Below are 115,019 nucleotides of genomic sequence, written 5' to 3'. Positions count from 1 at the left end.
GCCGAAATCTATGGCAGCGAGACAATCTCCGAGCGCCATCGCCACCGATATGAGGTGAATATCGGATACCGTGAGAAGCTCGAGGAATGCGGTCTGGTCTTTGCTGGTCTTTCGCCTGACGGCGTTTTGCCGGAGACGGTGGAGTATGCCGACCACCCCTGGTTCATCGGTGTGCAGTATCACCCCGAGCTTAAGAGCCGACCGCTTGAACCTCACCCGCTTTTTGCGTCCTTCATCGAGGCGGCGGTTGAGCAGTCGCGGCTTGTGTAAGGCGTGGAGACTTGCACAGGTTTGCAATGTGCCCCGTGATGGGGCACATCGCATTTCATGAACGACGGAGCCTCCACTAGCTGTTCTCTCGCCATTGACCACTGCGTGTTGCCGGTGGCTTCGCTTGCCATTGCTCGTGAGCGCTATGAAGCGCTAGGCTTCACGGTTGCGCCGGATGCGCGGCATCCGTTTGGAACCGGCAATGCATGTATCTTTCTCGCGGACGGCACATATCTGGAGCCGCTCGCTATCTGCGAGACGGCTTCCTACGAAACTGCGCTTGCCGAGAAGAACAGCTTCATCCTTCGCGACTACAATTTCAGACAGGCGCGAGGAGACGAGGGCTTTTCCGCCCTCGCATTAAAAACCGAAGATGCGGACGCCGATCATGAGCGATTTGCGCGTTCGGGAATTTCCGCAGGCTCGCGCGTTGAGTTCGCACGCCCGCTGAAGGGCGCGGACGGATCGGTTGGTGAGGCCCGTTTCCGGCTGGCATTTTCAGCGCCGGCAAGTGCCGGAGGGTTCTGCTTCACCTGTCAGCGCCTGCATAGCTCGGTGATGGGGGCGGGGGCTTTGAGCGAGCACTCAAACGCGGTTGAAGGCCTTCATTCCGTTACCGTGAAGGTTAAAGACATGCCGGAAGCGCTTGGCTATTTCCGCAAGCTCGAAGGTCGCCCTTCAGCCGGTCCGGAAAAGGACACGGCATTGCGCTTTCGAAACTGTCGCGTCCGCCTGGAGCAGGACGCTGCCTTGCCCGCCGATGAGCAGATGCGCTTCGATGCATTGACATTCACGTCAACTGATATCGACAAGCTCCGTCACATTCTGATGCGCTCGAATGTCGTCTGGCAGGACAAGGACGGTGCTCTGCACGTTCCGCCAGCGCCGGGCCAGGGCGCAACATGCATCTTCCAGGAGAATCACCATGAAGCCTAATCCAAGAGTGAAGGTTGGCGAGGCCGTTTTCGCCAATGACGCTCCATTCTCGCTCATTGCGGGGCCATGCCAGATGGAATCACGCCAGCACGCGTTCGACATGGCTGGAAAGCTGAAGGAACTGACCGGAGAGCTTGGCCTTGGTTTCGTGTTCAAGACCAGCTTCGACAAGGCGAATCGCACGTCACTGTCGGGAAAGCGGGGCATGGGGCTTGAGGCGGCACTTCCTGTTTTTGCCGATATCCGCAAGGAACTGGCACTGCCGGTGCTCACCGACATTCACAATGAAGAACAGTGCGATGCCGTGGGCGAGGTGGTCGATGTACTACAGATTCCAGCCTTTCTTTGCCGCCAGACCGACTTGCTTATTGCCGCCGCGAAAACCGGCAAGGTCGTCAATGTGAAGAAGGGGCAGTTTCTTGCGCCTTGGGACATGGGCAATGTGATCAGCAAGGTCACCGAATCCGGCAATGCCAATGTTCTTGTGACGGAGCGCGGTGCTTCCTTTGGCTACAACACGCTGGTCTCCGACATGCGTGCCTTGCCTCAGATGGCCGAGTTCGGGGCGCCGGTGATCTTTGATGCAACCCATTCGGTGCAGCAGCCAGGTGGTCGGGGCGGCTCCAGTGGCGGTGACCGCCGGTTTGTTGAGCCGCTTGCGAGCGCTGCCGTCGCGGTAGGCGTTGCAGGCGTCTTCATCGAAACGCATGAAGACCCGGACAATGCGCCCTCGGATGGGCCAAACATGGTGCCGTTCCGCGATATGAGGCGGCTTCTGGAACGCCTGATTGCCTTTGATCGGGTGTCAAAGGACACATGATCCACTGGGTGTCATTGTCTTTTCGACGCCATCGGGTAAGAGAAGCGCATATTCTCCTATCCATCCACACGAGTAATGGGGACATCCTTCCATGACAGCCATCATCGACATCGTCGGACGTGAAATTCTTGACAGCCGCGGCAATCCGACCGTCGAGGTCGATGTGTTTCTCGAAGATGGCTCCATGGGCCGTGCGGCCGTTCCCTCCGGTGCATCCACCGGCGCACATGAAGCGGTCGAGCTGCGCGATGGCGGCACGCGCTATCTCGGCAAGGGTGTCGAGCGCGCCGTCGAGGCCGTGAATGGCGAAATCTTCGAGGCCGTTGGCGGCCTTGAAGCCGAAGAGCAGATGCTGATCGACCAGACCATGATCGATCTCGATGGCACGCCGAACAAGAGCCGTCTTGGTGCAAACGCCATTCTCGGCGTTTCGCTTGCAGTGGCAAAGGCTGCTGCCAACGCCTCCGGCCTGCCGCTCTACCGCTATGTCGGCGGTGCTTCCGCTCACATTCTTCCCGTGCCGATGATGAACATCATCAATGGTGGCGCACATGCCGACAACCCGATCGATTTCCAGGAATTCATGGTCATCCCGGTTGGTGCACAATCGCTTTCGGAATCCGTGCGCTGGGGTGCGGAAATCTTCCATACGCTGAAGGCGGGTCTCAAGAAGGCTGGTCACAACACCAATGTGGGTGACGAGGGCGGTTTCGCACCGGGCCTCAACAGCGCGCAGGAAGCGCTCGATTTCATCATGGCCTCGGTCGAGAAGGCCGGATACAAGCCCGGCGAACAGGTTGCCATCGGCCTTGATTGTGCTGCGACCGAGTTCTTCAAGGACGGCAAATATTTCTATGAAGGCGAGGGGCAAACGCGCGATGCACAGGCGCAGGCCGAATATCTTGCCAAGCTTTCTGCCGACTACCCGATCATTTCGATCGAGGATGGCATGGCAGAAGACGACTTCGAAGGCTGGAAGATCCTGACGGAACTTGCCGGTGATCGTGTTCAGCTGGTTGGCGATGATCTTTTCGTGACCAACTCGGCCCGTCTGAATGATGGTATCGGCATGGGGATTGCCAATTCGATCCTCGTAAAGGTGAACCAGATCGGTACGCTGACCGAGACGCTGGACGCGGTCGAGACGGCACACAAGGCAGGCTACACCGCCGTGATGTCGCACCGTTCCGGTGAGACGGAAGATTCGACCATTGCCGATCTCGCCGTTGCCACCAATTGCGGGCAGATCAAGACGGGCTCGCTTGCGCGTTCCGACCGGTTGGCCAAGTACAACCAGCTCATCCGCATCGAGCAGCAGCTTGGCCGACAGGCACGCTACCACGGCAAGAAGATGCTGCGCGGATAAGTTCGGCCAGAATTGAAGATATGAGGCGGCGCGGCGAGAAATTGCTGCGCCGTTTTTATATTGCTATCGGAATATAACGGTCCATTAAGCAAAATCGGGCGATATGCGGGACAGAAGGAGACGCTCTCGGCATGTGGACCCGCCATCACAAAAGACGCAACACCGGACGGCTGATCGTTCCCGCGATCACATGCGTCGTGCTGGCCTATTTCAGCTATCATGCCTATCATGGACGCTATGGCATCAACTCCAAGGAGCGGCTGCAGGCCCGGCTGGAGCTGCTTGAGGCGCAGCATCAGAAGATCGTCGGCAACCGGGTGAAGCTGGAAGAAAAGCTGGCCTTGCTGCAGGATGGCACGGTGGAACGTGATATGCTCGATGAGCAGGCGCGCAGGGCGCTGAACCTGGCGCAGGATCACGAGCTGGTCATCTTTAGGGTGCAGCGCAGCAATTAACCCAGGTTCGGTTAATTGCTCTTTTTCTCTGTCGTTATAACGGTTTAGCTGCATAGCTGGCATGCATTTTCCGCATGGCGGAACGCGTCCGGCCATGCTAGCCTTTTCGGCAACTGCAGCTCGGCGCTCCGTTTCCTTTTCAGGGAAGCGGGGCGCTGCAGCGCGCGGTATCATGTATAGCCTGCAAGGCCGTCGGTTCGCGTGAATCCTTCCCGCATCAAATGGGCGGCCTGATGCAAGACTTTAGGGAGTGACCGATGGCGACATCCGCCAGGAAAGCCTCATCGAAGTCAGCAGCCGGCCGTTCAAAGGGTACGCCCCAGACGGCTGTTGCTGCTGCAAGTGCGGTGAAGACACCCGAGCCCGCCGATTTCAACAAGGAAGAAGAACTGAAGGCCTATGAGGAAATGCTCCTCATCCGCCGCTTCGAGGAAAAGGCTGGCCAGCTTTACGGCATGGGGCTGATCGGTGGTTTCTGCCACCTCTATATCGGCCAGGAGGCCGTGGTTGTCGGCATGCAGATGTCGATGAAGGAAGGTGATCAGGTCATCACCGGCTATCGCGATCACGGTCACATGCTTGCAACCGGCATGGAAGCGCGTGGCGTGATGGCCGAGCTGACCGGGCGCCGTGGAGGCTACTCCAAGGGCAAGGGCGGCTCCATGCACATGTTCTCCAAGGAAAAGCATTTCTATGGCGGACACGGCATCGTGGGTGCTCAGGTCTCTCTCGGGACCGGTCTGGCCTTTGCGAATCGCTATCGCGGCAATGACAGCGTGTCCTTCACCTATTTCGGTGATGGTGCTGCCAATCAGGGCCAGGTCTATGAAAGCTTCAACATGGCCTCGCTGTGGAAGCTTCCCGTCGTCTACATCATCGAAAACAACCGCTACGCCATGGGCACCTCGGTATCGCGTTCATCCGCTGAAACCGACTTCTCCATGCGCGGCATCTCCTTCAAGATCCCGGGCATCCAGGTTGATGGCATGGATGTGCGTGCGGTGAAGGCTGCCGGTGATCTTGCGGTCGAGTGGTGCCGCTCCGGCAAGGGGCCGATCATTCTCGAGATGCAGACCTACCGCTATCGCGGTCACTCCATGTCGGATCCGGCCAAATACCGCTCGAAGGAAGAAGTGCAGAAGATGCGCTCCGAGCAGGACCCGATCGAGCAGGTGAAGAACCGTCTTATCGAGAAGAAGTGGGCGAGCGAGGACGATCTGAAGGCCATCGACAAGAAGGTCCGCGAGATCGTCGCCGATTCGGCCGAATTCGCCCAGAACGACCCCGAGCCGGATGTATCCGAGCTCTATACCGACATTCTGCTCTAAGGGGGACGCATCCATGCCAACGGAAATTCTCATGCCCGCGCTTTCCCCGACCATGGAGGAAGGCAATCTGGCCAAGTGGCTCAAGAAGGAAGGTGACAGCGTTGCTCCTGGCGACGTGATTGCCGAGATCGAGACCGACAAGGCCACGATGGAAGTCGAAGCCGTCGATGAAGGCACGATCGGCAAGATCCTGATCGAAGAGGGAACGGAAGGCGTGAAGGTAAACACGCCGATTGCCGTGCTTCTCGAAGAAGGCGAAAGTGCCGACGATCTGGACAAGGCTGCATCGAGCGCGCCATCGAAGGAAGCCGAAGCACCTGCCGAAGAGACATCTTCCCAGCAGAACGAAGAGGCGCCCAAGGCTGCTGCGATGCCCAAGGTCGTCAAGCAGGAGCTTCCTTCCGATCCGGATATTCCGGAAGGCACCGAAATGGTTCCGACCACTGTCCGCGAAGCGCTTCGCGACGCGATGGCGGAAGAAATGCGCCGTGACGAAGATGTCTTCGTCATGGGTGAAGAAGTTGCCGAGTATCAGGGCGCCTACAAGATCACTCAGGGGCTGCTCGATGAATTCGGCGACCGCCGCGTCGTGGACACGCCGATCACCGAGCACGGATTTGCCGGTGTTGGTGTTGGCGCTGCCTTTGCCGGTCTGAAGCCGATTGTCGAGTTCATGACCTTCAACTTCGCCATGCAGGCGATGGACCAGATCATCAACTCGGCTGCCAAGACGCTCTACATGGCAGGTGGCCAGATGGGTGCGCCGATCGTGTTCCGCGGCCCGAATGGCGCTGCCGCACGCGTCGCAGCCCAGCACAGCCAGGACTATGCCGCATGGTATGGCCATATTCCGGGTCTGAAGGTCGTCATGCCTTACACCGCAGCGGATGCGAAGGGCTTGTTGAAAGCAGCCATCCGTGACCCCAATCCGGTGGTCTTCCTTGAGAACGAGATTCTCTACGGCCAGACCTTCGACGTGCCGAAGCTGGACGACTTCGTGTTGCCCATCGGCAAGGCGCGCATTCACAAGAAGGGTACCGACGCGACCATCGTCTCCTTCGGCATCGGCATGACCTATGCGGTCAAGGCCGCCGAGGAACTGGCTGGCGAAGGTCTTGATGTGGAGATCATCGATCTGCGCACGATCCGTCCGCTTGATCTCGATACGGTGATCGAGTCGGTGAAGAAGACGAACCGTCTTGTGACCGTCGAGGAAGGCTTCCCGCAGTCGTCTGTCGGCGATCACATAGCTGCTCAGGTGATGCAGCGTGCCTTCGATTATCTCGATGCACCGGTCGTCACCATCACCGGCAAGGATGTGCCGATGCCTTATGCGGCCAATCTTGAAAAGCTGGCTCTGCCGAGTGTCGCTGAAGTGGTCGAAGCGGTGAAAGCCGTTTCCTACCGGAACTGAGGGAGCTGACTTCATGCCCATCAAGATCACGATGCCTGCACTCTCTCCGACGATGGAAGAGGGCAACCTTGCCAAGTGGTTGGTGAAGGAGGGGGATACCGTTTCAGCCGGTGATGTTATCGCCGAGATCGAGACCGACAAGGCGACTATGGAAGTCGAAGCCGTTGATGAAGGCACGGTTGCCAAGTTGGTTGTTCCCGAAGGCAGTGAAGGCGTGAAGGTCAACGCGCTGATCGCGATACTGGCCGAAGAGGGTGAAGACGCGGCCGAAGCTGCCAAGGCGGCCGATGGTGGCGACAGCGCTCCGGCCAGGGAAGAGCCGAAGGCAGATGCCGGGGAGAAGAACGAAGAGCCTTCTCCAGCCATTGCTGAAGCTCCGGCGAAGGCTGATGTTGCACCTGCTGCAAATGACGATACCGCCAAGGGCGAGCGCATCTTCGCTTCGCCGCTGGCGCGCCGCATCGCCAAGGATGCCGGTATCGATCTGAAGGCCCTGAAAGGCAGCGGTCCGAAGGGGCGCATCGTCAAGGCCGATGTCGAGAAGGCGAAGGCCGAGGGTGTGCCATCGGCAAAGGCCGCTGATGCACCTGCGGCAGCGCCTGCAGCCAAGCCGATGTCCGACGATGCGGTTCTAAAGCTTTTCGAGGAAGGCTCCTACGAGCTCGTGCCGCATGATTCCATGCGCAAGACCATCGCGCGGCGCCTCGTCGAGGCGAAGAGCACCATACCGCATTTCTACCTGACGGTGGATTGCGAGCTCGACGCACTGCTGAAGCTTCGCAAGGAGCTGAATGCGGCGGCACCGGTCATCAAGACCGAGAACGGCGAGAAGCCAGCTTACAAGCTGTCGGTGAACGACATGGTCATCAAGGCCATGGCCATGGCTTTGAAGGCTGTGCCGGATGCGAATGTGTCCTGGACCGAGGCCAATATGGTTCGCCACAAGCATGCCGATGTGGGCGTTGCCGTATCCATCCCCGGTGGCCTGATCACTCCGATCATTCGTCAGGCGGAGCAGAAGACGCTTTCCGCCATTTCCAACGAGATGAAGGATCTGGCGGTCCGTGCGCGTAATCGCAAGCTGAAGCCTGAGGAATATCTGGGCGGCAGCACTGCGGTTTCGAATCTCGGCATGTTCGGCATCAAGGAGTTCTCCGCCGTCATCAATCCGCCGCATGCGACCATTCTGGCCGTAGGCGCGGGCGAGCAGCGTCCGGTCGTCAAGGATGGCGAACTGGCTGTTGCAACGGTGATGTCAGCAACACTCTCGACCGACCACCGTGCGGTAGATGGTGTGCTGGGTGCCGAGCTTCTGGCTGCCTTCAAGCGTCTCATCGAAAATCCGATGGGCATGCTGGTCTAGCAGGGGCGGCAGCGGATGAAGACCATCCTGTGTTTTGGCGATTCCCTGACCTGGGGTTACGACCCGCAAGGTCCGGGACGCCATGCGCTGGAAGATCGTTGGCCAAGCGTTCTTGGCTGCGCGCTTTTAGGCAAGGCACAGGTGATTGCCGAAGGGCTGAACGGGCGTACCACCGCATTCGATGATTTCACGGCGGGCGTTGATCGAAACGGGGCACGGCTTTTGCCGAGCATTCTCTCAACCCATGCGCCGCTTGATCTCGTCATCATCATGCTTGGCACCAACGACATGAAGCTCTTCCTCTGCGGCCACGCCATCGGGGCTGCCAAGGGCATGCGTCGGCTGGTGGAGATCGTGCAGACGCATGTCTACCCGTTGGAGCAAGAGGCGCCAAAGGTCCTGATCCTCTCGCCACCACATGCAGTTGCCACTCCAGATGGCGATTTCCAGCAGGTATTTGACGGGGCGGTGGAAGAAAGTGCGAAACTGGCCCGCCTTTACCGAGAGGTGGCAGAGGTTTCAGGCACAGGCTTCTTCGATGCGGCTTCCGTGGCAAAGGCCAGCCCGATTGACGGCGTTCATCTTGATGCGGCCAACACACGTTCCATCGGTGAGGCACTCGCCGGGCCGGTTAAGGAAATTCTCGCGCTGTAGGCTTAGCGCCCGAGCGCTTCCGGAAGGACAAATGTCCTTCTCACTCATTACGGGATGCATCGATGCATCCATGATTGAAGGAGACACAGTCAGTGGCTGATTCCTACGACGTTATCATTATCGGGTCCGGCCCCGGCGGCTATGTAACCGCGGCGCGCGCATCGCAGCTGGGTCTGAAAACGGCCATTGTCGAGCGCGAACATCTGGGCGGCATCTGCCTGAACTGGGGCTGCATTCCGACAAAGGCGTTGCTGCGTTCGGCGGAGATCATGGAATTTGCCGAGCATGCGGACCAGTATGGTCTCAAGCTTGAGGGCAAAGTGACGGCTGACACTGCGGCCGTGGTCGATCGCTCGCGCAAGGTTTCGCTGCGCCTGAATGGCGGCGTCGAGTTCCTCATGAAGAAGAACAAGGTCGACGTGATCTGGGGTGAGGCCAAGATCACGGGCAAGGGTGAAGTGACAGTCGCCGCACCGAAGAAGAAGGCAATCGAGCCGCAGCCGCCCAAGCCGAAAAAGACCTTGGGTGAGGGGACCTACAAGGCCAAGCACATCATTGTCGCGACCGGTGCACGCCCGCGCGTGCTGCCGGGCATCGAGCCTGATGGCAAGCTGATCTGGACCTATTTCGAAGCAATGGTGCCAAAGGAAATGCCCAAGTCGCTGATCGTCATGGGTTCCGGCGCCATCGGCATCGAGTTTGCCAGCTTCTATCGCAGCATGGGTGCGGATGTGACCGTGGTCGAACTTATGCCGCAGATCATGCCGGTCGAGGATGCGGAAGTTTCCAAATTTGCCAAGCGTCAGCTTGAAAAGCAGGGCATGAAGTTCAAGCTCGAAGCCAAGGTTACCAAGGTCGAGAAGAGTGGCAACAGCGTCACCGCACATGTCGAGACCAAGGATGGCAAGGTCGAGAAGATCACAGCCGACCGTCTCATTTCCGCCGTGGGCGTTCAGGGCAATACGGAAAATCTCGGTCTGGAAGAACTTGGTGTGAAGGTTGAACGCGGCACGGTCGTTGTCGACGGCTATGGCCGGACCAATGTCGAGGGCATCTATGCAATCGGTGATGTTGCCGGCGCACCGATGCTGGCGCACAAGGCCGAGCATGAAGGCGTGATCTGTGTGGAGAAGATTGCCGGTGTGCCCGGCGTTCATCCGCTCGACAAGGGCAAGATCCCCGGTTGCACCTATTGCCATCCGCAGGTGGCCTCTGTCGGTCTGACGGAAGCCAAGGCAAAGGAAGCAGGCCGCGATATTCGCGTCGGCAAGTTCCAGTTCGGCGCCAATGGCAAGGCGATTGCACTTGGCGAGGATCAGGGCTTTATCAAAACCATTCTAGACAAGAAGACGGGCGAGCTTCTGGGTGCCCATATGGTGGGCGCCGAAGTCACCGAACTCATTCAGGGCTTCGTGATCGCCATGAATCTTGAGACCACCGAAGAAGAGCTGATGCACACGGTCTTCCCGCATCCGACGCTGTCGGAGATGATGAAGGAAAGTGTGCTTGATGCTTACGGGCGGACGCTGAACGCTTAATCAAGGCGAAGGGCAGGGGGTTGACGCCTGCCCTGTAAACTGGTTGGCGTGAGCCCGAATGCCTATATGGGCGAAGGAGCGCAGAATGGAACCGGATCTAGCCATTATGTCCATGCCGGGTGTCGGCTTTATCGGAATGCTGCTGATCGGATTCCTGGCGGGCTACATCGCCGAAAAGACGATGAACCGCGATCACGGGTTTCTGACCAACATTCTGGTTGGCATTGCCGGCTCGTTCGTGGGCGGTACGGTTGCCGGTGTGGTTGGCATCGAGTTTTACGGCTTCCTTGGAAACCTCGTCGTAGCAACTGCTGGCGCGATCCTCATACTCTGGCTCTTCGGACGGTCGGAAAAGCCGCGCGCACGATAGGAAGAAGCAATGGTCACCATTCTCGACAACCGCGCTGCCAAGCCGCGCCCACGCCATCCCGAAAAGGCTCATCGGCCTGATCAGGAAGTGATGCGCAAGCCGAAATGGATCCGCGTGAAGGCGCCGACGTCCAAAGGATATCTTGAAACGCGCGAGATCGTGAAAACGAACAAGCTCGTCACGGTCTGCGAGGAAGCCGGTTGCCCGAATATCGGCGAGTGCTGGGACAAGAAGCACGCGACCTTCATGATCATGGGTGAGATCTGCACCCGCGCATGCGCGTTCTGCAATGTCGCCACCGGCATTCCTGCGCCGCTCGATCTGGATGAGCCGGCCAATGTGGCCAAGGCCGTTGTCGAGATGGGCCTGAAGCATGTCGTTATCACTTCCGTGGATCGCGACGATCTGAAGGATGGTGGTGCGCAACATTTTGCGGACGTCATCCTGGCCATCCGGGCAGCTTCGCCGGAGACGACCATCGAGATCCTGACACCGGACTTCCTCCGCAAGGATGGGGCATTGGAAGTGGTCGTTGCTGCCAGGCCGGACGTTTTCAATCACAATCTGGAGACGGTTGCCTCGAACTATCTCACGGTTCGTCCCGGCGCGCGCTATTTCCACTCGATCCGGCTGCTTCAGCGCGTGAAGGAGCTTGATCCGTCCATCTTCACCAAGTCGGGCATCATGGTCGGTCTTGGCGAGGAGCGGAACGAGGTTCTGCAGCTCATGGATGATCTGCGCTCGGCTGATGTCGACTTCATCACGATCGGCCAGTATCTGCAGCCAACGCGCAAGCACCACCCGATCAAGAAGTTCGTGACGCCGGAGGAATTCAAGTCTTACGAGACCGTCGCCTATTCCAAGGGCTTCCTGATGGTCTCCTCCAGCCCGCTCACGCGCTCTTCGCACCATGCGGGCGAGGATTTTGAGCGGCTGCGTGCAGCGCGCGAAGCCAAGCTGAATGCTGTTGCCAAGTCGGCGTGATCATCAGCAATGCCGAAGCATGAGACCGTAAAGCGGGTGAACCACAGCGCGAAGGAGATGTTCGCGCTGGTTGCCGATGTGGAAGCTTATCCGGAATTCGTGCCGATGTGCGAGGCACTGGTGGTGCGTTCCGAAAAGGAACGCGATGGTGTGCGCATTCTCGTGGCGGACATGACGGTTGGCTACAAGGCCATCCGCGAAACGTTTACCAGCCAGGTGGTGCTCAAGCCCGAAGAGAACCTGATTGAGGTTCGCTATATCGACGGTCCGTTCCGCTTTTTGCAGAACCGCTGGTTCTTTGAAGCGGTTTCCGAGGGTGTCTGCGACATTCACTTCTTCATCGAATACGAGTTCAAGAACCGCATGCTTGGCATGTTGATGGGCGCGATGTTCGACCGCGCCTTTCGCATGTTCACCGACGCTTTTGAAAAGCGCGCGGACCAGGTCTATGGTGTGGCTTCCGTCTGACGCGAGAGGCTTTCGGCGGCGTCCAGCACCAATTGCAGTGCGGTCATGACACTGTCGCGCCGGACAATGGCGCGGCCTTCCGGAGCAAAATTGCGCTTTTCCGTTTTCACCGTTTGGTCCCGAACGGCAATACCGAACCAGACCAGTCCCACCGGCTTGTCCGGGCTTCCGCCACCGGGACCTGCGATGCCAGTGATGGCAACGGCTATGTCGGCGCGCGAATTGCGCAGCGCGCCGGCAGCCATCTCGCGGGCGCATTGTTCGGAAACGGCGCCATATTGCTCAATGGTCTCTGGCTGTACGCCCAGCATGTCGATCTTGGCATCATTGGTGTAGGTGACGAAGCCGCGGTCGAGTATGTTCGACGCGCCGTTCAGGTCGGTAATCGCCCCGGCAACCAGTCCTCCGGTGCAGGATTCGGCAGTGGCCATCATCAAGCCGCGCTGCTGCAGGGTTTGAAGAACCTTACCTGCCAGGATTTCCGTATCGCTCATCAATCGACCTCATTATGGCAGTTGGCCCGGATAGACGACACTCGCCGTTGCGATTGCAGCTATGCCTTCTTCGCGGCCGACAAATCCCAGCTTCTCGTTGGTGGTGGCTTTCACCGATATGCGCTCCGGCGAAATGCCCAACATGGACGCAAGTTCCGTCGTCATGGCTTCCCGGTTAGGGCCGATCTTCGGTGCTTCGCAGATGAGGGTGATATCTGCATTGGCAATACGTCCGCCCCGCTCGCGCACCAGCCGGACAGCATGTTCGACGAACAGCCTGGAAGCTGCCCCCTTCCATTGGGGGTCAGATGGAGGGAAATGCGTGCCGATATCTCCTGCGCCACATGTGGCGAGCAATGCGTCGGTCAGTGCGTGTAGCCCGACATCGGCATCCGAATGACCGGACAGCTTCTTGTCGTGGGGGATGCGTATGCCACAAAGCGTGACGTGGTCGCCTTTTTCGAAGGAGTGAACATCGTATCCATTGCCCGTGCGCACATCAGGATACTGCATCGGATTCGCCCTCATCTTACGGTCTGCAGCCTCGATGTCCTCGGGCCAGGTTATTTTAACGTTGCTTGCCGAGCCGAACACGATCTTCACCTTAAGGCCTGCCCATTCCGCGATGGCGGCATCGTCAGTGAAGTCTGACAGCCCCTGCTGATTTGCAGACTGGTGAGCCTTATGGATCTTGCGAAAGGGAAAGCCCTGCGGTGTCTGCGCGGCGAACAGATTCTCCCGTGAAACTGTTTCCGCAACCAGGTTATTCGCAGCGGCGCGCTTCAGCGTGTCGGAAACAGCGACCGCCGGCAGTGCTCCACAATCATCCTCAATGGTCTGGATGACGCGGGAAATGAGTTCATGGTCGACAAATGGCCGCACCGCGTCGTGGATGAGCACTTTTCCGACATTAAAATCGGCCAGGGCATCGAGGGCGAGAAATGTGGAGGCTTGGCGCGTTGATCCGCCTATGACCGACTGCACCCGTTCACCCAAACCGCGTGTGGCATCCGCAAACAGGTCTACATCCTCTGCATGAATGGCCACGACGACGCGAGATATTTCCGGATGGTTCAGGAACTGCTCAAGCGTGTGACGTATCACGGGTTTTTCCGCGATATGCCTGTACTGTTTCGGCCCGTCCTTACGTCCTCCTGCGCGCTCACCACGGCCGGCGGCAACGAGGACGACTGCAGTTTCGGACTTTTCTTCTTTCGAGCTTGGATTCTGCATGGGGCGAGGATTAGAACGACCGCCTCCAAAATGCCAATCATGAATTCCAAACGGTGGCGCGGCATTCATGGTGCCCGCACTTTTCGGATTGCGCCGCCGTCACAACATGTCTACAAAATATGCAGAAGCAATAGGTGCCTTAATTTTGAGCAAGAACAGCGCTGCAGTCCTTACTACTCCGCTTCAAGTGGGAAATGTCACGCTGAGGAACAGGGTGTTTCTGGCCCCCATGTCGGGTGTGACCGATCTGCCATTTCGCATGCGTGCACATATGCATGGCGCCGGGCTTGTTGTTTCGGAGATGGTGGCGAGCGGGGAGCTTGCCAAGGGGCGAGATGAGAGTGCGCGCCGCATCGACCGTCCCGACATTGATGTTCACATGGTTCAGCTTGCCGGGCGCGATGCCTATTGGATGGCGGAAGCTGCAAGAATTGCGGAAGCCGAAGGCGCGGATATCATCGATATCAATATGGGCTGTCCGGCCAAGAAGGTCACTGGCGGCTATTCCGGTTCCGCTCTCATGCGCGAACCCGATCACGCTCTTTCTCTCATTGATGCGGTGGTGCAGGCCGTCAAGGTTCCTGTGACGTTGAAGATGCGGCTTGGTTGGGATGAGAATTCGCTCAATGCGCCGGATATTGCGGTCAGGGCGGAGGCAGCCGGTATCCGGATGATTACGGTTCATGGCCGCACGCGCTGTCAGTTTTACAAGGGTGAAGCCGATTGGTCGGCGATCGGGGCTGTCAGCGAGGCCGTGAGTGTGCCCGTTGTCGCGAATGGTGATGTCGGCACTGCTGAGGATCTCCCTGTCATTCTTGAACGCTCAGGGGCGGATGCGGTCATGGTGGGGCGTGCCCATTATGGTGCGCCATGGACCGCGGGCCTTCTGGCCAGGCAGGCAGCAGGAATGGTTCAAGCGGGAACCACAGAGATTCCGGCAGATGCGGCGAGCTATGTCGCCTCGCATTATGAGGACATGCTTTCGCTATATGGCACCCGCCGCGGCGTGCAGCATGCGCGCAAGCATTTGGGCTGGTATGCGCAGCGCTTTCTACCAGAACTTGATGACGTGGAACGCACGGCGCTGATGACCGAGACGGATGCGGCGAAGGTTCTTGATACGATCGCGCGCATTTTTCCTGACAGTTCACGAGATGCACGGAGATTGGTTGCTTGAAGGCGGATGAGAGTTCGGCGGGCCCTACGGGTCCTGATACCGCGCAGCTTGCGTTGAACGCTTTGGGTCACCCGGTGATCATGGTGGACCAGGACGGTTACATCACCTTCGCCAATGCTGAGGCGGAGGATTTCTTCAGGGTCAGCGCCGCGGTGCTCAACCGCAACAGGCTTTCCGATTTCGTCCCTTTTGGCAGTCCGCTTCTCACCCTTGTTGATCAGGTGCAGGAGCGAAAGGCAGCCTTCAATGAGTATCGGGTCGATATTTCCTCGCCGAGATTGGGTTCCGACCGGTTGGTGGACATCTATGTTGCGCCGGTGGCGGAATTGTCCGGGCATGCGGTGGTCATGTTCCTGGAGCGCGGGATGGCCGAGAAGATCGATCGTCAGATGACCCACCGGGGTGCGGCAAGGTCGGTCTCGGGTCTGGCGGCCATGCTTGCCCACGAGATCAAGAATCCGCTTTCCGGCATACGCGGCGCCGCCCAGCTTCTGGAAAGCGTCGTGACGGACGAGGATCGACCGCTGGCTCGCCTCATCACGGAGGAGACTGATCGGATTGTGGCGCTGGTCGACCGCATGGAGGTTTTCTCCGATGAGCGTCCGGTGGATCGCGAGCCGGTCAATATCCACGTGGTCCTTGATCATGTGAAGGCGATTGCCAGCAACGGCTTTGCCAAGAACATCACGATTACCGAGCGATATGATCCCTCTCTGCCGCCCATTCTGGCAAATCGTGACCAGCTGGTTCAGGTATTCATAAATCTGTTGAAGAATGCCGCGGAAGCTATTGGAAACAAATCGGACGGGGAGATCATAATCTCCACCGCATTTCGACCGGGGATCCGCTTTTCCGTGCCTGGAACGAAGGAGCGCATCTCCCTGCCGATGGAATTTTGCGTGCATGACAACGGCCCGGGCGTGTCACCCGATATCCAGTCGATCATCTTCGATCCCTTCATTACGACGAAGCAGAACGGATCAGGCCTGGGGTTGGCACTGGTCGCAAAGATCGTGGGCGCGCATGGTGGGGTCATCGAATGCGACTCCACGTCCCGCGGGACCACCTTCCGCGTGCTGATGCCTGCCTGGCGCGAGCGTGATCGGCGCGGCACGGACGAGCAGACTGTGGGGCAAAAGGCATGACGATACGCGGCAATATTCTCGTCGCCGATGATGATGCGGCAATCCGGACGGTACTCAACCAGGCGCTTTCTCGCGTTGGTCATCAGGTACGTGTGACCTCCAACGCTGCAGCACTCTGGAAATGGGTTGCCGCGGGCGAGGGCGACCTCGTGATCACGGATGTGGTTATGCCCGACGAAAACGCCTTTGATCTTCTTCCGCGGATCAAGAAGACGCGTCCGGACCTGCCGGTGATCGTGATGAGTGCGCAGAACACATTCATGACGGCTATCAAGGCTTCCGAGGCAGGGGCATATGAATATCTGCCCAAGCCGTTCGATCTCAGCGAGCTGTTGAGCATTGTCGGTCGGGCATTGGCCGAGCCGAAACCCGCCAAACCCGAGAATAAGCCGGAAGAATCCTCGGAGAAGATGCCGCTTATTGGCCGCTCGGCGGCCATGCAGGACATTTACCGCATGCTTGCGCGCATGATGCAGACCGATCTGACGGTCATGATCAATGGTGAGAGCGGCACGGGCAAGGAGCTGGTTGCGCGAGCGCTGCACGAGTTCGGCCGCCGCAGCAAGGGGCCTTTTGTTGCCATTAACATGGCGGCCATTCCGCGCGACCTGATCGAGTCGGAACTGTTCGGCCACGAAAAGGGCGCGTTTACCGGTGCCCAGAACCGCTCATCCGGACGATTTGAGCAGGCCGAAGGCGGAACGCTGTTTCTGGACGAAATCGGCGACATGCCCATGGAAGCACAGACGCGCTTACTTCGCGTATTGCAGCAGGGTGAATACACCACAGTTGGTGGCCGAACGCCCATCAAGACGGATGTGCGCATTGTTGCCGCGACCAACAAGGATCTGCGCGCGCTGATCAATCAGGGGCTTTTCCGCGAGGATCTTTTCTATCGGCTCAACGTGGTTCCTCTCCGCCTGCCGCCGCTGCGCGAAAGGGCGGAGGACATTCCCGATCTGGTGCGGCATTTCTTTGAGTTGGCCGAGCGCGAGGGGCTTCAGGCAAAGCGCGTCTCACGCGGCGGGCTGGATGCCATGATGCGCTATCCGTGGCCGGGCAATGTGCGCGAACTGGAAAATCTCGTTCGGCGCCTTTCTGCCCTTTATCCGCAGGACGAGATCTCCGAGGAAATCGTTCTTTCCGAGCTTGGCAGCAACAGCGTTTCCTCCCCAGTCTCAACGGGCGAGGCCGTGCTGCCGGAAGATGTGTCGCTTGGACAGGCGGTGGAGCAATATCTACAGCGGCATTTCAGGTCGTTCGGTTCGGACCTTCCTCCGCCGGGGCTGTATCAGCGAATACTGGCAGAGGTTGAATATCCGCTGGTTCTGGCTGCGCTGGCTGCCACACAGGGCAACCAGATCAAGGCATCCGAGCTCCTCGGCGTTAACCGAAATACGCTGCGCAAGAAAATTCGTGAGCTTGGGGTTGATGTGTTTCGCGCGTCCAAGCACCGTCAGGTCTCCTGATAATCTCCTGTTGCCCACAGCAGTTTTTGACGCTTGAGGGCGAGATGTTGCAATGTCGCCACAATGCGTTGCATATCTGCAACGTAACCTTGCAGCAGATTGACAGAAGTTCTTGCGACAGATGAGTAACCCAGCACCAGCCATGGCTGCGGCCGGCGCTTACCAGCCCGCCCAGGAAAACCGGCGCCTGTTGGCGCTGCCTGGTGTGGTCTCAGCACTCGGTGCGCTGCTATCCGCCGCGCTGTCTTTCGCGGTGCTTCTGGGCTTCACGCCGGTGACGCCGGACGCAACAACCACGCTCGCCCTTATCGGCATCAACGCGTTCTTCCTCATCCTGCTTTTGTCGCTGATCATTCGCGAAGCGCTGCGGATTTACGCGGCACGCAGGGGCGGGAAGGCGGCCTCGCGGCTTCATGTGCGCATCGTCACGATGTTTTCGCTGATTGCCGCCATTCCCGCGATCCTGGTGGCGATCATCGCGTCAATCACGCTGGATTACGGCCTGGACCGGTGGTTCAATTTGCGCACGCGTGTGATCGTCCAGTCGTCACTGTCCATTGCCGAAGCATATGAGCGCGACAATGCGCTCAACCTGCAGGGCACCACGCTTTCGATGGCGATCGACCTCGACCGAATGCGCAGTCTCTACAATCTCGACCGCACCGGTTTTCGCCAGCGGCTGACACAGCAGGCGATGATCCGCGGGCTGGCCTATGCGCTCCTGATCAAGGAGGATGGTTCGCTCATCATGGGCGCGGAAATACCGGATCAGGATTCGGTCCCTGCTCCACCTTCCGATGCGTTGGAGCTGGCCTCCGAGCGCAAGCCCAATCTTTTCGAGCTGCCGCCTGGGAATCTGATCGGTACGATCATCAAGCTCAAGGCCATTCCCGATGCGTATCTGTACACGGCCCGTGAGCTGGACGCGCAGGTAATCAAGGCGCAGAAACTGGTTGCCGATAATACCGATGAATATAGCGCGCTCGAGCAGAACCGCACGCAGACACAGCTTGCCTATGCCCTAGTATATCTCGTGGTCACATTAGCCATAGTGCTTGCGGCGATCTGGACCGGTATCGCGGTCGCCGACCGGATTGTGCGTCCGATCCGTCAGCTTATCGGTGCGGCTGATGCGGTGTCGCATGGCAATCTGGATGTCGCGGTGCCTGTGCGCGCATCAGATGGTGACGTGGCTTCGCTGGGTGACACCTTCAACAAGATGACCCTGCAGCTGAAAACCCAGCGCAATGAGTTGATCAGCGCCCGCGACGTGATCGACGAACGTCGTCGATTCAATGAAGCCGTGCTGGCCGGCGTGACGGCCGGCGTCATCGGCGTGGATGGCGAGGGCACCGTTTCAATCGTTAACCGATCGGCCGAACGCATGCTGGCGATCAACGAGAAGGAAGCTATTGGAAAAACGTTGACCGACGTGCTGCCTCAGGTGGGTGCTGTCTTCGAGAAGGGTAGGGAAGCCGGGCGCAAGGTCTATCGCGAGCAGGTGACGTTCTACCGCTCTGGTGCTGAACGCACGTTCAACATACAGCTGACCTCCGAGGAGAGTGGCGAGAACAGCGACGAGCGTTCCTATGTGGTGACGATCGATGACATTACAGACCTCGTTCAGGCTCAGCGGTCGTCCGCCTGGGCAGATGTCGCCCGGCGCATCGCACATGAGATCAAGAACCCGCTGACGCCGATCCAGCTCTCGGCGGAACGCATTCGCCGCCGCTACGGCAAGGTGATCACCGAGGACCGCGAGGTCTTCGACCAGTGTACTGACACGATTATTCGGCAAGTCAGTGATATCGGGCGTATGGTGGATGAGTTCTCCGCTTTCGCGCGCATGCCGAAACCGGACATCCAGCAGCTCGATCTGCGCGAACCCCTGCGGGAAGCCTCGTTCCTGGTCGAGGTAAGTCGGCCGGATATTTCCTTCGAGCGGGATCTGGGGCCGGAACCCCTGCCGGGCCGCTTCGATTCACGTTTGATGGGTCAGGCATTCGGGAACATCATAAAGAATGCTGCTGAGGCCATCGACGGGGATCGCGAGGATCGGAGACCGGGACGGATCAGGGTGGCGGCGCGACGCCTCGACAAGATGATCGAGGTCAAGGTCACCGATAATGGCAAAGGGCTTCCGCGCAAGAACAGGCAACGCCTGCTGGAGCCTTATATGACCACCCGCGAGAAGGGCACGGGGCTCGGTCTCGCGATCGTCAAGAAGATCATCGAGGATCATGGCGGCCAGCTCGAATTGCATGATGCACCGGCGGATTTTGATGGTGGCGGAGGTGCTGAAATCCGCCTCTACCTGCCGGCCCATGGCGCGGCTTCCGCGTCGCCTGAGAAACCAAGTGATGAAGTAAAGAAGGTCCAAAATGGCGTCTGACATACTGGTCATCGACGACGAGGAAGACATTCGCGAGCTCGTCGCGGGTATCTTGAGCGACGAAGGACACGAAACGCGCACTGCCGGTGACAGCGATGCCGCATTCGCGGCAATCGAAGCCCGCGTGCCGCGGCTTGTTCTGCTGGATATCTGGCTGCAGGGCAGTCAACTCGACGGCCTGGGTATCCTGGACAAGATCAAGCAGATGCATCCGGATCTGCCTGTCATCATGATCTCGGGCCACGGGACGATCGAAACTGCGGTCTCGGCCATCAAGCGCGGCGCATATGATTTTATCGAGAAGCCCTTCAAGGCCGACCGGCTTCTCCTGATCTGTGAGCGCGCTCTTGAAACGTCGAAGCTGCGGCGCGAGGTCTCCGACCTGAAAAAGCGTACTGGCGACAGTGTCGAGTTGATCGGTGAGTCGCAGGCGGTTCACCAGCTGCGCCAGACGATCGAGCGTGTCGCGCCATCAAACAGCCGCATCATGCTGATCGGGCCATCGGGAGCCGGCAAGGAGCTGGTCGCGCGTTCCATTCATGCGCAGAGCCTTCGTGCACAAGGGCCGTTTGTTTCCGTCAATGCCGCCAGCATTACGCCGGATCGCATGGAGATCGAGCTCTTCGGTACCGAATCCAATGGCAGCGAACGAAAGGTGGGTGCGCTCGAGGAAGCCCATGGCGGCACACTTTATCTGGACGAAGTGGCCGACATGCCCCGGGAGACGCAGGCCAAGATCCTGCGTGTGCTGGTGGATCAGCAGTTCGAACGCGTGGGCGGTACCAAGCGGGTAAAGGTCGATGTGCGGATCATTTCCTCCACGGCGCAGGATCTGGAGGGAATGATCGCGGAAGGCGCGTTCCGTCAGGACCTCTTTCACCGGCTCGCGGTCGTTCCGGTGAAGGTACCGGCATTGGCCGAGCGGCGTGAAGATATTCCACTGCTGGTAGATTACTTCATGGATCAGATCGTGAAGCAGCTCGGCATTCGTCCGCGCGCGCTGGCAGCCGATGCGCTTGCCGTGCTGCAGGCTCATAACTGGCCGGGCAATCTGCGCCAGCTTCGCAACAATATTGAGCGCTTGTTGATCCTGACGCGCGGGGAAGAGCCCGACACCCCAATTACCGCAGATCTGCTTCCCGCTGAAATCGGCGACGTGATGCCACGTGTGCCGAACCAGTCGGACCAGCACATCATGGCCTTGCCATTGCGTGAGGCGCGAGAGATGTTCGAGAAGGAATATCTATTGGCACAGATCAACCGATTTGGTGGCAATATCTCGCGCACGGCCGAATTTATCGGTATGGAACGCTCTGCCCTGCATCGAAAGCTGAAATCGCTGGGCGTCTGATTCTTTTCGTAAGGCCCAAGGAGCAGGCCCCATGAAGGTCATCATTTGCGGCGCTGGCCGGGTCGGTTACGGCATCGCGGAGCGACTTGCCGCCGAGCAGAATGATGTCTCGGTAATCGATACGTCGGCGGAACTGATCCGCACGATGCGTGATACGCTGGATGTACGCGGCTTTGTCGGCCACGGCGCGCATCCAGACATCATGGCAGCTGCCGGTGCCGAGCAAGCGGACATGATCATTGCCGTCACGCTCTATGACGAAGTGAACATGACCGCCTGCCAGGTGGCACATTCGCTTTTCAATGTGCCCACCAAGATCGCGCGCATTCGCTCGCAATCCTATTTGCATCCCCACTACATGGACCTCTTTTCGCGGGATCATCTGCCTATCGACGTCATCATCTCGCCCGAAATGGAAGTGGGCGAGATGGTTTTGCGGCGAATTGCGCTTCCCGGTGCAACAGATGTCGTTCGCTTCGCCGATGGCAATGTCGCAATGGTGGCGATCGAGTGTCTCGACGAGTGCCCGGTCATCAACACCCCGCTGTCGCAGTTGACCGAGCTGTTCCCGGATCTGCCTTCGACCGTGGTTGGTGTCTCGCGAGGTGGCAAGCTGTTCGTGCCGCATTCGGGTGACCAGTTGATGGCCGGCGACATGGCCTATGTAATCACCACGAAGGAACAGGTGCGGCGCACGCTGGGGCTGTTCGGTCATGACGAAACCGAAGCGACGCGCATTGTCATCGCCGGTGGTGGCAATATCGGCCTTTATGTTGCACGGGCACTGGAGCGCAAGCAGAGCCGCACCAAGGTCAAGATCATCGAAAGCAGTCGCGACCGTGCGGTGAAGATTGCCGACGAGTTGCGCCGCACCGTGGTGCTGCATGGCAGTGCGCTCGAGCAGAAATTGCTGCTTGAGGCCGATATCGACCATGCCGATCTTATGGTGGCTCTTACCAATGACGACCAGGTCAATATTCTTTCAAGCGTTATCGCCAAACAGCTCGGCTGCCGCTCCAATCTCGTCCTGATCAACAATCCGACCTATCACGACTTTGCCAAGACCCTGGGCATCGACGCGCATATGAACCCGCGTGCTGTCACCATTTCCAAGGTGCTCCAGCATGTGCGGCGTGGCCGCATTCGCGCCGTCCATAATGTGCAGCGCGGTGCGGCGGAGATTATCGAGGCCGAAGCACTAGAGACCTCTCCGCTTGTTGGCCCGCCGCTGGCCGAACAGGAACTGCCCGATGGCATGCGCATCGGTGCGGTCTATCGCAATGGCGAGATATTGAAGCCTTCCGGCTCGATGCGCATCAAACCGAAGGACCGGGTTGTCATCTTCGCTCTTGAGGGCGCTGTGCGGCAGGTCGAACAGCTCTTCCGCGTCAGTCTGGAATTTTTCTGATGAAGCCTTTTCAGGCTTCCTGTTTCCGAGGGGATTTCAAATGCCACGTATTGCCTATGTGAATGGCCGCTATGTCAGACATTCCGATGCGGCGGTTCACATTGAAGATCGCGGCTATCAGTTTGCCGACGGCGTTTATGAAGTGTGTGAGGTCGCGCGCGGTTTCATTATTGACATGACCCGACACCTGGACCGGCTCGATCGGTCGCTATCCGAACTTTCCATCGACTGGCCCATGAGCCGCAAGGCGCTCGAATTCGTTTTGCGCGAGGTTGTCCGGCGGAATCATGTCCGCAACGGGCTGGTCTATCTGCAGGTAACGCGCGGCGTTGCGCCACGCGATCATTTCTTCCCCACAACCCCGGTCCGCCCGGCGCTGGTTGTCACGGCCAAGAAGACCGATCCCGAAGTCGCCAACCGCAAAGCTGAACAGGGCGTGGGTGTGATCACCGTTCCCGAGAACCGGTGGGAGCGCGTTGATATCAAAACCGTCGGTCTGCTGCCCAATGTGCTGGTCAAGCAGCAGGCAAAGAAAGCATCGGCTGCTGAGGCGTGGTTTGTGGATGAAGACGGAAATGTAAAAGAGGGTGGCTCCACCAATGCGTGGATTGTCACCAAGGATGGCACGCTTGTCACCAGGCCAGCCGATTTCGGAATTTTGCGGGGTGTAACGCGGGCGACTTTGATGGATCTTGCCAAAAAGCTCGGTCTGAAGGTCGAAGAGCGCGCTTTCAGTGTGGAAGAAGCCTATGAAGCACGCGAAGCCTTTATCACCGCGGCGTCAACGGTCGTGATGCCGGTGGTGCGGGTCAATGACCGCTCCATCGCCAATGGTCATCCAGGTGAGACCGCGCGCAGGCTGCGAGAAGCCTTTTTTGAGATTGCGGAAAAAACGCCTGCCTGATACGACCCAAAAAGGGACACTACCGCAAGCAGCATTGTGTGGGGAATACTCCCAGTACGCTTGACAGGGCAGGGGCAATTTTGCGCTACTGCCTCCCGCCCGCAGGGTAAGATGAAAGAAAAAAACAATGGCGGAACGTTCGCAAAACTTGCAGGATCTTTTCCTGAACACTGTTCGCAAGAGCAAGAACCCGTTGACGATATTCCTGATCAACGGCGTAAAGCTCACCGGCGTGGTGACTTCCTTTGATAATTTCTGCGTCCTTCTGCGTCGCGACGGGCATTCGCAGCTTGTTTACAAGCATGCGATCTCGACGATCATGCCGAGCCAGCCGGTTCAGCTGTTCGAAGCAGAAGAGGGCGCTCGGGAAGGCTGATTGACCGACTGGCAAAGCCCTTCCGACAATCCTTTCCGCTCACTGCCGGCTGAGAATGCCAGCGGTGCCAAAGCCATTGTCGTCGTGCCGGTGCTGCCTCGCCACTTCCAGAAAGGCGGGGAAGACAGCAACGCGGACACAATACCTCTGACGCCAGAAGCGCGGCTTGAGGAAGCTGTCGGCCTGGCTGCGGCCATCGAGCTTGATGTGGTCCATTCGGAAACCGCGACTGTCAACGCGCCGCGTCCGGGCACGCTCCTTGGTACGGGCAAGGTTGAAGAGATCGCTGCGCGCGTCGAAGATCAGCATGCGGAGCTGGTGGTTGTCGATCATCAGCTCTCGCCGGTACAGCAGCGCAACCTTGAAAAGGCGTTCAAGGCCAAGGTTTTGGACCGGACCGGCCTCATCCTCGAAATATTCGGACGGCGGGCGCGTACCAAGGAAGGGCGCCTGCAGGTCGATCTCGCGCATCTGGAATACCAACGCGGTCGGCTCGTTCGAAGCTGGACCCACCTTGAACGTCAGCGTGGCGGTGGCGGCTTCATGGGTGGCCCGGGTGAAACGCAGATCGAAGCGGATCGACGGCTGTTGCAGGAGCGGATCGTACGTATCAAGCGCGAGCTGGAGACGGTTCGACGCACGCGTGACCTTCACCGGGCCAAGCGTCAAAAGGTGCCGTTTCCGGTTGTTGCAATTGTCGGCTATACCAATGCCGGAAAGTCGACGCTTTTCAACCGTCTGACAGGCGCCACTGTCATGGCGGAGGACATGCTTTTCGCCACGCTTGATCCGACACTGCGGCGCGTGCGTTTCCCCCATGGCACCATTGCCATTCTATCGGACACGGTCGGTTTCATCTCCGACCTGCCAACGCACCTTGTTGCCGCTTTCCGCGCCACACTGGAAGAAGTGGTGGAAGCAGATTTCATTCTACACGTTCGGGACATTTCAGATCCCAATGCTTCGGCGCACGCTGCCAATGTGCAGGATGTGCTGAAAAGCCTGGGGGTGGATGTTACGGACGACAAGCGCATTATCGAAGTGCTCAACAAGATCGACCTGCTCGACCAGGGTGCCAAGGCTGCTCTGGCTCATGCCCAGAATAGGAGCTCCATCGCCATCTCGGCGATCAGCGGCGAGGGGATTGATGATCTTCTCGAGGAGATTGAGAGCCGGGTCGCAGGCGTTCTGCAGGAGATGACGATCCAGGTCACGCCGGCAAGAATGGGCGCACTGGACTGGATCTACAGGAACAGTCAGGTGCTTTCGCGGCGTGACAATGATGACGGCTCGCTTACACTGAGACTGCGTGCCACTGAAGTGGCACGTGAAGAAGTAAAGTCTAGATTATCGTAGTCTAAACAATATATTAGGCGAATTTCTTCGTCTTTTTTGCCAGTTGCCAAAGTTCTTCCATTTCTTCCAGTGAAGCTTCGTCGAGTGTCCGCTGGCGATCAGCCAGTTCGCGTTCAACCGAATGGAAGCGATTTCGAAATTTCTCGTTCGTACGCCGAAGTGCGGCTTCCGGATCAACCTTGAGGTGGCGGGCGAGATTGACGACTGAAAAGAAAACGTCGCCGAGCTCGTCTTCGATCTCATCGGTCGCCGCACGCCTTATTGCATGGCGTAGCTCACCGATCTCTTCCTCGATCTTGTCGAGCGTCGGTTCAGCCTCACCCCAGTCGAAGCCGACGCGGGCGGCCTTCTGCTGCAGTTTCAGTGCAACAGTGGCTGCAGGCAGTGAAAATGGCACATCGTCCAGATAGCCCGCAGGTGTTTCATCATTTCCAGCGGCCTGGATACGTGCGCGGCGTGCTGCTTTTTCCTCTGCCTTGATTTTCTCCCACATACCTTTGGCCATGCCAGCCTGGCGGGCGTCTTCGTCGCCGAAAACATGCGGGTGGCGACGGATCATCTTCCTGGTAATCGCCTCAACGACGTCATCAAAGCTGAAGTGGCCGGCTTCCTCTGCCATTTGCGAGTGGAAGATGACTTGCAACAGAAGATCGCCCAGCTCTTCGGCAAGGTCGTGCATATCTGCGCGGCGGATGGCGTCATCCACCTCATAGGCTTCTTCAATCGTGTAGGGCGCTATGGAGGCAAAGTCTTGCTGCACGTCCCATGGACAGCCAGACTCAGGATCTCTGAGCGCGGCCATGATCTTGCGGAGGTCTTCAATGCGGCGTGAAGGTTTCATGGATGTAGACTAACCCACCATGAGGATGTGCAGAACCGGTTTGCGCGCGGGATCATCAATGTTCCCCAATTCCGTATATGCGGGCCATACTCCTTCGCTGCTTCTAATACTTTCGTCGTAGAAAAACCGTACGACTCTTCGCAATTGCAGCAATTTCACCGGGTTTCATGCTGCATCTGCGTAAGGTGGTGTATTTCTGCCGCTTGCATAAATGTTTGGGTCGTGCATCCTTGGTGAACGCATGAACCAGGCCGATGCGGCGACCTTGGAGGAGGGGCTGCATCAGATAAACAAGGTCGGCATGCGGTTGGGAGGAGGAACTGGCTGCATGAGTGACAGCACCATTCTTGCTGCGCGGAATCTGACGAAGGAATTTCGTGGCTTCTTTGCCGTAAGTGACGTTGATCTAAGCGTAATTCGCGGCAGTATCCACGCTTTGATCGGGCCCAACGGGGCGGGCAAGACGACTTGCTTCAATCTTCTGACGAAGTTTCTTTCGCCCACACGCGGCACCATCACCTATAACGGGAAAGATATCACGTCCTACAGCCCGGCGGACATTGCGCGGTTGGGGCTGGTCCGTTCCTTTCAGATTTCCGCCGTCTTTCCGAACATGACAGCACTGGAGAATGTTCGTATTGCACTGCAGCGAGCACGCGGAGACAGTTTCGACTTCTGGCGGTCCGACAAGGTGCTTCGACAATACAACGCCCGGGCCGAAGAGTTGCTTCACGAGGTTGGTCTTGAGCAATTCGCTCAGACCCCGGCGGAGGAGCTATCCTATGGCCGCAAGCGTGCCCTGGAGATTGCGACCACTCTCGCACTTGATCCCGAAATGCTGCTCCTGGATGAGCCGATGGCCGGCATGACGCAGGAAGACATCGAACGCATCAGCAGTCTCATCAAGCGCGTTGCGAAGGATCGCACGGTTCTGATGGTTGAACACAATCTGTCGGTGGTCTCGGATCTCTCAGATCGCATTACCGTTCTGGCGCGCGGGCAGGTGCTGGCCGAAGGCACCTATGACGAAGTCTCGAAGGATGAACGTGTTGTGGAAGCCTATATCGGGAGCGGTCATGACTGAGGCAGGAGTGATGGAGCGGCGGGAAGATGCAGACGTAGCAGATGCAGTCCTGAAGGTGCGTGACCTCCATGCCTGGTATGGCGAAAGCCATGTGCTCCACGGCATCGACTTCGATGTTCGCGAAGGTGAAGTGGTTACGCTGCTCGGGCGCAATGGTGCAGGCAAGTCCACGACCCTGAAGACCATAATGGGCATTCTTTCCAAGCGAAAGGGCTCGGTCATGTTCAGGGGGGAGGAGCTTATCGCGCAGCCGTCGCGTCAGGTGGCGCGTCGCGGGATTGCGTTCTGCCCCGAAGAGCGCGGCATCTTCGCCAGCCTAACGGTGGAGGAAAATCTCTATCTGCCCCCGCAGGTCAGCCAGGGTGGCTGGGATGTGGAGCGGATATTTGAACTGTTTCCCAATCTGCGCGAGCGGTTGTCCAGCCAGGGCACGAAACTCTCGGGCGGTGAACAGCAAATGCTGGCGATCGGGCGCATATTGCGCACCGGCGCGCGTCTGCTGCTGCTCGACGAGCCTACGGAGGGTCTGGCCCCAGTCATCGTCCAGCAGATTGGCTCCACGATTGCGAAATTGAAGCAGGAGGGCTTCACCATCGTGCTCGTGGAACAGAACTTCCATTTCGCCGCCAAGCTCGCTGATCGGCATTACATCGTCGATCAGGGTAGGGTGGTGGATGTCATTCCGGGTGAGGAAGTGGAAGCGAGGATGGAACAGCTGCACGCCTATCTTGGCGTCTAGCAACGAGCCGGTTCCGCGAAGTCGGAGCCATAAGTGGAGGAGGAGACAGGCATGAAATTCGCCAAAGCACTATTTGCATCCGCAGCATTTGCAGCACTGGCCACGCCCGCGCTGGCGGTGGACGTCACCATCGGCGTTCTCAACGATCGTTCGGGCCTTTATGCGGACCTTGCAGGTGAAGGTTCGGTGGTCGCTACACGAATGGCCATTGAAGACTTCGATGCCGAAGGCAAGGGCATTAATGTTGAGGTCCTCAGCGCAGACCATCAAAACAAGCCGGATGTAGGCTCCAACATCGCCCGTCAGTGGATCGACACGGAAAATGTCGATGTGATCGTGGACGTTCCGACCTCTTCGGTGGCATTGGCAGTCAATGAAGTGGTGCGCGAGAAAGACAAGATCTTCCTTGCTTCGGGACCGGCGACATCCGATCTGACAGGCAAGGCCTGCTCGCCAAACACAATTCACTGGACCTACGACACCTATTCGCTGGCCAACGGTACCGGCAAAGCAATGGTGCAGGAGGGCGGTGACAGCTGGTTCTTCGTGACCGCCGACTATGCCTTTGGGCATGCGCTTGAGCGTGACACACAGGCTGTCGTGGAAGAAGCCGGCGGTAAGGTGCTCGGCAATGTGCGTCATCCGTTGAGCTCCAGTGACTTCTCGTCATTCCTGCTGCAGGCGCAGGCATCAGGTGCAAAGGTGATCGGGCTTGCCAATGCAGGTGGCGACACGATCAATTCCATCAAGCAGGCAGCCGAGTTCGGCATCGTTCAGGCTGGTCAAAGCCTGGCCGGACTCCTGATCTTCTCGACAGATGTCGCCGCGCTTGGTCTTGAGACCGCGCAGGGGCTGGTCCTGACCAATGCCTTCTTCGCGGATCGCAACGAAGACACAAAGGCATTTTCCGAGCGCTTCAAGGAACGCCACGGAAAGAACCCCACCATGGTTCAGGCTGGCGTCTACTCAGCCGTCCTTCATTACCTGAAGGGCGTCGAGGCCACCGGAAGCGATGAAGCCGGCAAGGTCATGGAATGGATGAAGGCCAATCCTTCCAACGACCCGATCTTTGGCGAGGCTTCGGTGCGCAAGGACGGTCGGCACATGCATGACATGTATCTGTTGAAGGTGAAGTCGCCGGACGCTGCGCAGGGCGAGGAAGACTACTTCGAACTGCTCACCACGATTCCCGCTGAAGAAGCATTCCGTCCCATCGAGGATGGCGAGTGCGAGATGGCGAAGCAGTGATTTGCATCAGGGCAGGGGCGCCAGCGCCCCTGCCGTTTACATGCAGCATCCGGCAGCTGAAAAAGTGATTCAGTTATGGATGCCAAGCGGCTGAATTATCGGGGTTTTTCATGTTTGAGCTGATTGGAATACCGCCACAGGCCCTATTCGGGCAGCTTTTACTCGGCTTGATCAATGGTGCCTTTTACGCGGTGCTCAGTCTTGGGCTGGCGGTGATATTCGGCTTGCTGAACATCATCAACTTCACCCATGGCGCGCAATATATGCTGGGCGCTTTCGTGGCGTGGATGCTGCTCAATTATCTGGGGCTTGGCTATTGGTGGGCACTGCTTCTGGCGCCGGTCATCGTCGGGCTCACAGGGGTCATCCTGGAGCGAACGCTTATCAGGCGCCTCTATCACCTGGACCACCTTTACGGCTTGCTTCTGACCTTCGGTTTGGCACTCATCTTCACCGGCGTCTTCAAGCAGCTCTACGGCGTTTCGGGCCTTCCTTATCGCGCGCCCGAACTTCTTTCCGGCGGGCACAATCTAGGCTTCATGTATCTGCCCAACAGCCGCGCTTTTGTCATTCTTGCATCGGTAATCGTCTGCTTCGGCACCTGGTTCATGATCGAGAAGACAAAGCTCGGCGCATATTTGCGTGCAGCTACCGAGAATCCTACGCTGGTCAGCGCTTTCGGTATCAATGTGCCGCTGCTCATCACGCTGACCTACGGGTTCGGCGTCGGCTTGGCCGCATTTGCCGGTGTGCTGGCGGCGCCCATCTATTCGGTCAATCCGATCATGGGTGAAAACCTCATCATTGTCGTGTTCGCCGTGGTGGTTATCGGAGGAATGGGTTCCATCCTGGGCTCGATCCTTACCGGCTTCGGCCTCGGCCTTATCGAGGGGCTCACACGGGTCTTCTATCCTGAAGGATCTGCAGTGGTCGTATTTGTCATCATGGCGCTTGTGCTTCTCGTGAAGCCGGCCGGGCTGTTCGGGAGGGAGATCTGATGGCCAATCAGGCTGAAACAATCGCAACGGATCTTCCGCGCGAAAAAGGGGCAGGGATGCCCCGCCACCATCTGATCATATTCGTGGTGCTGGCTGCGGCACTGTTGGTCGCGCCCTTCCTGCTTTATCCGATCTTCCTGATGAAGGTCTTGTGTTTCGCGCTCTTCGCCTCTGCGTTCAATCTGCTGCTTGGTTATGGTGGGCTTCTCTCCTTCGGCCATGCTGCATATTTCGGTATGGCGAGCTATGTCAGCGCGCATGCCGCGAAGGTCTGGGGCTTGCCGCCTGAACTGGCGATCCTGAGCGGTACCGCCATTGCTGCACTGCTCGGCCTTGTCTTTGGCGCATTGGCTATCCGCCGGCAGGGCATCTATTTTGCCATGGTGACGCTCGCATTTGCGCAGATGGTGTACTTCTTTTCACTGCAGGCTCCGTTCACCGGCGGTGAAGATGGAATTCAGGCCGTACCGCGAGGTACGCTGTTCGGGATGTTCAATCTTGCAGACCCCGAAACGCTCTACTTTTTCGTCCTGGCGATTTTCCTTTTTGGCATCCTCATCATCTATCGCATCATTCATTCGCCGTTCGGACAGGTTTTGAAGGCCATCCGGCAGAATGAGCCTCGCGCGATTTCGCTCGGCTATCGGGTCAATCAGTACAAGCTGGCCGTGTTCGTTCTTTCTGCAGCACTTTCCGGACTTGCCGGTGCAACCAAGGCAATCGTCTTCCAGCTTGCATCACTGACCGATGTCTATTGGGCGATGTCCGGTGAAGTGGTTCTCATGACCTTGCTGGGCGGTATGGGAACGGTATTCGGCCCGATGGTTGGCGCAGCGATTATTGTTACGATGCAAAACTATCTGGCGACATTGGGTGATTGGGTGACAATCATTCAGGGGCTGATCTTCGTCGTTGCTGTCTTGCTCTTCCGCGAAGGTGTCATCGGCGTCTTGTCAAAGAGAGTCCGCAAACCGCTCTAAGCGTTTGGTCTGAAATCCATTATTTGGAGACGAGACGCAGTGTTTCTGCGCTCGTCTCCTTTGGTTTGGGTCCATTGCTGCTAGGCTAGTATGATGCGGGCACTAGATAGATTAGTTCCATAATCTATCTTATCTGATTTGGGCGCATGGCGTCCTGAATGTGCCCCCATCGCTGATCGGCGCTTTTCTGCGGCACTGCTTACTCTTCGCGACGAAGCAGCTCTTCCAGTTCTGACGGAAAACGTCCCGGTTCCACGCGACTGAGGAAATAGTCCACATTTCCAATGGGCTCAGGCAGCGCGACTGTCATGGTGAAGCTGTCGCCGGCGCATGTATAAGTAATGTCGGGCACATAGCTGCCGCCGCCCGGGATGGGCATGGTCTGTGACGTGGTGCCTGACGAGGTAGATGTGGTGGTGCCAAGCATAGCCCCGCCGCCTCCGCCATCGCAGAATTTCAACCGTCCATCAGCGGTCCATATCTGTCCTGTTCCAGTTCCCACCCGCAGGTCAAATTGAGTAATGGCAATCTCGCCGGTGTCCTCGTCAAAATCCTGCAGCTCGACATTCCGGTTGAACGGGATCGTTGCGAAGAAACCGTCGTCGTAGATACGAATGCCAAGTGTGTGTGACATGTCGGCAGTCATGTCCGTGACGGAGTCAAAGCCCATGCCAGAGAACGCGGTCTTCAGCTTCTCCATAGCCGTGTTACTACCAATCCAGGCGCCGGCCAGGCATGCGTCCATTGCCGTGTCCGGCGGTGGCGGACACGGGGTTTGTGCATGAAGTTCGGGAGCAGTCATCGTGACTGTTACGGCCAGTACGCCCAAAAAGGTGAAATGACCAAAGGTCGCTGAAGGAAAACGCCTTGCCTGCATGGCCTTGTTCCGCTTTTGGCGATCATGTGCGGTCATGTTATCACACGGTCACCAGCGCGACAAATCACGCGGGTATTTCTGTCAAATCAGCAACTTCTGCCTGTGCTGCGCGGAGCAGATCGGCGGGATTGGACGAAAAGACTGCATCGGGAGCACCTGCAGCCGCCCAAACCTGCTCATAGGCAAGCAGCGTGCGGTCAGCAATGCACCGAATTGGCGACTTGTGCCCGATTGGAGAAACGCCCCCAATTGCAAAGCCTGTTTTCTCGCGCACCTTTCTGGGGTCAGCTCTGACCAAGGCTTCTTCACAAAGCGCAGCTGCGCGGGTCAGGTCCAATTTCTTGCTGCCGGGGACCAGAAACAGGAAGAGTTCTCCTGTTTCCTTTCCCTCGAAAATCAAAGACTTGACGATCTGGTCGACGGCGCAACCGCACTGTGCGGCTGCCTCCTCGGCGGTACGAGTTGAAGCGCCCATCCGCTTTATCTCGGTATCGAGGCCGGCAGCGGCAGCGGCTTCTTCCACTCGTTTCACGCTTTTCGACATTGTGTCACCTGCGGCTCAGCATGCAACTTCCAGACTTAGACCATCATGCGCGGGAATAACATGTTCAGGCGTTTGTCGCGCAACGGTGTCGTAGTCGAGCGGAATATGCATGTGGGTTAGCACAGCCTTTTGCGGCTTCAGGCGTGCGATCCATTCCAGAGCCTCATCAAGCGAAAAATGGCTCGGATGCGGCTTGTATTGCAATGCGTCTATGACAAGAACGTCCAGACCCTCAAGGAGTTGGGCTGTTTCTGGCGGAAATGCACTCACATCCGAACAATAGGCCATCGAGCCGACCCGAAAGCCCAGGGAATGAATATCGCCGTGAACCTGAAGCAGAGGGGTAAGGGTAATCGGACCACCCTCGCCTGTGATTGCAAGTTCTCGCCCCGGTTCGATTATATGGGCCTTCAGAATTGGCGGGTAATTGCTTCCATGTGGTGTCTCGAAGCAGTAGCGAAATGCCTCCATCAGCCGATCCATGGTTGGTTGATCGGCATAGACATCCATCAGCTTCTTCTGCGCCAGGACATAGCCGCGCAAATCATCAATGCCATGAATGTGATCCGCGTGAGGATGGGTGTAGAGAACGGCGTCGAGCTTTTCGACGCTTGAAGCAATCATCTGGCTGCGAAAATCGGGCCCGGTGTCGATGACCACGCGCGTGATCCCACCATTCTCGCTGATGCGCTCAACGAGTGCTGCAGCACGTGTGCGCCGGTTTCTCGGATTTTCGGGATCGCAGGCGCCCCAATCGCCCATAATGCGCGGCACACCGGGTGAGGAGCCGCATCCCAGGATTGTGAGGCGCAGCCTGTCGCTCAAGAGACGCCCTGCCCCAGCGCCTCGCGCGGCACTTTCTTGAAGAGACGGAAAAAGTTGTCCGTCGTCAGTTTCGCTAGTTCTTCTGGCTGCATTGCGCGGACTTCAGCCAGCTTTTGGGCTGTGTGGGCCACATAGGCTGGCTCGTTTGTCTTTCCACGCTTGGGAACCGGCGCAAGATATGGGGCATCGGTTTCAACGAGCAGGCGGTCGGCCGGAATCTCGCTAGCAATGGCGCGCAGCTCTTCCGACTTCTTGAATGTCAGAATGCCGGAAAAGGAGACATAGCCGCCGAGTTCGACACCTTTGCGTGCGAGAGCCTTGCCGGAGGAAAAGCAGTGGAGAATGAAGGGAAAGGCCCCTGCCCTTGTCTCTTCTTCCAGGATTGAGGCCACATCCTCATCGGCATCGCGGGCGTGGATTACCAGTGGAAGACCCGTTTGCCTTGCAGCCGCAATATGACGGCGAAAGCCTTGTGCCTGAAGGTCGCGTGGTGCCTTGTCGTAGAAGTAATCGAGCCCGGCTTCGCCAATGCCAACCACCTTGGGGTGCGCGGCCAGATGGACCAGCTCCTCTGTCGTCACGTCGGTCTCCTCACCGGCATTGTGCGGATGGGTGCCAACGGTGCAGAAGACATTCGGGTGGGTTTCGGCAATCGTCCTGATCACATCGAAGCGCGCAACACGCGTCGATATGGTCACCATCAGCCCAACGCCTGCGGCGCGCGCTCGCTCTATGACTGCCTCGCGGTCATCCGCGAAGTCGGGAAAGTCCAGGTGGCAATGGCTGTCGACGAGCATGCTAGCTGGCGACCTTTCCTGCTTCTTCCTCGACATATCGTGGGAAGATTGGCTGCGGCTTGGGCAGTTCGGCGCCCGGTACAAGCGCGTGCGCATCGGTCAGATGCGAGAAGTCACGCTGATCCGTCGGTACGGCCAGGATATCGAGCAGCTTTTCCGCCGAGCCGGGAATGAAAGGCTGGCAGAGAATGCCTATGCGCCGCAACACCTCAGCGGTGGTATAGAGGACTGTCTCCATGCGAGCGGGATTAGTCTTCTTCAAAGCCCATGGCTCCTGCCCGGCGAAGTAGCGGTTGGCCTCGCCAACCACTTCGAAGACTGCGGCAAGTGCCTGATGGATTGCCTGGCGTGTCATCGCAGCGCGGGCTGTTTCCAGGGCCTTGTCGGCCATAGCGATGATGGCCTTGTCGGCGTCGGCCAGTTCGCCCTTGGTCGGCACGACACCGGAACAGTTCTTGGCGATCATGGAAAGCGAGCGCTGCGCGAGATTGCCCAGATCATTGGCAAGGTCGGCATTGGTGCGGTTCACGATGGCTTCGTGGCTATAGCTGCCGTCCTGTCCGAAGGGGACTTCGCGCAGCAGGAAGTAGCGGACCTGATCGAGGCCGTAGTGATCGACAAGTGCAATCGGATCAATGACATTTCCGACCGACTTCGACATCTTCTCTCCCTTGTTGAAGAGAAAGCCGTGGCCAAAGATGCGCTTGGGAAGCGGGATGCCGGCGGACATGAGGAATGCCGGCCAGTAGATAGAGTGGAAACGGGTGATGTCCTTGCCGATCACGTGGCAATCGGCCGGCCAGAAGCCAGCGCGGGGATGGTCCGGGTCGGGATAGCCGGTGGCAGTGAGATAGTTTGTCAGCGCGTCTACCCAGACATACATCACATGCTTTTCATCGCCTGGTACGGGCACGCCCCAGTCGAATGTCGTGCGCGAGATCGAGAGGTCTCTCAATCCCGACTTCACGAAGCTGACGATCTCGTTGCGGCGCTCGGCGGGTCCGATAAAGTCCGGCTGCTTTTCATAGAGCTCGAGCAACTTGTCCTGATAGGCGGAAAGCTTGAAGAAGTAGCTTTCTTCCTCAACCCATTCGACCGGCGTGCCCTGGGGGCCATAGCGTACGCCATCTTCGCGCAATTCGGTTTCATCTTCGCTGTAATAGGCTTCGTCGCGCACCGAATACCAGCCGGAATAGGAGCCGAGATAGATGTCCCCCTTCTCCGCCATGGCCTTCCAGATCGCCTGAGATGCCTTGTGATGGCGCTCTTCGGTGGTGCGAATGAAGTCATCATTGGATGCGTTCAGCACCTCCGCCATCTGCTGGAATTTCGGGGTGTTGCGGTCGGCCAGTTCGCGCGCAGTCATGTCCTGCTTGCGCGCTGTCTGCAGCATCTTGATGCCATGCTCGTCGGTCCCGGTCAGAAAGAAGACATCCTTACCGTCGGCACGCTGGAATCGTGCCAGCACGTCCGTCGCGATCAGTTCGTAGGCATGGCCGATATGGGGATCGCCATTCGGGTAGGAAATCGCGGTCGTGATGTAAAATTTCTCGCGGGTCATATCTTCTTTCCGGTCGAATGTTCTGGCGGTGGGATAACGATTAATGGCGGCCGTGCCAAGAACCCTTCGTTCCCTAGCCATGATGTGCGGCAAGCCTTGAGTGCAGTGTGGTTATCGTACCCACAACGTGCTGGCGTTTATCCAGATTGAAAGTATCGGTTTCGAACAATTGTGAACGCAGATCCTCGTGCAGGGCTGTCATGCTGGCCGCGACGCGCAGGTCACCTGCTTCTGCGGCCATGCGAGCATTGTCGCTGATGCGGTCGAGTGCCAGTCGATTGAAGAGTGAAAACTGGATCTGGCGATCCTTGCCGCTCGCTGCGTCGGCCAGACGAAAAACATCGCTCATATTCAGCCGCTTTCGGCTCAGGAGGTCATTGAGAGCCTGTTCGATCTCCAGACCTCCGAATTGCGTGAGCAAAATGGCATTGCGCGCGCTGCCTGATGCGCGCGCTGCCAGGAGCGAACGCTCCCCGGCATCCGAGGGTATCTCTGCACCAATATTTTGCAGCACCTTATAGAGCGATGCCTCGCCGAGGGGCTGCAGCTTGATCGTCTGACAACGCGACCGGATTGTCGGCAGCAGGCGGCCGAGAGAGTGGGTCGTGAGAATGAACAAGGTTCGTCGCGGCGGCTCTTCAAGGTTCTTCAGGAGCGCGTTTGCGGCATTGGTGTTCATGTCGTCTGCAGGATCGACGAGGATGACGCGATAGCCACCCTCCTGTGTTGTCATTCCGAGAAACCGGCTGACCCGCCTGATCTCATCCACCGTGATGACTGTCTTGAACTTCTTGTCGCGATCGTTGCGCGGGCGGGAAAGATGAAGCAGCCCGGGGTGTGCGCCTTGCGCAACCAGCCGAAATGACTGGGACGCGCTGTCAATCGGCACCATCTCCTCCGGCGCATTTACGGGGTCGGGATGAGTGAAGATGTGATGGGCCAGATGAAAGGCCAGTGTCGCCTTGCCAATGCCCTGCGGCCCTGCGAGCAAGATGGCGTGGTGCATCTTGCCGGATCGGTATGCCTGAGCAAGCATGTCCCGGGCATATTGGTGATCCACCAGACAAGGATTCTCCGCCGGTTCGGGTATGTCCGGCAAGGTATCGTGCTGTTCGGGTGCCACGCGCTCAAACATGCTTCTCACCTAGCGTCTTGTTCTCCAGAGCACGGTTGGTCAGCGCCAGTATTTCCTGGAACACCGTATCGCTGTCGCCAGTGGCATCCACAACGCGACAGCGCTGTGGTTCCCTCTCCGCAATGTCCAGAAATCCCATTCGGCGCAGTTTGTGCGTCTCGATCTTCTCTTTCTCGAAACGATCGGCAGTGGCGTCGCCCCTTCTCGCATTCGCGCGTCGCAGCCCCTCCTCAGGGGGAACATCAAGAATGATGGTCAGATCGGGGATCGTGCCATTCACCGTCACCCGCTCCAGCCTGGCCATGAAATCCTTGTCGAGGGCTCCGGTAATACCCTGATAGACGCGAGAGGAATCCATGAAACGGTCGCAGAGCACTATTGCACCGGTCTGCAAGGCAGGCTTGATGACGTTTTCGACATGATCGCTGCGAGCGGCTGCGAACAATATCGCTTCCATGGATGAACCGAATGGTTCTGCCGCGCCTGATAGCAATACGTGGCGGACAGCCTCGGCGCCAGGAGAACCACCGGGCTCTCGTGTAACCACGACCTGGTACCCGTCCTGACGAAGTTTTTCGGCAAGGCGTGCAATCTGCGTCGACTTGCCAGCGCCCTCGCCCCCCTCGAAAGTCACAAAAAGTCCTTCAGGCACCTGATCATTCACCTCAATCGCAGTGGAAGGACTTCATATCGTTCCGCCCACTCTGCGTCCATTATTGCAGGGGGCCGGCGTTCCGAATTCTTTGCTTGAGGCCAATGCCTAGCGCAGCCACCCGATCAGGAGTTCGCCCACAGCGTCGAGCGCGCGCTGATGAAGCTCGCCCTTCGCTACCGGTTCTGCAGCATAGACTGGCGTTTCCTGACTGATCGTGTCTCCAAGCCAGATGCGCAAAAGCCCAACCTCGTCGCCTTCCTGTATCGGAGCTTCTATTGGGCCCTGGTAGACGACTTCAGCACGCATGCGCTCGCGATCGGTGATGGGAACGAAGATCTCGACATCCTTGCGGGCGCGGAGCTTGACTGTGGATTTGGCACCTCCGTAGACATCGGCTTCGGCTACGGGTTCGCCTTCACCGAAGAGAGACATCTTTTCGAATGCGCGAATGCCCCAGTCCAGCATCTTGCGTGCTTCCTCTGCACGCTGCTGTTCGCTCTCCATACCGCCAAGGGTTGCGAACAGTCGGCGGCCGTCACGCTCTATCGACGCGGTGATGGCGTAGCCGGATTCTTCAGTGAAACCGGTCTTCAGGCCGTCTGCACCAATATTCATTGGCAAAAGCGGGTTTCGATTGCGCTGGCGAATGCCGTTCCATTCGAAATCAGGCAGCGAGAACATCTCGTAACGTTCGGGATAATTACGCCAGATGTGGAGCGCCAACAGCGTCAGCTCACGCGCGGTCACAACCTGGCCCGGTGCCGGGAGACCGGTGGAATTCACGAAGGTGGATGTTTCCAGTCCAAGCTTGCGCGCCCTCGTCGTCATGAGACGGGCGAAGCTTTCCTCCGATCCCGCCATGCCTTCGGCAATCGCGATCGCGCCGTCATTGGCGGAATGCACGATCACGCCCTTCAACAGAGCGTCGAGCGGCACGCTGGATTTCACCTCGGCAAACATCGTGGATGTGCCCGATACGGCTCCGCCCGTGCGCCAGGCATGTTCACTGATATAGAAATTTTCTTCGGGGCTGATCTGACCTGACTTGATCGCATCGAAGGCGACTTCAACCGTCATCAGCTTCGCAAGCGAGGCGGGAGGAAATGCAGCGTCAGCGTTTTTGGAGAAAAGGATCGTGCCGGTTTCGGCATCGATCAGATAGGCCTGCTTGGCGCGGGTTTCAAAAAGCTGAGCCTTTGCCGGCCATACAAGGGTGGTTGCTATCAGAGCTGCCGTGAACAGCTTGCGCCATGTCTCGCCCACGCCCATTTCTACCCCCAAGCAACAGGATCAGCCCGCACGGGCCGGTTACGGAGGTTATAGTCTGACTGTGCGAATGTTCAACAAATCGCGGCTATGATTCGTTCTCGCGAATGATGAAGGCGTCATTTGCCCCCGCATTCCATGCCGCCTGAAGCGCCCGATCGATCTGCTTTTCGTCACGCGGGATCAATGTGAGCGAACGCGTACCAGCAGCACCGGCATTTTCGACCTTGATCGTGCCGAAGCCAGAAAGCGTCTGGAACAGTGCGGTGATCTTCTCGTCATCCATAAATACGCCGAGGCTGATCGTCATGCCCTTGTGATCGAGCGGATCGGTACCGTTGCGGCTCCACCATGCCTTGAGCGCATTCTGGTCGATGTTCTTCTTCAAAACCTGATCGAAACTGCTTACCGCGGCGCTTACTCTCTGATCGGCATATGAAAGCAGTGCACTGGCCGTTTGCTGCGGCTGAGGCTCCATCACCGGAGATGTCTCAGGTCGATCAGGCACCAGCGGCCCGGAAACAGGCAGGCCAGAGGCCTGGACAGCCGAGCCTGCATCCGACGTGGTGTTGAAGGCGGTCGTGAAACTGGCCTCCTGCGCTTCAACATTGCTGTCGTTCATGGCGAGCATGACGCCGGATGGCAGGCCGTCCGACGGATCAGCTTCGGCGCCGCCTGGCTTGAATGATGCCATGAGGAAGGAATCGTCGCGTCCTTCAAGCGGAGCGGGCCCGACATATTCCACCTTCACCTTGGCCACGCCGGCGGACTTGTAATCCAAAAGTTCTGCAGCCCGTTTGGACAGGTCGATCAGCCTGTTATGGGCGAAAGGCCCGCGATCATTGACGCGAACCATGACGGAATTGCCGTTTTTGAGATTGGTCACACGCGCATAGCTTGGCAGCGGCATGGTGGGATGCGCGGCGGTCAGATGCGTCATGTCATAGACTTCACCATTGGCCGTGAGGCGACCATGGAACGCATCACCATACCAGGAGGCCGAACCGACATCCACGTAATCGGGATCTTCCTTGGGGTGATACCAGCGACCCTTGATCTTGTAGGGCTTTCCAACCTGGCGACGTCCACCGCCCCGCGGGATGTTCGATACCTTCTCGGCCACTTTCGGACTGGCCTTCACGCCATATTCCGATTCGGCAAAATATTCCTTGCTGCTCTTGGCCTTCGGGGTGATTTCGGCGGTGGGGGTGGGCTTCTCACATGCTGCAAGCACTATGGCCAAAGCAGTGAAGGTTAGAGTTGATAAGGCTGCGCGGCGCATTGGTTTGCAACCATTTGTCAGCATGAATCAACATCCCCGGCGAGAAGGCAACGGGCATAGCCCGTGCAACAAAAATTGGAATTTGGCGGTCTTGCCGGGCGCCCCCAGCCGCACCACCCCTCTCAATGCGCACGCAAAAGTTACGGCGCGGTTAAGACTATTTGTCGAGAAATAGGCGAAAATGTGCCGACGCATCAACTCTCTTCACGAAAGGACGAGAACGGCCTCCGCCTCCGCTTGGTCGAAATCGGCCTTGAAACTCCCCGCATTCCTGCGTACACGGAAAACCGCCTGGAGGGATGGCCGAGCGGTTTAAGGCACCGGTCTTGAAAACCGGCGTGGCAGCGATGTCACCGTGGGTTCGAATCCCACTCCCTCCGCCACTAACTCAACTTAAATGGTTGAATTGTATGGGCTAATCGTGTGCGCTTAAGATCCTGCCCTATTTTCTGCCCCACTTTAAAGGTGAGAGCACAGCTTTTGCAGGAGAGTTGTGGTCAGAGGCAGGTGCGGAGCTGTGCTAAATTGCTCAGCGAAAGGATTCCCTACGTTCAGCTTCCTTTCCCAAAAATGTTCTCGAACTCTTCCAGATCAATGTCCGGGAACTCGACCTCTGGAAGTTTCCTACGCGCTATGAAGAGGCCAAAAATTTTGCAGTCAGGGAAGCGGTCCTTCAGCACCGTGTGCATCGCGCGATAGTGCGTGCCGGCAGTTAGCAGGTCGTCAATGATGCATATAGCGCTAGGTTCTGGTGAGCAGAGAGTTTCGTCGATTTCGTAGATGTTGATAAGGTCGTCAACGGTTTGTCGATTGCCTGCGCTTTCGTGATTGGCTGCGCAACTCTGCGTTTGCACTACGATCTCTCGAACATCGACTGCATGCCCGATGAGTTTACACACCTGTACCATCCGGTCGTCGTAATCAGGGTGTCCCTTCGCCTTGGAAGGAGGAACTGGTACAAATGTTCCTTTCCAATTTTTATCCAGTGTGGCGCTTAGCATTTGCGCGCACTTTCGGATGGCCGGCTGCTTGTACTTGAACTGAGGTGTACCGCGTAAGGACGGCTTCTTCTTTAGGTTCTCGATCAAAGAGCGTGTGTTACCCTGCTCGAAGCGCTCCGACTTCACGTATTCCCACATGAAGAAGCAGACGTCGTCAGATGTCAGATGATGGTGTTCGCGACGGTTGGTGTCGTCGATCTCAGAGAGCCGCATATAGATTATCGAGAATATCGTTCATCTTCCTAACGCGAATTGCCCCTTGCTGCTCGAATCGAGCGGGCCACGTCAGCGCTTTGTTCTGGAAACAGGACTCCAAGATGAACAATTTTCGGCCTTGGTAGAGGGCTGCACGAGCTTGGGTTAACGTGCCGGATGTTTCACCAGCTTCTACAATGATTGTTGCGTCGGTAAGAGCACTCATCGTGGCATTTCGCTCAGGGAAAAACAGGCGATTCTGCCGGTATGTTTGAGCATGGTACCTCAGTACTGGTACCTGACTGATTAGCAGATGGCGCGATGCGATGTACCGCTGAAGATCTGCGTTTTGCTTTGGATAGACAGTATCCAACGGTGTGCCGACAACCGCTATCGTCTCGCCGCCGACGCTCAGAGCCGCAAGATGGGCGGCGGTGTCGATGCCAGCGGCTAGTCCTGAAACAACAACTATCCCTTGTTTGACGAGCTCTCGCGCAATTCGGGAGGCTCTGCGTATCCCTTCAGGCGAGGGCTCGCGGCTGCCAACGATGGCTACGCTTGGCTTCTCCGTTATCTCCCAAGCGCCGCGGTAGTAGAGCAGTTCTACCGGATAACGAGCGTGCCGCAGCCGTTCCGGATAGTCGCCTGCGTGATGAATTCTTATTCCGAAATCTTCTGCTCCGGCACTGTGAAGCCGCTGCACGACTTCTGCGGCCAGCGGAAGTGCTTTTTCAGGAGGCACGAAATCGGACGGAAGAGCGGAGGGGTCCTTCTGAAATCGCTCAGCGATCTTTTTGAACGTTGCGCCATCTTCGAGCCAAAGGGCTTCGTACGCCCCAATCTCGTGGAGCGGGGACACTGATGCAGCTGCGGGAATGTCGCCACTATCTCTACGTTTTATCAAGCTCATTCTGCCTCCCCAATAGTTCTTCGCCAAAAGGAATCGGCTAGGATCTATCAGCTTTTCTCCCAATCTAACTTTTCTAGTTCATCGCGCAATTGGCCAATGTTAGCGAAGCGACGCTAGAAGGCGGTGAACGTGATGCTCATCCATAAGGCGCCAAAGGTTACGAGGTTCCGCTAACAGATACTCGGCTTTCTCGCGCACATCTTGCCTTTTGTCTGTGCGGCATGAAAGCACATCATCGAGTGCATTGGGTTCTTTATTGAGAAGCTCGGCTAGTGCTGGCCTCGAAGCGTCACCTTGCAATTCGTCATGTGTCCGCTCAATCTCGGCATAGAGTCGGTTATGTCTTGCGATAGCCCGCTGGAGTTCGGTCTCTGCCTCACACCCATCAGTTCGTTTGCGGCCACCAATTTCAACTCGCATCTCGATCTCCTTTTAATTGCACACCCATTCACACCGGTCGACGCATCAAAGGTCAAGAAGAAAGAGACGAGAAAGGGCAATTAATTCAATAGTTTGCAATATCTCAACGTTTTCAGACTAGCGATTTGCAAATTGCAAACATCAGGTCACACTACCTGCTGACTGCTATCTCTCCTTTGAGCCAAAAGACCCCCGAAGGATGGCGGTCACGACAACGGTGCGCGGTTATCGAAATTGGCCGATTGGTTCGCGCTGCCTCCTCTATGATCCCCGCAACAGTGCCAGCATCTTGCTTTGTATATAACGCTCCGTGGCAGGGTTCTCCGTTCTCAAGGTGCGCTTCGAACTCCACGCTAGTGGCGACGTAAGGTCCGCCCTGGCGGTCTTGTACGGGTTGAGGCGGGTAATAAGCATCCGCGACGATCAAGGATGTCAGTTGCGTCGGGTCGATACCGAAGAGTGATGATGCGTCTTTCATCTCTGCCGTCCTAGTCGTTCAAAGCGGATTGAACGTTCGCCGACTGCTTGCGCGACTCTGCGTCCAGCGCCCGGCGCACGGCCGCTTGCACATCGGCCGGTGCACCCTGCGCGCCCTGCACCACAAGCGAACCGATGTGGATTGAGGCGTCGACATTATTCGTTTGGCTCTTTTGTAGCGGCTCGGGCATGTCGATAGTCTGCGCGCTCACAGAACCTGCCTGCACTTCTTCTGTGCGAACCGTCTGCGGTGACGCATCAGGCGGCGAAATGCTTGCGCCCGCGGCTGCTTCGGTGATGCCGGCGCCGGCCGCGTCCACCCTGCCCAGCTCTATAGGCTGAATGCTCGGCGCCTCCACTTTGGGCAGGTCGGCGCCGACTGTTGGCGCAGGTGCATCGCCGAACCCGAGACGGTCTTTCAGCCAATCGGGAGTCCATTCCGGCATGAGATCGCGCACGGCATCGGCGAACCAAGATTTCAGGTTTCCCCACTGTGCTTTGATGCCATCCCATATGCCGGAAACGATGCGCGCGCCGAGAGAGTAGAAGGCAGCCGGGAGCGTGCCGAGGTAATCCAAGGCCGCGTCGAACTTCTCGCGAAACCAGCCGGCCACGTCCAGCGCGGCCGAGCGCAAGGCGTTGCCAACGGAAGCGGCGATATCAGTTGCGGCCGCGGCGAATGCAGACGCCTTCCCCGCCACATAATCAACGGCAGCGTCAACGCCCGGCTGCAAAGCCTCAATGGCGCTCGATGCGAAACCGGCAACGCCTTCAACAAAGGAATCGACAAGCGCCCCGGCCTCTTCGATGAGAGAAATTCCGGTGAAATACTCGAAGACCGCGTCGATGCCTCGGGCAATGTGCACAACCGGGTTGAACTCGGCCAACAGCGTTGCCATGCCTTGCAAGAAACCGTCATCGAAAGCGGATGTGATGCGGCCCCACAGATTGCCCCAATAGGCCGCGAATTCATCCCATTTTTGATAAAGCACATAGACGCTTGCGGCGATGGCCGCCACGCCCGTGAGGATCCAGCCTACCGGCGTCGTCAGGATGACAAGCCCGAGGTTGATGAAGGCAGCTCCAAGCGAAGCAATCGCCGCAATCAGCGGCCCGGCTACCCATGCCGCCACCGCGAACAAACTTGCCTGCAACGGGCCGCCGAGGAAATCCACCACCGGCCGGATGCGGTCAATAAAACCTGCGAATGTCTCGGCCGTCTCGGCAATGCTTTGGCGAATTTCCGAAGCTGGGTTCATGAGGTCGCGAAGCGTCTGCGCGAATCGCTCTACCCATTCCGCGATAGTGGAGCGAATGAGCTTGGCGTTTGCATCAACCCATGCCGTGATGTGTTCAACAATTTCATTCATCACCGGCATGAGCCCCACGCCGATTAGGTTTTTGATTCCCTCTAGTCGCTTCTCCAAGCGAGTGACGTTGTCGCCGAAAACTTCGGAGAAGTCGGTGACGCTTTGCCCCAGAACATGGCCGGTCCGCCGCGCCTCCTCCCGGTGAAACCGCAATTGTTCAGCGCCACCTTCGAACATGCGCGTCATGTCCGCCCCTGCCCGACCGAACAAGGCCATAGCGATACGGGTGCGCTCCATTGGGCTTTCAATATCGGCGATGGCTTCAACGGTTTCATTGAACAGTTGATCCATGCCCTTCACGTTGCCATGCGCGTCTTTCAGCGAAATGCCCAGCCGGTCGAACTCTTTGGCGTAGGTCTTTGTGCCGCGTGCGGCGTCGGCCGCGTTCGCGCCGAACCGCTTCATCCCCTTTTCAAGCGTCTCGCTGCTCACGCCCGAGAGCTCGGCCGCGTATCGATACTCTTGCAGTGCTTCTGCGCCTATGCCGAGTTGCCGCGCGGTCTTTGCTATCTCATCGCCGAGTGCGGAAGTCTGCCGGGCAAGCTTGAATGCGCCGAAGACCGCGCCACCACCTGCCGCGCCGAGCGCCGCCGTGAAGAGCCCCAGGCGCCCCGTGGTGCGCCCGAGCCCGTCACCAAGCCCGCCGATTTTCGAAGTGAGATTGCCGGCCGCGCGACCGATGCGGTCAAAGCCCAGCCTGCTCGAAAGCGCGCCGATCCGCGCTTGAATGCGCCTAATTGGCCCGGTAATCCGGTCTACAAGAGAAAGGCGAACTTGCGCTTCTGCGGCTGGTTTGCTCACGAGTTCGACCTCTCAACCGGACGTAGGATTACGCGGAACCGTAGCGTATGCGCGACCGCAACTAAGAGCTGAAGTTGCGGGCTTTGGCTTTCATTCTGCCAAGCGTACAGAGAGTTTAGAGATACACCGCTCCTGGCAGATAGCTCTTCCATCGTGATGCCGCGCGCTCGACGTGCGTCAAACAGAAGGCTCATTGCCGTTCGCATGTTCTCGCAACTGGCGACGACGGTTTCCGGGGCGCCGCCATCTATAATTATCAGCTCATACCCAACGGCTTCAGCGAGCCGGATCAGCGTTCGGATGCACGGGGATCGCTTTCCCTTGATCCATGAGTATATCGAATTGCTGGACACACCGCTAACTTGCGCAAGTAAGCGGTGATTCAGACGGCGTTGCTTCCCGGCCGTCATTATCGCGTCTAGGGCATCAGTCTGCCGGGTGAGATCAATCGCGTTCATTGTTCCTGCCATCATTTGGTTGAAATGGTAGGGGTTCGTTGAATTCCTCGGTCAGACAACGCCGTATGGCTTCGTCTAGGGATGCAACAAAGCTCCGCGCGTCGATCTGGTAAGTCGCTGCTAGCTCAGGGCCGTAGCGGTTGGGGAAGCGTAGGACGTGGTCGCGGAACATGCGTGCGAATGTGCGAACAGCCGTCAGCGCATCACCTTTGTCGATCAGCGAGCCTTCCAGCTGTTCGACTTCGAGCTCGGCTTTGTGCGCCTGTAGGAGTAGCAGCTGTGTTTTTGCTTCGGTGAGGGTAACGCCATCGTCTGACCCTGCTTTAGTTGACACGTTGGCACGCACCCACTTCAGAGCTCGTTTGATTTCGACTCTACCGTCTTCGGATATGGGTAAGCCCTGAGAGACAAGCTTGTGAACGTACTGGCGCGATACACCAATGCGGCGCGCGAACTGTGCTTGGCTTTCGGTATCAGGCGCAGAGTACGTCAACTTGTCATCCTTATTGTCAGCCTGTCGCTAGCGAAAACTTGCGGCTGCGCTTCCCCCTCACCCTCCCCCGGCCGAGGAAGGACCCGAACGCTGCAAGTTCATCGTCGCGAAAGTGTCCCATGCCTTCGCACAGTTACGAGTTTTGTCGCGGCACCATCGTTCGCGGTTTCGCTATCATTGCCGGGCTTGCCCGCTTCTTTTCGAAGCTTTGCATTTGCCTTACGCCAGAGATCCAGCTTGGGTGCGCCAAGTGCTACAGACGGTGCATGTCCATTGGAGGAAACTGGCACTCCGCCTACTTCTGCGAGTTCTCGTTCGAGACGCTGCACATCTCGGTGGAACATGTGAGCTCTTTCACTTTCCCCTTCCGCTATGGCTTTTTCCCTCCAGCCCCTCATAACCTCAATTCGCTCGCGCAAATTGGCGGCTTTCGTTCTTAAGTTGGCAGCGCGCTTTTCCGCTGCACCGGCTGCAATTCGATTGTCGATACTCAATCTCGTTTCCTCTCCTGCACTTGATCGCAAACCGCTTCGATCAACTCCGAAAACTCATCAGTGGAACTTCGCTCTTTCGGTATTCTCATCGGGCGATGGTTCTTGCTGCGAGGCGGCTTGTTGCTGCGCCGCTTGCGTATCGGTTGCTGTTTCTCCGTTGGGAGAAATCGACCGAGCCACAAACGGCGCCGCATTAGACCCTCTCCGCGAGTAAGATCTCCGGCCGGGCATCTGCTCTACGTGGCACGGTAAGGCCGGCTTCTTCCGCTTCGCGGATAAGTGACTCCTCGGCAGCTTCGAGCGTCTCAAGCTCTTTCTGTAAACGAGTGAGTTCAGCCGCCCGTGCATCGGCAGAGTAAGTCTTCCGCCCTTCAGCTTCTTTCTTCGCTTCGGCTAGCAACGCAGCTCTGACTGGCTCCCGAAAGCCGAGGATGCAAAGTGCGCCGAGCGTGTCCTTACGAAACGGCGCATCGAATTCCGGACGAAGGCGGTCTGGGTGGCGCGGGCTGACAAATGTGGAAGGGATGAAGACGCTTCGGGCTCGTTTCTCAGCATCCCCTAGAACTTGGTCTACATTGGCTTCTATCTCACGAACAGAGACCGGTGCGGTTTCGACGTCACGCTGCGTGTCACGAAGGTCGATGATTGCGCGCCGGATATCTTCCACGCTCGACTGATACTCTTGCATAACTTTTGAAGCGCGACCCATGAGGGCTTTCAGGTTTGAGAGCGGATTACCCATCATCAAGCCTCCAAGTCCGGAGGAAGCTGTCCAATGCTCGCTGCGTACTCGCGGCAGTTGGTAGCAATTCGTCCAGCGAGCGAGGAATGCTCGTTGGCATTTTCATGCTCTTCAATAGCTGCCTCATATGCTGCTTGGGCGAGCGCGCGATTTTCGAGAGCCCTCTTCATGGTCTTCTCAGAATGGTTCGGAGTGGCGTCGATTTCCTCGACCCACCTCTCTGCGCGTTCGAACTCACGTTTTGCAGCTAGACGCTTCCGGTTCGCCTGCCGCCCAGCCTCGTATGCCAGGGCGCTAGCGCGGCAGTATCGCCTTAGACGATCGATTGAGATTTTCATTCTTCACCCTTTGTCTACTTTCCACGCGAAACCGCGTTGAGAACAAATTCTCAGGGCGAGGGTCGTAAAAACAGAGCTGGACCTACAGGCGGTGATTTCTACGACTTTCACGATGAAGAATATCTCTGATTGTGCGCTTGGTAAGGAACCCGGCGTCCAGCTCTTTGAGCTGCAATAGCGCTTTGCGCTTGGGTGCTGCCTCGCTGACTGTCCCGCTGATAGTGCGAATATTTCGGAGGATACATTCAGCGGCAGCGGTGGGAGCTAGGCCGGGATAATGTTCTCGCCAGAAATAGTAGAGCGCCGTATCCCGCCGCTTCTTCCGATTTCGGCATTCAGCACTTGGCCCAGGCTTTCCTCGACGGGGTTGCCGCTTCTTCTGTGCTGAGCGTGTCGGCTGCGCCTCATGGGGCTTTGGCTCTAATAGCTCAACCGTTTCCTTGAGAACTCGCCAGATGAAGGGGTCACCGTAACACTCCGCGATGTTTTTGAGATGACGCCTTGCGATTTCAACTCGATCTTGCAGGTTCATCACCTTCCGCCTTCCCCGTTGCTCCTCAAAAATATCGGATGAGGTTTCTGAGGTTTTTGAGGTTTCTCCCGAACCCTCTTAGGAAAATGTCATTCATGTATGTCACTGCCATTTTCCCGCGTTTACCCATAGAAAACCTCAAAAACCTCAGAAACCTCAGCGTTCGCTCCCTCGACAGCCGTGTCAGACCTCTTTCACGCACCACTGGTGGCCGTGCACACTGTTCTTCGTGACCATGTGAAGAGCTCGTCCGTCCACCGGCCGGTCGCGGTACTGCTTGAGAAACCTTCCGAATCTTCTGGTGTTGAACGTGCCGTTTCGATCAAGAAAAAGGTGGAGTGCTTCTCGCAGTCGTTCGTTGCTCACGACCCGACCTGCAATCTCCTTCGCGGTGAACGGCAACGTAGGGAGAGCGTTCAAAACCTCGCGCAGCACTTCCTTCTCAGGATCTTCGTCCGCTTGTTCGTCGTACCCTGCGAGGCAATCTTCCATCTGCACCCATAGGAGTGCCGAACGGACTACGTCGCTCCAGTCTTCAAAGCTTCCAAGAGGACGTGCTCTGTCTGGGAATTCGGCAACGAGGTAGGCTTTGAGGATTGTGAGCGCCGCCGCAACGAGCTTTGGACGCTTCTGCAGTGCAAGTTGTTTGGCGTCGAATTGGAAGGCGCGCTTCTCAGGCCGTTCTACCTTCGCATTCATTCTAATGCGGACCGTTCGTCGGTTGAGGTCCCCGGATATCGAGAGATTGTTTCCGTTCACGCAAATGAGAGCCGTAGATGGCACTCTAACATTCTCACTTTTTCCGAGGATCCGCACCTGGACATGTTCTTCAGTCAGTATCTGACAGAGCTGATCGCTCTGCAGGGTGTGCGACACGTTATCGATAGATACCAGCTGGTTGCCAGCGAGGATCTCAGCGCCAATCCGCTTTTCTAGTTCAGCTTCATCTGAGGGCTGATTGATGGGAGACGTTGAGTGGCCCCGTGCAATAATCGAGGCGATGTTGATCAACAAGCTCTTGCCTGTGCCCGCCGTAGGCGCGGTTACGGCAAACATCGGTGCACTGCGTAGCATCGGACGCATCAGGGCTGTCAGAAAGAGCGCGAGTGCGGCTGCCCTATCGGAGTTATCCACGAACGGCAGCTCCGCGATGGGCTCCGACAAGACATTCAGAGCTTCTACAGCATCATCACGCGATGGGCGCTCTGGTATATCAGGCCAGTCTTCCTTGCTCGCGAGGTAAAGCCCCGTTTTGGAATCGTATCCGCGCTTCATGATAATCGAACCGTCGTCGCGCATGCATGGTGCCGTGATTACCGCATGCAAAGGAGGTATGCGCTCCCATCCATCGCCTTTGCGTTTGAGCACGGTTCGAGCGATTACTTCGGGACAATTAATGCTGATCCAATCTTTGGAGCGGCCGTCATACTTTACGAAATCCGCCTCTGAAGTCAGCTTTTCAACCAATGTCTCCGCTTCAACATCGGTTATCACTACGCCTTCCGGATGCGCTTTCGCATCTGCAGACGGCTCCAGTTTCGCCTGTATAGTCTGTCGTTTCGATGAGGCGGGTACCACCATTACGAGGCGCTGACCGCGGCGGAAGATTTCCAATCTCGGCCGCCCAAGCACGCGGATCGATTCACGCACTACTTCGTGGATGTTCGACTTCGTTATCCGAATGGTTGGACGGAGTGCATCAGCTGGATTGGCGATGGCCTGCACAGTCTGACTACGTGGTGGCGGCGCCTCATCCTGCACCGGTGGTTTGAGAGCTGCGCGCAGCGTCTCTTTCACCGCGTCCAGCCCCGCGATGCGCGCCAAGTCATCGAAATCGGTTGCCTCTTCATGCTCGGGCGGGAATACCGGATATGCCACCTTGGCGCCGATGGCCTCGGCCGCCTCTCGCGCCTTGGTCAAGCCGGGATTCTCTATCGGCTTTGTGGTGAAGCGGTCATTATCCGCCGCGATGAGGAAGCGCGCGCCCGGATATTTGGCGGCCATCAACTTTGCCACGGGCATGAGGTTGCCGCTGTCAAAGGCGATGATAACGGTCGTGCCTGTTGCCTGATGGATGCGGGCGCCGGTGGCGAAACCCTCGGCGATGATAATAAGCGGCCGCTCACCTTTCGGCTTGCCGCCTATCGTGTGATATGAATTCTCTTTCGGAGTGCCCTTGATATAGCGCTTTGTGCCATCCTCATAAATGAACTGCCCACCCACAAGCGTCGGCTTTGCGTCGGGCTCGGCCGGTGAGTGCCACATAGGAATGAACAGGTTGCCGGCCTTCGCCGTGCGCATCCGCTCGCCCGGCACAATCCGATATCTCACCGTTTCCGTAAGCAGCCATGCGCCGGTTGCGGGAATACCCTTCCGCGCAAGATATGGGTGCTCGGGATCTGCCTTCTCGCACTTCGCCTTGATCTCGGCGGCCGCGGCCGCGGCCGCCTCATTCAGCGCCTTCTTTTCGCGCTCACGCTCGGCCGCGGCTTCTTCCATGCGCCGTTTCAGTGCCGACCGCTCTTCCTTGGTCATCGCGTTCGGCCGCTTGGCCGTCCACGTATCCTCGACGCCGAGTTGAAGATCGCCAAAAGCACCGCTTGCCGGTTCATCCAAGTGGAGAACGTACCAGATATGGTCGTTTTTCTTCTTCTTTTTGCCCGTTGCCGAGGCGCGGTGCAGCTTCCCATCTGCTTTAGGATGGCCGCCGGTCGTATCCATGTGGACGCCGGCGGCCGCCATCGCCGAAAGAAACTGTTCTGAAATTTGGGCGCACGTATCCCCTCGACGGCGAAGCTCGCCGTCGCTCGAAGTATCTCGATACATAAAGAATGGTCCCTTAAAAGCTCAGCCGTACGGACGCTGTGCAGGTCTCGTGTCTAGCGGCGGTGCGGGGACGGCTCGGCAGGGCATACGGAAAGTTTATCGATCATCCGTTCCAAATCTTCTCTCAGGATGATCGTGCGCCTTCCCGCTTTCCGGAAAGTTATCTCGCCACGGGTTCGCATGTTGTACAATGTGGCCACGCATAACCCGGTCGCCTCCGCGACTTCAGCCACAGAGTACATTCTTTTTTCGACGGTGCTTTTTGGTGTGTTTGAAGGGGTCAACTTCTCTCTCCTTTCTAGTACTTGTAGTGAAGAGTTATTCCCTTCCATGCACCTCCACCATCTACAAAACTGCGAAATCCCGGCAGTACATATGCGTAGTGCATAGTTCTAGTGCATTTTTTTAAAGCGGTACCTTGCTTGTTGCGTGCGCGGCCCACGCTTCTAATAACGCGCGTTGCTTATCCAGCGCTGTCTGCCGCCGATACGCCCGCTCAGTTTTGTTTCCAATCGTGTGAGCGAGGCACTCTTCAGCGACTTCGCGGGGAAAATCTGTTTCGTTTCCGGCGAAATCTCTGAATGCCGAGCGCATGCCGTGAACTGTACAATGTTGATCACATGCGCGTCGAAGCGCCATGGTCATAGCCATGCTAGATAGCGGTCTATTTGCCCGAGCTCCTGGGAATATGTGATGTTCTTCGCGCGAGCTCTCAGGGCTGAAATCGATCATTTCGCGTAGGATGAGCACAGCGGCGTCTGATAGCGGCACCTTGTGCTCTTTGCCTGCTTTCATGCGCTCCGCCGGTACGGTCCATACGCGCCCTTGCAGATCCACCTCGCCCCAGCGCGCATTCAGCGCCTCACCGGTCCGCGCGGCTGTTAGGATCACGAATTGCAATGCTCGCGCAGCGATACCTCCGGCGGAAGAGAGTTTCGCGTAGATCTCTGGCACGCGGTCATAGGGTGCTGCGGCATGATGCCCGCGCTGAAGTTTTCGCTGCCGCGGCAAAACGAATTCAAGATGACCTTTGAAGCGCGCCGGGTTCTCGTGAGGATAAAGTTCCTTGTAGCGTGCGGCATCGAATACGCGCTCCAGCCGGCCGCGCAATCTGCTGGCTGTCTCGGATTTCGCTAGCCAAATTGGCTGCAACACTCGAACAATATCCGTCTTCTGAATTTCATGCAGCGGCTTATCTAGGAGCGGTTTGCAATAGGCTTCTCCTAAGGTCATCCGCCACTGAGCTTTATGCTTCTCATTGCGAAAGCCTGCTTCGATCGTTGACAGGAACTCTTCAACGAACGCCGCGAATGTTAAGACGCCAGATGCACGCGAAGTTTCATTTGCTTCGGCAGCGCGGGCGGCGAAAGGATCGGTACCCTCTGCAAGCTGGTCCCTCACCTGAGCCGCCTTTTCACGTGCACGTTTAAGTGTGACCTCACGGGCGCTGCCGAGGCCCATCTCACGAACACGGCCATTGCGTGAAAAACGAAACACCCATCGGCGGCCGCCGTTCTTCGAAATGTGAAGGTAAAGCCCGCCCCCGTCACTGTAGCGACCGGGTTCCTTGAACGATGCAGCACCCGTCGCTGTCAGCTTGTGTAGTGTCCGCCCCATCTCTGCCCCACTTTCTGCCCCATTTTTCCTACTGATAGCCTCTAGAGGTATTTAGCAGGTAATGGAAGTGGATGCTGAGAATATCATGTGTTTTCAGTCTGTTATTTGAAGTTTATGGGAAGCGTTAGAAGCTGATTTATGAACGATTGGCGGACACTCCCTCCGCCACTTGACCTCGCGAAGGTCCGTGGAAACGAGTTGAGGCTGCGTGCCTTTTGAAGCTGCAGCCTCGTGGTGAGCTTTTATCAAAAGGAAAGCGTTGCGGCTCCCTGTTTTATCTCTGCGTGCATGGCGCTTGCACCGGCGATGATCACGCCATCGATGAGATCTTCTGCCTCATATCCTCGCGCTTTTACGCAGGGGGGACAGGCCCAGATTACCCCTTCCCGGGCTTGGAAATCCTCGATCAGCTTGGCCAGCGGATCGAGCGGAGGAACATGTGTCATCTGCTGGCCATTTCTCCGGACAAGGTCAATTGCCGTACTTGTCAGGAACAAAAAGACCTTCAGCCCCGAGGTGATCCCCCCATTTGCGATGGTCAGAGCCACCGAAGACAGTTCCGAATCGATTCCCTTCGTCAGTAGAATCACCAGTTTTTCCGTTGACGCGCTCATGATAATCTCCTTGTCCATCATGTTGCCCAAGTGCGCATGATGCGGGAGATCGGCTTTTCCGACTTTGATCGAACTGCCGGATCTTTTAACGGGAATGCTGCAGATGCCTGGCGCGCAACCCGAAGACCTGCTGTCTGAGATGCTGCGGCGGATCCGCGTTTCGGGATCGCTGCAGTACTGCTTCATGCCTTCGGGAGACTGGCAGACAAGCGCAGAGCCCGCAGCCTACAGACCGAAGGGCGCAGTCGGTTTCCACATCGTTGCCGGTGGGACATGTTGGGTAGAGGTGGAAGGCATACGTCTCGAGCTTGAGGAGGGTGATATTGTAGCCTTTCCTTTCGGAACCGCGCATGTGGTGGGATCTGGTATTGGGGGTACTGTTGTCGATCCAGCTAGTCTTCTGCCTCCCCTGCCCTGGCAACATATCCCTTTGATCCATTTCGGTAAGGGTGGCGAAAATACGCGACTGCTGTGCGGCTACATCGAATGCAGTGCCCTTGCTTTCCTTCCTTTCGGCAGCACGCTGCCGAAGGTCATCCATGTCTCCATGCATGCCACGACAGATTGGCTTGTCGATGTCGTCCAACAAATAATCCATGAGGTGGATGAACCTGGCAGTGCTGGAATGCCTATTCTGGAGCGCTTGTCAGAGATCGTTTTGCTGGAGGTCCTTCGGCGAGAGCTTTTGCGGCTCCCTTCGGACAAGACTGGTTGGGTTGCAGCAATACAAGATCCGGTGGTCGGTCGCTGCCTGAGACTGATTCATTCGGAACCCGCACAACCTTGGACCCTGCAACAGCTTGCCCGGCATTCAGCAGTATCACGAGCGGTTCTCATGCAGAGATTTGCTCAACTCCTGACGACTTCACCCATCAGATATCTGCGCGATTGGAGGCTCTATCTTGCAGCGGAGCGATTGCGTTACAGTCAGGTGTCCATCGCGGATCTGGCGGTGGAAGCAGGTTACAGCTGTGAGGCAGCTTTCAACCGGGCCTTCGCTCGAACGCAAGGATGTCCGCCAGCAGCCTTTCGCTTCAAGTTTCGTGCCGGCGAAGGGCAGGCCAGCCACTAAGGCGAATTGAAAAAGAAAAAGGGCGGCTCGGTGACCGCCCTCCTCCATTCCATCGCTGCAGATCAGTTCGGCAGCTTGTCGTCCACGCCTTCGACGTAGAAATTCATGCCCAGAAGCGTGCCATCATCGGCTACTTCACCTTCGGCAAGCCAGTCGGAGCCGTCCTGCTTCTTGATCGGGCCGGTGAAGGGATGGAACTCGCCGGAGCGGATCTTCTCTTCGATTTCCTTGGCCTGAGCTGCGACTTCGTCAGGCATGTTCTTGTAGGGCGCCATGACCACGTGACCTTCGGCCAGACCGGCCCAAACGTCCTTCTGCTCCCAGGTGCCTTCGTGAACGGCCTTAACACGTTCTACATAGTACGGGCCCCAGTCATCGATGATGGAGGTCAACTGGGTCTCCGGACCGAACTCCAGCATGTCGGATGCCTGACCGAATGCCTTGATGCCGCGCTCGGCCGCCACCTGCATCGGTGCGGTGGAATCGGTGTGCTGGGTGATGATGTCCACGCCCTGATCGATCAGTGCCTTGGCAGCATCGGCTTCCTTGCCCGGGTCGAACCAGGTGTTGGCCCAGACGACCTTCACCTTGAAGTCCGGATTGACCGATTGGGCGCCCAGAATGAAGGCGTTGATGCCCATGACCACTTCGGGAATCGGGAAGGAGGCGATGTAGCCTGCCACGCCCTTTTCCGAAACGTTCGCCGCGATCACGCCCTGAATGTAGCGTCCTTCGTAGAAGCGGGAATTGTAGGTTGAAACATTCGGATGCTCGCGCTTGTAGCCGGTGGCGTGCTCGAACTTCACATCCGGGAACTTGGCTGCCACCTTGTTGGTGGGATCCATGTATCCGAAAGATGTGGTGAAGATGATGTCACAGCCGGAGCGGGCGAAACGCTCAATCGCACGTTCTGCGTCCGCACCTTCCGGCACGCTTTCCAGATAGGCGGTCTCGACCTTGTCGCCCATTGCCTCTTCAACATCCAGAAGACCCTGGTGGTGCTGGTACGACCAGCCGAAATCACCGATCGGGCCGACATAGACGAAGCAAGCCTTCGTCTTGTCCTGGGCAAATGCCGTTCCCCCTGGAACGATAGCCGTGGCGGCGGCAACGGCGAATACCGCCAGGGCCGAGGCCTTTATTGTCTTCATCATGCTTGTTTCCTTCATGGTTGCCGTTGGCGCCTTCCCGTCTTTATCTGTCCGGCACAAATGGGCGCCCTAGTGAGGCCGGTGTATTCATGAGTGTCAGTCTGCGGTTTCGCGAGATTATGACAAGAACTGCGATGGTCGCCAGATAGGGAAGCGAAGAAAGCAGTTGCGAGGGGATCCCAACACCCTGCGCCTGCGCGTGAAGCTGGCCGATGGTGACGCCGCCGAAAAGGTAGGCACCAGCCACCACACGCCACGGACGCCATGATGCGAATACGACGAGCGCCAGGGCGATCCAGCCTCGGCCTGCTGTCATGTTTTCCACCCATTGCGGCGTGTAGACGAGAGAGAGATATGCTCCGGCAAGGCCTGCGCAGGCCCCTCCGAACATGACCGCGCCGTAGCGGATGGCAATAACGTTGATGCCTTGAGCGTGGGCAGAGGCATGGTTGTCGCCAACTGCACGAAGCTTCAGGCCGGCTCGCGTCGAAAACAGGAAATAGGCCACAGAGATGGTGAGCAGGATCGAGAGATAGAAAATGGGATCCTGCCCAAAGAGCAGACGGCCTATGAATGGTATGTCGGAGAGCACCGGGATATCGAGATTTGCCATCTTCACACCCGGTCGGCCAACAAAGCCTTCTCCCAGCATGCCTGACAGACCGAGCCCGAAAAGTGTGAGTGCCAGGCCCGTTGCGACCTGATTGGTCACCAGCGTCAGTGTCAGAAAGCCGAATAGAAGAGAAAAGGCAGCGCCGACAACGACGGCAGCCAACACGCCCAGCCAGGGGGAGCCGGTGGAAAGCGCAACTGCGAAGCCGGTAATGGCACCCATGACCATCATTCCTTCAACGCCCAGATTGAGGACGCCGGATCTTTCAACGACCAGTTCACCCATGGCGGCGATGAGGAGCGGCGTTGCGGCTGTGGCAATCGTGATGAGGATCGATTCAAGCATTCTTTTCGACCCCTTCAAATGCAGTCGCGTCACGCACGGGACTTCTCACCAGCCTGACGCGGTAGTGGATCAGCATGTCGCAGGCCAGAACAAAGAAGAGCAACATGCCTTGAAATGCTCGGGCGACCTTGTCCGATACGCCGATGGAAATCTGCGCGGCTTCACCGCCGAGATATGACAGGGCCAGAACAAGGCCTGCAGCAACAATCCCGAGCGGGTTCAGGCGGCCAAGGAACGCGACAATGATCGCGGTAAAGCCGTAGCCGGGCGAAATTGTCGGCCGCAGCTGTCCGATCGCTCCGGATACTTCGGAAATACCGGCCAGACCTGCGAGCGCACCTGAGACCAGGAAAGCGAACATGATCATCCTGGCGCGCGAGAACCCTCCGAAGCGCCCCGCCCTCGGGCTCTGGCCAATGACCTTTACCTCAAAACCTTTTAGCGTTTTTGCCAAGACGAACCAGAGAAGGACCGCCGCAATTATCGCGAAGGCAAAGCCCCAATGTGCGCGCCCTGAGGCGGGCAGTATCTCGGGCAGGATCGCATCTGCGTGGAAATTTCGGGATTCGGGAAAGTTGAATCCTTCGGGGTTGCGCCATGGGCCGCGTACCAGCCAATCAAGGAAAAGCTGAGCCACGTACACCAGCATCAGGCTGGTCAGGATCTCGTTCGTACTGAATCGTGCCTTGAGGAAGGCCGGGATGGATGCATAGGCTGCCCCGCCCAGCATGCCCATCAGGAGCATGAGCGGCAATACGAACGCATTCTGCCATTCGGGGAACAGGATCGGCAGGATCGAGCCGGTTATAGCACCGATGATGAACTGGCCCTCAGCTCCGATATTCCAGTTGTTAGACAGATAGCAGATGGACAGCCCCACGCCGATCAGGATCAGCGGCGCTGCCTTCACGGCCAGTTCGTGCAGTGACCACACTTCCAGAAGCGGCTCGATGAAGAAATAGTAGAGCGCGGTCACCGGGTTCTTGCCCAGAAAGGCAAACATGATCGCGCCGGCAATCAGTGTCAGAGCCAGGGCAATGAAGGGTGAGAGCACCGAGAAGAGTGCGGATTGCCGCGGCCTGCGGACCAGTTCGAGCCGCATTACGCTGTCTCCTCGAGTATTCCGGGTTCCGACGCGTCCGAGCCGCCCATAAGCAGGCCGATTTTCTCGAAAGTTGCTTCCTCGATAGGGACGGGCCTGGAAAGATGTCCGTGGTGCATCACGCAGATGGCGTCGCTGATTTCAAAGAGCTCGTCCAGATCCTGGCTGATGACAAGAACCGCAGAGCCGGAGCGCGCAAGCGCGATCAGGGCATTGCGGATGCGCGCGGCAGCGCCCGCATCGACGCCCCAGGTCGGCTGGTTGACGACCAGCACGGATGGTGAGCGGTCGAGTTCCCTGCCGATCACGAATTTCTGCAGATTGCCGCCAGAAAGAGATGAGGCGGCGGGGTCAGCTGCCCCCTTGCGCACATCCATTGCTTCACAGATCCGCGCTGCGGCGCGTGCCAGTGCCGAGTTCCTGATGAAACCGGCAGAGCCTATATAGGCGCGCCCATCCGTCTGGTGACGCGAAAGGAGCAGATTGAGGGAAAGCGGCAGATTGGGTGCGGCTGCATGGCCAAGCCGCTCTTCGGGAACAAATGCTGCGCCAAGCCTGCGACGCTTGGAAATATCCAGCAGTCCCGCCTCTGTACCGCAAAGCTGGATAACCGACGGCTGGTCCTGCGTTGCCTCGCCGGATATGGCCTCGAACAGTTCGCCCTGGCCGTTTCCGGCCACCCCTGCAATGCCAAGAATTTCGTTCTCGTGCACCGTGAGATCGATGTCGTGAAGCGTAACCGCGAACGGATGAGCGGCAGGTCTGTTGAGGTTTTTGACATGCAAAAGCGGACGCCGCCCGGCTTCGACGGGTTTCGGCTGCCTGCGCGCACCTTCAACCTCGTCCCCGACCATCAGGCGGGCAAGTGAAGCAGCAGTTTCCTTGCTCGGATCGCAATGACCGACAACCTTGCCCTGACGCAGAACTGTCGCGCTGTCGCAGATCCGCTTCACTTCCTCCAGGCGGTGGGAGATATAGAGGATCGAGCGGCCCTCGGCCCGTAACCTCTCAAGCGTTTCGAACAGGCGGTCCGCTTCCTGCGGCGTCAGCACGGAAGTCGGTTCGTCCAGTATGATAAGCTGCGGGTCTTGCAAAAGGCAGCGCACGATCTCGATACGCTGGCGCTCGCCGACGGATAGATCACCAACATGGGCGTAAGGGTCCAGCGGCAGCCCATAGGCGTTGGAAACCTCCCGCGCGCGCTCGGCCACGGAGGACGGTGGTTCATCGGTATCGAGCGACAGCAGGATATTTTCCGCTGCTGTCAGCGCATCGAACAGCGAAAAGTGCTGAAACACCATGCCGATGCCCAGCCGCCGTGCGGCTGCCGGATTGTCGATCTCTACCCGTTTTCCCTGCCAGTTTATCGAGCCGGCGCTTGGCTCCAGCGCGCCGAACAGCATTTTCACGAAAGTCGACTTGCCGGCGCCGTTCTCTCCAAGCAAAGCATGAATCTCGCCCGGAGCGATTGTCAGATCAATCGCGTCACACGCCGTTACCGCGCCGAAATGCTTCGTCAATCCACGCGCCTGAAGCAGCGGGGCGCGCCCACTATCAAGTGTTGTATTCACAACACCTCCCATTGTTCGGCACATTGTTTTTGTTGCCGTTTATGTTCCCGAGGCCATCGTAGGCATGGCTCTGTGGCATGCAATAGGCTTCCAGATATTGAAACTGCTTCAAGTTTGGCGCCACGGCTACAATAGAGCCTATGGCAGCAGAACGGTAGCTCCACTTGTGCGCCGGTTTTCCAGATCGTCGTGGGCACGACCGGCATCGGCAAGCGGGTAACGCTGGTTGATCGTCGGCGTGATGACACCGTCCTTCACAAGTCCGAACAATTCGTCAGCTGCGGTCTCAAGTTCCTTGCGCTCGGCCACATAAGTGAAGAGCGTCGGCCGCGTCGTGAAGATCGAGCCTTTCTGTGCGAGAAGATTGATGGAGAATGGCGGCACCTGGCCGGAAGACTGGCCAAAGCTTACAAACATTCCCAGCGGGCGCAGGCAGTCCAGCGAGCCCTCGAAGGTGTCCTTGCCGACTGAATCATAAACGACGTCGCACTTCTTACCTTCGGTGAGTGCTGCGACCTTCTCTACGAAATCCTCCGTCTTGTAGTCGATCACGCTGTCATAGCCATGCTGAAGCGCTAGTTTGACCTTCTCTTCCCCGCCTGCGGTGCCGATTGTCTGCGCACCGAGATGCTTTGCCCATTGGCCAAGTATCAGTCCGACACCGCCGGCAGCGGCGTGATAGAGGATGCGATGGCCCTTCTGGACCGGAAATGTCCGGCGCAAAAGATACCACGCTGTCATACCCTTCAGCATAATTGCAGCGGCCTGCTCATCGCTTACACCGTCGGGGATCTTCACGACCCGATCGGCGGGCATCAGGCGTTCCTGTGCATAAGCGCCACCATTGGTAACGTAAGCTACCCGATCATCCTCCTTGAACTGCGTGACACCCTCTCCCACCGCGGCGATGACACCAGCGCCTTCCCCCCCTGGGGTGAATGGAGGCTTGGCGGGATAGAGGCCGGTGCGGAAATAGATGTCGATGAAGTTCAGGCCGACTGCGTTCTGCCTTATGAGCACCTCGCCAGCAGCCGGCGCAGGCGTCTCGACCTCTTCATATTTCAGAACTTCTGGACCGCCGGTTTCATGGATGCGGATAGCTTTGGCCATGTCAGGCTTCCTTTTTACCAAGCTTTGGCATCAACTGCATGATGCCGCCAATTACAAAGAGATACGCCCCCGTTGCGCCTATACCCCAAACCACAAATTGGGGCGGGGTGAGTTGGGCAAGCAGGGAGATGGCGCCGAAGAGACACCAGGCGAGAAAGATGGTGAGATTTATCGAGCGTAACCGCACCACGCGTACCGGATGAAGGAAATTCATCGGCAGGAAGGTCAAGATGCAGGAAATCGCTACGACCGCGAACGAGATATATTCACCGGGCTTGATCACGAACAGCGTGAAAACAACCATGTTCCAGACCACCGGAAAGCCCTTGAAGAAGTTCTCCTTCGTCTTGATCCCCGTATCCGCGTAGTAGATCGCACTCGACACAACTATGAGGGCTGCGGAGAGAAACGATAGCCCCTCGCCCATGAAGCCGCTTTGATAGAGGGCGAAAGCGGGAATGAGGACATAGGTCACATAGTCGATGATGTTGTCGAGCATGTCGCCGGACCAGTTCGGCAGAACGTCCTTCACCTGAAGCTTGCGCGCAATCGGACCGTCAATGCCGTCTACGAAGAGCGCCAATCCAAGCCACCAGAACATGGCGGTCCAGCGCTCCTCGCTTGCGGCCACCAGTGACAGGAATGCGAGAAAGGAACCGGAGGCGGTCAGCAGATGGACCGAGAAGGCTTTCGCCTGCGGTGCCGTCACCCGCTTTGCATTCATTTTTGCCACCTCCAGCCGGACCAGATCCAAGCCGCCAATATTCCGGTTGCCCGGGCGACAGCCATTTGTCTGCGGTAATAGCATGAGCAGCAACAGCGCAAGGGGTAAAGCTGAAGGATGCATGTGGAAAACCACGAAAGCACCCGCACCTGCCGATCGCGGGCCGACGAGCCAGACTTCACTCATTGATCGCGAGGCCATCACTGCCATATATCGCAGTGTGCATTGAAGGAGCTGAAGATGACCACGGGCGAGCGAACCGATATAATTGTGGCCGGTGCCGGTCCCGTTGGACTCGTTGCAGCGCTTGCGCTTGCACGGAAGAATTTTCAGGTAACGCTGATCGGGCCTGAACCTTCATCACAGGAACAGCGCACGGCAGCACTGATGCTGCCCTCTATCGAGTTGCTTGAAACCGTTGGTCTGGCTGCACGGGATCTGGATGAGGCCGCTCCGCTCAGCATAATGCGTATCGTGGATGCGACCGGGCGTCTCATTCGCAGCCCGGCAGTCACTTTCCGCGCTGCAGAAATCGGCGAAAACGCCTTTGGCTACAATATTCCGAACAGAGTGCTGAACGCAGCGCTGGCCGAAAGAGTCGAGGCGAGCGCCGGGATCAGATGGGAGCGCTCGCTTGTCTCCGAGTGGATCCTCCATAAAAATGAAGTGGAAGCCGTAGTCGGCAACGGGGAGCGAATAACCGCTCGTTTGTGTGTCGCGGCCGATGGGCGCAGCTCGTCCGCCCGCGAAGCCGCTGGCATAGGAGTGCGCCATCGCGCTCTGCCGCAGACCGCCCTCGTCTGCAATTTCGGACACAAGCGTCATCACGGGTATGCATCCACGGAATTCCACACCGAACATGGTCCTTGCACCCAGGTGCCGCTGCCGGGCGGCTATCGTTCAAGCCTGGTCTGGGTGATGGCGCCCGAGCAGGCCGCTTTATGGGCAGAACTGAGTGACGACGTTCTGGCAGAACGCGTGGAGACGCAACTGCAATCTATGCTTGGCAAGGTGGAGATCGAGCAGGGACGCGGATTGTTTCCGCTTTCCTCGGTCCTGCCCAAGCGGTTTGCTGCCCGGCGCGTTGCTCTTGTGGGCGAGGCTGCTCATGTGTTCCCGCCCATCACGGCACAGGGGCTCAATCTGGGCCTGCGCGATGTCGCGGATCTTAGCGAGTGTGTGGGTGACGGCTTCGACGATCCGGGGGCCGATCAGGTTCTGACCCGCTATGAGCGTCGGCGACTGCCGGACATCTTCGCGCGCAGCGGAGCCGTCTCGCTCGTGAACAGCTCCCTTCTGGCTTCCAATCTTCCGGCCCAGCTTGCGCGAGGCGCAGGGCTTGCTTTGCTCGACAACATTCCCGGCTTGCGCAGCTTCTTCATGCGCGAAGGCATGCGCCCCGGCAGCGGACTGCGGTCGATACTGCCGACGTTTCCTTCGCTATCGCGCGTCAGGGAAACGGATCAACCGGCAGATAGCCGTTCATGATTGCGTAGAGCAGTCCGGTGACGGTGAAGACCGAACAGCCGGTGGTGATCAGAATGCTCGCAGAGGCTCGTTGAACCCACACATCATATTGTTGGGCGAGTACGAAAACATTCGTAGCGGTTGGCAGGCTCGCCACGAGGACTGCCGAAAAGACCCAGATGCGCGGGAAAGAGCCGATCATACCAAGCACGAGATAGCAAATGATCGGATGCACCAGGAGCTTCAAAGGTACGATCAGTGCAAGTTCGGAAGGGAAACGGCTTAGGGGTCGAAGTGCCAGAGTGACCCCCATGGCGAACAGCGCGCAAGGTGCGGCGGCACCGGCCAGATAGGAGAGGAAACGCTCGATGGCGAGCGGTGGCTGCCACGAGAAATACGCGGCAATCACACCCGCTGCCGTGGAGAGGATGAATGGGTGCAGCATGATCTTTCGCAGGACCTGAAAGATCAGGGCAAAGCCCCTGCCCTTCTCGCTTCCTGCTATCGCCATCATCATGGGCGCAACGGCGAAGTGGATCACGTTCTCGAAGCTGAAGATCAGCGCGACAGGCACCGCAGCCTCCGGTCCGAAGGCTAAAAGCACCAGTCCCGGCGCCATATAGCCGATATTGCCATAAGAAGCAGCCAGACCCTTGATCGTGCTTGATGCAATGTCGCGGCCGGTGCCTAGCCAGGAGATCGCGAACATGATGGTGAAAACAGCATAGGTCGCCAGAACCACGCCCAGGATGTAACGCCATTCGCCAAGCTGCTCGAAGGGTGTTTTTGCAACGAGCTGAAAAAAGAGCGCCGGCAGCGCGATATAGACGATGAACACATTCATCCAGCCAAGCGCTTCGATTGGTTGTCTGGCAATGCGAGCAGTAATGAAACCGATGAAAATCAGGCCGAAAAAGGGAAGAACCAGGCCTATGATATCCGCCATAGTACAGCTTTACCGAACTTGGTTTGCCGCAGGTCGTACGGCTTGGAAATGTTGAAGCGCTTGTCGTGCCGCGCCACATAGTGGATAAGGCAGGACATGATGGACAAGATGAAGACAGCGAAATTCTCGATCGGGCAAGTCGTCCGACACCGCATCTATCCCTTTCGCGGTGTTATTTTCGATGTCGATCCCGTTTTTTCGAATACGGAGGAATGGTATCAGTCGATACCCGAGGACGTTAGGCCAGAGAAAAATCAGCCGTTCTACCACTTGCTCGCAGAGAATGAAGAGACCGATTATATCGCCTATGTCTCCGAGCAGAACCTGCTGCCCGACGATTCCGGCGAGCCACTTCGCCATCCGCAAATCGACGAATTCTTTGTCGAAACGATCGAAGGGCGGCTCGCTCCACGAGAGCGCCACGAACACTAACAACCTCGCCTGAAACGAAAACAGGGCCGCGCGGGCCCTGTTTCGCTATCAGATCGATCTGCGGGGTCTACTGACCCTGCTTCGCCTTTTCCTGAGCTTCCTTGAGCTTCTTCGTGAACTCTTCATTGTTCTTGTTCACGAATTCCTGCAGCTTCTGCTGGCGGGCGTTGAGGTCTTCCTGCTTGAGCGGCTCACCATCGAAAGCGTCGGTGAAGCCTTTCAGCGTGATCTTGATCGGGTTCGGCTGGTTCTGGAAGTTGACCGAGGTCAGGGTCAGCTCAGAACCCTTCTTGAAGGATGCCACGATCTGATCGGAAAGCTGGGCCTCAGCCACGCAACGATCCGGCAGGCAAATCGCGTAGTCGATCTTGGTGGTCGCGCCACCATCAACCTGAAGGCCGACACCGGGCGGGATCAGGCGGGCCGTCGGAACGGCAATCTGCAGAACGCGGCGGTTTACCTTGCCCTTCACCTCAATCAGATTGATCGCGGTCAGGAGCTGACCGGACTGCGTGCGCAGCAGATGCTGAACATTACAGACGTCTACTTCATCCTGCTTGGTGCAGGCCTTGAACCAGCCGTCCGGCTGTGCCTGCTGCTGTGCCACAGCGGCGCCGCCACCTGCCGCTACGCTGGCGGCCATTGCGCCGCCGAATACCAGTGCCAGGCGTGTCGCTTTCGCTATCAGGCTCTTCATGTTTTCCGTCCTTCGTGAAACTCGGTTGCGACGCTGTGCGTCCGCTTCGCGACCACCTGTTGTGGGTTGAATGCGGCGACAGCATGGCTCGCGAGCGGTGTTACAACGGCTGACGGCTTAAATCCAGTGCCGTAAGCTGGTCCTTGCATGCACTTCCCTTTCGCAGGGGGAGTGGACAAGTGCCAAACGGCCCGCAAGGATAAAGCTGTGGCCGGTGTGGCTGCGAATCGATCAAGCATTTGAGGTTGACGCAATGCGCTCTGCTCTTTTCCGCCTGCCGGCTCTGGCGATCTCCAGCCTGTTGGCATTGCATTCCTTAGCGAACGCGCAGGAAGCACGTCATGGCATTGCCATGAATGGCGAGCCGGCCCTACCCGCTGACTACACACATTTCCCCTATGCCAATCCAGACGCGCCGAAGGGCGGTGAAGTGACCTATTGCGTTGTCGGTACCTTCGACAATCTCAATCCCTTCATCCTCAAGAGCATGCGCACCACCGCGCGTGGCGTGATCGACTCTATCTTCGGCAATCTCGTCTTTGAGCCTTTGATGCGTCGCAGTGCCGCCGAACCATTCACGCTTTACGGCTTGCTGGCAGAAAGCGTCGAGATGGATGAAGAGCGCAGCTATGCGATCTTCAACCTGAACCCGGATGCACGTTGGTCTGATGGTGAACCGGTTACGCCGGAAGACGTAATCTTCACCTATGAAACTTTTGCGGAGAAAGGGCGCCCGCCCTATTCAAGCCGCATGGCGCGCATTGCAAGCATCGAGAAGGTCGGAGAGCACGGTGTTCGCTTCAACTTCAATGAAAGCGCCGACCGGGAATTCCCGCTCATCGTAGCAATGACGCCTGTCATCCCCGAACACGCCTTCGACAGAGAAACCTTTGATCAGGCGACGCTCGAGCCCGTAACCGGAAGCGGCACTTATGTGATCGAAAGGGTTGAACCCGGATCCCGCATCGTGTTCAAGCGCAATCCGGACTACTGGGGGGCGGATGTCCCTTCCATGCGCGGTTTTGACAATTACGACCAGATCACCATCGAATATTTCTTGAACGAGAACGCCCAGTTCGAGGCGTTCAAGAAAGGCATCTGCTCGGCTTATGCAGGTCCGATCTATACCGGATTGGACCCACAGAAAATCGAACGCGACTTCGACTTCCCGGCTGCCAAGAATGGTGACGTGAAGGTGGAAGCGTTTGAAACGCGGATCCCTCCGGTCGTGACCGGCTTCGTTTTCAACACGCGCCGCGAAAAATTTGCCGATCCAGCGCTGCGCCGCGCGCTTGCGGAACTTTACGACTTCGGATGGGTCAACAAGAACATGCTTGATGGTGAGCATGTTCGCACTCTGAGCTACTGGCAGGGCTCCGAGCTTTCGGCCCTTGGCCGCCCTGCAAATGACATTGAGCGCGAATTGCTCGAGCCTTACAAGGATCGCGTCTTGCCGGAGGTAATGGACGGCACTTACGGCGAAGAGCTCATGAAGAGCGAGGAGATCGGTCGCGAGAGGTTGCGTTCGGTCGTCTCCAAACTTCGTGAAGCCGGCTACTCCATTGATGGCGGTGTGCTCAAGGATCCAGACGGTGAACCGGTCTCGTTCGAAATTCTGCTTGCTTCCGCCGATGAGGAAAAGCTGGCAACCGTGTATCAGCGTGCCCTGAAGCGGATCGGCGTGAATGTCACGCTGCGCCTGCTCGACGATTCCCAGATGCAGCAGCGCAAGCAGACCTATGACTTCGACATGATGATCGGCTCTGTCGGCTTCTCCGGTTCGCTGTCACCTGGCGTGGAGCAGTTGGGACGTTGGGGGTCGGAAGCTGCCAAGGCAGAGGGTTCCTTCAATCTCTCCGGTGCGGCTGATCCTGCCATCGATGCGATGATTGATGCGATGCTGAATGCACGCGATTCCGAGACCTACAATGCCGCGGTCCGTGCGCTTGACCGCCTGCTGATCTCCGGCGCCTACTATGTCCCGACCCAGCACAGTGCAAAGCAGTGGATCGCCTACTGGAACTATCTTGAACATCCAGAAGAACAGGCCCTAACCGGCTACAAGCTGCGCAGTTGGTGGCGCAAGGCAGATCAATGAGCGAAAATCGCAGCCTTAGCATTGACGTCATCTCGGATGTCATGTGTCCGTGGTGTTTCATTGGCCAAAAGAACCTGGAACGGGCGCTCGAGCAGGTGCGCGACATTGATGTCGCGATCCACTGGCGTCCTTATCAGCTCGACCCGACATTGCCGCCGGAAGGCAAGGATCGCCAGACTTATCTGGAAGAGAAGTTCGGCAGCCGCGAGCGGGCGCAGGCTCTTTATGATCGGGTGAGAGAAGCCGGGCGCGATGCGGGGATCGACTTCAAGTTCGACCGGATCGAGAAATCACCCAACACGCTTGATGCGCATAGGGTCATCAGGTGGGCAGCAAGTGCTGGAGAAGGTGTTCAGGACAAGCTCGTACGGCGCCTGTTCGAGCTCTATTTCCTAGAGGGCGCAAATATTGGCAGCCACGCGGTTCTCATTCAGGCAGCACGAGAGAGCGGGATGGACAGTGCGGTAGTCGAAACCCTTCTTCCCACCGAGGCAGACTTGCAGGAAGTCTCACAGGAAGTGGGTACCGCGCAGAAAATGGGTGTTACCGGTGTGCCCTGCTTCCTTCTGGAGGGCAAATATGCACTGATGGGTGCACAGCCGCCAGAGGCGCTGGCAGATGCCATTCGCAAGGTTTCAGACGCCAAGGCCGCGGGCGCGCTTGATCAGCCATAGGCCTGCCTACAGTCAGGCCGCTTCCTTTTTCTCCGCCAGTTTGGCGAGCTGCGTCATGACCACAGCCGCGCCTGAAAGCCGCTTTTTCGGCGTGGGCAGATCCCTGATGAACACAATGCTCTGATCTGGTCGGATCTTGGCCATGCTGCCTTGCTGCGCGATGTAGCCGACAAGTGCTGCGGGTTCCGGGAAGGCCTGGTTGCGGAACTGCACGACAATACCTTTCGGACCGGCGTCCAGCTTCTCGACATTGGCCTTGCGGCACAGAGCCTTGATGTAGACGATCTTCAGCAGATGTTCGACTTCTTCCGGCATCGGGCCGAAGCGGTCGATCATTTCGGCACCGAAGGCGTCAATTTCCTCTGGCGTCTCCAGGTCGCCGAGGCGCCGATAGAGGCTGAGACGCAGCTGCAAATCCGGCACGTAATTTTCCGGGATCATGACAGCGGTACCCACCGTGATTTGAGGCGACCAGCCGGTATCGACCGCTTCGCCGGATCCGCGCAGTTCAGCGACGGCCTCTTCCAGCATCTGCTGGTAGAGCTCGTAGCCAACCTCCTTGATGTGCCCTGACTGTGCATCGCCCAGAAGATTGCCTGCACCACGCATGTCCAGATCATGACTTGCCAGCTGAAAGCCTGCACCAAGCGTGTCCAGAGACTGAAGCACCTTCAGGCGGCGCTCTGCCGTCGCCGTCAGCTTCTTGTTTGCCGGCAGCGTGAAGAGCGCGTATGCACGCACCTTCGAGCGGCCGACGCGTCCGCGGATCTGGTAGAGCTGGGATAGGCCGAACATGTCAGCACGATGCACGATCAGCGTGTTTGCGGTCGGGATGTCTAGGCCGGATTCCACGATGGTTGTCGACAGCAGAACATCATATTGGCCGTCATAGAAGGCGTTCATGATGTCGTCGAGTTCGCCCGGAGGCAACTGGCCGTGCGCGCGGGCCACCTTTAGTTCTGGCACTTCATCGGCAAGAAACTGCGCGACTTCATCCAGGTCGGAAATGCGCGGTACAACGTAAAAGCTCTGGCCGCCGCGATAGCGTTCACGCAGTAGCGTCTCGCGGATCACCAGCGGATCGAATGGCGAGATGAAGGTGCGCACGGCCATTCTGTCGACAGGCGGTGTCGCAATCAGCGAAAGCTCCCGCACACCCGTCAGCGCGAGTTGCAGGGTACGCGGGATGGGGGTTGCCGAAAGCGTCAGGACATGGACGTCAGCCTTCAGTTCCTTGAGCCGTTCCTTGTGCTTGACACCAAAATGCTGCTCTTCATCAATGATCAGCAGGCCGAGATTCTTGAAGCTGACCGCATTGCCAAGCAGCGCATGGGTTCCCACGACGATGTCGACCGTCCCTTCCGCCAGTCCCTTCTTGGTCTGGTTCAGCTCCTTGGTGGACACAAGGCGGGAGGCCTGCTCGACCCGAAGCGGCAAGCCGGAGAAGCGTTCCTTGAATGTCTTGTAATGCTGGCGAGCGAGAAGCGTTGTCGGGACGACGACCGCAACTTGAAGCCCTTCCATGGCCGCCACAAAGGCCGCGCGAAGTGCGACTTCCGTCTTGCCGAAGCCGACATCGCCGCAAATCAGCCGGTCCATCGGCTTGCCGGATGACAAGTCATCCAGAACCGCATCAATGGCGTTTTGCTGGTCGTCGGTCTCGTCATATGGAAAGCGCGCTGCAAACTCGCCATAGAGACCTTCCGGGGGCTGTATACGTGCTCCGGGTCGCATGGCACGCTGTGCTGCAATCTCGATAAGCTGGCCAGCCATCTCAAGCAGGCGTTTCTTGAGCTTTGCCTTGCGTGACTGCCATGCGCCACCGCCAAGCTTGTCCAGAACGGCATCAATGCTGTCCGAGCCGTAACGAGAGAGAAGTTCGATATTCTCTACCGGAAGAAACAGGCGATCATCGCCCGCGTAGCGCAATTCCAAACAGTCGTGCGGCGCTCCTGCGGCTTCGATCGTTTTCAGGCCAATGAAACGCCCAATGCCATGATCGGCGTGAACGACAATGTCGCCGGCCGAGAGTGCATTGACCTCACTGATGAAATCGGAGGCCTTCTTGCGTTTGCGGCTTTTTCGCACCAGGCGGTCGCCCAGTACGTCCTGCTCACAAATGACCGCGAGATTAGCTGTCTCAAAACCCGCTTCGAGTGGAAGAAGTCCTAGTCCGGCCTGCCCCTTTGGCAGTGAGGCGAGCTCGGACAGCGTCTCAACGCGCTTGAGATTTTCCAGGCCGTGTTCAGCCAGTATCTGCGCCAGGCGATCGCTGGAGCCCTCACTCCACCCCGCCACAAGAACCTTGCGCCCGTCGGAGCGAAGCTTGCTGATGTGGCGTACTACCTGATCGAAGACATTCGCGTTCGGATCAGCCCGTTCTTCCTTGAAACTGCGCCCCGCACTTGCGCCCGCGTGCAGGACCTTGAGCTTGCTTCCATCAGGCGAATGGAATGGCGTGAAGCGCACTTGCGTGCGGCCCTCCATGCGCTTTTTGACATCAGCGGGTGAGAGATAAAGCTTCGGCGGCTCCACTGGATTGTAGGGGACTGCCGCATTGAGGGCATCGCCTTCATTTTGCCTTTTGCGCGCCTCGAAATGATCCTCGATGAGTGTGTAGCGCTCTTCAATCGCTTCCAGCGCCAGATGGTCGAAGATCACGGGCGCATCCGGCAGATAGTCGAGGACAGTCGACAGCTCATCATGGAACAAGGGAAGCCAATGTTCCATGCCGGCAAAGCGGCGACCCTCGCTGACAGCCGTGTAAAGCGCGTCATCACGCTTCGGTGCCCCGAAGGTTTGGATATAGTTCCGCCGGAAGCGGCTTATTGTATCGCTTGTGAGTGAGACCTCGCTCATCGGATTGAGCGAGATTGATGTGCGCTGTCCAGTGGTGCGCTGCGTTTCGGGATCGAACGCGCGAATGGATTCCAGTGTGTCGCCGAAGAAATCCAGTCGCAGCGCCTCTTCCGAACCTGGCGCATAGAGGTCAAGTATGCCGCCCCTGACCGCGTATTGCCCAACGTCCCTCACCGTCGGTTCGCGGTCGAAGCCTGCTGCCTCCAGCCGTTGCGTCAGATCTTCCATCGAGATCTGGTTGCCGGGCCTGGCTGAGAAAGTCTGCGCGCGGATTTGCTCTTTCGGCGGCATGCGTTGCAGGAGGGCATTGGCACTCACAAGCACGATGGCTCGGTGTGGTGTCTCGGCAAGAGCAGCCATGGAAGCCATGGCGGAAAGTCTGCGTGCGGACGCATCCGCCCCCGGTGATACGCGATCATAGGGAAGACAGTCCCAGGCCGGCAGTTCCAGGACAGGCAGTTCGGGTGCGACGAATTTCAGTGCCTCGACCAATGGCGCGAGACGTTGGCCGTCACGCATCACGAAAATGGTCGGTCCATCCGGGGCAAGCTCGCGCGAGGCCTGGGCCAGAGCGAATGCTTCATAGCCATCTGCAACGCCATCAACAAGCGTTTCCTGCCCGACCCGAGGGCCAAGGCCGATCCTGTCAAGCAACTCAGCCATGTGGACTATTCAATCCCGTCCGAGCAATAGGCGCTGATGCGCTGGAAAAGCGGAGTGCGAACCTCCGCGGGTGGTGCAACCCTGCCCGTGAACCAGGGCAGCAGGTCGGTATCCGGCAGACCCAGTATCTTTTCGAATTCATCCATCTCTGCCGCTGTAAGCTTCTCCAGATGCGTATCCGCAAATCCGCCCAGAACCAGGTCCATCTCGCGGGTACCACGACGCCAGGCCCTGATAAGTGCTCTTCTCTTGCGTGGTTCAAGATCAGCGCTGGAGCGCGTCGTGCCAGTCATGGTCGATGTCCTCAATAGGGTGCGCTGCGCATATAGCGCGTGACGTTCTGGATGTCAGCCTTGCGCACCCCGATTTGAGACTTAAGCTGCGCCTTCCATAAGGAAAATACAGGAATCGCATGCGCCCTTCCGCCCTTGATCCGCTGTTTGCTCCGGCCACTTCACTTGATGGCATTGGTGACAAGATCGCCGGGCTGATTGCCCGCCTTGTGCCGACAGACCTGACGAACCGTCCTCTGCGGGTGGGGGATCTGCCGTTCATTCTGCCACATTCGGTGATTGATCGGTCGCGCCGCGTGGCGATAGCGGAGGCTTCGAATGGCGGCATTGTCACGCTGACGCTCACCGTTGGCGCCCATTTCCCGCCCCCGCGCGGCAAGCGCAATCTGCCTTATCGGGTAATGGCTTTTGACGAGAGCGGTGAGATCGCGCTTACCTTTTTCCATGCACGGCAGGTCTGGCTGGAAAAAGTGCTTAGCGAAGGCGCTCGCGTGCTCGTTTCCGGCAAGATAGAGTGGTTCAACGGCCGGGCGTCAATGGTCCATCCGGATCATATCGTGGCTGAAGCCGAAGCCTATCAGCTGCCGGTGATCGAACCTGTTTATCCACTTACCGCCGGCCTATCGGCAAAGGTTCTCCGTAAAGCCATTGCACAGGCGATGACACGCCTCCCACAATTGCCGGAATGGCAGGATGCCGCTGTTCAGCAGCGGCTCGGTTTGCCATCGTTCGACCAAGCCTTGAAGACGCTTCATGATCCCGGGAGGATCGAAGACCTGTCGCCTGAAGGTGCGCCATGGCGCAGACTGGCTTATGACGAACTGTTGGCCGGGCAATTGTCGCTGGCACTTGTTCGGCAAAGAACACGGCGGCTGACAGGGCGTCCCCTTGCAGGACATGGCCGACATGTCGCCGCCCTTCTTAAAGCCCTGCCTTACAGATTGACGCCTTCCCAGGAAACCGCAGTGGCCGAGATCCATGCCGACATGGCTGAAGGCGACCGCATGCTGCGTCTGTTGCAGGGTGATGTCGGCTCGGGCAAGACCGTGGTGGCACTCATGGCCATGGCGCGTGCCGTCGAGGCAGGCGGACAGGCAGCATTAATGGCGCCTACGGAAATACTTGCCCGCCAACATCATGCAACGATCTCCCGTCTGTGCGAGCAAGTCGGATTGAAGGTTGCCCTTCTTACCGGCCGCGACAAGGGACGTGAACGCAAGGCCCTTCTGGAGCGTCTCAATTCTGGCGAGGTTGACATCATCATCGGAACGCATGCGCTTTTTCAGGAAGGCGTGGATTTTGCCGATCTTGCGCTGGCCGTGATTGACGAACAGCATCGCTTCGGCGTTCACCAGCGACTGGCCATCACCTCCAAGGGCAATGCGCCGGACATATTGGTAATGACTGCTACACCCATACCGCGCACACTGGTTCTGTCGGCGTTCGGGGACATGGATGTCTCGCGGCTTACCGAGAAACCGGCAGGACGACAGCCGATCAAGACCGTTACCATGCCGCTCGAAAGGTTGGGCGAACTTGTGGGGCGTCTGCGTGAAGCCGTAGCGGAAGGGCAGAAAGTCTATTGGATCTGCCCGCTGGTCGAAGAGTCGGAGAATGTCGACGTGACCTCGGCGGAAGACCGGCACGAAGCCCTTTCGCAGGTGTTTGGAACGCAGGTGGCGCTTATTCATGGCCGCATGTCCGGCAGCGAAAAAGACAGTGCCATGGCATCATTCAAGTCCGGCCAGGCTCGTATTCTTGTCGGCACTACAGTTGTTGAGGTGGGCGTGGATGTTCCCGATGCCACGATCATCGTTATCGAACATGCAGAGCGGTTCGGCCTCGCGCAACTCCATCAGCTTCGCGGCCGCGTGGGGCGCGGCGACAAGGCCTCCTCCTGTGTGCTCCTATACAAAGGGCCTCTAGGTGAGGTGGCTGCCCGCAGGCTGGCGGTGATGCGGGAAACCGAAGACGGTTTTGTCATCGCGGAAGAAGACCTGAAATTGCGCGGCGAGGGAGACCTTTTGGGTACTCGCCAATCCGGCTCACCCGGTTTTCAGGTGGCACGGCTAGAGTTTCATGCTGACCTGCTTGCCACCGCCCGGGATGACGCGCGGCTGGCACTGACGCGTGACCCCGAACTGCGCTCTGATCGCGGTGAAGCGCTTCGGCTGCTGTTATATCTCTACGGGCGAGATGATGCTGTGCGTTTGTTGCGTGCAGGATGACTAGCCGGTCACGGCTGTAGCCGCCTTCTTTGCCTTCGCTTCTTCCGCAAGCGCGCGCGTTCGCTCCTGATATTCCGGTGCAACAAGGCCGGCCGAGATGACAAGCTTGGCGCCCTCTTCCACCGACATTTCAAGGTCGATGACATCCTGCTTGGGAACGAACAACAGGTAGCCCGAAGTCGGGTTAGGTGTCGTAGGCAGGAAAACCGCAATTGCCGGGCTTTCGTCATCGCTGCCGAGCTTTGCATCCACCTCGCCACGCGCTTCGGTGGCTACAAACACCAGAGCCCAGAGGCCTTTCCTTGGATACTCGATCAGCCCGACCTTCTTGAAGGTGTCGGAGCGTTCCGAGAGGACCGTCTCCAGGATTTGCTTCAGCCCGCGATAAACGCTCCGTATGAGCGGCATTCGACCAAGCAGGTGCTCCCCGGATGAAACGACGGTCCGGCCCACGAAATTTGCAGTGAGAAAACCGACAAGGGTGATTAGGGCAAGCGCCACGATCAGACCGAAACCCGGAACGGCAAATGGTAGGTAGGTGTCGGGATTGTAGCGCGGGGGAATATATGGCTTTACCCATGAATCCACCCAGCCCACAAAAGACCAGGCAAGATAGGCCGTTATTGCAAGCGGAGCCGTGACGATGAAGCCCGTCAGGAAGTAGTTTCTTACGCGGGTCATCATCGCCGTTTTCTATCTGGTTCAGTCAACTGCAGGAAGTGAATGTTGCAGTGCAAACTTTACCCATGGGGCCGTTGCGCGTCCAGATGGCAAATTGGTCGCGCCGCAGATCATCCTCTACTCAACTGTCACGGATTTCGCGAGGTTGCGTGGCTGGTCCACATCCGTACCCATAGCGACTGCCGTGTGATAGGCGAGCATTTGGATGGGCAGGGCATAGACGATGGGCGTCACGAAATCAGGCATCCTTGGCAGGATAATCGTCTTCACGCCGTCGAGTGATGTGCGCGAAGCCCCCTCCTCGTCCGTGATCAGAATGATCCGTCCGCCCCGTGCCGCAACTTCCTGCATGTTGGAGACGGTCTTCTCGTAAATGCGGTCATGTGGCGCGATGACGACGACAGGCATCTGCTTGTCGATCAAGGCGATAGGCCCGTGCTTCAGTTCGCCCGCGGCATAGCCTTCTGCATGGATGTAGGAAATTTCCTTGAGCTTGAGCGCGCCTTCCATCGCCAGCGGGTAGCTCGTGTCACGGCCCAGATAGAGCACGTGATTGACTTCCGACAACTCGCGTCCAATCTCGGCAATGGCTTCTTCCAGCTTGAGGGCCTGATTGATGAGGCGCGGCACCTCGGAAAGCGAGCGCACTAGCTGTGCCCCCTCTTCCGCGGTCACGGTGCCTCGCTCCAAGGCCGCGCGAACCACGAGAGAAGCAAAGATGGACAGCTGACAGGTGAAGGCCTTGGTTGAGGCAACACCGATTTCAGGCCCTGCAAGGGTCGGGTAGATCCCATCGCTTTCACGGGCGATGGTGCTGTCGCGGACATTGACGATGGAACCGATCGGTAGACCAGCATCCTTGCAGTAACGGAGCGATGCCAAGGTATCCGCGGTTTCGCCCGATTGGGACACAAACAGCGCTGCACTGCGCTTGTCCAGCGGCATTTCACGGTAGCGGAACTCTGATGCGATGTCGCTGTCGACTGGCAGACGCGCATAGCGTTCAAACCAGTATTTGGCGATCTGCCCGGCCAGAAATGCGGTGCCGCATGCGGAAATATAGAGACGGTCTATATTCTTGAAATCGATCGCGGAATCGAACTGCTTGAAGCTGCCGTTGGTAAAATCGAGATAGTGGGCAAGGGTCTGCGCGATCACCTCCGGCTGCTCATGGATTTCCTTTTCCATGAAGTGGCGGTGGTTGCCCTTGTCCACGAGCAAGGTCGTACCAACAGACTGCTGACGCTTACGCTCGACCAGATTGCCTTCAATATCAAAAATTTCTGCGCCGCTTCGTCGAATGACGACCCAATCGCCGTCCTCAAGATAGGTGATCACATTGGTGAACGGAGCGAGAGCGATGGCATCGGAGCCAAGAAACATCTCGTTTTCCCCATGCCCGACGGCAAGCGGCGGGCCGCTGCGTGCCGCGACGATCAGATTGTCATCGCCCTGGAACATGATCGCCAACGCAAATGCGCCCTGCAGACGCTTGAAGGTCTCGTGGGCTGCTTCTCTTGGCGCCTTGCCGGCCTTCAGTTCTCGCGCCACCAGATGGGCGACAACTTCGGTATCGGTCTGCGAGGCGAAGCTGTAGCCATCCGCTTTCAACTCATCGCGCAACTCGCCGAAATTCTCGATAATGCCGTTGTGAACGATTGCGACGCCGTCGGAGAAGTGAGGATGCGCATTCGGCTCATTCGGGACACCGTGGGTGGCCCAACGCGTGTGCCCAATACCGATATTGCCTTCAAGCGGCGTCTCGGACAGGCGTTTCTCCAGATTGACCAGCTTTCCTTCTGCGCGGCGCCGGTCGAGCTGGCCCGCATGAAGGGTGGCAACGCCCGCTGAATCGTAGCCGCGATATTCAAGCCTCTTCAGTGCATCGACGATAAGTGGAGCAACTGGTTTTGCGCCGATAATTCCCACGATTCCGCACATGAGATGGCTTCTCCGGATTGTGATTTCAGTCTGGAGGCGCCGCTGACCCGCAGCGCCCTATCCTAGGATGGGTGTGTTGGTGGTGTAACCGAGCAAATACGGTTGCGAAACACACACTTCGTTGCAACCATGTCACAGAATGGTTGAGCAGCGGTTATTCGATATCCGCCACTTCCCCCTGTGAACCACCATCGACACGCGCTGAAAGCGAAGCACGCATAAAGGTGTCAAGATCACCATCAAGCACGTCCTGCGGACTGGTGCTTTCAACGCCTGTGCGCAGATCCTTTACGAGTTGGTATGGCTGCAGGACATAGGAGCGGATCTGATGTCCCCAACCGATTTCTGTCTTGGACGCTTCCGTCGCATTGGCAGCTTCCTCGCGGCGCTTCAGTTCCTCTTCATAGAGACGCGATCGCAGCATGTCCCAGGCCGTAGCTCGGTTCTTGTGCTGGGAGCGTTCCTTCTGACACTGAACAACAATGCCCGACGGAATATGGGTAATGCGTACCGCGGAATCGGTCGTGTTGACGTGCTGCCCGCCTGCACCCGATGCGCGATAGGTGTCCACGCGGACATCGGATTCGGGAATGTCGATCTCGATGGTGTCATCGATTACGGGATAAACCCAAACACTGGCGAATGAAGTGTGTCTGCGGGCGTTGCTGTCATAGGGCGATATGCGCACCAGGCGGTGAACGCCGGACTCGGTCTTCAGCCAGCCATAGGCATTGGTACCGCGCACGAGGATCGTTGCCGATTTTATACCGGCCTCCTCGCCATCATGCACTTCGAGAACTTCCACCTTCATGCCGCGGCGGTCGGCCCAGCGGGTATACATGCGCAGAAGCATGTTCGCCCAATCCTGGCTTTCCGTGCCGCCGGCACCCGCATGCACTTCCAGATAGGTGTCGTTGCCGTCTGCCTCACCCGACAGAAGTGTTTCGAGCTGACGCTCGGCGATTTCGGCCTTCAGATTGCGGATAGACGCTTCTGCTTCGGCAATGATGGACTGGTCGCCCTCTTCCTCGCCCATGACAATCAGCTCGACATTATCTTCGAGCGATTGGGCCAAGCCATTGATGCCGTTGATATTGTCTTCGAGCGACTGACGCTCGCGCATGAGCTTCTGGGCCTCCTGGGGATTGTCCCAGAGGTCGGCGTCTTCAGCGCGTGAGTTAAGGTATTCGAGACGTTTTACTGCTTCGTCCCAGTCAAAGATACCCCCTCAGCAGGCTTATGGCCTGCTTGATTTCGTCGACGAGGTTTGCCGTTTCGGCTCGCATGGCGTCCCACTTTCAATGCGTGTCACTAATGGATTCGGCGCGGAACTTATGGTCCGCGCCGCGGCCTGTAAAGGCTGGTGAGAGAGTAGGCTCGCCGGTGATCAGAAAAGTCCACCGGCTCCGGTGCTTATCGCGCGGTTGGCCTCAGGTGAAAGATTGCGTGCACGTTCGTTGACCCGCTCGATCTCTTCCTGGCCAATCACCCAATAGCTGTCCGCTGGGCCGGTGCCCGGCTTAAACGCTTCCATGATGGAGCCGGGGGCACCTTCATTTGCACGCATTCCGGATTTGCGGTCGATCGCAATCAGCTTCATGCCTTCAGGCACACGGAAATCGACCGGGTCCTTGCCCTCCAGGGCCTTGGCCATGAAGTCCTTGAAAACCGGAGCTGCAAGACCGCCACCCGTCGAACCACGGCCCATAGGTGTGGGCTGGTCAAAGCCCATGAAAACACCAACCACCAGATCCGGTGTATAGCCGATGAACCAGGCATCCTTCTCATCATTTGTGGTGCCCGTCTTGCCGGCGATAGGGTGACCCAGTTCGGCGATGGTCGTCGCGGTACCGCGCTGTACAACACCTTCCATCATGGAGGTGATCTGATAGGCAGTCATCGGGTCGAGGACCTGCTCGCGGCGGTCCACCAACTCCGGCTCAGGCTGCCCGCGCCATTCCTCGGCGACACAGCCCACGCATTCGCGCTGCTCATGCTTGTAAACTGTCTTGCCGTAGCGATCCTGAATGCGGTCGATCAGCGAAGGTTCGATATGCTTCCCACCATTGGCCATGATCGCGTAGGCAGAAACCATGCGCATGACGGTAGTTTCGCCTGAGCCAAGCGACATTGCGAGAACAGGCAGCATCTTGTCATAGATGCCGAAACGCTCTGCATATTCGGCAACCAGCGGCATGCCCATATCGTTGGCCAGGCGAACCGTCATCAGGTTGCGCGACCGCTCAATGCCCGCGCGCAAGGTCGAAGGTCCGGCGAAATTGCCACTATAGTTCTTGGGCTCCCATATCTCGTCTCCCGAACGGATAGAGAATGGTGCGTCCATGACCACGGAAGCCGGCGTGTAGCCATTGTCCAAAGCAGCTGCGTAGACGATAGGCTTAAACGAGGAGCCAGGCTGACGATAGGCCTGTGTGGCGCGGTTGAACTGGGAGTCTGCGTAGGAGAACCCGCCGACCATCGCCAGGACGCGGCCGGTATGCGGGTCCATTGCAACCAAAGCACCTTCGATCTGAGGCGGCTGGCGCAGGATCCAGTTGCTGGAATCGGCCTCCTTGCGCTCGACATAGACAACATCGCCGGGCTCGAGTACCTCTGCCGGAGAAGAAGCCTTTTGCAGCTTGTCCTCGACATAATGGCGCAAAGCCCACTTCATGTCGGCGGACGCTATGGTGCCGGTTTCACGCTCTTCAGCGATTTTCCCGGATACCAGCTTTTCGGGCTGAATTCCGATATCTACACCGGCATCCGAGACATTCAGGACGACCGCGAGCTTCCATTCCGGCACGTCGCTCAGGCCCTCGACATCACTTAGAGCCACGCCCCAGTCACCGTCATATTCAAGATGCTTCACCGGTCCGCGATAGCCGCGCAGCGTGTCGTAGCGGATGAGACCGCGATGCAAGGCCTTGCGGGCTTCGCGCTGCAGGTCGGGATCCAACGTCGTACGGATCGACAGACCGCCTTCGTAGAGCGCATCTTCACCATAGCGGGAGATGATCTCGCGGCGGACCTCTTCGGTGAAATATTCGGCAGCGAACAGGTAGCTCCCGCTGCGACGCGGCGTCACCTTGAGCGGCTTTGACTTCGCGTCCTGGGCCTCTTCATGGGTGATATACCCATTCTCGGCCATCTGATCGATGACCCAGTCGCGGCGCTCGGTGGCGCGCTCGGTGTAGCGGAACGGATGATAGTTGGAAGGACCTTTTGGGAGGGCTGCGAGGTAGGCCGCCTCCTCAATTGTCAATTCGTTCACCGACTTGTCAAAATAGGTCAGCGCTGCGCCGGCAATGCCGTACGACCCAAGACCAAAGAAAATCTCGTTCAGATAGAGCTCGAGAATGCGGTCCTTTGAATAGGCCTGCTCGATTCGGAAAGCCAGAATCATCTCGCGAATCTTGCGATCGATTGTCTGATCTGAGGTCAGAAGGAAGTTCTTGGCGACCTGCTGCGTAATCGTAGAAGCGCCGACCGGACGGCGACCGCGACCGATATTCTGCAAATTGGTGACGACTGCGCGGGCCAGACCCGTCACATCAACACCAGGATGGCTGTAGAAATTCTTGTCTTCGGCAGAAAGGAATGCAGCCTTTACGCGATCCGGGATCGCCTGGATCGGCAGGAAAAGCCGCTTCTCGCGCGCATATTCCGCCATAAGCGCGCCATCGGAGGAATGGATACGGGTGGTTACCGGGGGCTCGTAACGGGCAAGCACCTCGTAGTCGGGCAAATCCTTGGAGAGGTCACTAACATAGATCGCAATGCCTGCTGCAACGAGCAGTGCAAGGCCGACGCCGACCCCGAAAAAGTAACCGAGAAGTCTTAGCATTTCCGCTCCAGATTCGCCCTGCCGGCAGTTTGCCGTGATTCAGGAGGACCTTTGCAAGCTTATCATCAGCGGCTTTGCAAAGGAAAATAACATTGTACGCTTCTGCGTGTTTGGCTCTTGGATATGGGGAAAATGGGGCAAGCTACGCATATTCTGATCAAGAAGCGCCCCGGCCCGTTCTGTCAGCCTCCAGTGCCACCCTTCGCTTCAGCAAACAGATCAATTGCTCGGATGATATTGTCGGCCGCCTTCGACCGCCACTGCGCATCCCGCAAAAGCTCCTCATCCTTCGGGTTGGAAAGGTATCCCAGTTCCAATAGCACAGACGGGACCTCGGGTGCACGCAACACGCGAAAACCCGCTGAGCGGAGCGGGTTGTTCACCAGATCAACCGTCTTTGTCAACTCATTCATCAGGGTGCGCGCGAAGCGGATCGAGAAGGAGTGGGTTTCGCGCCGAATCAGGTCGACGAGAATGTCCGTGACCTCATCCTTTTCTTCATCCATGCCCATGCCGGCCAACTCGTCGGAGAGGTTTTCCCTCGCGGCTGTTGCAGCTGCTTCAGCATCAGATGCCCTGTCGGAGAGCGTGTAGATGGTGGCGCCGCGGAAATTGCGCATGCGGATGGCGTCTGCATGTACGGAAATGAGCAGATCGGCTTCATGTTCTCGCGCGATGCGGACACGCTCATCAAGGCGCAGGAACACGTCCTTGTCGCGCGTCATGATTACGTCATAGCGACCGGTCTTTTCCAGTTTCGCGCGCAGCTCCAGCCCGAAGGCAAGCGTGATGATCTTTTCCTGGGTGCCGTTAACGCCTCGTGTTCCTCCGTCCACGCCACCGTGACCGGGGTCAATCACGACCTTTAATTTGGCGGGGCCTTCAGCCTCACTGACCGAAGCTTCCGCCGATTCGGTATTTTCGGATGGGGCCACACGCTCACGCATCGCCTGGTCGAACGCATTCGCGGATGCCGATACGAAATCCACGATCAGGCGGTACGTCGTTTCGTCATCGTTCTGCTTGATCGCGTAGTCTTCAACGAGAAAGGGGCCAGACATGGACAGAAGCAGTCGCGAACGGTCCTCATCCAGCGCGCCGAAACGGAGAGTACGTGCCATTCCCGCAGTATGATCCTCTGTCGGATCGAGTAGAAAGTCGGTTTCGGGCAGATCAAGCACGAAACGGTGAGGGCTTCTGAGGTAGAACCAGGACGTTTCCGGCTTCCTGTCGAAATGGATGACCATACGCGTGCGATTTGCGTCTCCCGCAATCTTCAACTGGTCCACGAGAAGTGGTCCCTGCCCTTCCTGTGCCGCGGCCGCCACGGGCACAAGGAGAAGTAGAATCAGATTCAAGATGAGCGAAATGCGGGATTTTTCCACGTCATTGTCCCTGGCTTGAGCTTTCATTCGCATGAGTGGGCGCGATTGGAGGCTGATTTATGACCCTCTTGAAGGCAGGAGCAGCCCTGCAAAAGCCAGCAATACCGCCGCCGACCGCCCAATGGCCGATGGTAGCCACGATGGCGGCCTAGCAAATCAGGGTTGCCATGTCCCGTGTCAAATCATAAAAGCGGCTTTGAACTGGCGTAATGCCCGAACCGGCGATTGATCGATGAACCGCGTTGCAGCGGAACGATGACAGCCGAGGCGACAACGGGCGGATACGGCAGTTCTAGGAGATTTCTTCGAGGTGTTTGCGGCGCGGCCGAAACCCTTAGCTAGAGGAAAACGGCGCGACGATTTCCGCGCCGGCTCGTGAACGAGCAATAGTCGGGCCTGATTGTTTGGGCCCTGGTTGAAACGGTACTGCCAGGCGATGCTAATGGCTTTGAGCGCAGTCAGATGTAAATCCTTCACGATCCGCGGCAATGCCGCGTCGAGCGGATTTATCACTGCGTCTCCGCCCCCGCCGGCAGACTTCAGATTATCCGACACGAAATCCCGAAACGGGGCCTGCAGGATCAGACCTGCTCCCGTCCGATTCCCGGATCGTGTCGGGGAGACAAGAATAAATGCCCAACAAGATGTTGATAGATGCGTCTCATCCCGAGGAGACGCGCGTCGTTGTCACTCGCGGTAGCCGTATTGAAGAGTTTGACTTCGAATCACAGGATAAAAAGCAGTTAAGAGGAAATATCTATCTCGCCCGTGTGACGCGGGTTGAACCTTCACTTCAGGCTGCATTTGTCGAATATGGCGGCAACCGCCACGGTTTCCTCGCTTTCAGCGAAATTCACCCGGATTACTATCAGATCCCGGTTGCCGATCGGCAGGCTCTGCTTCAGGCGGAAGCCGAGGAAGCTGGTGATTCTGATGACGATGGCGAAGAGGCGGAATCTTCGGCGCCTAAGAATGGCCGCAAGCGCCGCCGTAACAGCAAGCGTTCCAAGTCACCCGCAGCTGCGGATAGCATCAATGAGGCAACAGAGACCTCAGAGGACGCGCAAGCGCTTGTCGAGAATGGCGAGAGCATTTCTGAAGAAGTTGGCGGTACTGAACAGGATGATGCGCCCTCTGCATCCAACGGCGATGAGGGCGAAGTCGACACGGTCGGAGCTGAAGACGCCATTGACGAAGCGCAGAACCGCCGTCGTCCGGTAAGACGTAACTACAAGATCCAGGAAGTCATCAAGCGCCGTCAGATTTTGCTGGTGCAGGTGGTCAAGGAAGAGCGCGGCAACAAGGGGGCGGCGCTGACGACCTATCTGTCACTAGCAGGGCGATATTCGGTTCTCATGCCGAATACTGCGCGCGGCGGCGGGATTTCGCGAAAGATCACCAATGCGCAGGATCGCAAGCGCCTGAAAGAGGTCGTGAAAAACCTCGAAGTGCCGCAGGGCATGGGTGTCATTCTGCGCACCGCCGGCGCCAACCGAACCAAGGCCGAGATCAAGCGCGATTACGACTATCTGATGCGCATGTGGGAGAAGGTTCGCACGCTCACGCTGGAATCCTCTGCCCCTGCCCTCGTTTATGAGGAAGGCAGCCTTATCAAGAGGTCCGTTCGCGATCTCTACAACAAGGATATCGACGAGATTCTCGTTTCCGGCGAGGAAGGGTATCGCGAGGCGAAAGACTTCATGCGCATGCTCATGCCGAGCCATGCAAAGGTCGTTCAGCCCTATCGCGACACGGTGCCGATCTTCGCGCGCAACGGTATCGAGGGACAGCTCGACAAGATGGTACAGCCGCAGGTGACGCTCAAGTCCGGCGGATACATCATCATCAATCAAACCGAAGCGCTTGTTGCGATCGACGTCAATTCGGGTCGCTCGACCAAGGAGCATTCCATTGAGGACACGGCACTCCAGACCAATCTGGAGGCTGCCGAAGAAGTCGCGCGCCAGTTGCGCTTGCGCGACCTTGCCGGTCTCATCGTGATCGACTTCATCGACATGGAGGAAAACCGCAATAACCGTGCGGTTGAAAAGAAGCTCAAGGAATGCCTGAAGAACGACCGCGCGCGCATCCAGGTTGGTCGGATCTCGCATTTCGGCCTTCTGGAGATGTCGCGTCAGCGCATCCGCGCCAGCGTCCTTGAAAGCACAATGCAAACCTGCCCCACATGTGGCGGCGCTGGCCATGTACGTTCCGAGTCGTCCGTGGCTCTTCTGGTGGTTCGCGCGATCGAGGAATATCTGCTTAAGGACGCGCGCAACGATATCAGCGTCCATACGCCGGCTTCTACGGCTCTCTATCTGCTAAACCACAAGCGACAGAACCTTGTCGAACTCGAAGAACGTTTCGGCGTCACGATCACGATCGAGGCTGACGACAAGATTGGTGGGCAACACTACCAGATCGTCAAGGGCGAAGCTTCTGGACGAGAAGGAACTGTCACAGCCGAAGCCATCGAGGCGCAACTTCGCGAAGTTGCACCAGAGCCGGAAGAAGTTGCCGAGGCAGCGGGCGAGGACGAGAACGGCCAGTCGGCCGCTGAGAATGGCAATGGAAGCGGTCGCAAAAGGCGGCGCAAAAGGCGGCGTCGCGGCGGCCGTGACCGCAACAACAATACCGATCAACAGAATCAGCAGGAGCAATCTGCAGACGCTTCGAATGAAGAGGCTGCTTCTGATGATGGTCAGAATGCGGGTGCGGATGCAGTTGCAGATGGCGATAAGCCTTCCAATGAGGACGGTGGTGCCCCTGAGCGCAAGAAGCGGCATCGTGGCCGTCGCGGTGGAAGGCGTAACCGCAAGGACGATCAGTCTGCCGAAGAAAATGTTGCCCAGTCCGAAGACGGCGATACTGCTCCTGCTACAGCTTCGACTGAGACGGTAGCAGACAGTCCCGCCGGAGACGCCGCCGATAGCGGCAATGGCGAAGGCTCACAGGAAGAGGCTTCCAAAGAAACATCTGTGGCTGACGAGGCAAGTGCAGCCGAGCCGGTGAAGAAGCCACGCCGCCGCACTCGCTCGCGCAAGTCGGCAGTGGCAGAGACACCTGTCGAGGCACAGCCAGATCCGGCCGATGGCGGTGCTGTCGGTGCAGCTGCCGATGCCGTTGCGGTCGATCCACAACCCGAGCCTGAGCCGGCAGCTTCTGGAGCCACGGAAAGCGATGGCTCACGCAGTGAGGAGCCGCCTGTCCAGGACAGTGCCGCGGAGAATGAGAGCGCACAATCCGAGCCGGATCAATTAGAATCCGGACGCGCTGATAGCGGGCATGAAGATCAAGAAGCAGGAGAACCGGTTGTCTCCTCAACCACCGAGGCCGCACCGCGCAAGACCGGTTGGTGGCAGCGGAAAAGCTTCTTCTGATTTGGATCAGGCCCGCTTCGTGCGGGCCTTTTCGTTTCTGGCTGTATTGCACAAGCTGCCATCAAATGAACTTGATTGGTGGCGAGTTCTCTTCCAATCCCCGTGCGGCGCCACTATCACTATCAGGCATGGCCATGTTTGTGCGAACTCGTCGATTCTCAATCCCTCGCCTTGCCGTTTCTCTTGCGGCTGCCGCTTCCATCCTTGCCTCGGCTTTGCCTGCCTATTCGCAGCGAAGCGTTCCGATTGTCCGCGATGCGGAAATCGAACGTTATGTAGAGGATGTCGCAGGCCCCATTCTCAAGGCTGCGGGCCTGCAGTCGGGCGTGAATCTCGTTCTCGTCAATGACCATCGCTTTAACGCCTTCGTCGCCGGACGTCGCATTTTCCTCCATACGGGCGCATTGCTGACAGCCGAAACCCCAAACGAAATCGCGGGGGTCATTGCTCACGAGGCAGGCCATATCGCCGGCGGGCATCAGGAGCGGTTGCGCCAGCAGATGGCGCGCGCACGCACAATGGCGGTCGTTGCCATGCTCGCAGGCATCGGAGCCGGGGTCGCAGGCGCGGCAGCCGACTTGCCAGGTTTGCCTCAAGCAGGCATGGGCATTGCCGCAGGGGGCTCGGAGGCTGCGCGGCGCAGCGTTCTTGGCTATCAGCGCGGCGAAGAGACAACGGCAGATCGAGCAGCCATCGATTATCTCAACCGCACCAGGCAATCGGCAGTTGGAATGCTTCGGACATTTGAACGGATGGCCAAGGATCTCTCGCTCGCAGGTGTCAATGTGGATCCCTATCAGTCGAGCCATCCAATGCCGCGCGACAGACTGGCGGCGCTTGAGACGCTGGCGCGGCAAAGTTCCTATTATTCGCAGAAGGACCCTCCAGCGCTTCAATTACGTCATGACCTCGTGCGCGCCAAGATCGCCGCTTATACCGGCGGGGCCAACGCCGTGCGGCGTGTCTTTCGCGGTGCAGGCAACAGCCTTGGTGCAGCCTATGGCGAAGCTATTGCCACCTTCTTGAGCGGCAGTAGCCGCGATGCGTTGGCGCGGGTGGACCGGCTGATTGCGGCACAACCGGGCAACCCATACTTTCATGAACTGAAGGGCGAGATCTTGCTCAAGGCGAACAGACCGGCAGAGGCGGCAAATGCCTATGCGAACGCGATCAAGCTTGCTCCCGGAAGACCTGGCTTGTTGGAGGTTGGATACGGGCGATCACTGCTTGCGACAGGTCGACCCGACCAGATACGCAAAGCCGCAGACATGTTGAAAGTCGCACTGACTCGCGAGCCGGAATACGCGGCGGGATATCGCTTCCTGGCGCAGGCTTACGGACAGCTGGGTGACGTTGGAGCGGCTGAGCTTGCGACCGCCGAAGGGCACTATCACAGTGGCCAGATCAGGGATGCGAAGTTATTTGCGGCTCGCGCGCAGCAGCGTCTGAAGCGCGGATCACCCGACTGGCTGAGGGCGCAAGACATCATAAATGCACGAAACTAACCGCATTCGGCATATGAATTTCATACCCAAGGAACGGATTTTACGATGAAAAGATATCTCCTGGCAGCCAGCACGGTTGCGATGCTCGCCCTGCCCGCCTCCGGTGCTCTGGCTCAGGACGGTGCCGTAGAGACGCGTGAAGATGTGGAAGGGATCGTGCGGGACTATCTCCTCAACAATCCCGAGATCCTTCTCGAAATGCAGACCGTGCTTGAGCAGCGTCAGCAGGAACAGCAGGCAGTCGCGCAGTCGAAAATCATTGAGGAGGCATCCGACCGCCTCTACGAAAGTTCCTACGACGGAGTTATCGGCAATCCGGACGCAAGCGTCACGGTGGTGGAATTCTTCGATTACAATTGCGGTTTCTGCAAGCGCGCGCTCGCTGACATGGAAGCTCTGATTGCCGAGAATGACGATGTAAAGTTCGTTCTCAAGGAGTTCCCGATCCTGGGGCCTGATTCGCAACAAGCCCACATCGTTTCAATGGCGTTCCAGAAGCTGATGCCGGAGAAATATGAGGAGTTTCACACCCGCCTCCTTAGACTGGATGCACGTGCAGATGAATCCGCTGCCATGACGATTGCCAAGGATCTCGGAGCAGATGACGCCGCCTTGCGTGAAGCCATGAAAGACCCGCAGATCATGGCGTCCTTCAGTGATACATTCGAGCTGGCCAACGCGCTGCAGATCACCGGAACCCCTTCCTATGTGGTGGGTAAGGAAGTTGTCTTCGGTGCGCTGGGCAAGGATGTTCTGGTGGAGAAAATCAAGCAGGCCGCTCAATAAGCACACAAAAATGCCGATTTTTCAGCTTGTGGACAGGCCAAGTTGGCTCTTGCGCTCTTTTCGGGAGGGAGTAAGCCCACTATACAGTCCCGAAGGTCGCAAGAGCGGCTTATCCATTGGAAACTGGTGATGGCGCAAACACTTCTTGTCCTCAATGGCCCCAATCTGAACCTGCTGGGCAAGCGGGAGCCGGGCATTTATGGAGGACAGACGCTTGCCGATGTGGAAGCGGATTGCGCCAGGGAAGCAGGCGCGCATGGCTTCGAGCTGAGCTTTCACCAGAGCAATCATGAAGGTGTTCTGGTGGACTGGCTTCATGAAGCTCGCGAAAACGCCTATGGCGTCGTCATCAATCCCGGCGCTTACGCGCATACTTCCATTGCGCTCAGGGATGCGATCAGCGCCATTGCACCAGTGCCGGTCATTGAAGTCCATATTTCAAACATTCACGCCCGCGAGCCATTCCGGCACCATTCGACCATAGCCCCGGTCGCAGCCGGTATGATATGCGGATTGGGCCCGATAGGTTATCGTCTCGCCATCCAGGCACTGGCTGCCAGGCGATAAGGGCATCAGAGGCAGGACGAAAGAGCTACGAAGATGAAGAAGAACGGTGTCGACCAGCAACTGATCCGCGATCTTGCCGGTATCCTGAACGATACTCAGCTTACCGAGATTGAAGTCGAAGAAGGCGATCTGCGCATCCGCGTCTCGCGGCAGAACTCCGTGCAGGCAAGCCAGATGGTTGCGGCAGCACCACAGCCAGCTGCTGCACCTGCTCCCGCACCGGCGGCAGCGCCTGCGCCAGCAGCCGAAAAACCTGCAGCTGCGGACAAGTCCAAGAATGCGGTCCCCTCACCGATGGTTGGAACGGCCTATCGTGCCTCCTCTCCGGGAGCAGCACCCTATGTCGAGGTCGGCCAGACGGTGAAGGAAGGGCAGACCCTCCTCATCATCGAAGCCATGAAGACCATGAACCAGGTCCCCTCTCCGCGTTCAGGCACCGTGACTGCCATTCTCTTTGAGGATGCGCAGCCGGTCGAATTCGGTGAGCCCCTGGTCGTGATCGAATAGGCGTTGGAGCCAATGTTCCATAAAATCCTGATTGCCAATCGAGGCGAAATCGCACTTCGTGTTCTGCGCGCTGCAAAGGAGCTCGGCATCCAGACGGTCGCCGTTCACTCCACCGCAGACGCGGACGCAATGCATGTTCGCCTTGCCGACGAATCCGTTTGCATCGGTCCGCCTGCGAGCCGTGATTCCTACCTGAACATCCATCAGATACTCGCAGCCTGCGAGATCACCGGTGCCGATGCGGTGCATCCAGGCTACGGCTTCCTTTCCGAGAATGCCAAGTTCTCGGAAATTCTCGACGCACATAACCTCACCTTTATCGGTCCTCGCGCCGAACATATCCGGGTTATGGGCGACAAGATCGAGGCCAAGAGAACCGCGAAGCGGCTGGGCATTCCCGTCGTACCCGGGTCCGAAGGTGCTGTGACTGACGATACCGAGGCGAAGCGAATTGCCGCGGAAATCGGCTACCCCGTACTCGTCAAAGCTTCTGCTGGCGGCGGCGGCCGCGGCATGAAGGTCGCCAAGACCGAGGCTGATCTGTCGGATGCGCTCGCCAATGCGCGCAACGAAGCCGGTGCGGCCTTTGGTGATGACGCGGTTTATATCGAGAAATATCTCGCCAAACCGCGCCATATCGAAGTCCAGATCATGGGCGACGGCAAGGGCAACGCGATCCATCTGGGTGAACGCGACTGTTCGCTTCAGCGTCGACATCAAAAAGTGTGGGAAGAAGCCAATTCTCCGGCGCTCAATGTCGAGCAACGCATGAAGATCGGCGAAATCTGCTCACGCGCTGTTGCTGATCTCGGTTATTCCGGCGCGGGCACGATTGAGTTCCTCTATGAAGACGGTGAGTTCTATTTCATCGAGATGAACACCCGTCTGCAGGTGGAGCATCCGGTCACGGAAGCCATTACAGGCATTGATCTTGTTCACGAACAGATCCGTGTCGCTTCGGGTGGCGGTCTGTCGGTGACGCAGGACGAGGTCCGCTTCCATGGTCATGCGATCGAGTGCCGCATCAACGCGGAAGATCCGCGCACATTCGTGCCTTCTCCGGGCGTCATCACCCATTTCCATACCCCGGGCGGTCTGGGTGTGCGCGTGGATTCCGGGGTCTATTCCGGCTACAAGATCCCGCCATACTATGACAGCTTGATCGGCAAGCTGATCGTGCATGGCCGCAACCGCGTCGAGTGCATGATGCGACTGCGCCGGGCTCTTGACGAGTTCGTGGTGGATGGGATCAACTCGACCCTGCCCCTGTTCCGCGATCTGGTTGGCAATGTCGATGTGGCCAATGGCGACTATGACATCCACTGGCTGGAAAAATATCTGGCCGACTCAAAATAGAGCTGGCCACTAATGTCCCGGCCCTATGCACCCGGACAGCATATTCCGGTTGATCTTCTTCTGCGTGCCTATGCTTCGGGCGTTTTTCCCATGGCAGAGCATGCGGAAGATCCGGAAGTTTTCTGGGTGCGCCCGGAATCGCGCGGTGTCATACCGCTCGATGCTTTTCATGTTCCCCGCAGTCTGCGCAAACTGCAGAAGCGATCTCCCTTTGAAATTCGCATCGACAGCGATTTCGAAGGCGTGATCGACGGCTGCGCAGAACCCGCCGAGGGTCGGCTGGATACATGGATCAACGCGCCGATCCGCCAAGCTTATCGCGACCTGTTCGAGCTTGGCCATTGCCACACGGTAGAGGCCTGGCTTGACGGAGAACTTGTTGGGGGTCTCTACGGTGTCACACTGGGACGCGCCTTTTTCGGCGAAAGCATGTTTTCGCGCGTTTCAAACGCGTCGAAAATCTGCCTCGTTCATCTGGTCGAACGCCTGCGGGAGCGAGACTTCGCTCTGCTTGATACCCAGTTCACCACCGAGCATCTGAAGGGGTTTGGCGCAATCGACATTCCCCGCAAACGCTATGAACGGATGCTCGCCGAAGCTCTGGATGGGAATGCTGTCTTTTATCCGTAGACGAATTGCTACTCGCCGTCGGGCGGCGGAACCTCGGATTCGGATTTGCAGCTCTTCAACCAGACATCATAAACCGCGTGTTCAACCGCGTTGAGGCCGGGGCTTTCGGCAAACATCCAGCCTGTGAAGATACGCCGGATCTTGCGGTCGAGCGTGATCTCATCCACTTCGACAAAGGCGTCGGTCTTGGGTTCTTCGGTTTCAGGCGAGCTGTAGCAGACGCGCGGCGTCACCTGCAGGGCGCCAAACTGCACCGTTTCATCCATATAGACATCGAAGGTGATGATGCGTCCGGTGATCTTGTCGATACCGGCAAATTCGGCAACCGGATTCTGAAGCCGCTCCGCTTGTGCAGCAGTGCCGACCAACATCGCGGCGAGAAGGAATGCAGTCTTGGATGTCAATGCCATGGATGCAGGAAGCCAGCTACGAATCATCATCATTGATACCACACCGAATCGTGTGAGATCACAATCTCGATGCTCTTGAAGCGCTTAACGGCCAATTGTGGCGGCTTGCGGTTCGATCTCAGGAGCCGGGCGTCCAGGCGTCATAGTCGCCGGTCACACGGGGCCGATCTTCAGGCGTCAGAACCGAACCGCGAGGGCGATATGCCAAAGGCGTGCCGGTCAGGTTCGGCCGATGTGGCTTCTGCCATTCACGTGCCTGATAGTTCTCGTCGACGGGCGCGGTGTCCACCTTGTGGTGCAACCAACCGTGCCAGCCCGGAGGAACCTGAGAAGCTTCCGCGATGTCCTTGTAGATGACCCAGCGGCGCGTGCGGCCTTCCGAATCCGTTCCGCCCTGATAGTAGATGTTGCCGAATTCGTCTTCGCCGACCTTCGTGCCCTTGCGCCAGGTGTGAAAGCGCGTGCCAAGCGTCTGGCCGTTCCACCAGGTGAAAAACTGCAACAGGAACTTGTTCATCACGAACCTCGCTTGGATAATGCCGGCTGGTTGCACGCGTTATGGCCGCGGCAGACGCTGAAAGCAAGTCCCGCGGGGCTTGCGTTCCTCAAGAATTGAGCTGCAGATTGCGGGACAGGATCTGCGCGGGTATCCGGTCACCGTTGTTGCCGCAGTCTGACGCCTTCCCCTTAGGTTCAAAGCCGTTCCGCTTGTAGAAGCCGAGGGCCTTGACGTTGTCTTCGTCCACTTCGAGGGAGATAGTCGTCGCCTCGGGAAAACAATCCATAACCTCTGAAAGCAGGGCTTGACCAATCCCCTCGCCTTGATGGCCTGGCAGCACGTAAAGCTGATGAAGCTTCACATCCTTTCCCTCCATCTGGGCGTAAGCCATGCCAAGCAGGTGGGTGCCATCATCTGCCACAACGAACTCGGAGTTTGGCATTGTGAGACGCTTCTGCAGCGCCTCAAGACTATGCCAACGCGTGGTGAGGTCATTGACCTTTTCCACCCCGTAAAGCGCGTCATAGGTGTCATGCCAGGTAACGGCGAGCAGTTGCTTGACCGCCGGCAGATCGGCCTTTCCAGCAGTGCGCAGGTAGAAGGTCACTCTACACCGAGCTTCTGGCGGACCAGAGCATTCACGGCCTGCGGGTTGGCCTTGCCACCCGTTGCCTTCATGACCTGTCCCACGAACCAGCCCGCTAGGGTTGGCTTGGCCTTGGCCTGCTCCACCTTGTCGGGATTATCGGCGATCACGGCATCGACGGCAGCTTCGATAGCTCCCGTATCGGTGACCTGCTTCATGCCGCGTTCTTCAACGACGAGTTTGGGATCGCCCCCCTCGTTCCAGATGATCTCGAACAGGTCTTTTGCGATCTTGCCGGAAATCGTGCCGTCCTGGATCAGGTCGACGATCGCGCCAAGCTGATCTGGGCTGACCGGCGTTTCTTCAATATCGAGGCCGGCCTTGTTCAGCGCGCCAAGCAGATCATTGATGACCCAATTTGCAGCCATCTTGCCATCGCGGCCATCTGCCACCTTCTCGAAATAATCCGCCGTAGCCTTTTCGGAAACAAGGACGGATGCGTCATATTCGGACAGCCCCATCTTCTCGATGAAGCGCGCCTTCTTGTCATCCGGCAATTCCGGCAGGTCACGCGCCAACTCGTCTACGAAAGCCTGGTCGAATTCGAGCGGCAGAAGATCGGGATCGGGGAAGTAGCGGTAGTCATGCGCTTCTTCCTTGGAGCGCATCGAACGGGTTTCACCCTTGACGGGATCAAAGAGCCGCGTCTCCTGGTCGATCGCGCCGCCATCCTCAAGAATGGCGATCTGCCGGCGCGCCTCCGATTCAATGGCCTGACCGACAAAACGGATTGAGTTGACGTTCTTGATCTCGCAGCGTGTGCCAAAACCTTCGCCCGGGCGGCGCACGGAGACGTTCACGTCTGCACGCATGGAACCCTCGTCCATGTTGCCGTCACAGGTGCCGAGATAGCGCAGGATCGTGCGCAGCTTCGTCAGAAAGGCCTTGGCCTCATCCGCTGAGCGCATGTCCGGCTTAGAGACGATCTCCATCAACGCAACGCCCGAGCGGTTCAGATCGACGAAGGACATGGTCGGGTGCTGATCGTGGATCGACTTGCCGGCGTCCTGCTCGAGATGAAGTCGCTCGATGCCTACATGGATTTCCTCGAAGGAACCATCACGAGCCGGACCGACATTCACAATGACGGTGCCCTCACCCACAATCGGGTGCTTGAACTGGGAGATCTGATAGCCCTGTGGCAGGTCCGGATAAAAGTAGTTCTTGCGATCGAAGACGGACCTGTTGTTGATCCTGGCCTTCAAACCCAAACCAGTGCGCACGGCCTGCCTGACGCATTCCTGATTGATGACAGGCAGCATGCCCGGCATGGCAGCATCCACAAGGGACACGTTGGAGTTCGGCTCGGCACCGAAATCGGTTGCTGCACCGGAGAAGAGCTTCGAGCGCGAAGTCACCTGCGCATGGATTTCCATACCGATGATGACTTCCCAGTCGCCTGTGGCGCCTGAAATGTAACGCTTCGGATCGGGTTCACGCGTATCGATGATGGTCATGGAGCCGTGGTCAAATGAAGGATTGGGATTAGTGGTGTGGCTAGCCCAATCAGACCGCTGTGGCAAGCGCGCCCGCATGCGCACCCTTGCACAAAACTCCTGCGCGGTGAAATCGGATCACGCGGTGGCGATATATGACCGGATCTCTTCGGCTTCGCGCTCCACATCCTCGATGCGCCGTTTGACCACATCGCCGATGGAAACCAGTCCGGCAAGCTTCCCGTCCTTTTCCACCGGGAGATGGCGAAACCGCCCATCGGTCATGACTTGCATCACTTCATTGACGGTATTGTCCTCGTGACAGACCTGTACCTTTGCAGTCATGACACTCGCTACGGGCTGGCTCAGCGTCTCTGCACCACCACGTCCAAGCGCACGAACGATGTCGCGCTCCGACAGGATGCCGTCGATGCGCTGCCCGTCGCGAGACACGACCAGCGCGCCTATACCATGTTCGGACAGCAGGGCTGACGCCTGCGCAAGATCACTGTCTGGTGAAATTGTCAGGACATCCCTGCCTTTGGCATCGAGAATCGCCTTCACCGTCATTGCCGTCTCCTCATCGGTCTCTGATGACCACGCGAAGCGGTGCTGGTCATCCAGTCTCCACGGCCAGCAACCCTCCCCGATTGCCGGACAGGCAGCATGTCGGCTGCCTGTATCGGAATGGTGAACCTAGTTTGCGAGCATTGCAAGCTACGCGTGCGGCGAGGTCAGTAACGTTGGGTATCGAAAAGACGGATGAGCAGGAACCCTGCAAGGAGGCCGCCAATATGCGCCTCCCATGCGATTGTCTGCATACCGCCAGATGCAGCAGAAGCGATGCCGATCACGAGATTGATGACGAACCAGACGAGCAAAAAGGTGACCACCATGCGTGATCCGAGCCCCTGTCTGAAAGAAAGTATGGAACCGTTGAAGCGAGGAATGCGCCGCGAACGATCAATCTTGAAGCCATAGCGTGCGGCAGCGCCCATCATTCCGGATATTGCACCCGATGCTCCAACAACTGGCGTTGCATCCCCCGGATGCACGAAAAAATGAAGGAGCACGGAGAAACCGGCCGCAACCACCCAAAAAATCAGAAAGCGCAACATTCCGATGCGCCCGGCAAGCGGCGAGCCAAAGGCTGCCAGCCAGATCATGTTGACGACGAGATGGCCGATGCCACCGTGCAGAAACGAATAGGTAACCGGCGTGGTGAAGGCGGTAATTTCGAGCGTGTATGGTCCGGTGTAGCGCAGTGGAATGAAGGCGAAGTCGCGCAGCAGCATCCATTGCTGTTCGGGACCAAGTACATATTCCTGCACAAGAAATGTGCCGACGCAGACCGCAATGAGCGCGACGACGATACCCGGGATGTTGAAGACGGGTTCTCGTGCCGGAGGCTGCTGGTCCTCCTGTAACTCAGTCTGCGGGGTCGTCATTTGCAGCAGCTCCTTTATGGCGGTGGCCCGAGCGCGACTCGAAGACCGGATAGCAACTGCGCGCGAATAAAGAAAGCCGCCCGGCATACCGAGCGGCTTTCAGTCGAGCCCCCTGTCGAAACACCGTCCCCAACGGTTTTCGTATTTTGTCGGACAGTGATGCCAGCCCTGCCGCTTGCTCGCAATATCAACCTTTTGTTAACCCTAACAAATCCTTCCCGTGCACAAGTGACAAGGCGACTGGCACGCAAGCTGCTTCTCCTGTCTTGTAGACGGATCGGATGACCGATTCCGTCCAGGAATGAAACATCTGGAAGGCGTTGGAGCCGGGAGAGGTTGGATATGAGACAGGGCGGATCGAACGAGCTGTTCCAATATTGGAATAGGCTGCGCGGCACTCGTGCGGCTCCCCTGCGGACGGAGATCGAACCCTCCGATATCCGCACGCTTCTGGCAGATACCTTCATTCTGGAAAGAGACGGGCGCGGAGAGGCAACATTCCGACTCGCAGGCACCCGCATCTGCTCCCATTATGGTCAGGAACTCAAGGGACGCACATTCTGTCCCTTGTGGGGACATCAGGACCAGCAGCGCATGGCGCGATTGTCGGATCATGTTTTCGATCAGAGCGCAGTCGTGGTTCTGGAATTTGATGGAATGACCGGCCAAGGGCGCAGTGTCACTTTCGAGACCATCATTCTCCCGCTGGCTGGCGGACAGGAAGGTCCTCGCGCATTAGGAGCCATGTTCCCGCTGCAAAAGCCTTTCTGGCTTGGCGCTGACCCGATTGTGGAGAATCAGTTGCATAGTTTCCGGCTGATCGACCCTGACCGCGAACCACTTTTTCTGGCCAACCGGCCGGAAATTGCTGTTCCCCCGCTTTCACCGGACACAATGGAGGCAGGACTGCCGAATTCGTCCAAACCCGTGAAAAAGGTGCGTCATCTGGTGGTTTTTGAGGGTGGCAAGGCCAGCTAGCTTCGCCGACGGGCTTACTTCGTATTAAGGAATGCAGGTCTATTCTCTTGACACGCACCGGTTGTTCATCAGAGGAGCAGCCGGAAGGGTGACAAGATGATCGCAACTGCAAGCTCTATCCAGCAACAGCAAGTCGAGCGCCGCCGCTTTCAGCGCGTGCGCATATCAGTCTATGGCCGATACATGCTGCAGGACCGGAGTGAATATGCCTGCAAGGTGATCGACATGTCGCCCGGCAATGTCTCGCTTCAGGCTGAGTATCCCGGCCGTGTTGGCGAACGCATAATTGTCTATCTTGATCATATCGGCCGCATTGAGGGTCGCATGACCCGCAGGATCGATGGCGGCTTTGCCATGGAGATCAATGCTTCCGAGCGCAAGCGCGACAAACTGGCGGCTCAGCTCACCTGGCTTGCAAACAAGCATGAGCTTGACCTGCCGGAAGACCGTCGCCACGAGCGCATCACCCCGCGCAATCCGATCACCCATATGAAACTGCCCGACGGGCGGGAATATCAGTGCAGGATCGTGGATCTGTCGCTCTCCGGTGCAGCCGTGGAAAGCCAGGTCAAGCCGGCTCTTGGAACGCAAATATTCCTCGGCTCCATGCGCGGGCGCGTGGTGCGCCATTTCGAAGATGGCGTCGCCATCGAATTCGCCGCAGTCCAAGAACAGGCGACACTGGATCGGGAATTTTCCGACTAGCCACACGCCCACCAGTTTACCCATGCATTGAACGCCGCAGACACTTGTCGAGCGGCGTTTTTGTCGTTGAGCTCATTATTTCCGCGACATGGGCTAATGAGGGGAACACACGCCTCATGGTTACCAGAATACGAACGCTCATGTTAAACTTTTATACTTGATCTTTACTTGTTTTCGTTAAAGTTTGAATTGTTTTTTACTTCGGCATTTTGCGTGGAATAAATTTGAAGCTGCCATTGTCTCCTCAAACGGGGAGACAAAAACATGCATTCCAAGTCACGGGGCGCGCTGCTTGTCGCAGCTTCAATCATGTTCGGAGCATTCACGGCGAAGGCCAGCGCAACGGTGGATTTCATGCCAACCGGAAGCATCACCAGCCAGCCGGTGGGCCATTACGAGCTTTGCCAGCGGATGCCATCAGAGTGTTCTGCCACCTATTCCGCGAATGGCCCGGTTCATCTGTCGCGTGAACTGTGGGCAAAGATGATCGAAATAAACAACAAGATCAATTCGACCATTGTTCCGCGTACTGACATGGAGTTGTGGGGACGCGAAGAACTTTGGTCCTATCCTGAACTATATGGCGACTGCGAAGATTATGTTCTTGAGAAACGCCGCCTTCTGATGGAAGCAGGTGTACCGGCAGGCAATCTTCTCATTACGGTCGTACGGCAGCCGAATGGTGACGGGCACGCGGTGCTGACGGTGAATACCCATCTCGGTGACTTCATTCTCGACAATCTGGAGCCGCGCATCCTCTCCTGGTCCCAGACCCCATACGAATATCTCAAGCGCCAAGCCTCAGATCATGCCGGTGCCTGGGTGACGGTTCATGATGGCCGTGCGGTTGCAGTCGGCGCAGTCGGCTCCAACAGATAGGTCGTCCACCTGATACCCGGTCGAGTCCCACCTCCCCGTCCCCAACGACCGGGTTACGGAGCCGACCCTTCCCCGGGGTCGGCTCCACATCCGGGGCCAGACGTCAGTCTACGCGCTTCAAGCCGCGAGTGAAGCGGTCGCCATTTGCGACATAGTGAGAGGCGGATTCTGCCAAGCCTTCGACCGCCGCCCGATCCAGCGTTCGCACAGTTTTGGCTGGTGAGCCCAAGATCAGCGTGTTGGGCTCGAAGCTCTTGCCCTCCGTTACAAGTGCGCCAGCCCCCACAAGACAATTGTCCGGAATGAACGCGCCGTTGAGGATGATAGCGCCCATTCCGATCAAGACATTTTTCCCAAGCTTGCAGCCATGCAGCAGCGCGCGATGACCAATCGTACACCCCTCACCGATCTCCAATGGAAAGCCTGGGTCGGTGTGCATCACCGTATGTTCCTGCACATTGGTTCCGGCACCAATGGTGATTGGTTCGTTGTCACCCCGCAGGACGCAACCAAACCAGATGCTGACCTTTTCGGAGAGATGAACATTGCCGATCAGTTCTGCGCTGGGTGCGATGAAATTGGTCTCACGCCGCGCGAATTGCGGCATCTTCCCATCGAGTTCGTAGAGTGGCACGCGGCTTCTCCCTGGCTGCAATCTTTACGCTGCTTTTACCATATGATGAAAACCTCGTTCCGTGTTCCGCTCTCGGCTAGAAAGTCTTGGAAAGTGAGATGCAGGCTTTGCGCGACCCAGCCGGGCAATCAAGCAAACTTCCCCGCTCGTTCAGCCGCATTTTCGCAGGCGCGGTGATCTTCGCGGTAACAGCGCTGGCACTCGCCATCGCGGCGAAATGGGCTGGTTCGCGTGTGGTGGATGGCGGGCATACCACCTCCACGAAATTGCGCACAATCATTGTTTCGGGCAGCATGGTCGTGGTGCCGGACAACATGATCCGTCGCGCGAATGCGCGCCGCGACGGCACGCGTGACCGGCTGGACCTTTACATGGCTTGGCCAGGGCTTTCCGGCTACACAGAGGCCGATCGCTATGCTTTCAATCATCTGGAAGATGAACATCGCCTGATAATGGTGAGCCTGGAGCCACGCATGATCTCCCGAGACATGAGTGCGCGCTACGACCTTGTGTATCGGCAGTTGCTCAATCCTACGCCCCTGGCGGCACCCGCCGGGCTCTCCGCCTATCGATTTGAAGATGGCTCAGGCTTTGCCAATGAAGTACTTTATGTCGGCGTTCGATCAGGAGAGGCTCCTTTTGTGGCACGCTGCCTGGAAGAAGCAGCGGCCCCTGATGCGGTTACGCCTTGCGAGCGTGACATTCACCTGGAAGGCGACCTAAGCCTTTTCTATCGCTTTCCGCGCAACCTTCTCACCGAATGGAAGGAACTGGACAGTTCGGTTCAACTGCGTGTTCAAAGCCTTCTGCGAGCCTCCAATTGAATTGCCAAGTGTCTTGCCGCGGAACACCTGATCGCCGGCCTCGTTAGTCCATCAGTAATGCAATAAACAGCGCCCGGAGGCGCCAAGCTGATGAATCGCGACCGCAGCGGAGACAAACACCGTCATAACGAAGAACAGAAGCCCCATGAAAAGGTACCTCCGGAAGGACCACATGGACGCAAGGACCTGCAAGACGAGGAGAAAACTCCGGGTTCTGGTGCACTGCCCGACCTGGATCGGCAGGTTGATGTTGGACCGGACTGAGTATGTTCACTGGTTCGGGTCGAGGAGTGAGGCGTACAGATGAATGAGAATAGAGTACCCAACGGCACCAATCCGGCGCAGGTAAAGGGTGATATCAATGGCGGCCGAACCGGCGACAAGCGGCCCGGCTTTGATCCCGCCATGGCACCCGTCTCGACAGATGCCGAAGCCGGCGGAGCGCCGATGAGCGAGGCGCAGGTGCGGGAGGCCCGCATCTCCGAGCTTTCATCGGAACACCATGACAAGGACATATCCTACGGGGATGCGATGCGACCGGTCGAAGCGGGCAGCGAACGCGGGCAATACGGGTTTGTAGTATTGATGGGCATCGTAGCAGTTGCCGTCATGATCATTGCCGTGGTGGCCCTGCTCAGCATGTAGTTGGAGAGCGGAAACACAAAAAGGCGCGCCAAGACAGGCGCGCCTTTATCATGATCGACCGCCCGAACCTAGTCGAGATCGATGTCGAGAATAGCCATCGAGAAATTGTAGGACAGTTCGCCCTCGTCCTCATCCTTGAAAATGATCCCAAGGAACTCATCCCCGAGATAAAGCTCGCAGGAATCGTCCTTACGCGGGCGTGCCTTTACCTCAAGAGAGGGATTGTTGAACGTGCGCTTGAAATAGGCGTCGAGCTTGCGGATCTCTTCGGGCTTCAAAAAACTTCTCCGATGGAATTGGGTTCGGCGTTGGCCGTGTCAGCTTCTGGCATGCAGGCCTCTTGGCTGTAAACCCTTCACGCCGGACTTGGTTCAAACAATTCCCACCTTCACAGTGGAGCTACTCCCCCTGAAGGAGTTGATCCATTGCGCGGGACGGCTCATCGCATCCGGCTTCACCCACAATGCGTGCAGGTACGCCTGCAACCGTCTTCTTGGGCGGGACCGACTGCAGGAGTACCGAGCCGGAAGCAACTTTCGTGCAGTGGCCGACCTCGATATTGCCGAGAATTTTCGCCCCAGCACCGATCAGCACACCATGGCCGATCTTCGGGTGACGGTCGCCTGACTCCTTGCCGGTTCCGCCAAGCGTCACCCCGTGCAAGAGGGAGACGTCATCTCCCACAACAGCCGTCTGCCCGATCACAAGCCCTGTGGCATGATCAATGAACACGCCCTTGCCGATACGCGCTGCAGGATGGATGTCTGTCTGGAACGCTGCCGAGGAGCGACTTTGAAGATAAAGCGCGAAATCGCGTCTCCCATTATTCCAAAGCCAATGTGCCAGCCTGTGGGTCTGCAGGGCGTGGAAGCCCTTGAAATAGAGGACCGGCATTATGAAGCGGTCGCAGGCCGGGTCCCTGTCGTAATAGGCCTGAATGTCGACACGCAGCGAGGTCGACCAATCGCTCTGCTCCTCGCGCATCGCACGGAAGGTCTGGCGGATCAGATCGGAGCTTATGTCCTGGTGATCGAGGCGCTCGGAAACGCGGAAGATGACCGAATCCTCCAGGGTTTCATGATTGAGCACGGTCTCATAAATGAAACCTGCCAGGAAGGGGTCATTCTCGACAGCAACACGCGCCTCGCGTTGGACCGACGCCCAGATGGGGTCCAGGCTTTGTGGAGCGTGTTTGCTGCTTCGCTTGGGCGCGTTCATGGCCCCTCTCCGATTACATCTCGCGGATGCACACTATCTAGTGCACGAATAGGGCAACTTGAACTGCAAACTTCTTCATCTTTGATGAAAGTTTCTTGAAGGGGCGCGTTTTCGATATCGCGCCAGCCCTATTCTCAAGCGGCCTTGTCACCGGTCAGAAAGTCCAGAACCGCGCGCGAGAAGACGTCATTCCGATCGCCTGCCACCATGTGACCTGCACCTCCGACGTCGACATAGCTCGCTGACGGCACCAGATCGACGAATTCGCGGGCATATTCCTCATGCACCAGCTCCGACTGCATTCCGCGGACCAGCAAGACGGGAAGCTGAAGGTTCGGTAGCCCGGCGATCATTCGGCCTATCAACTGTTCCGCGCCGACATTTATGTTATTCGTCCCACGGATGAAGGCCGGATCCCAATGCCATCGGAAGCGACCGTCATCGCAAAGACGCAAATTCTTGCGCAGTCCCTCAAGCGATCGCGGCCTACGGCGATGGGGCAGATATTGCGCAATGGCCGCGGCAGCTTCTTCGAGATTGGCAAACCCCTCATCCATGCGAGCGCCCATGAAGCCCTGGATCTTCGCGACGCCTTCGGGGTCCATACGCGGGGTGATATCGACGAGAACAAGCGACTCCAGCAGGTCGTGATCGGCAATGAGTCCGCCAAGGGAAGCCAGGCCACCAAGCGATGCGCCGACGGCCGCCGGGCGCTGGTGAAACCGCGACTTCACCTGCTCCACAACCGCGGTGACATCTTCGGCATAGTGTCCGAATGTGTAGTTTTCGCTCTCGACCCAGTCGCTGTCGCCATGGCCACGTTGGTCAATAGTGATTGCGCGCATGCCGCATTTGGCCAGGCGCTCGGCTGTTTGGCCCCAAGCATGGCGGGTCTGGCCGCCTCCGTGGAAAAACAGCACCGGCTGGCCGTGGCCGTCCCACATGGTTGCGGCAAGCCTGTTTCCTTCCGCGCCGAGAAAGCTGACCTCTTTTGCAGGCATACTCACCGGACGTCCTCCAGAAACTCCAGCGCACGCTTCTTGAAAGTGCGATCTCCCACCGACAGCATATGATCCCTCCCCTCGATCTCGAAAGATTGCCCTTGTGGCATCATTTCTGCAAGGGGCTGCGGTTTGCCGGCTATGTCGTCCTTCGTGCCTACCGCCACAAGTGCGGGAACAGCGATCCTGCCCATGTCTTCAGCGGTGAGAAGGGTCCGGCTGGTCTCAATACAGGCAGCAAGCGCCAACCGGTCGCTCTTGGTCTGATCCGCAAAGGTGCGGAACATCTTCGGGCGCTCGCCGGTGACAGTCGAAGGATCAGGAGCGCGCAGTGCTTCGGCAATTTCATCCCATTCGCCAACGCCTTCAACCATTCCAAGGCCCAGCCCACCGAGAATGATGCTCCTCACACGCTCCGGATAATCGCGCGCCAGGAAGGCGGTGATGCGTGCACCCATGGAGTAGCCCATGACGTGCGCGTGCTCGATATGAAGGTGGTCCAGCAGAGCGACCGCGTCTGCGGCCATTTCTACCGGAAAATAATCCTTGGGGTCGTGGCTCTTGCCCGATTGCCCATGCCCCAGATTATCGAGCGCGATCACGCGATACCCATCGTCGCGCAATGTCTTTACCCAGCCGGGCGAGACCCAGTTCACAAAGTGGTTTGATGCAAAGCCGTGGATGAGCAGGATCGGCTCCCCCTCGCCTTCATCAATGAACGCAATCTCGCGCTCGCCGCGTTGGAATGACTTCATGAACTGGCTGCCTACTGCTTTTTCGTTTTTACTTGATGTTGCAGGATCGGATGCTCGACCTGGTCGCCGACCTCAATGCCAAGCTTCTGCGCCGTTCCTGCATTGAGCTCCAGCACGAAGCGGGCAGTCACATCCGGTGCTATGCTGGCGGTGGAAAAGGGTTCACCCTGCTCGATCGCCTCGATGCGCCCGCTTGAAGAGATGAAAAGAAGGTCCAGCGGCAATGGCGTGTTCTGCATCCAGAAAGAGCGCCGCCCGTCATTGTCGAAGACGAAGAGCATTCCCCGGTCATCCGACATCTTCTCACGATGCATCAGGCCGCGCTGCCGCTCCAACGGCTCGTCGGCCACTTCTATCTGGAAGCTGTGACGCCCATTGCTGGATAGGATGGAAAGCGGAGTGGCATCCACCGGCAGGAGCATGGGCTCCTGCGCCAGGGCGAAGTTGAAGCTGCCAATAAAGAGAAGAAGAAAAGCAAGCAATCGCGCAACGGTCATTCCGCTGATCCTCGTATCGTGTCCGCGGCGACAGTAAATACTGTGTCGCCACGCACAAGTCCGAAGGCGGAGTTTTCAGTGCGAAATGGAGAGCGTTCCCAGATCCGGGTGGATCTCGGCAGCCATCAGGCCCTTTTCACTTTGGCCGTAGCGCACCAGCACCACCTGTCCGGGGCGCAATTCTGTCACGCCATAGCGCCGCAGTGTTTCCATATGGACGAAAATATCTTCCGTCCCTTCACCGCGGGTCAGGAAACCGAACCCTTTCGTGCGGTTGAACCATTTTACGAGAGCGCGTTCGAGTCCACTTTCCGGGGTGACTGCCGCACGGGTTCGCTGTGCCTGATCTTCAGCTGGATTGGTCGCTGTCGAGTTATCCATGGACAGGAGTTTGAATGTCTGGAGCCCCCTCTCCCCCTGTCGGGCGAGACAGGTGACCCGAGCGCCGGCAAGTGCCGTCTGGAAGCCATCGCGACGCAGGCAGGATACATGCAGCAACACATCGCCCAGCTCGGGCGTGTCGGGCAGGATGAAGCCGAACCCCTTGGCGACATCAAACCACTTGATAGAGCCGGTCACCTCGATGATGTCCGACGCTTCACCTTCTACGCCCGCCCCCCGGGCTTCGTTGCCACCTGCAAGCCCTCGTCTGCTCGAGGAATTGTCCTCCATCCGTTTAGCCTTCCCTCAGGTCCACAGGACTGATTCTGTTTAGTCAGGATAGCACCGCGTCTTCGTGACTTAGCAAGACCCGGTCGCCGCTTATCAACAATGGCCGAAAATAGCAGCGAGACGGCCATTAATGTCCCATAAGCTGCGTGGAATTTTTCCATTGTCCGTAGCATCAGCCTGCACTTATGGTGCGCTCGTTTCTCGGCAATGAGCAGGAAGGATTTTCGATGCGGTATCTGCACACGATGGTACGCGTCAGCGATATCGAGGCGTCGCTCGACTTTTATTGCAACAAGATGGGTATGGTGGAGACCCGCCGGATCGACAACGAGAAGGGTCGTTTCACCCTGATCTTCCTTGCCGCGTCAGATGACAAGGAAAGCGGGGAGCAGAACAAGGCCCCGTTGCTCGAACTCACCCACAACTGGGATCCCGAAACCTATTCCGGAGGACGCAATTTCGGTCACCTGGCCTATGAGGTCGATGATATTTACGGCTTCTGTCAGAAGCTGATGGATGCCGGTGTCACGATCAACCGTCCGCCGCGCGACGGCTATATGGCCTTTGTTCGCTCGCCTGACGGCATCTCCATCGAACTGCTTCAGAAAGGTGGCGCCAAGGAACCGCAGGAGCCTTGGGCTTCCATGGAGAATACCGGAAGCTGGTAACAGTTAAGCGCACCAGCCTTTGCGCAGCAATTCGTATGGCAGGTCCCCACAAACCGGTTTTGTGCGGGGCCTGCTTTGTATCGCGGATGGTGCGTGCTAACAGCAATTGACTGACGGGTACGGAGGAACCTCGATGAAAGACGTTCTGATCGAACTGGAGCGCAGGCGGGCCAATGCCCGCGCAGGCGGCGGACAGAAGCGCACCGATGCGCAGCATGCCAAGGGCAAGCTTACCGCCAGAGAACGGATCGAGGTCTTTCTGGATGAAGGTTCATTCGAAGAATTCGACATGTTCGTCGAGCATCGTTCGACGGATTTCGGCATGGACAAGACGCGGATCGCAGGCGACGGCGTCGTCACCGGTTGGGGTACGGTCAACGGCCGGACCGTCTTCGTCTTCGCCAAGGACTTTACCGTGTTCGGTGGTTCGCTGTCAGAGGCACATGCCGAGAAGGTGATGAAGGTTCAGGATATGGCGCTCAAGAACAGGGCGCCGATCATCGGCTTCTATGACGCCGGCGGTGCGCGCATTCAGGAAGGAGTGGCAGCGCTTGGCGGCTATGCGGAAATTTTCCAGCGCAATGTTCTGGCGTCAGGTGTCATTCCACAGATTTCGGTGATTATGGGACCTTGCGCCGGAGGTGATGTCTATTCCCCTGCAATGACCGACTTCATTTTCATGGTGCGCGACACATCCTACATGTTTGTGACCGGACCGGACGTGGTGAAGACGGTCACCAACGAATCGGTGACCGCGGAAGAACTCGGTGGCGCATCGATCCACACGACGAAGTCCTCCATCGCTGACGGTGCGTATGACAATGACATAGAAGCACTTCTGCAGATGCGCAGGCTTATCGATTTCCTGCCTTCCTCTAACACGGCCGAGGTGCCGGAGATCGAGTATCAGCAGTCGGTCACCGAACCCGACTACTCGCTGGATCGGCTGGTGCCGGAGAATGCAAACAAGCCCTATGATGTGAAGGAACTCATCCTCAAAACGATCGACGAGGGAGACTTTTTCGAGATCCAGGAGAGCTTCGCGAAGAATATCGTCACCGGTTTCGGCCGTGTGGAAGGCCGCACCGTCGGCTTTGTTGCAAACCAGCCAATGGTGCTTGCCGGTGTTCTCGACTCTGACGCTTCCCGCAAGGCGGCACGGTTTGTGCGCTTCTGTGACTGTTTCAATATCCCGATCGTTACCTTTGTCGACGTGCCCGGCTTCCTCCCGGGTACGGCCCAGGAATATGGCGGGCTGATCAAGCACGGTGCGAAGCTCCTCTTCGCCTATGGCGAGGCGACTGTGCCGAAGATCACCATCATCACACGGAAAGCTTTCGGCGGTGCCTATGATGTCATGGCCTCAAAGCATTTGCGTGGTGACATGAATTACGCTTGGCCGAGCGCACAGATTGCTGTCATGGGCGCCAAGGGTGCGGTTGAGATAATCTTCCGCAAGGACATTGATGACGCGGAAAAGATCGCCGCACATACAAAGATGTATGAGGAGCGGTTCCTCTCCCCCTTCGTGGCAGCAGAACGCGGTTATGTGGATGAAGTGATCATGCCCCACTCGACGCGCATGCGTGTCGCGCGCGCGCTAAGGCTCCTGCAGAACAAGAATTTGGAAAACCCGTGGAAGAAACACGACAATATTCCGCTCTGAGCAGGATGTCGTTCGTCGCACCGCTCAAGCGGTTGCCACGGATGAGCGGTCGAAAAGCACAGCAACGTTTTGACGGATAGCCGTTGAAAGAACATGTGCCTCGTAGTCCAGCAACACGCCGTCCGGCAGGGGGTAACGCAACAGCATTTCATTGGCGATAGCTGGAATATTGACCAGCCCCTCGTTCTTCGACGCGAGGTCCACGACGAGGTCCAGATCTCTATAATATTGCTCAGATGACGGCGCATTCATAGCGGCCTCCAGTACAGTGAGCAGGGCACGGCAGATGGTGCGGGCTCAGTAAAACATGGTAGGCGACCATGCTGAGTTAAACAAGCTTAATATGCATTATTTTCAAATAGTTAGTACTTTTCGTCAAAACAGCAATTCACACAGTTTGTGCCAAGTGAGTAAGTGCAGTAATTTAAGAGCGCACAGCAATCGAAAGCGCTTGGTTAAGGGGCAGGAATTGGCAGCTTTGGGTCGTGATGAGCGCCTTCAGATCATGCTTTCAGCGGAAGAACTGAAAGCGCTCGAGGATTTTCGCTTCGAGAACCGTATGCCCAGTCGTGCTGCTGCGGTGCGAGAGCTTTTGCGGCGCGGCCTGCAGGCTGGTGGCTTCCTTCCGCCCAGTGACGGAAACCGCTCGCAGGATTTCGGAGTGCTCTCCAGTGAACCTGATAGCAGCGAGACTGAGTCCAGTTCAAAATGATGATGGCGGTACGAAGAGGCATATGGTCTTCGTATTCTCCTTGCCAGCAACAGAGCACCAGTGGAAGAGACCATCAGGGGACGGTCGGACGCGCTTGTCGCTGTAGGCCAGAACCTCACCTGTCGCTTCGATACGGTAGCCGCTCCTGCTTTCACGTATCTTGGTAGCCGGCACTTCCCGACAGTCCTGGTCGGAGCAACATGCATAGGGATAGCGCCAGCCAGATTTGGCTTCATGTGCGGCAGCAACGCTGGCAGATGCGACCACCATCACTAGAACAAGAGTGGAACTGAGGATTCTCAAATCGCGGGAGGACATAGGCACCTCGGATCCGGCAGCCCCCGCTGACCTGAGGCTGAATGTCGATGGTTAAGAAAAGCTTAATTCAAGACAATCCCCTCACCCGTACCAGGGGAGCCTGCCGTGTGATTGACTTTTCCCAGCGTACGTTGTCGGTTGCGCCCGAGAGATTGAACAAGGCGGTATGGCAGACATGATTGCGACCACTACGAGCAGGCCCCGCATGACGAAGACAGACATCGCGCGTCGCGTCTATAATCATACCTGGAAACTGGATCCGATCTGCCGCAGCCTGCTGGACACGGATTTCTACAAACTGCTGATGCTCCAGATGATCTGGGGACTGTATCGCGATGTCGACGCAACCTTCACGCTGATAAACCGCAACAAGACGGTTCGCCTGGCCGATGAAATCGATGAGATGGAGTTGCGCGAACAGCTGGACCATGCCCGCCAGATCCGCTTTACCAAGAAAGAGATGATCTGGCTTGCAGGTAACACCTTCTATGGCAAGAAGCAGATCTTTCAGCCGGAATTTCTAGAGTGGCTCGCCGACTTCCAGCTTCCCGAATATGAGCTTTCGACGCGCGACGGGCAGTTTGAACTGAATTTTCACGGCCGGTGGATGGAAACCACCATGTGGGAAATCCCGGCACTGACGATCATCAATGAATTGCGCTCGCGTGCAGCGATGCGTTCGCTGGGTCCGTTTGCACTCGATGTTCTTTACGCGCGCGCCAAGGCCAAGGTCTGGTCGAAAGTCGAGCGATTGAAAACCATTCCAGACATCCGCATCTCCGACTTTGGCACACGTCGACGCCACTCTTTTCTGTGGCAACGCTGGTGTGTTGAAGCTCTCAAGGAGGGGATCGGTGATTCCTTCACCGGCACCTCAAATGTTCTTCTGGCCATGGACAGCGACCTTGAGGCGTTGGGTACCAACGCACATGAGCTGCCAATGGTGCTCGCCGCCCTCGCCCCCGATGAGGAGGCACTGAAGCAGGCGCCCTACAAGGTGCTTGAAGATTGGCAGAGCTATTATGGCGGCAATCTGCTTATCGTTTTGCCTGACGCATTCGGGACCGAAGCGTTCCTCAAAAATGCGCCCGACTGGGTCGCAGACTGGACGGGCTTCCGCCCCGACAGCGCTCCACCCATTGAAGGTGGGGAACGGATCATATCCTGGTGGAAAGAGCGTGGACGCGATCCGCGCGAGAAGCTTCTGATTTTCTCGGATGGTCTGGATGTGGAGACCATCGAAGAGGCCTATCACCACTTCAAGGACCGTGTGCGCATGGCATTCGGTTGGGGCACCAACCTGACCAACGACTTCGAAGATTGTGCACCGATGGCCAATGATCGGCTGAACGCGATCTCGCTGGTCTGCAAGGTCAGCGAGGCCAATGGACGCCCAGCGGTCAAATTGTCCGACAACCCTGCCAAGGCGACGGGCCACCCGGATGCGATCCGTTACTATCTGGACGTCTTCGGAGACGCGAATCGGCAGGAGAAGAAGGTCAGCGTCTGATGCGCTGACTACTCCTTCTCCAGCATTTCCTTCACCACCGTAGCGAGCTGCTTCAGCGAGAATGGTTTCGGCAGGAAACCGAACTTGGCGTTTTCAGGCAGGTTCTTCGCAAACGCATCCTCTGCATAGCCCGACACGAAGATGAACTTGATGTCTGGCTGGAGTTTCAAGAGCTCGGTGAGCAATGTCGGCCCATCCATCTCCGGCATCACCACGTCCGAGACGACTATGTCTACCTTGCCATCGAGCTCGTGGAATATTTCAAGTGCCTCGGTGCCCGAAGTCGCCTCGTGAACCTCGTATCCGCGTGAGGAGAGTGCGCGAACGCTGCCCATTCGCACCGCATCCTCGTCCTCGACAAGCAATACGCGTGCGCTGCCGGAAAGATCTTTCTTGGCAGAAGCGACATGCTGAGCCTGCCGGTTTTCGACCGCAGTCTGCTCAGCCGATATCTCTGCCGCAGTCGGGATGTGTCGCGGCAGGAATATGCGGAAGGTCGTGCCAACTCCGACCTCGGAATCGCAATAGATGAAGCCGCCGGTCTGCTTAACAATGCCATAGACCATCGAAAGACCGAGGCCCGTGCCCTTGCCTACTTCCTTGGTGGTGAAGAAAGGCTCGAAGATCTTCTTCAGCGTTTCTGGCTCGATGCCCGTGCCCGTGTCAGTGACTTCAACGGCGACATAATCGTCCGTTACAAGCCCGCGATACTGGAATTCGGCGCATTCCTCGGCAGTGATATTGCGGGTGCGCACCGACAGCGACCCGCCATCGGGCATGGCATCGCGCGCGTTGACGACGAGATTGACCACGACCTGTTCAAACTGGCCGATATCGACCTTTACCGGCCACAGGTCACGCCCATGCTCGATGGAAAGATTGATTTCCGTCCCGACGAGCCGCGACAAAAGCATGCGCAGATCGGCAAGGACGTCGGTCAGGTTCAGGACCTCTGGCCGCAAGGTCTGGCGGCGCGAGAAGGCAAGCAACTGGCGAACCAAGGACGCAGCACGGTTCGCATTCTGCTTGATGTTCATGATGTCCGGGAAGGACGGGTCGGAGGGCCTGTGGTTGGTCAGCAGAAGATCGGACGCCATGATGATGGCGGTCAGCACATTGTTGAAATCATGCGCGATGCCACCGGCAAGCTGTCCGACCGCCTGCATTTTCTGGCTCTGCGCCATCTGCGCCTCAAGAGCCTTTTGTTCGGTCGTCTCGACCGCATAGACAATGGCTGCCTCTTCGACGCCCTCGCCGCCGGTCTGGTCTGCCACGGCATTGACGTAAAAGCGCATGTGGCGCTCTTCGTCATCGGGAAGAACCGTGTCGATCGGCGAGATATCGGCCTGGCGCTGCTTGGCCTTTTCCAGCGCGATCGCAAATGCCTCACGGTCGCGTTGATGCATGACCGTATCAAGGCGAATGCGCCTCTCCAGCGAATCATTGTCGACTATGCTGCCAAACAGCGAATGGAACGGAGCGTTTGTGCGCAATATCCGCCCATCGGCGTCCACACTGGCGATAGCCATGGGCGTGGAGTTGAAGAAGCGCGTGAAGCGGACTTCGGATGCACGAAGGTCGGCGGAGGAATCCTCGCCAAGCGTGCGGTTGAGCACGATCGTTCTTGTTGGGCCCGGATACCCGTCGCGGCTTGCGGTCACCCGGTGCATGAACCGAACCGGCAGCGCCTCGCCGCTCATCGTCGATAGATCGAGGTCGATGACCGCGTTGCGTGCGGTACCGTGCTCGGCCTTCACCGCCTGGATCAGGGCGATGCCATCGCCGGCAACGAAATCCGAGAGCGTGAGCGATCCCGGTGCGAAATTTGCCAGATCAACACCCAGCCATTCGGCAAGCGTCGCGTTTATATAGGTAACCCTGCCCTCCGCATCGGCCGCGAAGAAACCGGCCGGAGCATGGTCGAGATGATCAATGGCTTTCTGCAGGTCAAGGAAGAACCGCTCCTGCTCGGCGCGTTCAGTGGATATGTCCACGAGTTGCCACGCGTTGAGCGGCTTGCGATGACCCGGCACCTTGAACACCCGCGCCCAGGCCCGATACCAGCGCGCCGTGGGCTCTGCTCCGGGACGAATGGGCCTCGACAGGCGGAACTCGCCATCAGCCGACTTGCCATCGCGCAGTGCGAGCGAGAGCCTTTCGATGGTCGGCGAAGCTTCGGCATTGTCGGACAGCAGCGCTTCCACGGTCTTCACGTCAGCGGCGGATGTCGCGCCGGTCAGCTCCGCATAGGCGCGATTCGCATACATGATGCGGCCCTTGGTGTCGGTAACGACCAGCCCCTCATCCATAGAATCGACGAAGTGCTTCGCCAATTCGTCACCCGTGGACCGGGGTGCGAGCTGAATGAAGCCGATGGCGCTGGCAAAAAGATAGCCGATGCCAACCATTGCCAGAATGCCCAGTATCCCCAGGAAGAACTCTTCTCCCAGGCTTTCCTTGGACAATGCGAAGAAGAGTGCCGCGCCGGTGAGCACCAAAATGAAGATGATCAGGCGAGTAATCACACCCGGTCGTGATCCCTGATCGATGATCGGGGCCGTATCAATATCGACACCTGAATGCTTGGCCATCCGTTCCCTGCCTGTCGCGCCGACCGATGGCGGCCCTGTTTCCTTGGCTACTTCGCATATAACAGGGCCTCAATAGCGCGCAAGGTGGCGGGCCTGTAAAGGCTGGGTATGGTAAGCTCTGCGCAAGTATTTGAACTTGCCGCTCCTGTGGTGGCGACCTACCCTAATTCAGCTTTTGATCGGAGAGGCGAGATGCAGGACTGGCTGAGTACTATCAATAACGGCTCTATCACTGGAGCAATTCTATGGACCTTGGCGGCGCTGATCGGTCTCGCCCTCCTGCTTGCGGCAGTGCGCTTTTTTCGCGGGTCACGGCAGGGAACCTATGTTGCCGGTGGCCGCAACAGGCGTCCGCGCCTTGCTGTCATTGACGCAACCCCTGTCGATACCCAGCGCCGGCTCGTGCTGATCCGGCGTGACCATGTGGAGCACCTCGTCTTGATCGGCGGGCAGAGCGACCTTGTCATAGAACGCGGAATTCCGGTAGCTCCGCCTCAGACACACATGGCCGCGCCGGCACAGCCAGTTGCACAGCCCCAGACACGGCGCGTTGTGGACGAGCAGCCGCGTGAGCGCGATGAACCACGCACTGTGGCTACAGCATCAGAAACGGAAATGCCTTCAGGCCAGCAATATGCGCGTGCAGGCGCAGCAGGTCTTGCAGCCGCTGGCGCAGTGTCGGCGGCGGGCGTGGCCTCAGCAACCCACCATCAGGGCCCACACAACAATCAGCCTGCTGATGCTGAAGAGATGAACCCCCGCCAGGTGTATGAGGAGCAGGCAGCTCTTCTGCGTGAGCGCGAAGCCGTTCAGGATCACCAGGCCAGTGAACCAGACACGAGCACTGAGGTGATGCCGGTTCGGGAGCCGGAGCCAGAAGTCTCGCTCGACCAGTTTCAGGTTTCGGCTGAACCCCAGCCTGATGCACGGATAGAAACCGTTGAAGCTCGTGAGCCGCAGATCGACCTGCCCGAGCCCCAGCAGGAACATGCAACCGCTTTCCGGAGCGAACCCTATTTCACGATTCCTGCGAGCGAGCCCGAGCAGTCTCCCGCACCACTTGTGGATGATCCTCAACCGGCTTCACAAGATGATGTGACCTTTGAGGAGACCGAGTTTGGCTCCACATCGGTCGACGAGATTGCCACACCAGCACCAGACTACGCACATACAGAAAGCGAGACGCTGAGCGAACAGTCGCGAGGGGAGACGGAACCCGGTGCACGGACAACCGATCCGGAGGAAGACGACCCTGATCTCACGCTGGAGCGCGAGATGAGCAGGTTGCTTGACGATCTGGGCGAAGACCGCGGGCGAAACAGCTGAGTTGCTCGACAAAAAAGCCGCGGCAGCACGCCGCGGCTTGATGGGCTGCTCACCTGCAGCGCGTGTTACTTCCCAGCCTGCTTCTTCAGGCGGTCGCGAAGCATTTTTCCCCGACCTTCACGGGTAGACTGGCGCGCGCGACCGAAGGCCAATGCGTCATCGGGGACGTCCTGCGTGACCACGCTGCCAGAGGCGATATAAGCGCCAGCACCAATCTTCAAGGGCGCAACAAGCGAAGAATTCGTGCCCACGAATGCATTGTCGCCAATCTCGGTGCGGTGCTTGCCAAAACCGTCATAATTGCAGGTAATCGTACCCGCGCCGATATTGGCACCAGCTCCGATATCTGCATCTCCCACATAGGAGAGATGCGGCACCTTGGCCCCCTCGCCTATGCGTGATTTCTTGATCTCGCAGAAATTGCCGATTTTCGCGTTCTCCATCACCTCCGCGCCAGGGCGCAGCCTTGCATAAGGGCCTATCTGCGCGCCGGCGGCGACACTTGCCTCTTCGATATGGGAAAAGGCCCGAATAACGGCACCAGCTGCCACCTTGGCTCCGGGGCCAAAGAACACATTGGGCTCGATCACTGCATCCGCACCGATTTCGGTATCATGTGCAAGATAGACCGTGTGCGGGGCCATCATTGTGACGCCTGCCAGCATCAATTCCTCACGCCGCCTGTTCTGCCAGATGGCTTCAGCACGCGCGAGTTCCGCGCGATTATTCACGCCGAGCGCGTCCTCTTCATCAGCTTCGACAGCGCGCACCTGCAGGCCAGCATCGGTTGCGATGCCGACAATATCGGTAAGGTAATACTCACCCTTGGCGTTGTCATTGCCGATCCTGTCCAGGAGTTCTAGGGCCTGTGCGCCCGCAAGCGCCATGGCGCCGCCATTGCAGAACCTGATGCGACGCTCCTCCTCGGAGCAATCCTTCTCCTCCCGGATACCGACAAGGGCGCCGTCGCGTTCCAGCAGACGCCCATATCCCTCAGGCGTGTCGGTGCGGAAACCCATCACCGCAACATGGGCGCCTTCTGCCAGGGCGCCACGCATCGCATCAAGCGCCTGCGGCCTGATCAGTGGGGCATCACCAAAGAGCACTAACACGTCGTCGAATTTCTTCTCGATTGCCGATCGTGCTGCCAAAACGGCATCTGCGGTACCAAGCTGCCTTTCCTGCAGAAAGGAAGATACGGAGAAATTTTCTGAAAGGGCCCGTGCAGCGGCGCCCACCTGATCTGCACCGTGACCGACGACCAGAGCGATCTCACTGCTGCCACTGTCGCGCGCCGTCTTCATGACATGCCCCAGCATCTCCAGCCCTGCCACCTTGTGCAGCACCTTCGGCAAGGTACTCTTCATCCGCGTGCCTTCGCCTGCGGCAAGAATAATCGTGAGGCAGCTTCGGTCAGACATTGGGGCTCCGTTCACCGGGGATCAGACAATGCGCCCGCTTTAGCGCATCTCGCTGATTTTGAAAATCTTCGTACCGATGGACGGCTGGTCGAAATCAGCCGAGGCGACCAAGTGCGGGAAAAGTCTCCAGTAGCCAGAAGGCTGCTGACTGAATTCCGCCGGTCAGAAAGAGAATACCTGCGATGACGAGCAAACCGCCAATGATGCGCTCCACGCTGCCCAGATGACTGCGGAAGCGCTGCAGGAAAGCCATGAACTGTCCAGAGAAAAGAGCCGCGATCAGGAACGGAATACCCAGTCCGGCCGAATAGACTGCCAGTAACAGTGCTCCTTCAGCGATCGTCTCGCGCCCACCAGCCAGCGTCAGAATGGGACCCAGAACCGGTCCGATGCACGGGGTCCAACCGAAGCCGAATGCAAGGCCCATGACATAGGCAGAGGTCAGGCTCGCGGGGGTGCCATCCGTTTGAAACCGCGCCTCCCGCGAGAGAAGCGAGATGCGCAGCACGCCGAGAAAATTCAGCCCCATGAGAATGATGATGATTCCCGCGACGATGGCCAGCTCCTGCTGCCAGGCCCTCAGAAATGCACCAATGGTCGATGCACCAGCACCAAGTGCTATGAAGACCGAGGAAAAGCCCAGCACGAAAAAAAGGCCAGAGCGCAGAAGCTGCATCCGTGGGGCGCTTTCTCCACTGGTGCGGAACTCGTCAAGCGATACGCCTGCCATGTAGCAGAGATATGGAGGAACAAGAGGCAGAACGCAGGGCGATAGAAATGACAACGCGCCAGCAACCAATGCACTCGTATATCCGATATCCAATGCCATAGCCCACAAATTTCCTCAGCCGTTTTCGGTCCTTCTAACCAAGCTGGTGATCGAGAACCAATCACTAAACTGTGGCCGATTGCTGCAGGGAGGAAGCGCCTGGGGATGGCAGTGTCAAAAGTGCGAGGATTTACGTCGAAGATGGTTGACCCTTGCGCGGGGCCTGACTATGTTCCGCGCACTTTCTCGGGGCAGCAAGCCCTTCGGGAGCGCGTAGCTCAGCTGGTAGAGCAACTGACTTTTAATCAGTAGGTCCAGGGTTCGAACCCCTGCGCGCTCACCAAATTCTCTCACACAATTCGGTTCAGGCGCGGGCGCAGAGATATACTTCCCGCTCGGGATGCTCGAGTATCTTGAAGCCGGAGCTGCGCAACATGGCTTCCACCGCCGCCCGGTTTGGGAAAAACCAGTTCGTGGGATCACCCGCATAGCGGTGCTCGACGAAATGGAGCTTCGGAAAATCGGGCTCGTCAAAGATCTCCCATTCCGAGAACGGATAATCCTCGGCAATCTCCGGTACGGTGTTCCAACCGCGCTGCAGGCACTGGAAAAGCATCTGGTCACCACAGACATGTTCGTGAATCAGGTCCAGCGCCAATAGCGGGTGGCGGAGATGATAGAGTACACCCATGAATATGACGAGGTCGAATTTCTCGTTCAGCGCGCCTACGTCATACACTGACATCTGATGCAGTTCGAGTTCAAAACCT

At 57.8% G+C, this 115,019-nt stretch carries 109 protein-coding genes, 2 tRNA genes and 1 pseudogene (2 of these 112 running past the window's edge); 53 read left to right on the top strand and 59 right to left on the bottom strand.

Annotation, left to right across the window (positions count from 1 at the left end; all coding sequences use genetic code 11):
- The 13 genes from WA367_RS09425 to WA367_RS09365 all read left to right on the top strand — a co-directional run.
- Positions 1-270 carry the final stretch of a CTP synthase gene (locus WA367_RS09425; protein WP_336056515.1) on the top strand. Its footprint begins 1,359 nt before the window's first position, so only the last 270 of its 1,629 coding nucleotides appear in the window; the start codon falls outside the window, past its left edge; it ends in the stop codon at positions 268-270.
- Positions 271-327: 57 nt separating this feature from the next.
- Positions 328-1,206 carry a VOC family protein gene (locus WA367_RS09420; RefSeq protein ID WP_336056514.1) on the top strand — a complete coding sequence of 293 codons (879 nt, stop codon included), beginning with the start codon at positions 328-330 and terminating at the stop codon, positions 1,204-1,206.
- Positions 1,196-2,026, top strand: coding sequence for a 3-deoxy-8-phosphooctulonate synthase (gene kdsA, locus WA367_RS09415; RefSeq protein ID WP_336056513.1), 831 nt, complete (start codon positions 1,196-1,198; stop codon positions 2,024-2,026). The genes WA367_RS09420 and kdsA overlap by 11 nt, the downstream gene beginning before the upstream one ends.
- Positions 2,027-2,117: 91 nt before the next feature.
- Positions 2,118-3,392 carry a phosphopyruvate hydratase gene (gene eno / locus WA367_RS09410; RefSeq protein WP_336056512.1) on the top strand — a complete coding sequence of 425 codons (1,275 nt, stop codon included), beginning with the start codon at positions 2,118-2,120 and terminating at the stop codon, positions 3,390-3,392.
- Positions 3,393-3,523: 131 nt separating this feature from the next.
- On the top strand, positions 3,524-3,847 hold the full coding sequence (locus WA367_RS09405) for an FtsB family cell division protein (RefSeq protein ID WP_336056511.1): 324 nt from the start codon (positions 3,524-3,526) through the stop codon (positions 3,845-3,847).
- Between the two features lie 257 nt (positions 3,848-4,104).
- On the top strand, positions 4,105-5,175 hold the full coding sequence (pdhA, locus tag WA367_RS09400; protein WP_336056510.1) for a pyruvate dehydrogenase (acetyl-transferring) E1 component subunit alpha: 1,071 nt from the start codon (positions 4,105-4,107) through the stop codon (positions 5,173-5,175).
- 13 nt (positions 5,176-5,188) lie between these two features.
- Entirely contained in the window at positions 5,189-6,589 is a 1,401-nt protein-coding gene (locus tag WA367_RS09395; protein ID WP_336056509.1) for a pyruvate dehydrogenase complex E1 component subunit beta, read from the top strand.
- A gap of 13 nt (positions 6,590-6,602) precedes the next feature.
- On the top strand, positions 6,603-7,952 hold the full coding sequence (locus WA367_RS09390; RefSeq protein WP_336056508.1) for a pyruvate dehydrogenase complex dihydrolipoamide acetyltransferase: 1,350 nt from the start codon (positions 6,603-6,605) through the stop codon (positions 7,950-7,952).
- A gap of 15 nt (positions 7,953-7,967) precedes the next feature.
- On the top strand, positions 7,968-8,606 hold the full coding sequence (locus WA367_RS09385; protein WP_336056507.1) for an SGNH/GDSL hydrolase family protein: 639 nt from the start codon (positions 7,968-7,970) through the stop codon (positions 8,604-8,606).
- A 92-nt stretch (positions 8,607-8,698) separates the two neighbouring features.
- Complete coding sequence (gene lpdA / locus WA367_RS09380; RefSeq protein WP_336056506.1) at positions 8,699-10,144, top strand: dihydrolipoyl dehydrogenase; 1,446 nt, start codon at positions 8,699-8,701, stop codon at positions 10,142-10,144.
- An 85-nt stretch (positions 10,145-10,229) separates the two neighbouring features.
- Positions 10,230-10,514 carry a GlsB/YeaQ/YmgE family stress response membrane protein gene (locus WA367_RS09375; RefSeq protein ID WP_336056505.1) on the top strand — a complete coding sequence of 95 codons (285 nt, stop codon included), beginning with the start codon at positions 10,230-10,232 and terminating at the stop codon, positions 10,512-10,514.
- A gap of 9 nt (positions 10,515-10,523) precedes the next feature.
- Complete coding sequence (lipA, locus tag WA367_RS09370; RefSeq protein ID WP_336056504.1) at positions 10,524-11,498, top strand: lipoyl synthase; 975 nt, start codon at positions 10,524-10,526, stop codon at positions 11,496-11,498.
- Positions 11,499-11,507: 9 nt separating this feature from the next.
- Positions 11,508-11,966, top strand: coding sequence for a type II toxin-antitoxin system RatA family toxin (locus WA367_RS09365; RefSeq protein ID WP_336056503.1), 459 nt, complete (start codon positions 11,508-11,510; stop codon positions 11,964-11,966).
- On the opposite strand, the gene WA367_RS09360 is transcribed toward WA367_RS09365, so the two are convergent.
- Both WA367_RS09360 and WA367_RS09355 read right to left on the bottom strand, forming a co-directional pair.
- Positions 11,945-12,460, bottom strand: a complete 516-nt coding sequence (locus WA367_RS09360; protein ID WP_336056502.1) for a CinA family protein — start codon at positions 12,458-12,460, stop codon at positions 11,945-11,947. The two genes, WA367_RS09365 and WA367_RS09360, sit on opposite strands and share 22 nt — an antisense overlap.
- Positions 12,461-12,472: 12 nt before the next feature.
- Positions 12,473-13,693, bottom strand: coding sequence for a bifunctional 2-C-methyl-D-erythritol 4-phosphate cytidylyltransferase/2-C-methyl-D-erythritol 2,4-cyclodiphosphate synthase (locus tag WA367_RS09355; RefSeq protein ID WP_336056501.1), 1,221 nt, complete (start codon positions 13,691-13,693; stop codon positions 12,473-12,475).
- 106 nt (positions 13,694-13,799) lie between these two features.
- On the opposite strand from WA367_RS09355, the gene dusB reads away from it, so the two are divergent.
- From dusB to hflX, 9 genes are all read left to right on the top strand, one after another.
- Positions 13,800-14,870: a tRNA dihydrouridine synthase DusB gene (dusB, locus tag WA367_RS09350; RefSeq protein WP_336057093.1), complete on the top strand. Its 1,071-nt coding sequence runs from the start codon at positions 13,800-13,802 to the stop codon at positions 14,868-14,870.
- Complete coding sequence (locus WA367_RS09345; RefSeq protein WP_336056500.1) at positions 14,867-16,015, top strand: two-component system sensor histidine kinase NtrB; 1,149 nt, start codon at positions 14,867-14,869, stop codon at positions 16,013-16,015. The genes dusB and WA367_RS09345 overlap by 4 nt, the downstream gene beginning before the upstream one ends.
- Complete coding sequence (gene ntrC, locus WA367_RS09340) at positions 16,012-17,484, top strand: nitrogen regulation protein NR(I) (protein WP_336056499.1); 1,473 nt, start codon at positions 16,012-16,014, stop codon at positions 17,482-17,484. The genes WA367_RS09345 and ntrC overlap by 4 nt, the downstream gene beginning before the upstream one ends.
- 121 nt (positions 17,485-17,605) lie before the next feature.
- On the top strand, positions 17,606-19,876 hold the full coding sequence (locus WA367_RS09335) for a sensor histidine kinase NtrY-like (RefSeq protein WP_336056498.1): 2,271 nt from the start codon (positions 17,606-17,608) through the stop codon (positions 19,874-19,876).
- Positions 19,866-21,227 carry a nitrogen assimilation response regulator NtrX gene (ntrX, locus tag WA367_RS09330; protein ID WP_336056497.1) on the top strand — a complete coding sequence of 454 codons (1,362 nt, stop codon included), beginning with the start codon at positions 19,866-19,868 and terminating at the stop codon, positions 21,225-21,227. The genes WA367_RS09335 and ntrX overlap by 11 nt, the downstream gene beginning before the upstream one ends.
- 31 nt (positions 21,228-21,258) lie before the next feature.
- Positions 21,259-22,635: a Trk system potassium transporter TrkA gene (gene trkA, locus WA367_RS09325; protein WP_336056496.1), complete on the top strand. Its 1,377-nt coding sequence runs from the start codon at positions 21,259-21,261 to the stop codon at positions 22,633-22,635.
- Between the two features lie 40 nt (positions 22,636-22,675).
- A complete protein-coding gene (locus tag WA367_RS09320; protein WP_336056495.1) occupies positions 22,676-23,539 on the top strand; it encodes a D-amino-acid transaminase in 864 nt (287 codons plus the stop codon).
- A gap of 127 nt (positions 23,540-23,666) precedes the next feature.
- Positions 23,667-23,915: an RNA chaperone Hfq gene (gene hfq / locus WA367_RS09315; protein ID WP_036480436.1), complete on the top strand. Its 249-nt coding sequence runs from the start codon at positions 23,667-23,669 to the stop codon at positions 23,913-23,915.
- Positions 23,916-25,271 (top strand): GTPase HflX, encoded by a 1,356-nt coding sequence (gene hflX, locus WA367_RS09310; RefSeq protein WP_442935556.1) that lies wholly within the window; start codon positions 23,916-23,918, stop codon positions 25,269-25,271.
- A gap of 13 nt (positions 25,272-25,284) precedes the next feature.
- Here the strand turns inward: hflX and mazG are convergent, their stop codons facing one another.
- Entirely contained in the window at positions 25,285-26,112 is an 828-nt protein-coding gene (gene mazG, locus WA367_RS09305; protein WP_336056494.1) for a nucleoside triphosphate pyrophosphohydrolase, read from the bottom strand.
- A 328-nt stretch (positions 26,113-26,440) separates the two neighbouring features.
- On the opposite strand from mazG, the gene WA367_RS09300 reads away from it, so the two are divergent.
- From WA367_RS09300 to WA367_RS09280, 5 genes are all read left to right on the top strand, one after another.
- The gene (locus tag WA367_RS09300) at positions 26,441-27,196 is read left to right on the top strand and encodes an ABC transporter ATP-binding protein (RefSeq protein WP_336056493.1); all 756 of its coding nucleotides are present in this window, start codon (positions 26,441-26,443) and stop codon (positions 27,194-27,196) included.
- Positions 27,189-27,935: an ABC transporter ATP-binding protein gene (locus WA367_RS09295; protein WP_336056492.1), complete on the top strand. Its 747-nt coding sequence runs from the start codon at positions 27,189-27,191 to the stop codon at positions 27,933-27,935. Before WA367_RS09300 ends, WA367_RS09295 begins: the two co-directional genes overlap by 8 nt.
- Positions 27,936-27,986: 51 nt before the next feature.
- Entirely contained in the window at positions 27,987-29,183 is a 1,197-nt protein-coding gene (locus tag WA367_RS09290; protein WP_336056491.1) for an ABC transporter substrate-binding protein, read from the top strand.
- A 110-nt stretch (positions 29,184-29,293) separates the two neighbouring features.
- Positions 29,294-30,181 carry a branched-chain amino acid ABC transporter permease gene (locus tag WA367_RS09285; RefSeq protein ID WP_336056490.1) on the top strand — a complete coding sequence of 296 codons (888 nt, stop codon included), beginning with the start codon at positions 29,294-29,296 and terminating at the stop codon, positions 30,179-30,181.
- Between the two features lie 56 nt (positions 30,182-30,237).
- Positions 30,238-31,161: a branched-chain amino acid ABC transporter permease gene (locus WA367_RS09280; protein WP_336057091.1), complete on the top strand. Its 924-nt coding sequence runs from the start codon at positions 30,238-30,240 to the stop codon at positions 31,159-31,161.
- A 199-nt stretch (positions 31,162-31,360) separates the two neighbouring features.
- Here the strand turns inward: WA367_RS09280 and WA367_RS09275 are convergent, their stop codons facing one another.
- From WA367_RS09275 to WA367_RS09235, 9 genes are all read right to left on the bottom strand, one after another.
- Positions 31,361-32,074 carry a hypothetical protein gene (locus WA367_RS09275; protein WP_336056489.1) on the bottom strand — a complete coding sequence of 238 codons (714 nt, stop codon included), beginning with the start codon at positions 32,072-32,074 and terminating at the stop codon, positions 31,361-31,363.
- Positions 32,075-32,102: 28 nt separating this feature from the next.
- A complete protein-coding gene (locus WA367_RS09270) occupies positions 32,103-32,582 on the bottom strand; it encodes a YbaK/EbsC family protein (RefSeq protein WP_336056488.1) in 480 nt (159 codons plus the stop codon).
- 15 nt (positions 32,583-32,597) lie between these two features.
- Entirely contained in the window at positions 32,598-33,407 is an 810-nt protein-coding gene (locus WA367_RS09265; protein ID WP_336056487.1) for an MBL fold metallo-hydrolase, read from the bottom strand.
- On the bottom strand, positions 33,404-34,204 hold the full coding sequence (locus tag WA367_RS09260) for a TatD family hydrolase (RefSeq protein WP_336056486.1): 801 nt from the start codon (positions 34,202-34,204) through the stop codon (positions 33,404-33,406). The genes WA367_RS09265 and WA367_RS09260 overlap by 4 nt, the downstream gene beginning before the upstream one ends.
- 1 nt (position 34,205) lies before the next feature.
- Positions 34,206-35,765 (bottom strand): methionine--tRNA ligase, encoded by a 1,560-nt coding sequence (gene metG / locus WA367_RS09255; protein ID WP_336056485.1) that lies wholly within the window; start codon positions 35,763-35,765, stop codon positions 34,206-34,208.
- A 73-nt stretch (positions 35,766-35,838) separates the two neighbouring features.
- A complete protein-coding gene (locus WA367_RS09250) occupies positions 35,839-36,900 on the bottom strand; it encodes a DNA polymerase III subunit delta' (RefSeq protein ID WP_336056484.1) in 1,062 nt (353 codons plus the stop codon).
- A complete protein-coding gene (tmk, locus tag WA367_RS09245) occupies positions 36,893-37,552 on the bottom strand; it encodes a dTMP kinase (RefSeq protein WP_336056483.1) in 660 nt (219 codons plus the stop codon). Before tmk ends, WA367_RS09250 begins: the two co-directional genes overlap by 8 nt.
- A 108-nt stretch (positions 37,553-37,660) precedes the next feature.
- Positions 37,661-38,824, bottom strand: a complete 1,164-nt coding sequence (locus tag WA367_RS09240) for a D-alanyl-D-alanine carboxypeptidase family protein (RefSeq protein WP_336056482.1) — start codon at positions 38,822-38,824, stop codon at positions 37,661-37,663.
- 85 nt (positions 38,825-38,909) lie between these two features.
- A complete protein-coding gene (locus tag WA367_RS09235; protein ID WP_336056481.1) occupies positions 38,910-40,127 on the bottom strand; it encodes a septal ring lytic transglycosylase RlpA family protein in 1,218 nt (405 codons plus the stop codon).
- Positions 40,128-40,396: 269 nt separating this feature from the next.
- Here WA367_RS09235 and WA367_RS09230 point away from each other — a divergent pair.
- Positions 40,397-40,486 (top strand) — tRNA-Ser (locus WA367_RS09230).
- A 168-nt stretch (positions 40,487-40,654) separates the two neighbouring features.
- Here WA367_RS09230 and WA367_RS09225 read toward each other — a convergent pair.
- From WA367_RS09225 to WA367_RS09180, 12 genes are all read right to left on the bottom strand, one after another.
- Positions 40,655-41,317 carry a hypothetical protein gene (locus tag WA367_RS09225; RefSeq protein WP_336056480.1) on the bottom strand — a complete coding sequence of 221 codons (663 nt, stop codon included), beginning with the start codon at positions 41,315-41,317 and terminating at the stop codon, positions 40,655-40,657.
- A complete protein-coding gene (locus WA367_RS09220; RefSeq protein WP_336056479.1) occupies positions 41,304-42,209 on the bottom strand; it encodes a DNA-processing protein DprA in 906 nt (301 codons plus the stop codon). The genes WA367_RS09225 and WA367_RS09220 overlap by 14 nt, the downstream gene beginning before the upstream one ends.
- A 908-nt stretch (positions 42,210-43,117) precedes the next feature.
- Complete coding sequence (locus tag WA367_RS09215) at positions 43,118-45,277, bottom strand: phage tail tape measure protein (RefSeq protein WP_336056478.1); 2,160 nt, start codon at positions 45,275-45,277, stop codon at positions 43,118-43,120.
- Positions 45,274-45,687: a helix-turn-helix domain-containing protein gene (locus tag WA367_RS18165; protein ID WP_442935572.1), complete on the bottom strand. Its 414-nt coding sequence runs from the start codon at positions 45,685-45,687 to the stop codon at positions 45,274-45,276. The genes WA367_RS09215 and WA367_RS18165 overlap by 4 nt, the downstream gene beginning before the upstream one ends.
- A gap of 34 nt (positions 45,688-45,721) precedes the next feature.
- Positions 45,722-46,228, bottom strand: a complete 507-nt coding sequence (locus WA367_RS09210) for a hypothetical protein (RefSeq protein WP_336056477.1) — start codon at positions 46,226-46,228, stop codon at positions 45,722-45,724.
- Positions 46,229-46,326: 98 nt separating this feature from the next.
- Complete coding sequence (locus WA367_RS09205; protein WP_336056476.1) at positions 46,327-46,722, bottom strand: hypothetical protein; 396 nt, start codon at positions 46,720-46,722, stop codon at positions 46,327-46,329.
- A gap of 193 nt (positions 46,723-46,915) precedes the next feature.
- On the bottom strand, positions 46,916-47,467 hold the full coding sequence (locus WA367_RS09200) for a hypothetical protein (RefSeq protein ID WP_336056475.1): 552 nt from the start codon (positions 47,465-47,467) through the stop codon (positions 46,916-46,918).
- 417 nt (positions 47,468-47,884) lie between these two features.
- Entirely contained in the window at positions 47,885-48,334 is a 450-nt protein-coding gene (locus WA367_RS09195) for a hypothetical protein (protein WP_336056474.1), read from the bottom strand.
- Positions 48,335-48,517: 183 nt separating this feature from the next.
- Positions 48,518-51,160: a toprim domain-containing protein gene (locus WA367_RS09190; protein ID WP_336056473.1), complete on the bottom strand. Its 2,643-nt coding sequence runs from the start codon at positions 51,158-51,160 to the stop codon at positions 48,518-48,520.
- A gap of 53 nt (positions 51,161-51,213) precedes the next feature.
- Positions 51,214-51,402, bottom strand: coding sequence for a helix-turn-helix domain-containing protein (locus WA367_RS18160; RefSeq protein ID WP_442935571.1), 189 nt, complete (start codon positions 51,400-51,402; stop codon positions 51,214-51,216).
- A 163-nt stretch (positions 51,403-51,565) separates the two neighbouring features.
- Entirely contained in the window at positions 51,566-52,777 is a 1,212-nt protein-coding gene (locus WA367_RS09185) for a tyrosine-type recombinase/integrase (RefSeq protein ID WP_336056472.1), read from the bottom strand.
- Positions 52,778-53,022: 245 nt separating this feature from the next.
- Positions 53,023-53,391: a DsrE family protein gene (locus WA367_RS09180; protein WP_336056471.1), complete on the bottom strand. Its 369-nt coding sequence runs from the start codon at positions 53,389-53,391 to the stop codon at positions 53,023-53,025.
- Positions 53,392-53,455: 64 nt separating this feature from the next.
- Here WA367_RS09180 and WA367_RS09175 point away from each other — a divergent pair, with 64 nt between their 5' ends.
- The gene (locus tag WA367_RS09175; protein WP_336056470.1) at positions 53,456-54,463 is read left to right on the top strand and encodes an AraC family transcriptional regulator; all 1,008 of its coding nucleotides are present in this window, start codon (positions 53,456-53,458) and stop codon (positions 54,461-54,463) included.
- A 62-nt stretch (positions 54,464-54,525) separates the two neighbouring features.
- On the opposite strand, the gene WA367_RS09170 is transcribed toward WA367_RS09175, so the two are convergent.
- From WA367_RS09170 to pcsA, 6 genes are all read right to left on the bottom strand, one after another.
- Complete coding sequence (locus WA367_RS09170) at positions 54,526-55,614, bottom strand: BMP family ABC transporter substrate-binding protein (RefSeq protein ID WP_442935570.1); 1,089 nt, start codon at positions 55,612-55,614, stop codon at positions 54,526-54,528.
- Positions 55,615-55,657: 43 nt separating this feature from the next.
- Positions 55,658-56,572, bottom strand: a complete 915-nt coding sequence (locus WA367_RS09165; protein WP_336056468.1) for an ABC transporter permease — start codon at positions 56,570-56,572, stop codon at positions 55,658-55,660.
- A complete protein-coding gene (locus WA367_RS09160; protein WP_336056467.1) occupies positions 56,565-57,674 on the bottom strand; it encodes an ABC transporter permease in 1,110 nt (369 codons plus the stop codon). The genes WA367_RS09165 and WA367_RS09160 overlap by 8 nt, the downstream gene beginning before the upstream one ends.
- Complete coding sequence (locus WA367_RS09155; protein ID WP_336056466.1) at positions 57,674-59,257, bottom strand: ABC transporter ATP-binding protein; 1,584 nt, start codon at positions 59,255-59,257, stop codon at positions 57,674-57,676. Before WA367_RS09155 ends, WA367_RS09160 begins: the two co-directional genes overlap by 1 nt.
- 126 nt (positions 59,258-59,383) lie before the next feature.
- Positions 59,384-60,355, bottom strand: a complete 972-nt coding sequence (locus WA367_RS09150) for a quinone oxidoreductase family protein (RefSeq protein WP_336056465.1) — start codon at positions 60,353-60,355, stop codon at positions 59,384-59,386.
- A gap of 1 nt (position 60,356) precedes the next feature.
- Positions 60,357-61,079 carry a phosphatidylcholine synthase gene (pcsA, locus tag WA367_RS09145; RefSeq protein ID WP_336056464.1) on the bottom strand — a complete coding sequence of 241 codons (723 nt, stop codon included), beginning with the start codon at positions 61,077-61,079 and terminating at the stop codon, positions 60,357-60,359.
- Positions 61,080-61,319: 240 nt separating this feature from the next.
- Here pcsA and WA367_RS09140 point away from each other — a divergent pair, with 240 nt between their 5' ends.
- Positions 61,320-62,567 carry a UbiH/UbiF family hydroxylase gene (locus tag WA367_RS09140; protein WP_336056463.1) on the top strand — a complete coding sequence of 416 codons (1,248 nt, stop codon included), beginning with the start codon at positions 61,320-61,322 and terminating at the stop codon, positions 62,565-62,567.
- On the opposite strand, the gene WA367_RS09135 is transcribed toward WA367_RS09140, so the two are convergent.
- A complete protein-coding gene (locus WA367_RS09135) occupies positions 62,530-63,492 on the bottom strand; it encodes an AEC family transporter (RefSeq protein ID WP_336056462.1) in 963 nt (320 codons plus the stop codon). The two genes, WA367_RS09140 and WA367_RS09135, sit on opposite strands and share 38 nt — an antisense overlap.
- Before the next feature lie 108 nt (positions 63,493-63,600).
- On the opposite strand from WA367_RS09135, the gene hspQ reads away from it, so the two are divergent.
- Positions 63,601-63,924, top strand: coding sequence for a heat shock protein HspQ (gene hspQ / locus WA367_RS09130; protein WP_336057090.1), 324 nt, complete (start codon positions 63,601-63,603; stop codon positions 63,922-63,924).
- Positions 63,925-63,991: 67 nt separating this feature from the next.
- Here hspQ and WA367_RS09125 read toward each other — a convergent pair whose 3' ends face one another.
- Entirely contained in the window at positions 63,992-64,621 is a 630-nt protein-coding gene (locus WA367_RS09125) for an invasion associated locus B family protein (protein ID WP_336056461.1), read from the bottom strand.
- Between the two features lie 253 nt (positions 64,622-64,874).
- Between WA367_RS09125 and WA367_RS09120 the strand changes: the two genes are divergently transcribed.
- On the top strand, positions 64,875-66,719 hold the full coding sequence (locus WA367_RS09120; RefSeq protein WP_336056460.1) for an extracellular solute-binding protein: 1,845 nt from the start codon (positions 64,875-64,877) through the stop codon (positions 66,717-66,719).
- Positions 66,716-67,393, top strand: a complete 678-nt coding sequence (locus tag WA367_RS09115) for a DsbA family oxidoreductase (RefSeq protein ID WP_336056459.1) — start codon at positions 66,716-66,718, stop codon at positions 67,391-67,393. Before WA367_RS09120 ends, WA367_RS09115 begins: the two co-directional genes overlap by 4 nt.
- 12 nt (positions 67,394-67,405) lie before the next feature.
- Here the strand turns inward: WA367_RS09115 and mfd are convergent, their stop codons facing one another.
- Positions 67,406-70,915 (bottom strand): transcription-repair coupling factor, encoded by a 3,510-nt coding sequence (gene mfd / locus WA367_RS09110; protein WP_336056458.1) that lies wholly within the window; start codon positions 70,913-70,915, stop codon positions 67,406-67,408.
- A gap of 5 nt (positions 70,916-70,920) precedes the next feature.
- Positions 70,921-71,208, bottom strand: a complete 288-nt coding sequence (locus WA367_RS09105) for an FAD assembly factor SdhE (protein ID WP_336056457.1) — start codon at positions 71,206-71,208, stop codon at positions 70,921-70,923.
- A 119-nt stretch (positions 71,209-71,327) separates the two neighbouring features.
- On the opposite strand from WA367_RS09105, the gene recG reads away from it, so the two are divergent.
- A complete protein-coding gene (recG, locus tag WA367_RS09100; RefSeq protein ID WP_336056456.1) occupies positions 71,328-73,436 on the top strand; it encodes an ATP-dependent DNA helicase RecG in 2,109 nt (702 codons plus the stop codon).
- Here recG and WA367_RS09095 read toward each other — a convergent pair.
- The 6 genes and pseudogenes from WA367_RS09095 to WA367_RS09070 all read right to left on the bottom strand — a co-directional run bounded on the left by WA367_RS09095 (position 73,394) and on the right by WA367_RS09070 (position 81,803).
- Positions 73,394-74,117, bottom strand: a pseudogene (locus WA367_RS09095) (DUF502 domain-containing protein). The gene recG and the pseudogene WA367_RS09095 overlap by 43 nt on opposite strands.
- A gap of 117 nt (positions 74,118-74,234) precedes the next feature.
- On the bottom strand, positions 74,235-76,058 hold the full coding sequence (gene glmS, locus WA367_RS09090) for a glutamine--fructose-6-phosphate transaminase (isomerizing) (RefSeq protein WP_336056455.1): 1,824 nt from the start codon (positions 76,056-76,058) through the stop codon (positions 74,235-74,237).
- 154 nt (positions 76,059-76,212) lie between these two features.
- A protein-coding gene (gene prfB / locus WA367_RS09085) for a peptide chain release factor 2 (RefSeq protein ID WP_336056454.1) occupies positions 76,213-77,344 on the bottom strand; the annotation gives its coding sequence in 2 pieces (ribosomal slippage) (positions 76,213-77,277 and positions 77,279-77,344; 1,131 coding nt in all).
- Between the two features lie 101 nt (positions 77,345-77,445).
- Positions 77,446-79,905 carry a penicillin-binding protein 1A gene (locus WA367_RS09080; RefSeq protein ID WP_336056453.1) on the bottom strand — a complete coding sequence of 820 codons (2,460 nt, stop codon included), beginning with the start codon at positions 79,903-79,905 and terminating at the stop codon, positions 77,446-77,448.
- Between the two features lie 182 nt (positions 79,906-80,087).
- Positions 80,088-81,290 carry an N-acetylmuramoyl-L-alanine amidase gene (locus tag WA367_RS09075; RefSeq protein ID WP_336056452.1) on the bottom strand — a complete coding sequence of 401 codons (1,203 nt, stop codon included), beginning with the start codon at positions 81,288-81,290 and terminating at the stop codon, positions 80,088-80,090.
- Between the two features lie 177 nt (positions 81,291-81,467).
- Positions 81,468-81,803 (bottom strand): hypothetical protein, encoded by a 336-nt coding sequence (locus WA367_RS09070; RefSeq protein ID WP_336056451.1) that lies wholly within the window; start codon positions 81,801-81,803, stop codon positions 81,468-81,470.
- 119 nt (positions 81,804-81,922) lie between these two features.
- Here WA367_RS09070 and WA367_RS09065 point away from each other — a divergent pair, with 119 nt between their 5' ends.
- The 7 genes from WA367_RS09065 to aat all read left to right on the top strand — a co-directional run bounded on the left by WA367_RS09065 (position 81,923) and on the right by aat (position 90,021).
- Complete coding sequence (locus WA367_RS09065) at positions 81,923-84,670, top strand: ribonuclease E/G (protein ID WP_336056450.1); 2,748 nt, start codon at positions 81,923-81,925, stop codon at positions 84,668-84,670.
- Between the two features lie 134 nt (positions 84,671-84,804).
- Entirely contained in the window at positions 84,805-86,175 is a 1,371-nt protein-coding gene (locus WA367_RS09060; RefSeq protein ID WP_336056449.1) for a M48 family metalloprotease, read from the top strand.
- A 45-nt stretch (positions 86,176-86,220) separates the two neighbouring features.
- Complete coding sequence (locus WA367_RS09055) at positions 86,221-86,961, top strand: DsbA family protein (protein WP_336056448.1); 741 nt, start codon at positions 86,221-86,223, stop codon at positions 86,959-86,961.
- Between the two features lie 129 nt (positions 86,962-87,090).
- The gene (gene aroQ / locus WA367_RS09050) at positions 87,091-87,528 is read left to right on the top strand and encodes a type II 3-dehydroquinate dehydratase (protein ID WP_336056447.1); all 438 of its coding nucleotides are present in this window, start codon (positions 87,091-87,093) and stop codon (positions 87,526-87,528) included.
- 33 nt (positions 87,529-87,561) lie between these two features.
- Positions 87,562-88,035 (top strand): acetyl-CoA carboxylase biotin carboxyl carrier protein, encoded by a 474-nt coding sequence (gene accB / locus WA367_RS09045; RefSeq protein ID WP_336056446.1) that lies wholly within the window; start codon positions 87,562-87,564, stop codon positions 88,033-88,035.
- 12 nt (positions 88,036-88,047) lie between these two features.
- Positions 88,048-89,391, top strand: coding sequence for an acetyl-CoA carboxylase biotin carboxylase subunit (gene accC / locus WA367_RS09040; RefSeq protein ID WP_336056445.1), 1,344 nt, complete (start codon positions 88,048-88,050; stop codon positions 89,389-89,391).
- A gap of 12 nt (positions 89,392-89,403) precedes the next feature.
- Positions 89,404-90,021, top strand: coding sequence for a leucyl/phenylalanyl-tRNA--protein transferase (aat, locus tag WA367_RS09035; RefSeq protein ID WP_336056444.1), 618 nt, complete (start codon positions 89,404-89,406; stop codon positions 90,019-90,021).
- Positions 90,022-90,029: 8 nt separating this feature from the next.
- On the opposite strand, the gene WA367_RS09030 is transcribed toward aat, so the two are convergent.
- The 6 genes from WA367_RS09030 to WA367_RS09005 form a co-directional block, all read right to left on the bottom strand.
- Positions 90,030-90,431: a DUF2155 domain-containing protein gene (locus WA367_RS09030; RefSeq protein ID WP_442935569.1), complete on the bottom strand. Its 402-nt coding sequence runs from the start codon at positions 90,429-90,431 to the stop codon at positions 90,030-90,032.
- Between the two features lie 118 nt (positions 90,432-90,549).
- Positions 90,550-90,948, bottom strand: a complete 399-nt coding sequence (locus WA367_RS09025; protein WP_336056443.1) for an NADH:ubiquinone oxidoreductase subunit NDUFA12 — start codon at positions 90,946-90,948, stop codon at positions 90,550-90,552.
- 88 nt (positions 90,949-91,036) lie between these two features.
- The gene (locus WA367_RS09020) at positions 91,037-91,537 is read right to left on the bottom strand and encodes a GNAT family N-acetyltransferase (protein ID WP_336056442.1); all 501 of its coding nucleotides are present in this window, start codon (positions 91,535-91,537) and stop codon (positions 91,037-91,039) included.
- Entirely contained in the window at positions 91,534-93,033 is a 1,500-nt protein-coding gene (gatB, locus tag WA367_RS09015) for an Asp-tRNA(Asn)/Glu-tRNA(Gln) amidotransferase subunit GatB (protein WP_336056441.1), read from the bottom strand. The genes WA367_RS09020 and gatB overlap by 4 nt, the downstream gene beginning before the upstream one ends.
- A gap of 117 nt (positions 93,034-93,150) precedes the next feature.
- Positions 93,151-93,582, bottom strand: a complete 432-nt coding sequence (locus WA367_RS09010) for a CBS domain-containing protein (protein ID WP_336056440.1) — start codon at positions 93,580-93,582, stop codon at positions 93,151-93,153.
- Positions 93,583-93,746: 164 nt separating this feature from the next.
- Positions 93,747-94,460, bottom strand: a complete 714-nt coding sequence (locus WA367_RS09005) for a rhomboid family intramembrane serine protease (protein ID WP_336056439.1) — start codon at positions 94,458-94,460, stop codon at positions 93,747-93,749.
- Between the two features lie 342 nt (positions 94,461-94,802).
- Here WA367_RS09005 and WA367_RS09000 point away from each other — a divergent pair, with 342 nt between their 5' ends.
- From WA367_RS09000 to WA367_RS08990, 3 genes are all read left to right on the top strand, one after another.
- On the top strand, positions 94,803-95,438 hold the full coding sequence (locus tag WA367_RS09000; protein ID WP_336056438.1) for a PAS domain-containing protein: 636 nt from the start codon (positions 94,803-94,805) through the stop codon (positions 95,436-95,438).
- 96 nt (positions 95,439-95,534) lie between these two features.
- The gene (locus WA367_RS08995; protein ID WP_336056437.1) at positions 95,535-96,143 is read left to right on the top strand and encodes a PilZ domain-containing protein; all 609 of its coding nucleotides are present in this window, start codon (positions 95,535-95,537) and stop codon (positions 96,141-96,143) included.
- A 264-nt stretch (positions 96,144-96,407) separates the two neighbouring features.
- A complete protein-coding gene (locus WA367_RS08990; RefSeq protein ID WP_336056436.1) occupies positions 96,408-97,022 on the top strand; it encodes a transglutaminase-like cysteine peptidase in 615 nt (204 codons plus the stop codon).
- Positions 97,023-97,125: 103 nt separating this feature from the next.
- Here WA367_RS08990 and WA367_RS08985 read toward each other — a convergent pair whose 3' ends face one another.
- A complete protein-coding gene (locus WA367_RS08985) occupies positions 97,126-97,656 on the bottom strand; it encodes a gamma carbonic anhydrase family protein (protein ID WP_336056435.1) in 531 nt (176 codons plus the stop codon).
- 98 nt (positions 97,657-97,754) lie between these two features.
- Here WA367_RS08985 and WA367_RS08980 point away from each other — a divergent pair, with 98 nt between their 5' ends.
- From WA367_RS08980 to WA367_RS08970, 3 genes are all read left to right on the top strand, one after another.
- Positions 97,755-98,480: a hypothetical protein gene (locus WA367_RS08980; protein WP_336056434.1), complete on the top strand. Its 726-nt coding sequence runs from the start codon at positions 97,755-97,757 to the stop codon at positions 98,478-98,480.
- 90 nt (positions 98,481-98,570) lie between these two features.
- Positions 98,571-98,744 carry a hypothetical protein gene (locus WA367_RS08975; RefSeq protein ID WP_336056433.1) on the top strand — a complete coding sequence of 58 codons (174 nt, stop codon included), beginning with the start codon at positions 98,571-98,573 and terminating at the stop codon, positions 98,742-98,744.
- 39 nt (positions 98,745-98,783) lie between these two features.
- Positions 98,784-99,125: a hypothetical protein gene (locus WA367_RS08970; RefSeq protein WP_336056432.1), complete on the top strand. Its 342-nt coding sequence runs from the start codon at positions 98,784-98,786 to the stop codon at positions 99,123-99,125.
- A gap of 68 nt (positions 99,126-99,193) precedes the next feature.
- Here WA367_RS08970 and WA367_RS08965 read toward each other — a convergent pair whose 3' ends face one another.
- The 6 genes from WA367_RS08965 to WA367_RS08940 all read right to left on the bottom strand — a co-directional run bounded on the left by WA367_RS08965 (position 99,194) and on the right by WA367_RS08940 (position 103,268).
- A complete protein-coding gene (locus WA367_RS08965; RefSeq protein ID WP_336056431.1) occupies positions 99,194-99,403 on the bottom strand; it encodes a DUF3126 family protein in 210 nt (69 codons plus the stop codon).
- A gap of 121 nt (positions 99,404-99,524) precedes the next feature.
- Positions 99,525-100,343, bottom strand: a complete 819-nt coding sequence (gene cysE / locus WA367_RS08960) for a serine O-acetyltransferase (protein ID WP_336056430.1) — start codon at positions 100,341-100,343, stop codon at positions 99,525-99,527.
- Between the two features lie 134 nt (positions 100,344-100,477).
- Positions 100,478-101,344, bottom strand: a complete 867-nt coding sequence (locus WA367_RS08955) for an alpha/beta fold hydrolase (protein WP_336057088.1) — start codon at positions 101,342-101,344, stop codon at positions 100,478-100,480.
- Between the two features lie 2 nt (positions 101,345-101,346).
- A complete protein-coding gene (locus tag WA367_RS08950; protein WP_336056429.1) occupies positions 101,347-102,099 on the bottom strand; it encodes an alpha/beta fold hydrolase in 753 nt (250 codons plus the stop codon).
- A gap of 11 nt (positions 102,100-102,110) precedes the next feature.
- Complete coding sequence (locus WA367_RS08945; RefSeq protein WP_336056428.1) at positions 102,111-102,596, bottom strand: DUF192 domain-containing protein; 486 nt, start codon at positions 102,594-102,596, stop codon at positions 102,111-102,113.
- Between the two features lie 75 nt (positions 102,597-102,671).
- Entirely contained in the window at positions 102,672-103,268 is a 597-nt protein-coding gene (locus WA367_RS08940) for a cold-shock protein (protein WP_336056427.1), read from the bottom strand.
- A gap of 227 nt (positions 103,269-103,495) precedes the next feature.
- Here WA367_RS08940 and WA367_RS08935 point away from each other — a divergent pair, with 227 nt between their 5' ends.
- Entirely contained in the window at positions 103,496-103,936 is a 441-nt protein-coding gene (locus tag WA367_RS08935; RefSeq protein ID WP_336056426.1) for a VOC family protein, read from the top strand.
- A 133-nt stretch (positions 103,937-104,069) separates the two neighbouring features.
- A complete protein-coding gene (locus WA367_RS08930) occupies positions 104,070-105,602 on the top strand; it encodes an acyl-CoA carboxylase subunit beta (RefSeq protein ID WP_336056425.1) in 1,533 nt (510 codons plus the stop codon).
- A gap of 24 nt (positions 105,603-105,626) precedes the next feature.
- On the opposite strand, the gene WA367_RS08925 is transcribed toward WA367_RS08930, so the two are convergent.
- Positions 105,627-105,854, bottom strand: a complete 228-nt coding sequence (locus WA367_RS08925) for a hypothetical protein (protein ID WP_336056424.1) — start codon at positions 105,852-105,854, stop codon at positions 105,627-105,629.
- Positions 105,855-106,071: 217 nt separating this feature from the next.
- Between WA367_RS08925 and WA367_RS08920 the strand changes: the two genes are divergently transcribed.
- Complete coding sequence (locus WA367_RS08920) at positions 106,072-106,314, top strand: hypothetical protein (protein ID WP_336057087.1); 243 nt, start codon at positions 106,072-106,074, stop codon at positions 106,312-106,314.
- On the opposite strand, the gene WA367_RS08915 is transcribed toward WA367_RS08920, so the two are convergent.
- Positions 106,306-106,584, bottom strand: a complete 279-nt coding sequence (locus tag WA367_RS08915; RefSeq protein WP_336057086.1) for a hypothetical protein — start codon at positions 106,582-106,584, stop codon at positions 106,306-106,308. The two genes, WA367_RS08920 and WA367_RS08915, sit on opposite strands and share 9 nt — an antisense overlap.
- A 253-nt stretch (positions 106,585-106,837) precedes the next feature.
- On the opposite strand from WA367_RS08915, the gene pncB reads away from it, so the two are divergent.
- Positions 106,838-108,142: a nicotinate phosphoribosyltransferase gene (pncB, locus tag WA367_RS08910; RefSeq protein WP_336056423.1), complete on the top strand. Its 1,305-nt coding sequence runs from the start codon at positions 106,838-106,840 to the stop codon at positions 108,140-108,142.
- Between the two features lie 8 nt (positions 108,143-108,150).
- Here pncB and cckA read toward each other — a convergent pair whose 3' ends face one another.
- Positions 108,151-110,733, bottom strand: a complete 2,583-nt coding sequence (gene cckA / locus WA367_RS08905) for a cell cycle histidine kinase CckA (protein WP_336056422.1) — start codon at positions 110,731-110,733, stop codon at positions 108,151-108,153.
- Positions 110,734-110,925: 192 nt separating this feature from the next.
- Between cckA and WA367_RS08900 the strand changes: the two genes are divergently transcribed.
- Positions 110,926-112,059: a flagellar biosynthetic protein FliO gene (locus WA367_RS08900; RefSeq protein ID WP_336056421.1), complete on the top strand. Its 1,134-nt coding sequence runs from the start codon at positions 110,926-110,928 to the stop codon at positions 112,057-112,059.
- Between the two features lie 65 nt (positions 112,060-112,124).
- Here WA367_RS08900 and glmU read toward each other — a convergent pair whose 3' ends face one another.
- Positions 112,125-113,480 carry a bifunctional UDP-N-acetylglucosamine diphosphorylase/glucosamine-1-phosphate N-acetyltransferase GlmU gene (glmU, locus tag WA367_RS08895; protein ID WP_336056420.1) on the bottom strand — a complete coding sequence of 452 codons (1,356 nt, stop codon included), beginning with the start codon at positions 113,478-113,480 and terminating at the stop codon, positions 112,125-112,127.
- A gap of 94 nt (positions 113,481-113,574) precedes the next feature.
- The gene (locus WA367_RS08890) at positions 113,575-114,309 is read right to left on the bottom strand and encodes a cytochrome c biogenesis CcdA family protein (RefSeq protein WP_336056419.1); all 735 of its coding nucleotides are present in this window, start codon (positions 114,307-114,309) and stop codon (positions 113,575-113,577) included.
- Positions 114,310-114,516: 207 nt separating this feature from the next.
- Between WA367_RS08890 and WA367_RS08885 the strand changes: the two genes are divergently transcribed.
- Positions 114,517-114,592, top strand: a tRNA-Lys gene (locus WA367_RS08885).
- A 21-nt stretch (positions 114,593-114,613) separates the two neighbouring features.
- Here the strand turns inward: WA367_RS08885 and WA367_RS08880 are convergent.
- Positions 114,614-115,019, bottom strand: partial view of a TIGR04290 family methyltransferase gene (locus WA367_RS08880; RefSeq protein WP_336056418.1) — the 3' portion only. The gene runs 317 nt beyond the window's last position; only the last 406 of its 723 coding nucleotides appear in the window; its start codon lies beyond the right edge, outside the window — the gene reads right to left on this strand; its stop codon occupies positions 114,614-114,616.

It is taken from the genome of Nitratireductor sp. CH_MIT9313-5 (assembly GCF_037029545.1).
In the GTDB taxonomy this organism is placed as follows: domain Bacteria; phylum Pseudomonadota; class Alphaproteobacteria; order Rhizobiales; family Rhizobiaceae; genus Chelativorans.
Note: the sequence above shows the minus strand (reverse complement) of the source record. Positions and strands in the feature narration are given on the sequence as shown.

Bases quoted from the DNA above. Each gene is read 5' to 3' on its own strand.
- WA367_RS09420 (WP_336056514.1), top strand. From the start codon at position 328: ATGAACGACGGAGCCTCCACTAGCTGTTCTCTCGCCATTGACCACTGC.
- kdsA (WP_336056513.1), top strand. From the start codon at position 1,196: ATGAAGCCTAATCCAAGAGTGAAGGTTGGCGAGGCCGTTTTCGCCAAT.
- eno (WP_336056512.1), top strand. From the start codon at position 2,118: ATGACAGCCATCATCGACATCGTCGGACGTGAAATTCTTGACAGCCGC.
- WA367_RS09405 (WP_336056511.1), top strand. From the start codon at position 3,524: ATGTGGACCCGCCATCACAAAAGACGCAACACCGGACGGCTGATCGTT.
- pdhA (WP_336056510.1), top strand. From the start codon at position 4,105: ATGGCGACATCCGCCAGGAAAGCCTCATCGAAGTCAGCAGCCGGCCGT.
- WA367_RS09395 (WP_336056509.1), top strand. From the start codon at position 5,189: ATGCCAACGGAAATTCTCATGCCCGCGCTTTCCCCGACCATGGAGGAA.
- WA367_RS09390 (WP_336056508.1), top strand. From the start codon at position 6,603: ATGCCCATCAAGATCACGATGCCTGCACTCTCTCCGACGATGGAAGAG.
- WA367_RS09385 (WP_336056507.1), top strand. From the start codon at position 7,968: ATGAAGACCATCCTGTGTTTTGGCGATTCCCTGACCTGGGGTTACGAC.
- WA367_RS09375 (WP_336056505.1), top strand. From the start codon at position 10,230: ATGGAACCGGATCTAGCCATTATGTCCATGCCGGGTGTCGGCTTTATC.
- lipA (WP_336056504.1), top strand. From the start codon at position 10,524: ATGGTCACCATTCTCGACAACCGCGCTGCCAAGCCGCGCCCACGCCAT.
- WA367_RS09365 (WP_336056503.1), top strand. From the start codon at position 11,508: ATGCCGAAGCATGAGACCGTAAAGCGGGTGAACCACAGCGCGAAGGAG.
- WA367_RS09360 (WP_336056502.1), bottom strand. From the start codon at position 12,460: ATGAGCGATACGGAAATCCTGGCAGGTAAGGTTCTTCAAACCCTGCAG.
- WA367_RS09355 (WP_336056501.1), bottom strand. From the start codon at position 13,693: ATGCAGAATCCAAGCTCGAAAGAAGAAAAGTCCGAAACTGCAGTCGTC.
- dusB (WP_336057093.1), top strand. From the start codon at position 13,800: ATGTCTACAAAATATGCAGAAGCAATAGGTGCCTTAATTTTGAGCAAG.
- ntrC (WP_336056499.1), top strand. From the start codon at position 16,012: ATGACGATACGCGGCAATATTCTCGTCGCCGATGATGATGCGGCAATC.
- WA367_RS09335 (WP_336056498.1), top strand. From the start codon at position 17,606: ATGAGTAACCCAGCACCAGCCATGGCTGCGGCCGGCGCTTACCAGCCC.
- ntrX (WP_336056497.1), top strand. From the start codon at position 19,866: ATGGCGTCTGACATACTGGTCATCGACGACGAGGAAGACATTCGCGAG.
- trkA (WP_336056496.1), top strand. From the start codon at position 21,259: ATGAAGGTCATCATTTGCGGCGCTGGCCGGGTCGGTTACGGCATCGCG.
- WA367_RS09320 (WP_336056495.1), top strand. From the start codon at position 22,676: ATGCCACGTATTGCCTATGTGAATGGCCGCTATGTCAGACATTCCGAT.
- hfq (WP_036480436.1), top strand. From the start codon at position 23,667: ATGGCGGAACGTTCGCAAAACTTGCAGGATCTTTTCCTGAACACTGTT.
- mazG (WP_336056494.1), bottom strand. From the start codon at position 26,112: ATGAAACCTTCACGCCGCATTGAAGACCTCCGCAAGATCATGGCCGCG.
- WA367_RS09300 (WP_336056493.1), top strand. From the start codon at position 26,441: ATGAGTGACAGCACCATTCTTGCTGCGCGGAATCTGACGAAGGAATTT.
- WA367_RS09295 (WP_336056492.1), top strand. From the start codon at position 27,189: ATGACTGAGGCAGGAGTGATGGAGCGGCGGGAAGATGCAGACGTAGCA.
- WA367_RS09290 (WP_336056491.1), top strand. From the start codon at position 27,987: ATGAAATTCGCCAAAGCACTATTTGCATCCGCAGCATTTGCAGCACTG.
- WA367_RS09285 (WP_336056490.1), top strand. From the start codon at position 29,294: ATGTTTGAGCTGATTGGAATACCGCCACAGGCCCTATTCGGGCAGCTT.
- WA367_RS09280 (WP_336057091.1), top strand. From the start codon at position 30,238: ATGCCCCGCCACCATCTGATCATATTCGTGGTGCTGGCTGCGGCACTG.
- WA367_RS09275 (WP_336056489.1), bottom strand. From the start codon at position 32,074: ATGACCGCACATGATCGCCAAAAGCGGAACAAGGCCATGCAGGCAAGG.
- WA367_RS09270 (WP_336056488.1), bottom strand. From the start codon at position 32,582: ATGTCGAAAAGCGTGAAACGAGTGGAAGAAGCCGCTGCCGCTGCCGGC.
- WA367_RS09260 (WP_336056486.1), bottom strand. From the start codon at position 34,204: ATGCTCGTCGACAGCCATTGCCACCTGGACTTTCCCGACTTCGCGGAT.
- metG (WP_336056485.1), bottom strand. From the start codon at position 35,765: ATGACCCGCGAGAAATTTTACATCACGACCGCGATTTCCTACCCGAAT.
- WA367_RS09250 (WP_336056484.1), bottom strand. From the start codon at position 36,900: ATGTTTGAGCGCGTGGCACCCGAACAGCACGATACCTTGCCGGACATA.
- WA367_RS09240 (WP_336056482.1), bottom strand. From the start codon at position 38,824: ATGGGCGTGGGCGAGACATGGCGCAAGCTGTTCACGGCAGCTCTGATA.
- WA367_RS09235 (WP_336056481.1), bottom strand. From the start codon at position 40,127: ATGCTGACAAATGGTTGCAAACCAATGCGCCGCGCAGCCTTATCAACT.
- WA367_RS09225 (WP_336056480.1), bottom strand. From the start codon at position 41,317: ATGCGGCTCTCTGAGATCGACGACACCAACCGTCGCGAACACCATCAT.
- WA367_RS09220 (WP_336056479.1), bottom strand. From the start codon at position 42,209: ATGAGCTTGATAAAACGTAGAGATAGTGGCGACATTCCCGCAGCTGCA.
- WA367_RS18165 (WP_442935572.1), bottom strand. From the start codon at position 45,687: ATGACGGCCGGGAAGCAACGCCGTCTGAATCACCGCTTACTTGCGCAA.
- WA367_RS09200 (WP_336056475.1), bottom strand. From the start codon at position 47,467: ATGATGGGTAATCCGCTCTCAAACCTGAAAGCCCTCATGGGTCGCGCT.
- WA367_RS09195 (WP_336056474.1), bottom strand. From the start codon at position 48,334: ATGAACCTGCAAGATCGAGTTGAAATCGCAAGGCGTCATCTCAAAAAC.
- WA367_RS09190 (WP_336056473.1), bottom strand. From the start codon at position 51,160: ATGTATCGAGATACTTCGAGCGACGGCGAGCTTCGCCGTCGAGGGGAT.
- WA367_RS18160 (WP_442935571.1), bottom strand. From the start codon at position 51,402: ATGTACTCTGTGGCTGAAGTCGCGGAGGCGACCGGGTTATGCGTGGCC.
- WA367_RS09185 (WP_336056472.1), bottom strand. From the start codon at position 52,777: ATGGGGCGGACACTACACAAGCTGACAGCGACGGGTGCTGCATCGTTC.
- WA367_RS09180 (WP_336056471.1), bottom strand. From the start codon at position 53,391: ATGAGCGCGTCAACGGAAAAACTGGTGATTCTACTGACGAAGGGAATC.
- WA367_RS09170 (WP_442935570.1), bottom strand. From the start codon at position 55,614: ATGAAGACAATAAAGGCCTCGGCCCTGGCGGTATTCGCCGTTGCCGCC.
- WA367_RS09165 (WP_336056468.1), bottom strand. From the start codon at position 56,572: ATGCTTGAATCGATCCTCATCACGATTGCCACAGCCGCAACGCCGCTC.
- WA367_RS09160 (WP_336056467.1), bottom strand. From the start codon at position 57,674: ATGCGGCTCGAACTGGTCCGCAGGCCGCGGCAATCCGCACTCTTCTCG.
- WA367_RS09155 (WP_336056466.1), bottom strand. From the start codon at position 59,257: ATGGGAGGTGTTGTGAATACAACACTTGATAGTGGGCGCGCCCCGCTG.
- WA367_RS09150 (WP_336056465.1), bottom strand. From the start codon at position 60,355: ATGGCCAAAGCTATCCGCATCCATGAAACCGGCGGTCCAGAAGTTCTG.
- pcsA (WP_336056464.1), bottom strand. From the start codon at position 61,079: ATGAATGCAAAGCGGGTGACGGCACCGCAGGCGAAAGCCTTCTCGGTC.
- WA367_RS09140 (WP_336056463.1), top strand. From the start codon at position 61,320: ATGACCACGGGCGAGCGAACCGATATAATTGTGGCCGGTGCCGGTCCC.
- WA367_RS09135 (WP_336056462.1), bottom strand. From the start codon at position 63,492: ATGGCGGATATCATAGGCCTGGTTCTTCCCTTTTTCGGCCTGATTTTC.
- hspQ (WP_336057090.1), top strand. From the start codon at position 63,601: ATGAAGACAGCGAAATTCTCGATCGGGCAAGTCGTCCGACACCGCATC.
- WA367_RS09125 (WP_336056461.1), bottom strand. From the start codon at position 64,621: ATGAAGAGCCTGATAGCGAAAGCGACACGCCTGGCACTGGTATTCGGC.
- WA367_RS09120 (WP_336056460.1), top strand. From the start codon at position 64,875: ATGCGCTCTGCTCTTTTCCGCCTGCCGGCTCTGGCGATCTCCAGCCTG.
- WA367_RS09115 (WP_336056459.1), top strand. From the start codon at position 66,716: ATGAGCGAAAATCGCAGCCTTAGCATTGACGTCATCTCGGATGTCATG.
- mfd (WP_336056458.1), bottom strand. From the start codon at position 70,915: ATGGCTGAGTTGCTTGACAGGATCGGCCTTGGCCCTCGGGTCGGGCAG.
- WA367_RS09105 (WP_336056457.1), bottom strand. From the start codon at position 71,208: ATGACTGGCACGACGCGCTCCAGCGCTGATCTTGAACCACGCAAGAGA.
- recG (WP_336056456.1), top strand. From the start codon at position 71,328: ATGCGCCCTTCCGCCCTTGATCCGCTGTTTGCTCCGGCCACTTCACTT.
- glmS (WP_336056455.1), bottom strand. From the start codon at position 76,058: ATGTGCGGAATCGTGGGAATTATCGGCGCAAAACCAGTTGCTCCACTT.
- WA367_RS09080 (WP_336056453.1), bottom strand. From the start codon at position 79,905: ATGCTAAGACTTCTCGGTTACTTTTTCGGGGTCGGCGTCGGCCTTGCA.
- WA367_RS09065 (WP_336056450.1), top strand. From the start codon at position 81,923: ATGCCCAACAAGATGTTGATAGATGCGTCTCATCCCGAGGAGACGCGC.
- WA367_RS09060 (WP_336056449.1), top strand. From the start codon at position 84,805: ATGTTTGTGCGAACTCGTCGATTCTCAATCCCTCGCCTTGCCGTTTCT.
- WA367_RS09055 (WP_336056448.1), top strand. From the start codon at position 86,221: ATGAAAAGATATCTCCTGGCAGCCAGCACGGTTGCGATGCTCGCCCTG.
- aroQ (WP_336056447.1), top strand. From the start codon at position 87,091: ATGGCGCAAACACTTCTTGTCCTCAATGGCCCCAATCTGAACCTGCTG.
- accB (WP_336056446.1), top strand. From the start codon at position 87,562: ATGAAGAAGAACGGTGTCGACCAGCAACTGATCCGCGATCTTGCCGGT.
- accC (WP_336056445.1), top strand. From the start codon at position 88,048: ATGTTCCATAAAATCCTGATTGCCAATCGAGGCGAAATCGCACTTCGT.
- aat (WP_336056444.1), top strand. From the start codon at position 89,404: ATGTCCCGGCCCTATGCACCCGGACAGCATATTCCGGTTGATCTTCTT.
- WA367_RS09030 (WP_442935569.1), bottom strand. From the start codon at position 90,431: ATGGCATTGACATCCAAGACTGCATTCCTTCTCGCCGCGATGTTGGTC.
- WA367_RS09025 (WP_336056443.1), bottom strand. From the start codon at position 90,948: ATGAACAAGTTCCTGTTGCAGTTTTTCACCTGGTGGAACGGCCAGACG.
- gatB (WP_336056441.1), bottom strand. From the start codon at position 93,033: ATGACCATCATCGATACGCGTGAACCCGATCCGAAGCGTTACATTTCA.
- WA367_RS09010 (WP_336056440.1), bottom strand. From the start codon at position 93,582: ATGACGGTGAAGGCGATTCTCGATGCCAAAGGCAGGGATGTCCTGACA.
- WA367_RS09005 (WP_336056439.1), bottom strand. From the start codon at position 94,460: ATGACGACCCCGCAGACTGAGTTACAGGAGGACCAGCAGCCTCCGGCA.
- WA367_RS09000 (WP_336056438.1), top strand. From the start codon at position 94,803: ATGAGACAGGGCGGATCGAACGAGCTGTTCCAATATTGGAATAGGCTG.
- WA367_RS08995 (WP_336056437.1), top strand. From the start codon at position 95,535: ATGATCGCAACTGCAAGCTCTATCCAGCAACAGCAAGTCGAGCGCCGC.
- WA367_RS08990 (WP_336056436.1), top strand. From the start codon at position 96,408: ATGCATTCCAAGTCACGGGGCGCGCTGCTTGTCGCAGCTTCAATCATG.
- WA367_RS08980 (WP_336056434.1), top strand. From the start codon at position 97,755: ATGCAGGCTTTGCGCGACCCAGCCGGGCAATCAAGCAAACTTCCCCGC.
- WA367_RS08975 (WP_336056433.1), top strand. From the start codon at position 98,571: ATGAATCGCGACCGCAGCGGAGACAAACACCGTCATAACGAAGAACAG.
- WA367_RS08970 (WP_336056432.1), top strand. From the start codon at position 98,784: ATGAATGAGAATAGAGTACCCAACGGCACCAATCCGGCGCAGGTAAAG.
- cysE (WP_336056430.1), bottom strand. From the start codon at position 100,343: ATGAACGCGCCCAAGCGAAGCAGCAAACACGCTCCACAAAGCCTGGAC.
- WA367_RS08955 (WP_336057088.1), bottom strand. From the start codon at position 101,344: ATGCCTGCAAAAGAGGTCAGCTTTCTCGGCGCGGAAGGAAACAGGCTT.
- WA367_RS08950 (WP_336056429.1), bottom strand. From the start codon at position 102,099: ATGAAGTCATTCCAACGCGGCGAGCGCGAGATTGCGTTCATTGATGAA.
- WA367_RS08945 (WP_336056428.1), bottom strand. From the start codon at position 102,596: ATGACCGTTGCGCGATTGCTTGCTTTTCTTCTTCTCTTTATTGGCAGC.
- WA367_RS08940 (WP_336056427.1), bottom strand. From the start codon at position 103,268: ATGGAGGACAATTCCTCGAGCAGACGAGGGCTTGCAGGTGGCAACGAA.
- WA367_RS08935 (WP_336056426.1), top strand. From the start codon at position 103,496: ATGCGGTATCTGCACACGATGGTACGCGTCAGCGATATCGAGGCGTCG.
- WA367_RS08930 (WP_336056425.1), top strand. From the start codon at position 104,070: ATGAAAGACGTTCTGATCGAACTGGAGCGCAGGCGGGCCAATGCCCGC.
- WA367_RS08925 (WP_336056424.1), bottom strand. From the start codon at position 105,854: ATGAATGCGCCGTCATCTGAGCAATATTATAGAGATCTGGACCTCGTC.
- WA367_RS08915 (WP_336057086.1), bottom strand. From the start codon at position 106,584: ATGGTGGTCGCATCTGCCAGCGTTGCTGCCGCACATGAAGCCAAATCT.
- pncB (WP_336056423.1), top strand. From the start codon at position 106,838: ATGACGAAGACAGACATCGCGCGTCGCGTCTATAATCATACCTGGAAA.
- cckA (WP_336056422.1), bottom strand. From the start codon at position 110,733: ATGGCCAAGCATTCAGGTGTCGATATTGATACGGCCCCGATCATCGAT.
- WA367_RS08900 (WP_336056421.1), top strand. From the start codon at position 110,926: ATGCAGGACTGGCTGAGTACTATCAATAACGGCTCTATCACTGGAGCA.
- glmU (WP_336056420.1), bottom strand. From the start codon at position 113,480: ATGTCTGACCGAAGCTGCCTCACGATTATTCTTGCCGCAGGCGAAGGC.
- WA367_RS08890 (WP_336056419.1), bottom strand. From the start codon at position 114,309: ATGGCATTGGATATCGGATATACGAGTGCATTGGTTGCTGGCGCGTTG.